The 115,343-nt window shown below is 40.5% G+C and carries 108 protein-coding genes, 7 tRNA genes, 1 other RNA gene, 3 pseudogenes and 1 riboswitch (1 of these 120 cut by a window edge); of the genes and pseudogenes, 68 read left to right on the top strand and 51 right to left on the bottom strand.

Annotation, left to right across the window (positions count from 1 at the left end):
• Window positions 1-487 precede the first annotated feature (487 nt).
• The gene (gene gltA, locus B9T23_RS00835; protein ID WP_086192474.1) at window positions 488-1,765 is read left to right on the top strand and encodes a citrate synthase; all 1,278 of its coding nucleotides are present in this window, start codon (window positions 488-490) and stop codon (window positions 1,763-1,765) included.
• 121 nt (window positions 1,766-1,886) lie between these two features.
• Here gltA and B9T23_RS00840 read toward each other — a convergent pair whose 3' ends face one another.
• Window positions 1,887-2,372 carry a type IV secretion protein Rhs gene (locus B9T23_RS00840; RefSeq protein ID WP_086192476.1) on the bottom strand — a complete coding sequence of 162 codons (486 nt, stop codon included), beginning with the start codon at window positions 2,370-2,372 and terminating at the stop codon, window positions 1,887-1,889.
• 246 nt (window positions 2,373-2,618) lie between these two features.
• Between B9T23_RS00840 and B9T23_RS00845 the strand changes: the two genes are divergently transcribed.
• Window positions 2,619-4,244, top strand: coding sequence for an NAD+ synthase (locus tag B9T23_RS00845; protein WP_086192478.1), 1,626 nt, complete (start codon window positions 2,619-2,621; stop codon window positions 4,242-4,244).
• A complete protein-coding gene (locus tag B9T23_RS00850; protein WP_228145884.1) occupies window positions 4,237-5,262 on the top strand; it encodes a hypothetical protein in 1,026 nt (341 codons plus the stop codon). Before B9T23_RS00845 ends, B9T23_RS00850 begins: the two co-directional genes overlap by 8 nt.
• A 91-nt stretch (window positions 5,263-5,353) precedes the next feature.
• Here B9T23_RS00850 and B9T23_RS00855 read toward each other — a convergent pair.
• A tRNA-Met gene (locus tag B9T23_RS00855) sits at window positions 5,354-5,430 on the bottom strand.
• A gap of 180 nt (window positions 5,431-5,610) precedes the next feature.
• Between B9T23_RS00855 and B9T23_RS00860 the strand changes: the two genes are divergently transcribed.
• On the top strand, window positions 5,611-6,018 hold the full coding sequence (locus tag B9T23_RS00860) for a hypothetical protein (protein WP_171263027.1): 408 nt from the start codon (window positions 5,611-5,613) through the stop codon (window positions 6,016-6,018).
• Between the two features lie 68 nt (window positions 6,019-6,086).
• Here the strand turns inward: B9T23_RS00860 and B9T23_RS00865 are convergent.
• The 4 genes from B9T23_RS00865 to coaD form a co-directional block, all read right to left on the bottom strand.
• A tRNA-Met gene (locus B9T23_RS00865) sits at window positions 6,087-6,163 on the bottom strand.
• A 72-nt stretch (window positions 6,164-6,235) separates the two neighbouring features.
• An RNA gene (gene rnpB / locus B9T23_RS00870) (RNase P RNA component class A) lies at window positions 6,236-6,618 on the bottom strand.
• Between the two features lie 26 nt (window positions 6,619-6,644).
• Entirely contained in the window at window positions 6,645-6,908 is a 264-nt protein-coding gene (locus tag B9T23_RS00875; RefSeq protein ID WP_086192482.1) for a YfhL family 4Fe-4S dicluster ferredoxin, read from the bottom strand.
• A 1-nt stretch (window position 6,909) separates the two neighbouring features.
• A complete protein-coding gene (gene coaD / locus B9T23_RS00880) occupies window positions 6,910-7,401 on the bottom strand; it encodes a pantetheine-phosphate adenylyltransferase (protein WP_067724010.1) in 492 nt (163 codons plus the stop codon).
• A 140-nt stretch (window positions 7,402-7,541) separates the two neighbouring features.
• On the opposite strand from coaD, the gene smpB reads away from it, so the two are divergent.
• Window positions 7,542-8,021 (top strand): SsrA-binding protein SmpB, encoded by a 480-nt coding sequence (gene smpB, locus B9T23_RS00885; RefSeq protein ID WP_067724009.1) that lies wholly within the window; start codon window positions 7,542-7,544, stop codon window positions 8,019-8,021.
• A 64-nt stretch (window positions 8,022-8,085) separates the two neighbouring features.
• Here the strand turns inward: smpB and B9T23_RS00890 are convergent, their stop codons facing one another.
• The 3 genes from B9T23_RS00890 to rluD are packed head-to-tail and all read right to left on the bottom strand — an operon-like array spanning window position 8,086 to window position 10,509.
• Window positions 8,086-8,637, bottom strand: coding sequence for a flavodoxin family protein (locus tag B9T23_RS00890; protein ID WP_086192499.1), 552 nt, complete (start codon window positions 8,635-8,637; stop codon window positions 8,086-8,088).
• Window positions 8,638-8,676: 39 nt separating this feature from the next.
• Window positions 8,677-9,417, bottom strand: coding sequence for a peptidoglycan editing factor PgeF (pgeF, locus tag B9T23_RS00895; protein WP_086192501.1), 741 nt, complete (start codon window positions 9,415-9,417; stop codon window positions 8,677-8,679).
• 39 nt (window positions 9,418-9,456) lie between these two features.
• Window positions 9,457-10,509, bottom strand: coding sequence for a 23S rRNA pseudouridine(1911/1915/1917) synthase RluD (gene rluD, locus B9T23_RS00900; RefSeq protein WP_086192503.1), 1,053 nt, complete (start codon window positions 10,507-10,509; stop codon window positions 9,457-9,459).
• A gap of 71 nt (window positions 10,510-10,580) precedes the next feature.
• Between rluD and B9T23_RS00905 the strand changes: the two genes are divergently transcribed.
• Both B9T23_RS00905 and B9T23_RS00910 read left to right on the top strand, forming a co-directional pair.
• A complete protein-coding gene (locus B9T23_RS00905; RefSeq protein ID WP_086192506.1) occupies window positions 10,581-11,612 on the top strand; it encodes an outer membrane protein assembly factor BamD in 1,032 nt (343 codons plus the stop codon).
• 202 nt (window positions 11,613-11,814) lie between these two features.
• On the top strand, window positions 11,815-13,749 hold the full coding sequence (locus tag B9T23_RS00910) for a DNA primase (protein ID WP_086192508.1): 1,935 nt from the start codon (window positions 11,815-11,817) through the stop codon (window positions 13,747-13,749).
• A gap of 33 nt (window positions 13,750-13,782) precedes the next feature.
• Here B9T23_RS00910 and hemA read toward each other — a convergent pair whose 3' ends face one another.
• On the bottom strand, window positions 13,783-15,066 hold the full coding sequence (hemA, locus tag B9T23_RS00915) for a glutamyl-tRNA reductase (RefSeq protein WP_086192510.1): 1,284 nt from the start codon (window positions 15,064-15,066) through the stop codon (window positions 13,783-13,785).
• Window positions 15,067-15,144: 78 nt separating this feature from the next.
• On the opposite strand from hemA, the gene B9T23_RS00920 reads away from it, so the two are divergent.
• The 12 genes from B9T23_RS00920 (at window position 15,145) to ribB (ending at window position 22,340) form a co-directional block, all read left to right on the top strand.
• Complete coding sequence (locus B9T23_RS00920; protein ID WP_086192844.1) at window positions 15,145-16,857, top strand: tetratricopeptide repeat protein; 1,713 nt, start codon at window positions 15,145-15,147, stop codon at window positions 16,855-16,857.
• An 8-nt stretch (window positions 16,858-16,865) separates the two neighbouring features.
• Window positions 16,866-17,447 (top strand): lipoprotein insertase outer membrane protein LolB, encoded by a 582-nt coding sequence (gene lolB, locus B9T23_RS00925; protein WP_086192845.1) that lies wholly within the window; start codon window positions 16,866-16,868, stop codon window positions 17,445-17,447.
• Between the two features lie 22 nt (window positions 17,448-17,469).
• Window positions 17,470-18,300 (top strand): 4-(cytidine 5'-diphospho)-2-C-methyl-D-erythritol kinase, encoded by an 831-nt coding sequence (gene ispE / locus B9T23_RS00930; protein WP_086192513.1) that lies wholly within the window; start codon window positions 17,470-17,472, stop codon window positions 18,298-18,300.
• A gap of 1 nt (window position 18,301) precedes the next feature.
• Window positions 18,302-18,376 (top strand) — tRNA-Gln (locus tag B9T23_RS00935).
• Window positions 18,377-18,403: 27 nt separating this feature from the next.
• Window positions 18,404-18,478: transfer RNA gene (locus tag B9T23_RS00940), tRNA-Gln, on the top strand.
• A 42-nt stretch (window positions 18,479-18,520) separates the two neighbouring features.
• Window positions 18,521-18,595, top strand: a tRNA-Gln gene (locus B9T23_RS00945).
• Window positions 18,596-18,686: 91 nt separating this feature from the next.
• Window positions 18,687-18,761, top strand: a tRNA-Gln gene (locus tag B9T23_RS00950).
• 36 nt (window positions 18,762-18,797) lie between these two features.
• A complete protein-coding gene (locus tag B9T23_RS00955; protein WP_067724000.1) occupies window positions 18,798-19,751 on the top strand; it encodes a ribose-phosphate pyrophosphokinase in 954 nt (317 codons plus the stop codon).
• A 99-nt stretch (window positions 19,752-19,850) separates the two neighbouring features.
• Complete coding sequence (gene rplY / locus B9T23_RS00960; protein ID WP_067723999.1) at window positions 19,851-20,147, top strand: 50S ribosomal protein L25; 297 nt, start codon at window positions 19,851-19,853, stop codon at window positions 20,145-20,147.
• Window positions 20,148-20,165: 18 nt separating this feature from the next.
• Window positions 20,166-20,747: an aminoacyl-tRNA hydrolase gene (gene pth, locus B9T23_RS00965; RefSeq protein ID WP_086192516.1), complete on the top strand. Its 582-nt coding sequence runs from the start codon at window positions 20,166-20,168 to the stop codon at window positions 20,745-20,747.
• A 145-nt stretch (window positions 20,748-20,892) separates the two neighbouring features.
• Window positions 20,893-21,273, top strand: coding sequence for an aspartate 1-decarboxylase (gene panD / locus B9T23_RS00970; RefSeq protein WP_067723997.1), 381 nt, complete (start codon window positions 20,893-20,895; stop codon window positions 21,271-21,273).
• A 149-nt stretch (window positions 21,274-21,422) separates the two neighbouring features.
• A riboswitch (FMN riboswitch) is annotated at window positions 21,423-21,586 on the top strand.
• Window positions 21,587-21,680: 94 nt separating this feature from the next.
• A complete protein-coding gene (ribB, locus tag B9T23_RS00975; protein ID WP_086192518.1) occupies window positions 21,681-22,340 on the top strand; it encodes a 3,4-dihydroxy-2-butanone-4-phosphate synthase in 660 nt (219 codons plus the stop codon).
• Window positions 22,341-22,391: 51 nt separating this feature from the next.
• On the opposite strand, the pseudogene B9T23_RS00980 reads toward ribB, so the two are convergent.
• Together B9T23_RS00980 and B9T23_RS00985 are read right to left on the bottom strand one after the other, a co-directional pair.
• A pseudogene (locus B9T23_RS00980) lies at window positions 22,392-23,006 on the bottom strand (LysE family translocator).
• Between the two features lie 62 nt (window positions 23,007-23,068).
• Window positions 23,069-23,554: a DUF1289 domain-containing protein gene (locus B9T23_RS00985; protein ID WP_086192521.1), complete on the bottom strand. Its 486-nt coding sequence runs from the start codon at window positions 23,552-23,554 to the stop codon at window positions 23,069-23,071.
• Window positions 23,555-23,758: 204 nt separating this feature from the next.
• Between B9T23_RS00985 and trhO the strand changes: the two genes are divergently transcribed.
• From trhO to B9T23_RS01005, 4 genes and pseudogenes are all read left to right on the top strand, one after another.
• Window positions 23,759-24,691 (top strand): oxygen-dependent tRNA uridine(34) hydroxylase TrhO, encoded by a 933-nt coding sequence (trhO, locus tag B9T23_RS00990; RefSeq protein ID WP_086192522.1) that lies wholly within the window; start codon window positions 23,759-23,761, stop codon window positions 24,689-24,691.
• 218 nt (window positions 24,692-24,909) lie between these two features.
• The gene (locus B9T23_RS00995; RefSeq protein ID WP_086192525.1) at window positions 24,910-25,194 is read left to right on the top strand and encodes an FUSC family protein; all 285 of its coding nucleotides are present in this window, start codon (window positions 24,910-24,912) and stop codon (window positions 25,192-25,194) included.
• 85 nt (window positions 25,195-25,279) lie between these two features.
• On the top strand, window positions 25,280-25,897 hold the full coding sequence (locus tag B9T23_RS01000; protein ID WP_086192528.1) for a DedA family protein: 618 nt from the start codon (window positions 25,280-25,282) through the stop codon (window positions 25,895-25,897).
• Window positions 25,898-25,926: 29 nt separating this feature from the next.
• Window positions 25,927-26,339: pseudogene (locus tag B9T23_RS01005) on the top strand (ABZJ_00895 family protein).
• 86 nt (window positions 26,340-26,425) lie between these two features.
• Here the strand turns inward: B9T23_RS01005 and B9T23_RS01010 are convergent.
• Together B9T23_RS01010 and B9T23_RS01015 are read right to left on the bottom strand one after the other, a co-directional pair.
• Window positions 26,426-26,950, bottom strand: a complete 525-nt coding sequence (locus tag B9T23_RS01010) for a YecA/YgfB family protein (protein WP_067723990.1) — start codon at window positions 26,948-26,950, stop codon at window positions 26,426-26,428.
• Between the two features lie 69 nt (window positions 26,951-27,019).
• On the bottom strand, window positions 27,020-27,229 hold the full coding sequence (locus B9T23_RS01015; protein WP_067723989.1) for a PA3496 family putative envelope integrity protein: 210 nt from the start codon (window positions 27,227-27,229) through the stop codon (window positions 27,020-27,022).
• 373 nt (window positions 27,230-27,602) lie between these two features.
• On the opposite strand from B9T23_RS01015, the gene rpoD reads away from it, so the two are divergent.
• The 6 genes from rpoD to B9T23_RS01045 all read left to right on the top strand — a co-directional run bounded on the left by rpoD (window position 27,603) and on the right by B9T23_RS01045 (window position 34,178).
• A complete protein-coding gene (gene rpoD, locus B9T23_RS01020; RefSeq protein WP_086192530.1) occupies window positions 27,603-29,489 on the top strand; it encodes an RNA polymerase sigma factor RpoD in 1,887 nt (628 codons plus the stop codon).
• 115 nt (window positions 29,490-29,604) lie between these two features.
• Window positions 29,605-29,892: a YbeD family protein gene (locus tag B9T23_RS01025; RefSeq protein WP_067724198.1), complete on the top strand. Its 288-nt coding sequence runs from the start codon at window positions 29,605-29,607 to the stop codon at window positions 29,890-29,892.
• A gap of 166 nt (window positions 29,893-30,058) precedes the next feature.
• Window positions 30,059-30,718 carry a lipoyl(octanoyl) transferase LipB gene (gene lipB, locus B9T23_RS01030; RefSeq protein ID WP_086192532.1) on the top strand — a complete coding sequence of 220 codons (660 nt, stop codon included), beginning with the start codon at window positions 30,059-30,061 and terminating at the stop codon, window positions 30,716-30,718.
• Window positions 30,719-30,795: 77 nt separating this feature from the next.
• Complete coding sequence (locus B9T23_RS01035) at window positions 30,796-31,329, top strand: hypothetical protein (RefSeq protein WP_067723986.1); 534 nt, start codon at window positions 30,796-30,798, stop codon at window positions 31,327-31,329.
• Window position 31,330: 1 nt separating this feature from the next.
• Complete coding sequence (locus B9T23_RS01040; protein ID WP_086192534.1) at window positions 31,331-32,515, top strand: iron-containing alcohol dehydrogenase; 1,185 nt, start codon at window positions 31,331-31,333, stop codon at window positions 32,513-32,515.
• A gap of 265 nt (window positions 32,516-32,780) precedes the next feature.
• The gene (locus B9T23_RS01045; protein WP_086192537.1) at window positions 32,781-34,178 is read left to right on the top strand and encodes an APC family permease; all 1,398 of its coding nucleotides are present in this window, start codon (window positions 32,781-32,783) and stop codon (window positions 34,176-34,178) included.
• Between the two features lie 245 nt (window positions 34,179-34,423).
• Here the strand turns inward: B9T23_RS01045 and B9T23_RS01050 are convergent, their stop codons facing one another.
• The 8 genes from B9T23_RS01050 to rplU all read right to left on the bottom strand — a co-directional run bounded on the left by B9T23_RS01050 (window position 34,424) and on the right by rplU (window position 42,010).
• On the bottom strand, window positions 34,424-34,903 hold the full coding sequence (locus B9T23_RS01050; protein ID WP_086192540.1) for a tRNA (cytidine(34)-2'-O)-methyltransferase: 480 nt from the start codon (window positions 34,901-34,903) through the stop codon (window positions 34,424-34,426).
• Between the two features lie 36 nt (window positions 34,904-34,939).
• Window positions 34,940-36,316 carry a siroheme synthase CysG gene (gene cysG, locus B9T23_RS01055; protein ID WP_086192543.1) on the bottom strand — a complete coding sequence of 459 codons (1,377 nt, stop codon included), beginning with the start codon at window positions 36,314-36,316 and terminating at the stop codon, window positions 34,940-34,942.
• 90 nt (window positions 36,317-36,406) lie between these two features.
• Window positions 36,407-37,678 (bottom strand): serine--tRNA ligase, encoded by a 1,272-nt coding sequence (serS, locus tag B9T23_RS01060; RefSeq protein ID WP_086192545.1) that lies wholly within the window; start codon window positions 37,676-37,678, stop codon window positions 36,407-36,409.
• A gap of 119 nt (window positions 37,679-37,797) precedes the next feature.
• Window positions 37,798-38,586 (bottom strand): RsiV family protein, encoded by a 789-nt coding sequence (locus B9T23_RS01065; protein WP_086192548.1) that lies wholly within the window; start codon window positions 38,584-38,586, stop codon window positions 37,798-37,800.
• Window positions 38,587-38,716: 130 nt separating this feature from the next.
• Window positions 38,717-40,213, bottom strand: a complete 1,497-nt coding sequence (locus B9T23_RS01070) for a carotenoid oxygenase family protein (RefSeq protein ID WP_228145885.1) — start codon at window positions 40,211-40,213, stop codon at window positions 38,717-38,719.
• 298 nt (window positions 40,214-40,511) lie between these two features.
• Window positions 40,512-41,210: an outer membrane lipoprotein chaperone LolA gene (lolA, locus tag B9T23_RS01075; protein WP_086192550.1), complete on the bottom strand. Its 699-nt coding sequence runs from the start codon at window positions 41,208-41,210 to the stop codon at window positions 40,512-40,514.
• 215 nt (window positions 41,211-41,425) lie between these two features.
• A complete protein-coding gene (gene rpmA / locus B9T23_RS01080; protein WP_067723977.1) occupies window positions 41,426-41,680 on the bottom strand; it encodes a 50S ribosomal protein L27 in 255 nt (84 codons plus the stop codon).
• Between the two features lie 18 nt (window positions 41,681-41,698).
• A complete protein-coding gene (rplU, locus tag B9T23_RS01085) occupies window positions 41,699-42,010 on the bottom strand; it encodes a 50S ribosomal protein L21 (protein ID WP_067723976.1) in 312 nt (103 codons plus the stop codon).
• Between the two features lie 433 nt (window positions 42,011-42,443).
• Here rplU and sdsA point away from each other — a divergent pair, with 433 nt between their 5' ends.
• The 8 genes from sdsA to B9T23_RS01125 all read left to right on the top strand — a co-directional run bounded on the left by sdsA (window position 42,444) and on the right by B9T23_RS01125 (window position 53,120).
• A complete protein-coding gene (sdsA, locus tag B9T23_RS01090) occupies window positions 42,444-43,421 on the top strand; it encodes an All-trans-nonaprenyl-diphosphate synthase (RefSeq protein WP_086192552.1) in 978 nt (325 codons plus the stop codon).
• Between the two features lie 33 nt (window positions 43,422-43,454).
• On the top strand, window positions 43,455-45,509 hold the full coding sequence (locus B9T23_RS01095; RefSeq protein WP_086192554.1) for a site-specific recombinase: 2,055 nt from the start codon (window positions 43,455-43,457) through the stop codon (window positions 45,507-45,509).
• Between the two features lie 151 nt (window positions 45,510-45,660).
• Window positions 45,661-46,266 carry a phosphatase PAP2 family protein gene (locus tag B9T23_RS01100; RefSeq protein WP_086192847.1) on the top strand — a complete coding sequence of 202 codons (606 nt, stop codon included), beginning with the start codon at window positions 45,661-45,663 and terminating at the stop codon, window positions 46,264-46,266.
• 32 nt (window positions 46,267-46,298) lie between these two features.
• A complete protein-coding gene (locus tag B9T23_RS01105; RefSeq protein ID WP_086192556.1) occupies window positions 46,299-47,567 on the top strand; it encodes an efflux RND transporter periplasmic adaptor subunit in 1,269 nt (422 codons plus the stop codon).
• A 12-nt stretch (window positions 47,568-47,579) separates the two neighbouring features.
• Window positions 47,580-50,762 (top strand): efflux RND transporter permease subunit, encoded by a 3,183-nt coding sequence (locus tag B9T23_RS01110; protein ID WP_086192559.1) that lies wholly within the window; start codon window positions 47,580-47,582, stop codon window positions 50,760-50,762.
• On the top strand, window positions 50,762-52,219 hold the full coding sequence (adeK, locus tag B9T23_RS01115; protein WP_086192561.1) for a multidrug efflux RND transporter AdeIJK outer membrane channel subunit AdeK: 1,458 nt from the start codon (window positions 50,762-50,764) through the stop codon (window positions 52,217-52,219). The genes B9T23_RS01110 and adeK overlap by 1 nt, the downstream gene beginning before the upstream one ends.
• A gap of 105 nt (window positions 52,220-52,324) precedes the next feature.
• Entirely contained in the window at window positions 52,325-52,681 is a 357-nt protein-coding gene (locus tag B9T23_RS01120; RefSeq protein WP_086192564.1) for a YbjQ family protein, read from the top strand.
• Window positions 52,682-52,685: 4 nt separating this feature from the next.
• Window positions 52,686-53,120, top strand: a complete 435-nt coding sequence (locus tag B9T23_RS01125) for a YbjQ family protein (protein WP_086192566.1) — start codon at window positions 52,686-52,688, stop codon at window positions 53,118-53,120.
• A gap of 160 nt (window positions 53,121-53,280) precedes the next feature.
• Here B9T23_RS01125 and B9T23_RS01130 read toward each other — a convergent pair whose 3' ends face one another.
• Complete coding sequence (locus tag B9T23_RS01130; protein ID WP_086192569.1) at window positions 53,281-54,087, bottom strand: SDR family oxidoreductase; 807 nt, start codon at window positions 54,085-54,087, stop codon at window positions 53,281-53,283.
• A 45-nt stretch (window positions 54,088-54,132) separates the two neighbouring features.
• Window positions 54,133-54,798: a hypothetical protein gene (locus B9T23_RS01135; protein WP_086192571.1), complete on the bottom strand. Its 666-nt coding sequence runs from the start codon at window positions 54,796-54,798 to the stop codon at window positions 54,133-54,135.
• A gap of 184 nt (window positions 54,799-54,982) precedes the next feature.
• On the opposite strand from B9T23_RS01135, the gene B9T23_RS01140 reads away from it, so the two are divergent.
• Window positions 54,983-57,874 carry a valine--tRNA ligase gene (locus B9T23_RS01140; RefSeq protein WP_086192574.1) on the top strand — a complete coding sequence of 964 codons (2,892 nt, stop codon included), beginning with the start codon at window positions 54,983-54,985 and terminating at the stop codon, window positions 57,872-57,874.
• A 57-nt stretch (window positions 57,875-57,931) separates the two neighbouring features.
• On the opposite strand, the gene B9T23_RS01145 is transcribed toward B9T23_RS01140, so the two are convergent.
• From B9T23_RS01145 to B9T23_RS16715, 4 genes and pseudogenes are all read right to left on the bottom strand, one after another.
• The gene (locus B9T23_RS01145; RefSeq protein ID WP_086192577.1) at window positions 57,932-59,899 is read right to left on the bottom strand and encodes an ATP-dependent nuclease; all 1,968 of its coding nucleotides are present in this window, start codon (window positions 59,897-59,899) and stop codon (window positions 57,932-57,934) included.
• A 92-nt stretch (window positions 59,900-59,991) separates the two neighbouring features.
• Window positions 59,992-60,186: pseudogene (locus B9T23_RS01150) on the bottom strand (endonuclease domain-containing protein); the annotation flags it as partial.
• Between the two features lie 161 nt (window positions 60,187-60,347).
• Window positions 60,348-61,403 carry a molecular chaperone DnaJ gene (locus B9T23_RS01155; protein ID WP_086192581.1) on the bottom strand — a complete coding sequence of 352 codons (1,056 nt, stop codon included), beginning with the start codon at window positions 61,401-61,403 and terminating at the stop codon, window positions 60,348-60,350.
• 55 nt (window positions 61,404-61,458) lie between these two features.
• A complete protein-coding gene (locus B9T23_RS16715; RefSeq protein ID WP_171263028.1) occupies window positions 61,459-61,599 on the bottom strand; it encodes a hypothetical protein in 141 nt (46 codons plus the stop codon).
• Between the two features lie 117 nt (window positions 61,600-61,716).
• On the opposite strand from B9T23_RS16715, the gene B9T23_RS01160 reads away from it, so the two are divergent.
• The 5 genes from B9T23_RS01160 (at window position 61,717) to B9T23_RS01180 (ending at window position 66,019) form a co-directional block, all read left to right on the top strand.
• Window positions 61,717-62,394 carry a DUF421 domain-containing protein gene (locus B9T23_RS01160; RefSeq protein ID WP_086192583.1) on the top strand — a complete coding sequence of 226 codons (678 nt, stop codon included), beginning with the start codon at window positions 61,717-61,719 and terminating at the stop codon, window positions 62,392-62,394.
• A gap of 446 nt (window positions 62,395-62,840) precedes the next feature.
• Window positions 62,841-63,782, top strand: a complete 942-nt coding sequence (locus tag B9T23_RS01165; RefSeq protein ID WP_086192586.1) for a transporter substrate-binding domain-containing protein — start codon at window positions 62,841-62,843, stop codon at window positions 63,780-63,782.
• 70 nt (window positions 63,783-63,852) lie between these two features.
• The gene (locus B9T23_RS01170; protein WP_086192588.1) at window positions 63,853-64,596 is read left to right on the top strand and encodes an amino acid ABC transporter permease; all 744 of its coding nucleotides are present in this window, start codon (window positions 63,853-63,855) and stop codon (window positions 64,594-64,596) included.
• Window positions 64,596-65,279 carry an ABC transporter permease subunit gene (locus B9T23_RS01175; protein WP_086192590.1) on the top strand — a complete coding sequence of 228 codons (684 nt, stop codon included), beginning with the start codon at window positions 64,596-64,598 and terminating at the stop codon, window positions 65,277-65,279. Before B9T23_RS01170 ends, B9T23_RS01175 begins: the two co-directional genes overlap by 1 nt.
• A 14-nt stretch (window positions 65,280-65,293) precedes the next feature.
• Entirely contained in the window at window positions 65,294-66,019 is a 726-nt protein-coding gene (locus tag B9T23_RS01180) for an amino acid ABC transporter ATP-binding protein (protein ID WP_171263039.1), read from the top strand.
• A 57-nt stretch (window positions 66,020-66,076) separates the two neighbouring features.
• Here B9T23_RS01180 and B9T23_RS01185 read toward each other — a convergent pair whose 3' ends face one another.
• Entirely contained in the window at window positions 66,077-66,814 is a 738-nt protein-coding gene (locus B9T23_RS01185; RefSeq protein WP_086192594.1) for a carbonic anhydrase, read from the bottom strand.
• 598 nt (window positions 66,815-67,412) lie between these two features.
• Between B9T23_RS01185 and B9T23_RS01190 the strand changes: the two genes are divergently transcribed.
• Window positions 67,413-68,600: an ammonium transporter gene (locus B9T23_RS01190; RefSeq protein WP_086192596.1), complete on the top strand. Its 1,188-nt coding sequence runs from the start codon at window positions 67,413-67,415 to the stop codon at window positions 68,598-68,600.
• Between the two features lie 148 nt (window positions 68,601-68,748).
• Here the strand turns inward: B9T23_RS01190 and B9T23_RS01195 are convergent, their stop codons facing one another.
• Window positions 68,749-69,435, bottom strand: coding sequence for an HAD family hydrolase (locus B9T23_RS01195; protein WP_086192848.1), 687 nt, complete (start codon window positions 69,433-69,435; stop codon window positions 68,749-68,751).
• Window positions 69,436-69,659: 224 nt separating this feature from the next.
• Between B9T23_RS01195 and B9T23_RS01200 the strand changes: the two genes are divergently transcribed.
• Window positions 69,660-70,346, top strand: a complete 687-nt coding sequence (locus B9T23_RS01200) for a phosphatase PAP2 family protein (RefSeq protein ID WP_086192598.1) — start codon at window positions 69,660-69,662, stop codon at window positions 70,344-70,346.
• Between the two features lie 7 nt (window positions 70,347-70,353).
• Here B9T23_RS01200 and B9T23_RS01205 read toward each other — a convergent pair whose 3' ends face one another.
• The 5 genes from B9T23_RS01205 to B9T23_RS01225 all read right to left on the bottom strand — a co-directional run bounded on the left by B9T23_RS01205 (window position 70,354) and on the right by B9T23_RS01225 (window position 76,688).
• Window positions 70,354-71,676, bottom strand: a complete 1,323-nt coding sequence (locus B9T23_RS01205; RefSeq protein WP_086192600.1) for an ATP-binding protein — start codon at window positions 71,674-71,676, stop codon at window positions 70,354-70,356.
• 12 nt (window positions 71,677-71,688) lie between these two features.
• Complete coding sequence (locus B9T23_RS01210) at window positions 71,689-72,366, bottom strand: response regulator transcription factor (RefSeq protein ID WP_086192602.1); 678 nt, start codon at window positions 72,364-72,366, stop codon at window positions 71,689-71,691.
• 9 nt (window positions 72,367-72,375) lie between these two features.
• A complete protein-coding gene (locus B9T23_RS01215) occupies window positions 72,376-74,043 on the bottom strand; it encodes a phosphoethanolamine transferase (protein WP_086192604.1) in 1,668 nt (555 codons plus the stop codon).
• A gap of 118 nt (window positions 74,044-74,161) precedes the next feature.
• A complete protein-coding gene (locus B9T23_RS01220) occupies window positions 74,162-75,298 on the bottom strand; it encodes a porin (RefSeq protein ID WP_086192606.1) in 1,137 nt (378 codons plus the stop codon).
• 142 nt (window positions 75,299-75,440) lie between these two features.
• A complete protein-coding gene (locus B9T23_RS01225) occupies window positions 75,441-76,688 on the bottom strand; it encodes an MFS transporter (protein ID WP_086192609.1) in 1,248 nt (415 codons plus the stop codon).
• 145 nt (window positions 76,689-76,833) lie between these two features.
• On the opposite strand from B9T23_RS01225, the gene B9T23_RS01230 reads away from it, so the two are divergent.
• From B9T23_RS01230 to putP, 5 genes are all read left to right on the top strand, one after another.
• Window positions 76,834-77,460 carry a 1-acyl-sn-glycerol-3-phosphate acyltransferase gene (locus B9T23_RS01230; RefSeq protein ID WP_086192612.1) on the top strand — a complete coding sequence of 209 codons (627 nt, stop codon included), beginning with the start codon at window positions 76,834-76,836 and terminating at the stop codon, window positions 77,458-77,460.
• A 64-nt stretch (window positions 77,461-77,524) separates the two neighbouring features.
• A complete protein-coding gene (locus B9T23_RS01235; protein ID WP_086192614.1) occupies window positions 77,525-78,442 on the top strand; it encodes a patatin-like phospholipase family protein in 918 nt (305 codons plus the stop codon).
• A gap of 98 nt (window positions 78,443-78,540) precedes the next feature.
• Window positions 78,541-79,014, top strand: coding sequence for an NfeD family protein (locus B9T23_RS01240; protein ID WP_086192615.1), 474 nt, complete (start codon window positions 78,541-78,543; stop codon window positions 79,012-79,014).
• Between the two features lie 14 nt (window positions 79,015-79,028).
• Complete coding sequence (locus tag B9T23_RS01245) at window positions 79,029-79,883, top strand: SPFH domain-containing protein (RefSeq protein ID WP_086192616.1); 855 nt, start codon at window positions 79,029-79,031, stop codon at window positions 79,881-79,883.
• Between the two features lie 180 nt (window positions 79,884-80,063).
• Window positions 80,064-81,554: a sodium/proline symporter PutP gene (gene putP, locus B9T23_RS01250; protein WP_086192617.1), complete on the top strand. Its 1,491-nt coding sequence runs from the start codon at window positions 80,064-80,066 to the stop codon at window positions 81,552-81,554.
• Window positions 81,555-81,635: 81 nt separating this feature from the next.
• On the opposite strand, the gene B9T23_RS01255 is transcribed toward putP, so the two are convergent.
• Both B9T23_RS01255 and prpF read right to left on the bottom strand, forming a co-directional pair.
• Window positions 81,636-82,544: a polyprenyl synthetase family protein gene (locus B9T23_RS01255; protein ID WP_086192618.1), complete on the bottom strand. Its 909-nt coding sequence runs from the start codon at window positions 82,542-82,544 to the stop codon at window positions 81,636-81,638.
• Window positions 82,545-82,688: 144 nt separating this feature from the next.
• On the bottom strand, window positions 82,689-83,879 hold the full coding sequence (gene prpF, locus B9T23_RS01260; RefSeq protein ID WP_086192619.1) for a 2-methylaconitate cis-trans isomerase PrpF: 1,191 nt from the start codon (window positions 83,877-83,879) through the stop codon (window positions 82,689-82,691).
• 320 nt (window positions 83,880-84,199) lie between these two features.
• Between prpF and B9T23_RS01265 the strand changes: the two genes are divergently transcribed.
• The 4 genes from B9T23_RS01265 to B9T23_RS01280 all read left to right on the top strand — a co-directional run bounded on the left by B9T23_RS01265 (window position 84,200) and on the right by B9T23_RS01280 (window position 89,135).
• On the top strand, window positions 84,200-85,555 hold the full coding sequence (locus tag B9T23_RS01265; RefSeq protein ID WP_086192620.1) for an amino acid permease: 1,356 nt from the start codon (window positions 84,200-84,202) through the stop codon (window positions 85,553-85,555).
• A gap of 90 nt (window positions 85,556-85,645) precedes the next feature.
• Window positions 85,646-85,718 (top strand) — tRNA-Arg (locus B9T23_RS01270).
• Window positions 85,719-86,327: 609 nt separating this feature from the next.
• Window positions 86,328-87,620, top strand: coding sequence for an OmpP1/FadL family transporter (locus B9T23_RS01275; RefSeq protein WP_067723939.1), 1,293 nt, complete (start codon window positions 86,328-86,330; stop codon window positions 87,618-87,620).
• Window positions 87,621-87,950: 330 nt separating this feature from the next.
• On the top strand, window positions 87,951-89,135 hold the full coding sequence (locus B9T23_RS01280) for an OmpP1/FadL family transporter (protein WP_086192621.1): 1,185 nt from the start codon (window positions 87,951-87,953) through the stop codon (window positions 89,133-89,135).
• Between the two features lie 72 nt (window positions 89,136-89,207).
• On the opposite strand, the gene thrH is transcribed toward B9T23_RS01280, so the two are convergent.
• Window positions 89,208-89,825, bottom strand: coding sequence for a bifunctional phosphoserine phosphatase/homoserine phosphotransferase ThrH (gene thrH / locus B9T23_RS01285; RefSeq protein ID WP_086192622.1), 618 nt, complete (start codon window positions 89,823-89,825; stop codon window positions 89,208-89,210).
• A 199-nt stretch (window positions 89,826-90,024) separates the two neighbouring features.
• Between thrH and B9T23_RS01290 the strand changes: the two genes are divergently transcribed.
• The gene (locus tag B9T23_RS01290; RefSeq protein WP_067723936.1) at window positions 90,025-90,759 is read left to right on the top strand and encodes a phosphoadenylyl-sulfate reductase; all 735 of its coding nucleotides are present in this window, start codon (window positions 90,025-90,027) and stop codon (window positions 90,757-90,759) included.
• A gap of 171 nt (window positions 90,760-90,930) precedes the next feature.
• On the top strand, window positions 90,931-92,313 hold the full coding sequence (locus tag B9T23_RS01295) for a WS/DGAT/MGAT family O-acyltransferase (RefSeq protein ID WP_086192623.1): 1,383 nt from the start codon (window positions 90,931-90,933) through the stop codon (window positions 92,311-92,313).
• A 54-nt stretch (window positions 92,314-92,367) separates the two neighbouring features.
• On the opposite strand, the gene B9T23_RS16720 is transcribed toward B9T23_RS01295, so the two are convergent.
• The 6 genes from B9T23_RS16720 to B9T23_RS01325 form a co-directional block, all read right to left on the bottom strand.
• Entirely contained in the window at window positions 92,368-92,538 is a 171-nt protein-coding gene (locus B9T23_RS16720) for a PA1571 family protein (RefSeq protein WP_086192624.1), read from the bottom strand.
• A 134-nt stretch (window positions 92,539-92,672) separates the two neighbouring features.
• Window positions 92,673-94,127, bottom strand: coding sequence for a ribonuclease G (gene rng / locus B9T23_RS01305; RefSeq protein WP_067723934.1), 1,455 nt, complete (start codon window positions 94,125-94,127; stop codon window positions 92,673-92,675).
• Between the two features lie 41 nt (window positions 94,128-94,168).
• Window positions 94,169-94,735: a Maf-like protein gene (locus tag B9T23_RS01310; RefSeq protein WP_067723933.1), complete on the bottom strand. Its 567-nt coding sequence runs from the start codon at window positions 94,733-94,735 to the stop codon at window positions 94,169-94,171.
• The gene (gene mreD, locus B9T23_RS01315; protein WP_067723932.1) at window positions 94,723-95,214 is read right to left on the bottom strand and encodes a rod shape-determining protein MreD; all 492 of its coding nucleotides are present in this window, start codon (window positions 95,212-95,214) and stop codon (window positions 94,723-94,725) included. The genes B9T23_RS01310 and mreD overlap by 13 nt, the downstream gene beginning before the upstream one ends.
• Window positions 95,201-96,058 carry a rod shape-determining protein MreC gene (gene mreC / locus B9T23_RS01320; RefSeq protein WP_086192625.1) on the bottom strand — a complete coding sequence of 286 codons (858 nt, stop codon included), beginning with the start codon at window positions 96,056-96,058 and terminating at the stop codon, window positions 95,201-95,203. The genes mreD and mreC overlap by 14 nt, the downstream gene beginning before the upstream one ends.
• Before the next feature lie 16 nt (window positions 96,059-96,074).
• Window positions 96,075-97,121: a rod shape-determining protein gene (locus tag B9T23_RS01325; protein WP_067723930.1), complete on the bottom strand. Its 1,047-nt coding sequence runs from the start codon at window positions 97,119-97,121 to the stop codon at window positions 96,075-96,077.
• Window positions 97,122-97,253: 132 nt separating this feature from the next.
• Between B9T23_RS01325 and gatC the strand changes: the two genes are divergently transcribed.
• The 3 genes from gatC to gatB are packed head-to-tail and all read left to right on the top strand — an operon-like array spanning window position 97,254 to window position 100,554.
• The gene (gatC, locus tag B9T23_RS01330) at window positions 97,254-97,568 is read left to right on the top strand and encodes an Asp-tRNA(Asn)/Glu-tRNA(Gln) amidotransferase subunit GatC (protein ID WP_067723929.1); all 315 of its coding nucleotides are present in this window, start codon (window positions 97,254-97,256) and stop codon (window positions 97,566-97,568) included.
• 53 nt (window positions 97,569-97,621) lie between these two features.
• Entirely contained in the window at window positions 97,622-99,100 is a 1,479-nt protein-coding gene (gene gatA, locus B9T23_RS01335; RefSeq protein WP_086192627.1) for an Asp-tRNA(Asn)/Glu-tRNA(Gln) amidotransferase subunit GatA, read from the top strand.
• A complete protein-coding gene (gene gatB / locus B9T23_RS01340) occupies window positions 99,100-100,554 on the top strand; it encodes an Asp-tRNA(Asn)/Glu-tRNA(Gln) amidotransferase subunit GatB (RefSeq protein WP_086192630.1) in 1,455 nt (484 codons plus the stop codon). Before gatA ends, gatB begins: the two co-directional genes overlap by 1 nt.
• A 26-nt stretch (window positions 100,555-100,580) precedes the next feature.
• Here gatB and B9T23_RS01345 read toward each other — a convergent pair whose 3' ends face one another.
• The 4 genes from B9T23_RS01345 to B9T23_RS01360 all read right to left on the bottom strand — a co-directional run bounded on the left by B9T23_RS01345 (window position 100,581) and on the right by B9T23_RS01360 (window position 103,833).
• A complete protein-coding gene (locus B9T23_RS01345; protein WP_086192632.1) occupies window positions 100,581-101,513 on the bottom strand; it encodes an HNH endonuclease in 933 nt (310 codons plus the stop codon).
• A complete protein-coding gene (locus B9T23_RS01350) occupies window positions 101,513-102,919 on the bottom strand; it encodes an AAA family ATPase (protein ID WP_086192634.1) in 1,407 nt (468 codons plus the stop codon). Before B9T23_RS01350 ends, B9T23_RS01345 begins: the two co-directional genes overlap by 1 nt.
• A 100-nt stretch (window positions 102,920-103,019) precedes the next feature.
• A complete protein-coding gene (locus B9T23_RS01355) occupies window positions 103,020-103,490 on the bottom strand; it encodes a transposase family protein (RefSeq protein WP_086192636.1) in 471 nt (156 codons plus the stop codon).
• A complete protein-coding gene (locus tag B9T23_RS01360; RefSeq protein ID WP_086192638.1) occupies window positions 103,438-103,833 on the bottom strand; it encodes a transposase family protein in 396 nt (131 codons plus the stop codon). Before B9T23_RS01360 ends, B9T23_RS01355 begins: the two co-directional genes overlap by 53 nt.
• Before the next feature lie 87 nt (window positions 103,834-103,920).
• Here B9T23_RS01360 and yiaA point away from each other — a divergent pair, with 87 nt between their 5' ends.
• Together yiaA and B9T23_RS01370 are read left to right on the top strand one after the other, a co-directional pair.
• Window positions 103,921-104,397: an inner membrane protein YiaA gene (gene yiaA / locus B9T23_RS01365; RefSeq protein WP_086192640.1), complete on the top strand. Its 477-nt coding sequence runs from the start codon at window positions 103,921-103,923 to the stop codon at window positions 104,395-104,397.
• Between the two features lie 363 nt (window positions 104,398-104,760).
• Window positions 104,761-105,315: an NAD(P)/FAD-dependent oxidoreductase gene (locus B9T23_RS01370; RefSeq protein WP_086192643.1), complete on the top strand. Its 555-nt coding sequence runs from the start codon at window positions 104,761-104,763 to the stop codon at window positions 105,313-105,315.
• Between the two features lie 51 nt (window positions 105,316-105,366).
• Here B9T23_RS01370 and B9T23_RS01375 read toward each other — a convergent pair whose 3' ends face one another.
• The 3 genes from B9T23_RS01375 to ppsR all read right to left on the bottom strand — a co-directional run bounded on the left by B9T23_RS01375 (window position 105,367) and on the right by ppsR (window position 107,042).
• Entirely contained in the window at window positions 105,367-105,747 is a 381-nt protein-coding gene (locus B9T23_RS01375) for a hypothetical protein (RefSeq protein ID WP_143222489.1), read from the bottom strand.
• The gene (locus B9T23_RS01380) at window positions 105,731-106,054 is read right to left on the bottom strand and encodes a hypothetical protein (protein WP_171263029.1); all 324 of its coding nucleotides are present in this window, start codon (window positions 106,052-106,054) and stop codon (window positions 105,731-105,733) included. Before B9T23_RS01380 ends, B9T23_RS01375 begins: the two co-directional genes overlap by 17 nt.
• A 151-nt stretch (window positions 106,055-106,205) precedes the next feature.
• On the bottom strand, window positions 106,206-107,042 hold the full coding sequence (gene ppsR / locus B9T23_RS01385; RefSeq protein WP_067726182.1) for a posphoenolpyruvate synthetase regulatory kinase/phosphorylase PpsR: 837 nt from the start codon (window positions 107,040-107,042) through the stop codon (window positions 106,206-106,208).
• A 154-nt stretch (window positions 107,043-107,196) separates the two neighbouring features.
• Here ppsR and ppsA point away from each other — a divergent pair, with 154 nt between their 5' ends.
• The 7 genes from ppsA to cyoE form a co-directional block, all read left to right on the top strand.
• Entirely contained in the window at window positions 107,197-109,575 is a 2,379-nt protein-coding gene (gene ppsA / locus B9T23_RS01390; RefSeq protein ID WP_086192649.1) for a phosphoenolpyruvate synthase, read from the top strand.
• Window positions 109,576-109,676: 101 nt separating this feature from the next.
• Window positions 109,677-110,447 carry an RDD family protein gene (locus B9T23_RS01395; protein ID WP_086192652.1) on the top strand — a complete coding sequence of 257 codons (771 nt, stop codon included), beginning with the start codon at window positions 109,677-109,679 and terminating at the stop codon, window positions 110,445-110,447.
• Window positions 110,448-110,763: 316 nt separating this feature from the next.
• The gene (gene cyoA / locus B9T23_RS01400) at window positions 110,764-111,837 is read left to right on the top strand and encodes a ubiquinol oxidase subunit II (RefSeq protein ID WP_067726175.1); all 1,074 of its coding nucleotides are present in this window, start codon (window positions 110,764-110,766) and stop codon (window positions 111,835-111,837) included.
• 3 nt (window positions 111,838-111,840) lie between these two features.
• Entirely contained in the window at window positions 111,841-113,829 is a 1,989-nt protein-coding gene (gene cyoB, locus B9T23_RS01405; protein ID WP_067726173.1) for a cytochrome o ubiquinol oxidase subunit I, read from the top strand.
• Between the two features lie 4 nt (window positions 113,830-113,833).
• Window positions 113,834-114,454, top strand: a complete 621-nt coding sequence (cyoC, locus tag B9T23_RS01410) for a cytochrome o ubiquinol oxidase subunit III (protein ID WP_086192655.1) — start codon at window positions 113,834-113,836, stop codon at window positions 114,452-114,454.
• Window positions 114,454-114,780: a cytochrome o ubiquinol oxidase subunit IV gene (cyoD, locus tag B9T23_RS01415; RefSeq protein ID WP_067726169.1), complete on the top strand. Its 327-nt coding sequence runs from the start codon at window positions 114,454-114,456 to the stop codon at window positions 114,778-114,780. Before cyoC ends, cyoD begins: the two co-directional genes overlap by 1 nt.
• Before the next feature lie 10 nt (window positions 114,781-114,790).
• Window positions 114,791-115,343: the 5' portion of a heme o synthase gene (gene cyoE, locus B9T23_RS01420; protein WP_086192657.1), read on the top strand. It continues 326 nt past the right edge of the window; 553 of the gene's 879 nt are visible here — the first part of the coding sequence; it begins with the start codon at window positions 114,791-114,793; the stop codon falls past the right edge of the window.

A 115,343-nucleotide genomic window follows, 5' to 3' on the forward strand; every position in this document is an offset into this window, starting at 1 on the left:
AATTGATTAATAAATCATCATTTTCACCGCAGCAAATCAGTTATTTTCTATACAAACGCACACTTTTTTACAGATGATTAATCGCTTTTTATTATGAATAAGAAAGCAACACTTCCCTTCAAGCAATATCGGTAAGTTACGAGAATTATAATGGTTTAGTCATAAAATCCATTTGTAAAACTCAAAACATCTAGAGCTTTTAAGAATTAAAACTTGCCTACAATTAAAGCAGTAGCATTATTTTTTTCTGCACCTAAGCAACAATTTGACTTATTATAGCGTGTCTGTGCTGTGATTTTTCTCATCATTATTGGATTATTTTTTGACCAAACCCTTATGAAAACGTCATTTTTTATCCATAAGTATAATTGACAAAATTTCAGTACTCACTAATCTTATAGCAAATTTTTGATCCATCTGATTCGCGCATTAAAAGATTAGTACTACGAGTCGGATAAAACATTCACCAGGACAGGAGATCTATTGAATGTCTGAAGCAACTGGCAAAAAAGCCGTTTTACAGCTTGATGGCAAAGAAATTGAATTACCAATTTACAGCGGCACATTGGGCCCAGATGTAATCGACGTTAAAGATGTGTTGGCCGCAGGTCACTTTACTTTTGATCCTGGTTTTATGGCAACAGCTGCATGTGAATCTAAAATCACATTCATCGATGGTGGTAAAGGTGTTCTTTTACACCGTGGCTACCCGATCGACCAGTTAGCAACTAAAGCAGACTACTTAGAAACTTGCTACTTATTGTTAAACGGCGAACTCCCAACAGCTGAACAAAAAGTAGAATTTGACGCTAAAGTTCGTAACCACACGATGGTTCACGATCAAGTTAGCCGTTTCTTCAATGGTTTCCGTCGTGATGCTCACCCGATGGCAATCATGGTTGGTGTAGTGGGTGCGCTTTCTGCGTTCTATCACAACAACCTAGACATCGAAAATGTTGATCACCGTGAAATTACAGCAATCCGCTTGATTGCTAAAGTTCCTACGCTTGCAGCTTGGAGCTACAAATACACCATCGGTCAACCGTTCGTTTACCCACGTAACGACTTGAACTACGCTGAAAACTTCCTTCACATGATGTTCGCTACTCCTGCGGATCGTGATTACAAAGTTGACCCAATTCTTGCTAAAGCAATGGACCGTATCTTTACGCTTCATGCTGACCACGAACAAAATGCGTCTACTTCTACAGTACGTCTAGCTGGTTCTACAGGTGCTAACCCTTACGCATGTATCGCTGCGGGTATTTCTGCACTTTGGGGTCCTGCTCACGGCGGCGCGAACGAAGCTGTTCTTAAGATGCTTGATGAAATCGGCTCTGTAGAAAACGTTGCTGGCTTCATGGAAAAAGTGAAAACTAAAGAAGTTAAACTTATGGGCTTCGGTCACCGAGTTTATAAAAACTTCGATCCACGTGCGAAAGTAATGAAAGAAACTTGTGATGAAGTTCTTGCTGCTCTAGGCATCAACGATCCACAACTTGCTCTTGCTATGGAACTTGAACGTATTGCGTTGTCTGACGAATACTTCATCAAACGTAACTTATACCCTAACGTAGACTTCTACTCAGGTATCATCCTTAAAGCGATTGGTATCCCGACTGAAATGTTTACTGTAATTTTCGCTCTTGCACGTACTGTTGGCTGGATCAGCCACTGGTTAGAAATGCACAGCGGTCCTTACAAAATTGGTCGTCCACGTCAACTTTACACTGGTGAAGTTCAACGTAACATCCAAGGTCGTTAATTCGAAAGAATTCTACGATTTAAAAAACCACCCTTTCGGGTGGTTTTTTTATGACTTAAAAATACTTTAATTCTTCTGAATACCCAATAAACCACTTTGTTATCTTAAGCTCAGCACAAGATCACGCTTTTTGAGACAGGAACGGAATACAGTCCTCATAGGCCTGACACTCTTGACCACGTGATTTTTTAATAAAATAATCCTGCACCATCTGCGCCTGCTGTTCAATGCCATACTGCAAAAACAATTTACCCTGCTCTAAGACATAACGATATTTGCGGTCAAATATTGCCTTACGCACCACAGCCAAACCTTGCTGAATTTGCCAAACATGAGTCAGCTCATGAATTAACCATGACTGTTTAGCTAACGACAGTTTCGAGAAGTCTTCGCACCAGTTTTGCGGGTGGAAATAAATATGTCCATTCGGACTAATGGCATAATTTTTAATGACCCCACGATGTGCCACAATTCGAATAGCATCCAGCTGCAAATCTGCACCAAAAACAGACTGTGCAAGCTGCCTTTCACCTTGGGTTAATTTACGATTCTTAACCTCAAATAACTGATTCAAAGTATGCAATATAGGTTTCATAAACAATGTCATCTGATCGGGCAATAACCATGCATTTTAGCGTTCTTATTCTGCCATTAACGCTGTAGTTTTTTTGTCTAAATTCAGATTTTTTTTTGTTTTTTTCTCAACAAATGCCGCAATTCGTATATAGTATCGAATTGCTAATTATTGATTAAACATCTATTTGTTTGTCGTCACGTACACAGCGTTGAACCAATAGCCATAATAAATCATAAGTCTGTGTATATATCCCTATAGGTATAGGATTAAGTTGTAATGAAAAGTTTTAAAATTGCCCTTGCACAATTCTCTCCGCATATTGGCAATATCGAAGCAAATGCTCAAAAAATGCTTGAACAGGTAAATGAAGCCAAAAAACAAAAAGCTGATTTAATTATCTTCCCAGAGCTTTCAACCCTTGGCTATCCTGCGGAAGATTTATTACTCCGCCCCAGCCTTGCTAAACGTACTCAAAAAGCATTTGAGCAACTTAGCCAAGTGAAAGACATTGTAATGGTCTTTGGTTTTGTCAATCAAACAGAAGATGGTCACCGCTACAACGCTGCAGCGGTCATGAAAGATGGTCAAGTGCTTGGTATTTACAACAAGCAGAACTTGCCAAACTATAGCGTATTTGATGAAAAACGTTATTTTAGCGAAGGACATCAACACCTTGTTTTTGAATATTTAGGTCATAAATTTGGCGTTTTGATTTGTGAAGATATTTGGTCACTAAGTACCGTGCATCAATTATCACAATTGAATGTTGAAACCGCTTTAGTGTTAAATGCTTCACCTTATGAAGTGGGTAAACCGCAACATCGTCTTACCACCATGAGCGAGCTTGCTAAACAATTGAACATTAATTTGGTTTATACCAACCAAGTCGGTGGTCAAGACGACCTTATTTTTGATGGCACCAGTTTTGTTATCAATAAAGACGGCAACATTGCCTTACAAGCACCAAGCTTTAAAGAAGATCTTTATTACGCCGAATATGCAGCTGAACAACAAGCTTATAAAGTTGGAACAGTAACTCCTGTTTTAGATACCATGGCTGAAATTTATCAAGGTCTAGTTTTAGCGACGCGTGATTATATTCAACGCTCTGGCTTCCCAGGTGTGATTCTAGGTTTGTCTGGCGGGATTGACTCAGCACTAACACTTGCGATCGCTGTTGATGCAATTGGTGCAGACAAAGTTCAAGCCGTGATGATGCCGTATACTTACACCGCTCAAATCAGTGTTGAAGATGCTGCCGCACAAGCGAAGAATATGGGTGTGACTTTCGGTATTGCCGAAATCAATCCAATTGTTCACAGCTTTATGCAAACCCTGTATCCATTCTTCGGCAACAGCCCTGCGGATGCGACTGAAGAGAACTTACAGGCTCGTTCACGTGGCACACTGTTAATGGCATTATCGAATAAATTCGGTAATCTGGTATTGGCTACCGGTAACAAATCAGAACTTTCTGTAGGTTACTGCACGCTGTATGGCGATATGGCGGGTGGTTATGCCGTTCTGAAAGACGTGTATAAAACAATTGTGTTTGAACTGGCTAAATACCGTAACAGCATTTCAGAAACCCCAGTGATTCCTGAACGTGTGATTACTCGTCCACCTTCTGCTGAACTTCGTCCTGACCAAAAAGACCAAGATTCCTTACCTGCTTATGACGTACTTGATGCAATTCTTTATGCCTATATTGAAGAAGATATGAGCCAAGATGACATCATTGCCAAAGGCTTTAAAAAAGAAGTGGTTGAAAAAATCATTCGTCTGGTCGACCGTAACGAATACAAACGTCGTCAGGCTGCGATTGGCCCGCGTATTAGCTCACGCTCATTTAGCCGTGAACGTCGCTATCCAATCATGAATGGATGGGCACCGGGTGCCTAAGCAGGACTTTGCTCCACAGTTTGCTCAAGCGCTTATGCTTGAGCAAACTCGCTTTATTAAAAAACAATTATTAGCACAACAAAATAACCCATACATAGAAAAATTTATTCATCACATTTATACCCATTCAGATCAAATACTGTTAAAACAATGTATTCAACTTGAAGCATTACAAGATGTGGTTCAAAAATATGCCTTTGAACTAAATTTAGGCGCGGAAATTTTAGAATTTATCGGCCTTATCGCACAAAGAATTCATCATCTTGCCATTAATAGCCACACTCAAATCAATGAGCTATTTTCTGATGAATCTTTTGAATTATGGCTGTACAAGATCCTTGAATTAGACCAGTTGCGTCATTATATTCAAGCCAACTTGCAGCACAATCCACAAGTAAACCATGTGAGTTTACAGCTGGCCAATCAAATTCTTGAAAGTAATACACCTTGGCTGGATCACCTACGCAAGTTAAATACGCATGAATATGGTTTAGGTTCCAAAATACTAAGTTTTATTCAAGACCAACAACAAAACATTGAACTCAAACTTGAACAGCAACTTGCTCAGGCATTACTCAAACAACTGGGTAATATCATTTTATTGCCCAATGAAGAACTTGCCGATATCAGTCTGCATTTATGGGATGATGTTAAACAAAGAACCCTGAAAGAGACCTTCTCTCAATTCCAGGCCATCGACTTTGAAGAGTTTTTTATATTGGTCTATGAAACATGGCGACAGTTGAGACAAGGCGAATACTTACAACAGGTTATTTTGGATGTTGTAGCCGTTTTTTATAATTATTTTGCCGATTACAACCTACAAGAATTATTGCAGTCTGTTGGCTTAAATGAAGCTGATTTGCATCAGGAAGCACTGCGTTTCTTGCCGCATGCAATTCAGGCTCTAGAACAACAAGGTTTATTAGACGAGATTCTACAGCAACTGATCTCGCCTTTTTATTTAAGTGAAACCACACATCAATTTATTGAGCAGTATATCCAAGATAAATTGTAATTCTTTTCTCGTATTTTTTGTCTTTATATAAGCTAATACTTTTTTGACCCACAAAAAAAAGAGACCACGCTGAGAGCGTGGTCTATAAAAATGGTGGCTATGACGGGACTTGAACCTGTGACCCCCGCATTATGAGTGCGGTGCTCTAACCAACTGAGCTACATAGCCATAAACTGTGTGCGCATTATCTAAATTTCAGCGAGTAGCGTCAAGCCCTTTGTTTTACAAGTGTTCAGACTTTAAGCAATTTAAAATTTTTAAGTTAATATTTAAACAAACCCCGCTTTTATTCATGATATTTTTCCCATTATTCTCCCCAAAGAAAAAGCTCAATAGAGCGAGAAGCATATGAATCAATTCAAGTTAATCTGTATAAGCCTAGTTGCCATTGTGGGTACAGGCTGCCAAGTGATTTCCCCTCTATTTGTGAACTACAATGGCGTACGTATGGATGTGGCACGCTGGATCAACAATCAGCAACTGCTGAGCATGCAACAAAAACGCAGTCTGGCCCAGCTCAGTAAAGCACAGCAAAAACTCTATCGAATTGAACAAATTCCAGAAGATCAAAAATTAGCGATTGCCAAACAAAACCAGATCGCATTGCATTGCGCATATCAGCATTTAACTGAACATAAAATTAGTCAATTACAATTGATGGTGTTCGGTCCAGAGAAGAAAGACGCTATTTTAGAAAAATACGATCAAGAATTTCCAAAAATTAAACTGGCAGCAAGCGCCATTCAGTGCGAATAAATTATTTTTTAAATATAAATTTTAAGCATAAAAAAAGGTCACGCTTATAGAAGCGTGACCTATGAAAATGGTGGCTATGACGGGACTTGAACCTGTGACCCCCGCATTATGAGTGCGGTGCTCTAACCAACTGAGCTACATAGCCAAAACTGTGCGCGTATTATCTATTTCAACATGCTGTATGTCAAGAAATATCACACAATAATTGTAAAAAAATTGGTGAAGTGAGCCGATAAGCCGGGTTCTGTCGTGAACGATCATTCCTCTAGGCGCACAATCACTCGTACGCTCAAGCGACCTACCCGAATCCAGCACGGGCCGTGCCTCAGGATTCCTATTTGGTCTTGCTTCTGGTGGGGTTTACCTTGCCGTGAACTGTTACCAGACACGCGGTGCGCTCTTACCGCACCCTTTCACCCTTACCATCTCTCTTGGTCTCCCCGAAGGGAAATTGCAAAGATGGCGGTCTACTCTCTGCTGCACTTGCCGTCGGCTTTCACCGCCCAGGCGTTACCTGGCACCCTGCCCTATGAAGCCCGGACTTTCCTCCCCTGTTTCAATCACGAAGATCTACACAGCAGCGATCGTCTAGCTCACTTCGGGGCGCATCTTATCAAACTTCAGCACTAATTGCTTGTGGTTTTTTGAGCAATCAGTTTTTTATATTTATCCATCAATTGATCTTGTGACTCCACATGCTCTGGGTCATTCGGAATACAATCGACTGGACAGAATAATTGACACTGGGGTTCATCAAAATGCCCGACACATTCGGTACATAAGTTTGGGTGAATTTCATAAATGATTTCACCCATAAAAATGGCCTCATTCGGGCACACCGGCTCACACACATCACAATTGATGCATTCATCGGTAATATATAAAGACACGCTACCAACCTTGCTGCTGTTTCCGTTTAAAGGCTTCAACCACCGCTTGCGGTACAAACTGGGTCACATCACCATTTAAACGTGCTATTTCACGTACCAACGTAGATGAAATAAAAGAATATTGCTCTGAAGGGGTTAAAAACACCGCTTCAAAATTCGAATCAAGGCGACGATTCATATTGGCCAATTGAAATTCGTACTCAAAGTCAGATACTGCACGCAAACCACGAAGCACTGCTGTAGCTTTTTGTTCGCGGAAAAAATTCACCAACAAACCATCAAAGCCGACAAACTCTACATTGGGCAAGTGACTTAACGAACTCTGCGCCAAATCCACTCGCTCTTCTAAACTAAAGACTGGATTCTTATGATGACCAATGGCAATGGCAACCACAACTTCATCAAACATTTTCGCTGCACGTGACACTAAATCGATATGACCATTGGTGATTGGATCGAATGTGCCCGGATAAATAACGCGAGTTTTAGACATCCATTTGTACTCTAGTTTATTGTGTAGATACTTATTTTAACAAAAACTTGTTTTTTTAGTGAATAATCCTCATAAATTTAAAAAACTTCATCTTGGTTCGAGTTGCGGTACAATAGCAGTAAGATTGGAAGTATCAGATTATGGCGAAAGCAAGTATTGTAGTTAAAAAAAATAACGGTGGAACTATTGCACTTAACAAACGTGCCCGCCACGATTATTTTATTGAAGAGAAGTTTGAAGCTGGTCTTTCATTACAAGGCTGGGAAGTAAAATCCATGCGTGCAGGTCGTATGACCATCGTAGAAAGCTATATTACCTTTAAAAATGGTGAAGCCTTCTTGTTTGGTGCACAGGTTCAGCCTTTGCTGAGCGCATCATCACATGTTGTGCCTGAAGCAACACGTACGCGTAAGTTGTTATTGAACCGCCGTGAAATTGAAAAGTTAATGGGTGCGATTAACCAGAAAGGTTATTCATGTGTTCCATTGGCGTGTTATTTCAAAGGTCCAAAAGCGAAACTTGAAATTGCCTTAGTGAAAGGTAAACAGCTGCATGACAAACGTGCGACTGAAAAAGACCGTGACTGGCAACGCGATAAAGCCCGAATTTTCCATAAATAAGTTTTTATCTATAAAACAAAAAACCTCCATCTGGAGGTTTTTTAATATTCACATCAATCTGCTTTTATTTTAGTTTAGCCAGCAATAAGCCGATATATTCACCAAACCAGATGGCTGTATCTAAATCACCCTGTGGCGGAGTTATTTCAACCGGTGCGTTATCGGACTGGGTCATTAAGCCTAAAAAGCTCGACATCCGGTTCAAATCCTGCGCACTACGTCCTGTGGGCATCATCGGCAAGCCTGTCCACAACATGCCATGTTGCATGGCAAACAAATTAATCTGCTGCAATACTGCTAACTTGTCACCGCTCAATCCACCACCATTGGTGAAACCTGCTGCGATTTTGCCTTGCCATGTGCGTGCCAACCAGCGTTTGGAAGACTGCTCCATAAATAACTTCAAAGCAGCAGTTAGACTCCCCATATAGGTTGGGCAACCGAAAACAATCGCATCAGCTTGATCCAGTACATCCCAATCGACGTGTTCAATGTTCATGCAATGCACATGAATGCCTGTTTGCTTGGCACCCTGAGCAATAAAAGAGGCTACTTTTGCAGTATGTCCATAGGGGCTGTGATAAACGATGGCAAGAGATTTCGAAGATAAAGACATATCAATAAAAGCAGTAAATTTTAAGCAAGTTTAACAGTTTCAAGCCATAAACACGAATGTGGCCATGCGTCCTGTCTTTGCTTCACGGCGATAGGAAAAATATTCTTCCGCTTGCTGGTAGCTACACTGGTCACCACCAAGTACAACTTCAACACCTTGCTGCTTCAGAATAAATCGTGCGATGGCATACAAGTCGGCATAAAACTTGGCGGATTTTCCACTGTCTTTAAAAGCACTCTCCAGTTCAGGATATTTTGAACAAAAAGCGAATTTGACTTCTTCACCAATTTCAAAACATGGCTGGCTGATCGCAGCACCTAACCATGCCCAAGTTGGCTGACTTTGCATGCTCGCAATGGTATTTTCAACAATACCATTGGCCAAGCCTCGCCAACCGGCATGCAAATTGGCTATTTCCGTTCCATCCACATTGCCGAGTACTACAGGCAAACAATCCGCAGTCATCATCATTAAAGCATGCGCTTTACGCTGGGTGACCAGACCATCACCTTCCAGTGCATGAAAAGGAATTTCTTCATTGATGGTATGACAAATGGTACTGTGCGTTTGTGTCATCCAGCTGACTTTATCGACGCCGAATTCAGCAAACTCGTGTAGTAACGCCATACGATGCTGCTGCACACGCTTTGCATCATCATGGACATGCAATGCCAGGTTAAATCCTGCAAGTTCAGGTTGAGCAGAGGGTTGAGTTTTTTGATGATGCACTCGTGTCTGCCCAACAAATACGCCTTGTGGAAGCCCTTGAACAAATTGCATGTCTCTTTCCTTATGATTCATAGCAAGCGATAAAATAGCTTAGTAGGCTTGGTTTTCGCTACGTAACACTTCAACCAATTGAGCAAAGTCATCTGCCCACGGTGCTTCAAACATCATATCTTCACCTGAACGTGGATGAACCAGGCCAAGTTTTGATGCATGTAATGCCTGGCGTTTAAAGCCACGCAAAGTTTCACCCAGTAATTCAGAAGCACCGGCAGGAACGCGGACACGATTCATATATACCGGATCACCGACCAGACCAAAACCCAGATAACTAAAATGAACACGGATTTGATGGGTACGACCGGTTTCCAGACGCGCTTGTACACGCGTGAAATGCTGGAAGCGCTCTTTCACATTGTAATGTGTTACCGCATCCTTACCACCCGGCAAGATGGCCATTTTAATACGATCAACCGGATGACGTTTAATCGGCTCATCAATGGTACCACCGGCAATAATTTTGCCGTAAACAACCAGATCATAAACACGGTAGACGGTTTTCTTCGCCAACTGCTTACTCAATGCAAATTGAGATTCCAGATTTTTCGCAACCACCAGCAAACCGCTGGTGTCTTTATCAATACGGTGTACCAGACCGGCACGTGTCAACTCAGCCGATTTAGGATAATGATGCAACAAGGCATTCACCAAGGTACCCGAGCTGTTGCCCGCACCTGGATGAACCACCATGCCGACCGGTTTATTAATGACAATAATGTCGTCATCTTCATAAACAATATTCAATGGAATATCTTCAGGCAAGCTTTTGGTTTGAACTTCCAGCTCAACATTGAGTGTTAAAAGCTCATTGCCTTCACATTTATACTTGGGCTTGACAGTGTTACCATTTACCAACAAATGGCCATCTTTCAGCCACTGCTTCAATTTTTCACGGGAAAAATCGTTCCAGACCAGAGCTGCAACCTGGTCGATACGTTGCCCTAAATAGCTTTCATCCAATTGAAATTGCAACGATAAACGTGTTGCAGTTGAGTCTGAAGTATGGTTATCTGCATCCTCAGAATCTTCAAGTAAATTGAAATCAGTTTCAGGGAAATTAGAATTAGAAGATTGTGCTTGACTCATTTGCTCATTCAGACAAAAGTGGTTTAATAGTGCAATTGTAGCTCATTGCCCGTATTAACAGAGGAATTTTTATGTCGTTACCACGTTATAAAATGACAATGCTTGCTTTATCTTTAGGCGTTGCGTCGGCAATAGCGGGCTGTAGCAGTAATCCAAAGAAAGATGTTGTGGACACAGGACCACAATCTAGCGAGCAAGTTTATATTCAAAAAGCTGAAAAAGCCCTTGAACGTGGTCAATATACTGACGCGGCTAAGCATCTTGAAGCGCTAGATACTTATTACCCTACAGGTGATTATGCGCAACAAGCACAATTAGAATTGTTGTACGTTAAATTTCAACAAAAAGATTATGAAGGTGCCATTGCACTTGCTGAACGTTTTATTCGCTTAAATCCACAACATCCAAATGTGGACTATGCTTACTATGTTCGTGGCGTGGCGAATATGGAACAAAACTATAATGGTCTATTACGCTATACCTCATTAAAGCAGGCACACCGTGATGTCAGCTATTTAAAAGTGGCTTATCAGAACTTTGTCGATTTCATTCGTCGTTTCCCATCGAGCACTTATGCAGTCGATGCAGCCCAGCGTATGAAGTTTATTGGTACTGAATTGGCTGAAGCCGAGATGAATGCAGCGCGTTTTAATATCAAGCGCAAGGCATGGTTAGCTGCAGTTGAACGCTCACTATGGGTGGTTGAACATTATCCACAAACGCCTCAAGTGCCTGAAGCCTTAGCCACAATTGCCTATGGTTATGACAAATTAGGTGATACCCAAACTTCAAAGCAATATATTGAAGTGTTAAAGCTCAATTATCCAAACCTGGTTAAAGCTGATGGTAGCGTGAATCTTCGTGCTGCACGCAGTGAAGGCAGCTGGATTAACCGCGCAACTTTAGGTGTATTTGGACGTGAAGCGCAGACTTCAACAGAGGCAGAGCAACAACAAAGCTCTGAAGATGGGGGAAAACGTAGTATCACCAATCGTTTAAGTTTTGGTTTATTAGATCGACCACAAACAGAAAGCAGTATTCCTGCACCGAAACAGGAAACGATTGAAGAACCGACTACAGAAGAAGCTCCAGCAACTAAATAAGCCGAGCTTACTGGTCGCATTTTCATGAAGGGCAAGTTATCATACTTGCCCTTTTGTTATTTTAACCGATCATATTGATCATTTTGTGCAAAAGGTATACAAATTAACTTTTAACAGCTGATGCACTTTTAACATAGCTAACTTCTGACAGCCTATTTGTCAGCCATTTTTAATAGATAGATCACAACCCGATTGCATACGTATGGCTATTCCTCAACACACGATTGATCAAATATTAGATCGAACAGATATTGTCGATCTGATTGGTCAGCGCGTGAAACTTAAGAAAACCGGTCGCACCTATTCAGGTTGCTGCCCTTTTCATCAGGAAAAATCGCCCTCGTTCCATGTTTATCGAGACAAACAATATTTCCATTGCTTTGGTTGTCAGGCTAACGGTAATGCCATCCGCTTTTTAATGGATATCGACGGTCGTAATTTTGTCGATGTGATGAAAGATCTGTCGAGCCAAACCGGCATTGAACTTCCTAAAGATAATCAAGATTCAACTAAACTCAAATACAAACGTGAAGCAGCAAAGCCTCAGCCGGTTGCGAAAAAAATTGAACCCAATACTCAAAATGCTGCAGCGAATTTACAACAAAATTCTCATGCCCCATCACCGGTAACAATGGATCACGACCCTTTTGCAGAATTCCAAATGCAAGAGGGTGCGTTCTATGGCAATGATCCATTTACGGCGTTTGATCAAGCGACAGCACCCTTTGAAGATATTCCTCAAGACGGTAACTTATACGATTTATTGGAAAATATTGCGCTCTATTATGAGCAGCAATTACCGCATAGTCAGACCGCACAGCAATATTTCAAACAGCGTGGTTTAAGTGCTGAAACTATTGCTTATTGGCGTTTAGGTTATGCACCTGAAGACTGGCAACACCTTGAAAAAGCCTTCCCTCAAGACATAGAAGGTTTAAAATTACTGGGTCTGATTCGTACCAGTGACAGCGGTCGTGGCTTCGACTTGTTACGTGACCGTGTGATTTTCCCGATTCGAGATTCTAAAGGTCGTGTAGTTGGCTTTGGTGGTCGTGCTTTAAATGATGAAATCAAACCCAAGTACATTAACTCGCCAGATTCTGATGTCTTTCATAAAAACCGACTGCTGTATGGTTTATATGAAGGACGCAAGCAAAAAGCTCAAGACTGGTTGATGGTTGAGGGTTATATGGATGTCATTGCCCTGCAGCAATATGGCATCTATGGGGCTGTAGCGACGCTAGGGACAGCCAGTAATACCGAACATCTAGATATTTTATTTAAGCAAAATCAACGCATTACTATTGCTTTTGATGGTGATGCTGCGGGACAAAAAGCGGCGCGTCGTACTTTAGAAATTGCTCTACCCTTGTTAAATGATGGTCGTGAACTTAAGTTCTTCGTACTCCCGAATGATCATGATCCGGATTCGCTGATTCGTCGTGAAGGTTTGGAAAGCTTCCAACGCATGCTGCAAGCTGCGCCACTTTTATCTGAGTTTATTTTTGCCTATTTAACTCAGAACCATAACAGCACATCGCCTGAAGGTAAAAGTCAGGTCATGGGCGAACTCAAACAGCTCACTGAATTGTTGCCAAAACATGGTTCTTACCGTTATTTGTTGCAGCAATATTTCCGTGAAAAGCTCGGTTATAGCCGCAAATGGCAGCCGCAAGTCAACAATGACGCATCTTTAAGCTTTAGCACCAAAATTGATGCTGAAGAATATGTGATTGCAATTTTGATGAATCACCCTTATTTGTATATTCATTTTGAACCGCTGAGTGCTTTAATTTCACAAGATCAATTGCTGTTTAAAATTTTAAATATCTTTAATGTGATTTTTGATGATTTACCGGATGACACCGAATTATCGCAATATTATGTCTTAGGTGCATGTGCAGCGTACCATCATGAATTACAGCATATTTTACAGAATGCGAATATCAGCGATTACACTTCATCACCAGAGCAAGCAGATAAGCTTGCAGCGGATTTATCTACAAAATTACAGTATGAATTTCTAACGAAAAAGATGAAATCGAAAAAATTTAGCAGCATTGCAGAAATGAAGAATCTAAAACTGCGCATTTCCGAGATTGCAAAAAAAAGGGCACTTACGCTTATAGACGAATAAGTGGCCATACGCTAAAACTAAAAAATTAATAAATTATTTTTTAGTTTTACGACGCTTTGCAAAGATATCTTCCAAATCATCACGCATCCATTCAAAACAACTTGGATCTTCAGCTTTCGCCGCTTGACGTAATAGAATAGAAGTAGGATGGAGTAATTTTTGGGTTAAGCGATGCGAAAATTCTTGTAGAACCTGTTCGACATTTTCACCGGTTGCAATTCGAGACATCGCTAGAGCTAACTCTTCCTGTCTTAGAACTTCGCCTTGTTCACGATAAGCATGAATGGTACTGCCTGCTTTGTTGATTTTTTGCTGGGTCAGCAATTCTGTGGCTAACTGATTGACCATCACTTCTGCTTCAACAGCCGCCTGACGACGTTGGGCAAGATTGTCATCAATTACACTTTGTAAATCATCAACGCCATATAAATACACGCCATCTAATGATTCTACTTTGGGATCAATATCACGCGGAACAGCCAAATCCACCAACAGCATTTGTTGATAGCGACGTTTTTTTAATGCGGTTTTAACGTCCTTGTAAGCGATCACTTGATGCAAACTTCCAGTGCAGCTTGAAATCACATCTGCACGATACAAATTTGCAGCCAATTCGGAAAAATCGATAATTTCCACATCTACACGATGAGCAATTTCTTGCGCCAGTGTTTCAGCACGGGCACGCGTTCGATTACAAATCAGTACTTTCCCCACGCCCATTTCAGCCAAATGTTTCGCCACCAAGCTATTCATTTCACCAGCTGCAACCACCATCACGGTCAGTTTTTCAGGCTTGCTAAAGACTTGAAGGGCAAGTTGAGCAACAGCATAGCCCATGGAAACCGCATGACTACCTACCGCAGTTTCCGAGCGAACGCGCTTGGCTGCGTAAAAAGCATATTCAAAAATTCGGTTTAAATTTGGAGAAACGGTATGGGCATCTTTAGCCAGAGAAAGTGCAGACTTTACTTGTCCTAAAATTTGCGGTTCACCCAGCATTAAGGAATCAAGACCACTGGCAACCCGCATCAAATGCGTCACAGCCTGCGCATTTTCATAGCGATATACATGATTTAACAATTGTTTAGCATCTAGGCCATTTGCCTGGGCGAGCCAATTCATTACCATGTCTGCATCTTCAGACATCGCATAAACTTCAGTTCGATTACATGTAGAAACCACGACCATATCATTCAAGTCATGGTTTTGGCTTTGCTCGGCAAGCAGTTGCGTTAACTTTTCAGGGTTAAAAGCAATCTGTTCTCGCAGTTCTACAGAAGCGGTTTGATGGTTGACACCTAATGCAAAGAAAGACATATCAGATCATCATTTCGCTAAATTTATGCTATTGTGCAATATTGGTGTCATAAAAAGCATTACTTGGATCAAGAAAAATTGCGTCAAACAAATAGCCGAATAAGCGGCGCGACAATTAAGCAATATTCTACCACATTCTTACTTGTGGGTAGCATGGCTTCGAGTGCTCATATTAGAGCATCCGGAGAAATTTATCATGTCAATTCAAACTATAATGCCATAAAACAAAGCATGATTGCCGAGTTTGCACTGACCTATCACGACGTTCCAACAGCATTGCATAACTACACCGTGCTTGCAATTAAAAGCAGCTCAACCACGGTTAAACAGCGTGCTTTAAATGTTGCACTGGAACAAAATGACTTGAAAGCTGCGCTCGATATTGCAACACATTGGGTGGTTCAGGAACCTACAGATGTTCCGGCTTTATTTTATCTTTCACATATTGCCCTGAAATCGCATGAGTATGAACTGGCATCCGAAACACTCGATAAAATTTTAAATATTGACCCCAATGCAGACTTGGAAAAGATCCTGGTCGGAATTGCACCGGAACAACCTGAAGACCGAGAAGTTCTACTGGATGCTTTAAGCAAAAGTAAAGAACGGGACAACCCATCTGTCTTGATACTGATTTCAGGCTTGGAAGCGCAAAATGGACAGTTAGAGCAAGCGCTTCTCACGGTTAATCGTGCGCTTAAAAAACGCCCAAAAGTCACTGGCTTCATCTTAATGAAAGCCAATTTACTCAGTGCTTTAGGTGATGAAGAAGCCACCCTAAAATGGTATGACAAATCCAGTCGTAAACATAAATCCAATCTAGAAGTTCGCTTGGCTGAAATTAAGTATCTGATTAAAATTAATAAATCCAAGGAAGCCCTGGATAAACTCGAAAACATTCTCAAGAAATGGCCACATGAGGAAGAAGCCCTGTTCATTGCAGGCTTAACCAGTATCGATTTGGAAGAATATGAAAAGGCGGAAAAGTTTTTAGTTGAGCTTCGATATTCTAATCAATATCAAAACGAAGCCTATTATTACTTAGCCGTGAATGCCGAAAGAAAGCAACATTTTGAAACTGCAAAAGCCTATTATCGCCTGGTGGATGGCAGTCTCTACACTGTTTCACGCCGAAACATGATTAATATTTTTTCAGAGCAAAAACAGCTTAGCGATGCGCTACGGTTTTTAACCCAAGAACGGGTAAATTACCCTCAACATGCCAGTTTCTTGTATCAGGCTCAGGCCGATATTCTAAAACGTATGGGCAATAAAAAAGCAGCCATGCGCCTGCTCGATGAGGCCATCAAAAACATCCCTGACGACCCTGAACTGATCTATTCAGAAGTACTTTTGCTCGACGCTTATCAGGATCAAGATAAGCTTGATAAATTATTGAAAAAATTACTGGAAATTGAGCCAAACAGCCCAACTTATCTAAATGCTTACGCCTATACACTAGCGTTACAAAACAGACGACTAGATGAAGCCAGACAGTATGTTGAACATGCTTTGGAATTTGCACCAGAACAAGCTTCGATTTTAGATACGCTCGGCTATATCACCTTTTTACAAAACGACTTTAAGACCTCCGCGCTGGTTTTAGAAAAAGCGTATGAGATGAGTCAAAGTGTTAAAATTGGTGTGCGCTATGCAAAAGCGCTATACATGCAAGGTGATCTGACAAAATTTAATCATGTGTTACAACAATTACAAAAAAAACACCCCAATGATCCTCAATTAGAGCAACTGAAATCGTTATTGTTACCGCCACAGATGAAAAAGAGTTAATGATCTTTATGCGTATTTTTTCAAAATTCAGCTTAACCCTGATCGCCACAAGCACACTAGTTCTGACAGGTTGCCAACAATTTACGCAACCTCAAGCTCCAAGCGTTTCCCAAATACCTGAAGCAGCAAACAATTTTAACCTGCAGGGTAAAATTGGGGTAAAAACACCGGGACAATCTGGCAGTGCATTTTTCACCTGGGTACAACAACAGGATGAATTTGACATCGAGTTAAGCGGAATTTTAGGTGTGGGTAAAACGCAAATTTCAGGCACTCCAGGCCAGGTCACCTTAAACAGTGCCAAAACTGGACTCATCCAAGCTGAAACTCCAGAAGAATTACTGCAGCGTGCCACTGGCTGGCAAGCACCGATCACCCATCTGGTGGATTGGGTTCAAGCCAAACCTGCAACCACACAAGCGAAAATCAGCAAGGATGAAAGCAATCGCCCAATCCAGTTTTTGGAAGATGGCTGGACTGTTAACCTCAGCTATAACGCTCAAGCGCAATTACCGAATAAATTGATTTTGAAGCAGACTCTTGAATCCGGTCAGGAAAACCGTATTACAATGGTCATTCAAAATCGCTAAATCTTAAAAAGTTCAAAATTCTATGATTCGTGTTCCCTCTCCTGCCAAGCTCAATCTTTTTTTGCATATCACAGGTCGTCGTGACAATGGCTATCATGAATTGCAAAGTATTTTCCAACTGATTGATTTAACTGATTGGTTGGAATTCACCCAAACGGATGACTTGACGATTTCAATTGATGGCTTGAGTAGTGTGGATTTAGGACAAAACTTAATTTTTAAGGCCACACAAATTTTAAAACCCTTTGCAACAAAGCCAACTGGTTTAAAAATTACCATCGAAAAGAACATTCCGATGGGTGCAGGACTCGGAGGTGGCTCCTCCAATGCTGCCACCACCCTGATTGTGGTGAATCAATTGTGGCAGTGCGGTCTAAATATTGAACAATTGGCTGAGTTAGGTCTAAAACTCGGTGCCGATGTTCCGATTTTTGTACATGGTCGTAATGCATGGGCAGAAGGCATTGGTGAACACTTAACATTCATAGACTTAGATCAAAAACAATACATTGTGTTAAAACCTGACTGTTTTATCAGCACTCAACTGCTTTTTTCACAAAAAACGTTGACAAGAGACACGAAGCCTACTAAATTTTGCGCCTATCAGTTAACGCCATTTAATTTTGGAAATAACTTTGAGCCTTTGGCAAGAAGTCTATATCCTGAAGTGAATGAAGCGATGCAGTATTTAGACCAGTTCGGTATTGCAAAACTTACAGGTACAGGTGCTTGTGTTTTTACTGAAGTAACTTCTGATATGAATATTGATGAGATTTTAGCTCATTCACCTTGTAAAGCTTACTTGGTCAATAGTTTAAATGAATCACCATTACGTCATTTCAAGGTTATATGATAGGGGCGTCGCCAAGTGGTAAGGCACCGGGTTTTGATCTCGGCATCCGTTGGTTCGAATCCAGCCGCCCCTGCCATCATTTTCATCTGTAGATTACTGTATTAGGGGCGTCGCCAAGTGGTAAGGCACCGGGTTTTGATCTCGGCATCCGTTGGTTCGAATCCAGCCGCCCCTGCCATTTAAACCAGTGGTTTAAATAAACATTACAGTGGTCAAATTTAGGGGTATCGCCAAGTGGTAAGGCACCGGGTTTTGATCTCGGCATCCGTTGGTTCGAATCCAGCTACCCCTGCCATTTTCTCAAAAAAGACAGAACAGAGTTTGCATGTTCATTTGTTAATTTACCTTGACATAGAACAGTAAAAATATTAAAGTTCTGCCGCATTAGGGGCGTCGCCAAGTGGTAAGGCACCGGGTTTTGATCTCGGCATCCGTTGGTTCGAATCCAGCCGCCCCTGCCATCTATTTTCAAACATTCCAACCGCCAAGGGTGCTTCATGCCCAATCTTGTCGTTTTTAGTGGAACTGCACATCCACAATTCGCCCAAAAAGTCGTAAGCCACCTGCACATTCCTTTAGGTGCAGCATCTGTAGGTCATTTTTCTGACGGTGAAATTGCTGTCGAAATTACTGAAAATGTTCGTGGTAAAGACGTATTTCTCGTACAGCCTACTTGTGCCCCAACGAATGACAACCTTATGGAAGTCCTCGTTATGGCCGATGCTTTACGTCGTGCAAGCGCAGGTCGTATTACTGCTGTCATTCCTTACTTCGGATATGCTCGTCAAGATCGTCGTCCTCGTTCAAGCCGTGTGCCAATCACTGCAAAAGTTGTAGCAGATATGCTGACAACTGTAGGTATTGACCGCGTTGTAATGATCGACCTTCATGCTGACCAGATTCAAGGTTTCTTCGACATCCCTGTAGACAATATCTACGGTACTCCTGCGTTACTTGCTGATCTTCGTCAACAGCAACACCATAATCTTATGGTTGTTTCTCCAGACGTTGGCGGTGTAGTTCGTGCACGTGCTGTAGCTAAGCAAATGGGTGATATCGATCTCGCAATCATTGATAAACGTCGTCAAAAAGCAAATGAATCACAAGTGATGCATTTGATTGGTGATGTGAAAGATCGTGACTGCGTAATCGTGGATGACATGGTGGATACTGCTGGTACTTTGTGTAAAGCTGCTGATGCACTGAAACAATTTGGTGCTCGCCGTGTTGTTGCCTATGCAACTCACCCTGTACTTTCTGGTAAAGCCCTTGAGAATTTGAAAAATTCTGTACTCGACGAACTTGTCGTAACAGATACTATTCCTCTTTCTCAAGAAGCATTAGAACTTGGTAAGATTCGCCAAGTTTCAGTAGCTGGTATGGTTGCTGAGACAATTCGTCGTATTAACAACGAAGAATCTATTAGCGCAATGTTCGATAGTTATCTATAATACAGCGCTAAATTTTAAAAGCCCTGCCCTCTGGTGGGGCTTTCTATCACTGAACTGGTCGAAGGTTCAGTCAATTAAACTCAATGAGGAAATGTCATCATGGCAAACTTCGTATTAAATGCAGTAGCTCGTGACGAATCAGTACAAGGGAAAGGTTCGAGCCGCCGCCTTCGTCTAGAAAACAAAGTTCCAGCAATCATTTACGGTGGCGAAGCTGCTCCTGTAACTGTTACTTTAGAACTTCGTCAACTTGTTAAATTTCTTGAAGACAATTCTTTCTTTGAAGAAGTAATTGAAATTCAAGTGGGCGATAAAGTTGAAAGCGTTAAAATCCAAGCTTTACAACGTCACCCAGCTAAAAACACTCCAATGCACGCTGACTTTAAACGCGCATAAGTGTTAACGGTATAATTAGTGTCAAAACTTTCGCTAATTGTCGGTTTGGGCAATCCTGGTAAGGAATACGCCCAAACCCGCCATAATGCAGGCTTCTGGTTCGTTGAACGCCTTGCAGAACAATATGGCATTTCCCTCAAAGCCGATCCTAAATTCTACGGAATCAGCGGTCGCGGTAATATTGAAGGTCAAGACGTTCGTCTGCTTTTACCCACAACCTTTATGAATGCCTCTGGCAAAAGTGTTGTGCCCTTCGCAAAATTCTATCAAGTTGCCCCAGAAACGATGCTGATTGCGCATGATGAGCTGGATATGAATCCCGGTGTAATTCGCCTAAAAACAGGTGGTGGTCACGGTGGTCATAACGGTTTACGCGATATCGTTCCGCATCTAGGTTCTAATTTCCATCGTTTACGTATTGGTATTGGTCATCCTGGTGAAAAAGAACGTGTATCCGGACATGTACTCAGCAAAGCGCCTAGCAGCGAACAAGATTTAATCGATGATGCCATTGCTCACGCTTTATCTCGCATTAAATTGCTGGTAAACGGTGACATACAGCAAGCCATGAATCAAATCAATGCTTATAAACCGAACTGATTATTCCATAAATTGTTGAACAATCCTTCTTGCCATGTTGCTTATTTCGGAGCAAAATGCGTTTTCTGCGGATTACTGATCCAGTAAGAAGTGATTTGATTTAACCATAAGATAAAATCTTAGGCCCACTAAGGAGACGCTAGCCATGCTATCTCGTTTATTAAAAGCTAAAATTCACCGTTGTGTCGTTACACAAGCAGAATTACATTATGAAGGTTCTTGTGCAATTGACGGCGTGCTATTGGATTTGGCCGGTATCCGCGAATATGAAGAAATTCATATGTGGAACGTGACTAATGGTAAGCGTTTTACCACTTATGCAATTCGTGGTGAAGAAAACTCAGGCATTATTTCAGTCAATGGCGGTGCTGCTCTTCAAGCTGATGTTGGCGATCTGATGATTATCGCAACATTTGGTGATTTCACTGAAGCTGAAGCGAATGCACATAAACCACGTCTTGTTTATGCCAACCCAAACAATACTGTAAATCACACTGCGAACTGTATTCCTGTTCAAGTGGCTTAAAATTTAAAGATATTAAAGAGCTCGCCTTATGCGGGCTTTTTTATTGCCTGCTGATTTTAACTTTATTATTCACATAATTACTATCGATATGACTGATTGATCTATAGAAAGCTGCGACCTTGATTTAAAACAAGTCTATAATAATTGCACATCGCTTCAGGGCGGGGCGAAATTCCCCACCGGTGGTAAATTCAGCTTGCATGCGCAATGACTGAATCAGCCCACGAGCTTGTCAATTTTTATTAAAAGATTGACTCGCAGATTTGGTGAGAAACCAAAGCCGACGGTATAGTCCGGATGAAAGAAGACGACGTAACGGATATTTATATTTGATATATCGCTGCGACCCCATTTCTGCATCAGTCCTGAAATGTTCAACCGTATTTTTATTTTACGAGAGCGTTTCAATGTCTAGTTTGATTCAACCCGAAATTTTCTTTTCAGCCCTTCCTCCAGCTGAACAACGTATCCAAAAAGCATTAGAAGATATCCGCCAAGGCAAACCGGTTTTGGTGATGGATGACTTTGACCGTGAAAATGAAGCCGATCTCATTGTTGCGGCAGAAACACTAACTGTTGAAACCATGGCACGTATGATTCGTGATGGTTCAGGTATTGTTTGCTTATGCTTAACCGATGAATTAGCCAATCATTTGCAACTCCCACCGATGGTGACTGACAACTCAAGTCAGTTTAAAACAGCATTTACCGTAACCATCGAAGCGGCGAAAGATGTAACAACTGGCGTTTCAGCAAAAGACCGAACAACTACGGTGAAAGCAGCCATTAAAGATGGTGCGATCGCAAGTGACTTGAACCGTCCAGGTCATGTCTTCCCTTTACGCGCCCGTAACGGTGGTGTACTCACCCGTCGTGGGCATACTGAAGGTACGATTGATTTAGCACGTTTAGCAGGTTTAAAACCTGCAGGTGTTTTGTGTGAATTAACCAATCCTGATGGCACCATGGCGTCTGGTATTCAAGTTCTATCTTACGCGCAAACTCATCATTTAACCGTGATTACCATTGAAGAAATTGTGCAGTATCGCTTAGCACATAATCTTTAAGATTAAAAAAATAAAAGCCCCCTACGCGGGGCTTTTTATTATTCAAAACTTTTACAACCATGTGGAATACACACCATATACCGCAATTAAAATGAGTATTGCACCCCAAGTCGCCAGCAATTTACTGTAAATCTTAGATTTAGATAAACGATTAAAGCTCAAATAAACCACCGATAAAGTGGCAAAATCCAGCACGATCCAGCTCAGAGTCAGAATCCCAAGACTGATATTCAACTAAGGCGTGATCTGTATGAACTGCGGGAAAAATGCAGCAAAGAAAATAATATCTTTAGGATTAGAAATATAGCCCCCCCCCTGTTTAAAACCACCATTCATTGATTTGGATTTTAATTACGACGCTGATTCATCTTCTTTAGAAAACAAAACTTCTTTTAAAATTTGAAAGCGTAGATAAGCAATATACAAACAACCTAGAATTTTAATGCCGTTAAACCACTGCTCATTAATATCCAGAAAACCGTTCAGAACCAAAATGGAAACAGTGATTAAAATTAGCAAGGCAAAGTTGGTGCCAAATATCGTTTGCAAGGCTTTGCGATCCACTCCTTTTAGCCTTCATTTACGATCAACATCATGACTGGTCCATGGGGTCACAATCATGATGACGACATCCATGCAGTACAAGAGGTATTCTGCGAGATGCACTTTTTAGACTCTTTAACAATCACTTTTAATTTTTTTTAAAATTTCAAATAAAAATGATGTGTTTAATCTTCTTCCATCATCTGTAATAAATTATGGCTAATACCATCGGCACGTAAAAAAGCGAAATCATAACTTGCTGTAGCCAAAGCCAGTACCCGACGTTCAAATTCCTGCCAGAGTGGTTTTACCTGTTTACCCTGAATACCCAAACCACTTTCTTCGGCTAAATTTTTATTCTTCTCACAAATTTTAAGTGCATGATAAAGCTTGCGACCTTTGGAGGCATCATCACGTAAGCGAACCCGTTTAGATAAGACAAAGCCCTCCACATGGCGCAAATCAGCATGCGGCAACATCGGTACCAAAATTTGATCCAGTTGCGCATCCAGACGCTTCCACACCGCAGTGTGCTGTTCAGGCGTGTATGTATTCCACTGAATCACTTCATGGTTAAAGCGACGGCAACCACGGCATACTGAATCACCAAATACCGTAGAACAACGCCCTGCACATGGGGTCAAAGAAGCAATTCGACGGTCAGTACTCAAAACACACTCCTACACAATTTAAAAATCAATAAAATTATCTAACAAACGCTTTTAACTAAAGATCGATTTGATCAATAACAGCCTATATCGGCATCTTTCGCTCAATAACCATATTTTAGTTATGGTTTTCTCGCTTATTCATACAATTCACGTTAAAATACGCGCCTTGAATTTTGTCCTATCATAATACATTTGGAGTATTCCATGAATGCTACTGTAGAACAGCTTGCACCTGTAGAACAGCAAGCGACCACAAGTTGGGTTGTTGCAGCACTATATCAATTTAAAGAAGTTCAAGATCCTGCCGATCTTCAACAACGTCTTTTAGACTTGGTCAACAGCATTAACTTGTGTGGAACTCTAATTGTAGCCGGTGAAGGTATTAACGGTACTGTGGCTGGGGATCGACAAGCGGTTGATCAAATTCATGCCTTTCTTTTGAATGAAGGCTTTAATGCTATGGAGTACAAAGAATCTCATAGCGATGAAAAACCTTTCCGTAAAATGAAAATCAAGCTCAAAAAAGAGATTGTGACTTTAGGTGTGGAAGTTAAACCACGCGACCTAGTCGGTCACTACCTAGATCCTAAAGAATGGAACGAACTGATTGCACGTGATGACGTGATCCTGGTGGATACGCGTAATGACTACGAATATAAAGCAGGCACATTCAAAGGTGCTCTTGACCCTAAAACTGAAACTTTCCGTGAATTCCCAGAATATGTAAAAGAAAACCTTGCACAACATAAAGACAAGAAAATTGCGATGTTCTGTACAGGTGGTATTCGTTGTGAAAAATCAACTTCGTTATTGCTTCAAGAAGGCTTTAATGAAGTTTATCATCTGAAAGGCGGTATTTTAAAATACCTGGAAGAAACGCCTGTTGAAGAAAGTATGTGGGAAGGCGAATGTTTCGTATTTGATGGTCGTACTGCGGTTACCCATGGTGTAGAGGAAGGTCAGAACATTAAGTGTCATGCATGTGGATGGCCTTTACTTCCTGAAGAAGCTGAACTTCCAAGTTACGAACATGGTGTATCGTGCAAATACTGCATCGAAAAAACCACAGAGCAACAAAAAGCCGGTTTCCGCATGCGTCAGTCTCAAATTGCAGCAGCTAAACGCAAACGTCTGTAATCTCTGATTTGTAAAGTTATATATAAAAAGCCCTCACAAGAGGGCTTTTTATTTACCCAAAATAAACAATAGATAAGAAAAGATCACCAAGTTTCACCATTAATGCATGCTAAGTCTCAAATAATTTGATAATCTGGTAGTTAAAATTAGAATAAAACTATAACCCATTAATTTTTAACGTGAAAAGTTAATATATAACGTGAAAAAGGAGTTAAATTATGCCAAGATCAATTAGCCGTTCAGTCAATTATGCGAAGCGTGTTCACCTTATTCGTGAAAAAAACCATCAAAAAATAGAAGAAATAAAAATGGTTTTAGAGCAAGAATCACATCTTTTTATTGTGATTTTAGGTGCTGTCATTGGTAGTATTTTATCTATATTTATTGCCTATCACTTAAAACCCAATCTGTTTGAATATGCAATGCTCAGCGCGATTCCTTTCGCACTGTCGTATAGCTTAAGAAAGGTCTACATTCATACACTGGTACATAGCCAAGAATAAGCAAATTTAATTACTTGGCTTTACTTTACCCTATAATAAATAAACTTTAGGATAGTTCAGATATCACTATTATTTTTATAAACTTATGAATCTGACTGAGTGGATTATTTCCATTATGGAGCAATTGGGCTACCTTGGTATTGCCCTGCTCATGTTCCTCGACAATATTTTCCCTCCCATCCCATCTGAAATCATTATGCCGTCCGCTGGCTATTCTGCATCACAAGGGGAGCTACTTTTAGTTGGCGTGATTATCGCGGGTTGTATAGGCTCTCTGGTTGCGGCCGCTATACTCTATTGGATTGGCTATAAGTTTAATCATGACAGTATTTTTCGTTTTGTAGATCGCTATGGCAAATATCTTTTTATAAAATCACCAGATGTCAAAAAATCTTTGGACTGGTTTGAGCACTATGGTCACAGGATTGTCTTCTTTGGCCGCATGATTCCAGCAGTTCGTTCGTTGATTAGCATCCCTGCTGGCATGAGCCACATGCCTTTCTGGAAATTCATGTTCTACAGTAGTCTAGGTACAATTATCTGGACGACATTCTTAGCTTGTGTAGGTTTTTATTTTGGCGAAAACCAAGCCTTGATGCAGAATATTTTTAGCCAAGTCAGCCATTTTATTATTATCGTTGTCATCGCCATGATTATCTGGATTCTATACCGTAGACATCAAGGTAAAAATCGTCCATCCTGATTACAGGTTCTCATCAGGAGACTAAAACGATGTCGCATTATCTTAAATATTTTGCAGTCGTTTATAGTATTGCCTTGATCGTGCTGGTCAGCATATTGATTTATGGTCTAAAGCTCGGAGCCATCACCCTGCTACCTGGCCTGATTGCTTCTGCCTTTCTGAGTGCCAGACATTTTGTCAAAAAAGAACAACGCTTACCGAACAACAAAGAAAAAAACACACTGGTTTGGGGATCAACAGTAGTCGCCATGACCATTGGCTTTATCATGATGTTTGTGCTCATTTTTATGCATCCACGTGCTGAGGAAATTCTGATAACCTTAGGTCATGCCGGGAGAGCCAGCTATTCATTCCTGATGGCTGGCGCTATGCGCTACACGGGCTGATCTTTTATATTGCCTATAATGGCTATGCCCGATATTCCCTCAGTAAGCAAAAATAAGTCTTTCACTGAAGCGCCCTGCCAATGATGAAAATCCGCGCATAAAAAAAGCACCATTAAAGGTGCTTTTTTACAACTTATTTGAATTAGTTTGGTGTGTGATACATCAAATAAATTTCATTTAAGTTTTCTGGAATTTCCTCAGCAATTTCGTCCATAAGCTGACCATTGCGACGGAAAGATTCCATTTGTGGGTCTTCGTCATCCACACCACTAAAGACCATCATTGGTAAAGTTAAATCTACCAACTGTTCTTCATGTTCAGGTGTGAACCAAGCATCTTCGTTTAAGAACATTGCATCAACGAAGCCAACACTCCAGTCGCCTAAACTTGATTCAACATCAGCTTCTTCAATTTCAAAAGGAAATTCGATTCCTTCTTCATTGGCTAAGTTTTGACGAATTGCTTCTAACCATGCTTTTACTTGTGCAATCATTTCAGCAGGAACTTTCTTTTGATTGTTATCGAAAAGTTCATCGAGCCATTTATCAAAAGTTGGTCCAACAGCAGTTGCACATAAAAAACCATGAGTTGCCGCAAAATCTAGACCATGTTCATTTTGGTCGCCGTCTAGATATTCGCTCAATAAGTCTAAATCTAAAGCACTCATTTAAAATCCAAGTTCAGTAAAATAACTGCGGATAGCATAGCATTTTAGCCGGCTATGCTAAATCACAATTTAGTCTTCTTCATCGTCAAAGTCGTCGTCATCATCCAGATCATAATCAAAATCTTTCAGTTCACGCTCCAAACGACGTTGTGCGAGAAGGTCATCAATGAGACGACGTTTTTCCAAAGACTCTTTAGCACTAATTTTGCTTGAGGCTTCATCAAAGCTAACATCATCATCACTGAAGCTATCGTCTAGTTCAAAATCTGTAGAAGACACTAAAACTACCTCATGGTGAAAAAAAGTGAATGGGTCTAGGCGCTATTTATCTTTGTTCCGAATTCTTGTCAAGTTTTTTTTAATTTTTTTATATAACAAACTCAATTTACTCTTGTTTTTTGACCCTGAAATTGTATATTTATGAGGATGTATAATTTCCATCATGACGCATACAGAAAAGCGATTATATTTCCAATGCAATCCATTCAATGGACTTGAAAAAAAAAATTCCAACCCAATATTGAAAACAATTGTTAAATCAAAGTCATCTTTCCAAATGATACTTGAGCAATCAATTCAAAACTATTTTAAGCGAATTGTGCTATCATGCACGGTTTTTCACTGCCACAGATTCAATGAAGAGTAAGCAAAGATGAGCGATATAACTTCCCCTACTTCGCAAGTAGCGGCTCTGATTAGCCGAGGCAAAGAGCAAGGTTACTTAACTTACGCTGAAGTTAACGATCATCTCCCAGACTCGATTACGGAAAGCGAACAGATTGAAGACATTATTCAAATGCTTCAAGACGTCGGCATTCCAGTGCATGAACGTGCGCCTGAATCTGATGACACCATGTTCGACGGTAACAATGCGGAAGCAACCGATGAAGTCGCTGAAGAAGAAGCGGCAGCTGTTCTTGCTTCAGTTGAAAGCGAACCTGGTCGTACCACTGATCCAGTACGTATGTACATGCGTGAAATGGGAACGGTTGAACTTTTAACACGTGAAGGCGAAATTAGCATTGCTAAACGCATTGAAGAAGGTATTCGTGACGTTCTTCACTCTATTGCGTATTGGCCAAATGCAGTTGAAGTTGTATTAAAAGAATATAACGATGTTGCCGAAGGTGAACGTCGTCTTGCTGATATTTTATCTGGTTATTTAGACCCAGAATCTGATGAAGAAATTCCAGAAGTTTTAGAAGAAGCTGAAATTGTTGTTGAAGAAGCTGCAGCTGCGACTAAAACAACTAAAGATGTAAAACTGGATGATGACGAAGAAGAAGAAGCTGAAAGTGATGATGATTCTGAAGCCGAGTCAGGTCCAGATCCAGAAATTGCCCGTGTTCGTTTCACCGAATTGGAAAATGCGTGGAAACTAACCAAAATTGCCATTGAAAAGCATGGTCGCGATAGCAAACAGGCTGAAGAAGCGCAGCAAGCACTTGCAACCGTGTTCATGATGTTCAAGTTTACCCCGCGTTTATTCGACATCATTTCAGAAATGATCCGTGGTACGCATGAACAAATTCGTACTTCTGAACGTGAAGTGATGCGTTATGCAGTACGTCGCGGTCGTATGGATCGTAACCATTTCCGTACTTCGTTCCCGGGTCAAGAATCAAATCCGGCCTGGTTAGATGAACAAATTGCAAAAGCACCTGCTGAGCAAAAAGTTTATTTAGAAAAAGTACGTCCAGATGTGCTTGCATTCCAACAAAAGATTGCAGACATCGAAAAAGAACTTGGTCTTGATGTTAAAGGCATTAAAGACATTTCTAAACGCATGTCGATTGGTGAAGCCAAAGCACGCCGCGCGAAAAAAGAAATGGTTGAAGCAAACTTGCGTCTGGTTATTTCGATTGCGAAGAAATATACCAACCGCGGCTTGCAATTCCTTGACTTGATTCAAGAAGGTAACATCGGTTTGATGAAAGCCGTAGACAAGTTTGAATACCGTCGTGGTTATAAATTCTCGACCTATGCAACTTGGTGGATTCGTCAGGCGATTACCCGTTCTATTGCCGACCAAGCACGTACCATTCGTATTCCGGTACACATGATCGAAACCATTAACAAGATTAACCGTGTATCGCGTCAGCTTCTTCAAGAAATGGGTCGTGAACCGACTCCTGAAGAATTGGGCGAACGTCTGGAAATGGACGAAGTTAAAGTGCGTAAAGTACTCAAAATTGCCAAAGAGCCGATTTCTATGGAAACGCCGATTGGTGATGATGAAGATTCGCATCTTGGTGACTTCATTGAAGATGGCAACATCACATCTCCAATTGATGCTGCAACTTCAGAAGGTTTAAAAGAAGCGACTCGTGAAGTGCTTGAAAACTTGACTGAACGTGAAGCGAAAGTCTTGAAAATGCGTTTTGGTATTGATATGCCAACCGACCATACTTTGGAAGAAGTGGGTAAGCAATTTGATGTAACACGTGAGCGTATCCGTCAGATTGAAGCCAAAGCATTACGTAAATTACGCCATCCTTCTCGTTCTGAACACTTGCGTTCATTCTTAGAAAATGACTAATTCTTGATGATACCGATGGGGGCTTGAAAACAAATCGAGCATCCCCATCTATATTCTTAAGACATACAACGCCTGCATTCATGCAGGCGTTTGATATAAGGGGACTACTATGACCATGTTAGACCGTACGCCATCTCGCGAACTTCGAGAAGATCTCTGGGTTTTCCCTATGGATTATCCAATCAAACTGATTGGTGAAGCAAGTGATGACTTACATGTCGCTGTTGTAGAAATTTTAGTGAAACACTTCCCTGACTTTGATAGCACGAGTATTAAGATTCAAGCTTCTCGCACAGGTAAATATCACTCTTTAACTGCACAACTGCTTTTCTTGGAGCTTGAACAAGTTCATGCGCTGTATGCCGATTTAGCCGCATGTCCATTGATTAAAACAGCACTTTAAGAAAAATTAAAAAAACACGCCAAGAAGCGTGTTTTTTTATAACTACAAAAAACTGTTGAGTCCCTTCCAATAAAAATGGCAAATCACGTGGGTGATCGTCCCCTATCCCACCCTGATTTCATTATAATCATTCACAATATTTAAACTTTTTAAGGACGCACTTTACGTGACTGATGCTGTTCTAAAACCAACGCTTATTATTCGTCAATTTAACCAGCTCACACCCTATCTCGATCGTTTTCAGGACATGAAAAGCCTGACTGAAAACCGTGATGAAAACACCCCAGATGAACTGTGGATTTTGCAACATCATGAGGTTTTAACTCAAGGTCAAGCAGGAAAGCCTGAACATATTCTGATGCCCAGTAACATTCCTGTGGTGCAAACCGATCGCGGCGGTCAAGTGACTTGGCATGGTCCGGGTCAACTGGTTGCCTACTTCATGTTTGACCTAAACCGTTTAGGCTGGAATGTCCGCACTTTAGTGTCTTATGCCGAAAACTTAATGATTGAACTGCTCAAGAAATACGAGATTGAAGCCTATGCCAAACCGGATGCGCCCGGGGTATATGTCGCAGAACGTAAAATTGGTTCTTTAGGCTTTAAAATCCGTAAAGGACGCAGCTATCACGGCTTGGCTCTAAATATTGATTGCGACCTATCTGGCTTCCATACCATTAACCCATGTGGTTATGCAGGAATGGAAATGGTTCGTGTCATGGACTTGGTTCCAAACTATCCGCACTTTAATGATTTATGTACAGATATCATTGAAACTTTAGACAACAGCGGTTACTTTAATCAAGTCCAAGTCATGCAACAATAACTTTGCTTTTGACATAAAAATAAATTAGAGTATTTACTCTAAACTAATAAAATATTTTTTAGATAAGGGATGCGCGAGTGATTTCAACCAAATCCGTAAAGCCCGCTTTACAACTGACCTATGTCAAACTCATGATGGATGTGATTGGCAGAGGTCTGGTAATGGCGAGTCAAGTCGATGACGAAGTAAAACAGGAAGTTTCCAACTTCCCTGTCGGTTTTGTTCTATCGATGAAAGTATTTCCCAATGGCCCGGCTTTTATTGCGAAAGTCACGGAAGACCATCAATTAAAATTACTCCAATCTGTAGATATCAAGCCTGATTTAACCATTACTTTTAAGCACTTAACGCATGCTTTTTTAGTGTTTTCTTTTCAGGAAAGTACTGCACAAGCCTTTGCCCATGACCGCATGATTGCCGATGGCGATATTTCTTTCGCGATTCGTCTGGTCCGTTGCTTAAATAAAATGGAATCGCTGATTTTACCTAAACTCCTGGCTGAGCTTGCTGTAAAACAATATCCAACTGAATTGAGCCTAAAACAAAAACTCACTGGAGCTGCAAATATTTATTTGAAACTAGCTCAATCTTATTTTAAACGGAGTGCATAACATGGCTAAGCCTTATTACGAATTTTTCTGCCCAGTAAAAGTCATCGCAGGTCATGCCGCGTTAGAACACATTCCATTTGAACTTGCGACTTTGGGTGCAAAACGCCCATTGATTATTACCGATAAAGGTGTACGCGCAAATAATTTACTGGTTCCGATCGAAGCTGCATTTGAATCTACCGATGCGGTGATTGGTTATATTTTTGATGATGTCCCACCCGATTCAAGCGTACAAACTGTTCGAAATGCAGCAAAAGCGTATCGCGAGAATAACTGTGATGCGATTATTGCAGTGGGTGGTGGTTCGGTGATTGACACTTCCAAAGCGACCAATATTCTGGTGACTGAAGGTGGTGATGACTTACTGAAGTTCTCAGGTGCGCACAATCTTCCAAAACCGTTAAAACCATTTTTCGTGATTCCAACGACTTCAGGCACCGGTTCAGAAGTAACGATGGTTGCCGTGGTTTCGGATCTTGAAAAAAATGTCAAAATGCCATTTGCATCTTATTACCTGATGCCACATGCAGCGATTCTTGATCCACGCATGACGCAAACTTTACCGCCGCATTTAACCGCCATGACTGCAATGGATGCATTGACCCATGCGGTTGAAGCCTACACCTGTATGGCTGCAAATCCAATTAGTGATGCCTATGCCACTGCTGCAATCAAAAAAGTCAGCAACAGTTTGTTCAATGTACTGGATAACCCCACAGATGAGTTTGGTCGTCTGGAATTGGCTCAAGCCTCCACTATGGCAGGGATCGCCTTCTCTAACTCAATGGTAGGCCTAGTGCATTCATTAGGACATGCCTTAGGTGCAGTTGCGCATCTGCCGCATGGGTTATGCATGAACTTATTCCTTCCTTATGTACTCGAATACAATAAAGAAGTGAATGGCGATAAAATTGCAGAATTATTGCTTCCTTTAGCGGGTCCCGATATTTACGCCCAAACACCTGCTCACTTACGTGCAGATAAAGCGATTGCAACCATTTTGACCATGCGAGATCGCTTAAATACACTAACCAAGTTACCACGTACTTTACGTGAAACAGGTAAGGTATCTGAAGCACAGTTAGATGAAGTGGCAGAAAAAGCTTTAAATGATGGTTCTATTATTTACAACCCTAAAGAAGCAAGCTTAAGCGATTTAAAAGCGATCTTAAAAAAAGCTTGGTAAATATTGAAAAATAAGCGAATATAGCAAAAAATTGGCCTGGTGTTTTTTTAAGCATCGGGCTTTTGCTTTGTGGAAAATTAAAGTTAGATTTTTATATCGAATGGCATATTTTCTGCATTAATAATTCATAAAGATACTGGCAAAAGATACCAAACTAGAGTAGATTGGCGCACTTTTGTTTTATTCGTATAGGGGGGATCGTTCGTCTCAAACGATCCTTATAAACATGACTGATCCTTGATCAACGATTAAGAGGATAACGCCGTTGACAAATATCTCTGGGACTCCATCGGCAGCTAAACTGCAAAAAACGCTGGGACTCTGGCACATCATTATTATCGGTTTAGCTTATATACAGCCCATGACGTTATTTGACACTTTCGGCCTAGTATCGGAAGAAAGTCATTTTCACGTACCGACATCCTACATATTTGCACTCGTTGCAATTTTATTAACATCCCTGAGTTATGGTCATATGATTCGTCGCTACCCTTCTTCGGGTTCGGCGTATACCTATGCTCAAAAATCGATTCACCCCAATGTCGGCTTTATGGTGGGTTGGTCATCTTGGCTAGACTATTTACTGTCTCCAATGGTCAACATCATTCTTGCTGGGATTTACCTTGAAGCACTATTCCCTGATGTAAACCACTGGGTTTGGGTGATTGTACTCACGGCATTCATGACCGGTGTTAACTTACGTGGTGCGCGATTTGTTGCGAACTTCAACAGTATGATTGTGTTAGTACAGTTGGTTGTAATTGCTGTATTTACCTATTTGGTTTATACCAAGCTACAAGCGGGCTTTAATGCAGATGGTCCAATCTCTGCAGAACAGCGCTATCAGCTTTGGAGCCTTGAACCGTTTTGGAACGAGCTGACTTCAGTCGGTGCACTAATTACCGGTGCAACTTTACTGTGCTTCTCATTTACTGGTTTTGATTCACTGAGTTCACTTGCTGAAGAAACCAAAGATACTGAAAAGACATTGCCTAAAGCAATTTTCTTAACTGCTTTGATTGCCGGTGTGATTTTTATTATCAGCACCTACTTCATGCAAATTTACTTCCCGAACGATCCGAAAACATATTTTGAGGATATTGCAGCGACTCAGCCAGATATTTTAATGCTTGTTGGTGGTTCACTATTCCAATCCTATGTTCTTGCTTTTGCGATTGTGACAGTGTTGGCCTCCGGTATTTCAGCACATGCTGGCGTATCACGCTTAATGTTTGCCATGGGTCGTGATGGTGTCATTAACAAGAAAATCTTTGGTCATATCAGTCCTAGAAGCCTAACACCTTCATACAATATTTTAATTGTTGGTGCTGTGGCTTTAACTGCTGGCTTTATGAATCTTGATACGGTGATTTCACTGATCAGTTTCGGTGCCTTAACTGCATTTACTTTTGTAAACCTGTCAGTAATTTCACGTTATGCATTGCGTGATGGACGCACTAAAAATTTCAAAGATATTTTAAACTTTGTGATTGTGCCATTACTCGGTTTCATTAGTGTGTTTGCACTCTGGCTTGAAATTGAGGAAACATCATTGAAATATGGCTTATGGTGGGCAATGTTCGGCATTTTATATCTTGGTTATAAAACCAAAGGTTTTAAACAGCCTGCTCCACAACATAACGAGTTTGATGATTCTTATTAATGCGTTAATTCACTCGATAAAAAAGACGCTTTATGCGTCTTTTTTATTGGTTTAATGATTGATTTAATTGAGTAATTAAAGCTTAGTGAGGCTGAATTTTTTCATTATTCTTTGAATACCCAGAATTATTTCATTAAAAAAATTGAAACTACTTTGTATTACAGATTACTTTATTGTTACCGTAGTTTTTTAAATTTTAGGCTTAAAAAAAGCTGCTCTTAAGCAGCTTTTATGAGCAATAGACTTTAAACCAAAGTTTTAAAACCTTGCTGACGCCATGCTTCATACAAGATCACAGCAGTCGCATTGGACAAGTTTAAACTACGTGAGTTTTCTGCCATCGGCAAACGAATCCAATGTTCTTTAGGGAACATCATACGCACATTTTCAGGCAAACCACGAGTTTCTGGTCCCATCAATAATGCTACCGGACGGTTTAAATTTGAGGTATGTGGAGTTTCAACACCTTTGGTGGTTAAGGGATAAATCTCATCATTTCCAATGCCCTGCTCTTTTAAATGTACCAGACATTCTTCAAAGTTTTCCCAAACTTTCATATGTGCCCATTCATGATAATCCAAACCTGCACGTCTTAGCTTTTTATCATCCAGCTCAAAACCCAGCGGTTTTACCAAATGAAGTTGCGCACCGGTATTGGCACATAAACGAATAATATTCCCGGTATTTGCAGGAATTTCTGGCTCGTACAATACGACATGAATCACGGGAGTTCTCTACTTTAAATAAAATGACAAGCTTGATTAAGCTTGCCACTGCAATTGTTCGCGCAACTTTACCACTTCACCAATAATGGTCAGGGTTGGCGCTTGAATTTGATGTTCTGTCACTTTAGAGGCAATATCTGCCAACGTCCCTACCACCACTTTCTGGTCTGGCGTAGTTCCTTTAGAAATAAGCGCTACAGGCATATTAGGTCGTTGACCATGGGCAATAAGTTGGGCGCAGATTTTTTCTAATCCCACCAAGCCCATATACAACACCAAGGTTTGATTTTCATAGACCAGTTCATGCCAAGGCAACTCAGGTGAACCTTCTTTCAAATGTCCTGTCAGGAAGCGGACACTCTGCGCATAGTCACGATGCGTTAAAGGAATACCGGCATAAGCTGAACAGCCAGAAGCCGCCGTAATCCCTGGCACCACCTGAAACGCGACACCTGCAGCAAACAGCTCTTGAATCTCTTCACCACCACGACCAAAGATAAATGGATCACCGCCTTTTAAACGGCAGACACGCTTACCTTGCGCTGCGTATTCCACCAATAAAGCATTAATACCGTCTTGTGGAACACTATGATTAGACCGTGCTTTGCCGACATAGATTTTTTCTGCATCACGGCGACACAAATCCAAAATCGGTGGAGATACCAAACGGTCATAAATAACCACATCGGCTTGTTGCATCAAACGTAAAGCTTTTAAGGTCAAGAGCTCAGGATCACCCGGACCGGCACCGACCAAATAGACTTCGCCTTTAGGCGCTTTCCACTCAATTAGGGCTTGTTCAATCAAACGATCCGCTTCAGCAATATTGTCATTAAACACCTGTTCTTTGAGTGGACTGGCATACAAGTCTTCCCAAAAAATACGGCGCTCATCAGGATTCTCAATTTTAGCTTTTACTGCAGCACGCCATTTTCCAGAAAATTCAGCCAGCTTACCCATTCCATGGGGAATAGATGCTTCAAGCTGAGTTCGGATTTGACGTGATAAAACCGGTGATGTGCCATTAGTAGCAATTGAAACCACCAAGGGTGAACGGTCAATAATTGCTGGAACCATAAAACGACAATGCGGTGGATCATCCACACTATTCACCAATATTTTTTCAGCTTCGCAGGCTTCAAAAACTTGAACATTGGTTGTTTTATCATTGGTTGCGGCAATCACCAAACGGTAATTGCGTAATGGAATATCTGGACTAAAAGGTGCTTGGACATATTGCCCTTGGCTAGTTTCAACAATCTCAAGTAAATTACTTTCAATTTCAGGTGCAATCACATGAATGACTGCGCCTGCTTTTGCCAAAAGGACTGCCTTACGGTATGCAATACGCCCACCACCGACAATCAGACAAGGTTGCTGTTGCAACTTTAAAGAGATTGGAAAGATATCCACGAATTACCTCAGTATTTTAAATCTGACTGTCTTAAGCAATTTTCATGCACAAAACTGTGCCGTTTAACGATTTATTGAGCAATCCGAAGATTAATCAATAAATTCTGCACCACCCATATATGGACGAAGCACTTCTGGAACTTCAATAGAACCGTCTGCACGTTGGTAATTTTCCATCACTGCAAGCAAAGTACGACCGACCGCCAAACCAGAACCATTTAAGGTATGCACAAATTCTGTTTTCTTTTGGTCGACACGGTAACGCGCTTTCATACGGCGCGCCTGAAAGTCACCCATGCATGAACAGCTTGAAATTTCACGATAGGTATTTTGGCTCGGCACCCAAACTTCCAAATCATAAGTTTTGATTGCACCAAAGCCCATATCACCACCACAAAGGATGATTTTACGATATGGAAGACCAAGTGCTTGCAAAATACCTTCCGCATGACCAGTAAGCTCTTCCAAAGCTTGCATAGAATCTTCAGGTTTAACAATTTGCACCATCTCAACTTTGTCGAATTGGTGTTGACGGATTAAACCACGAGTATCTCGACCATAGGAGCCCGCTTCACTACGGAAACATGGCGTATGTGCAGCATATTTGAGTGGTAAACGGTCAGGATCAACAATTTCATCACGCACGAAATTGGTGACAGGCACTTCTGCAGTCGGAATTAAATAAAGTTCTTTTTCACCTTGTAATTTGAATAAATCTTCTTCAAATTTAGGCAATTGACCTGTACCACGTAAAGAATCTGCATTGACCAAATACGGGACATAGGCTTCGGTATAACCATTTTTGAGGGTATGGGTATCCAGCATGAATTGGGTAAGCGCACGTTGTAAACGCGCCAATGGACCTTTTAGAACACTGAAACGCGTACCGGTCAATTTGGTCGCAGTTTCAAATTCCAAACCGCCCATCCATTCACCCAGGTCAGTATGATCTTTAATTTCAAAATCAAATTGACGCGGTGTGCCCCATTTTAAAATTTCAACATTATCATCTTCATCTTTACCCTCAGGTACAGATTCATGCGGCATGTTTGGAATAGTTAAAGACTTGGTTTCAATTTCATTTTGCAATTCAGCAAGTGCAACTTCAGCTGCTTTAATTTCATCACCAATCGCAGCCATACGCGCCATGATTTCAGATGCATCGCCACCAGATTTTTTAATTTGGCCAACTTGTTTAGCACCCGAATTACGCTCTGCTTGTAAAGCTTCAGTTTTTGATTGAAGCTCTTTACGGCGAGCTTCAAGTGAAGCCCACTCTTCTACATTAAGCTGTACACCACGTTTTGCTAAGGCTAAATTTACAGCCTCAATATTATTTCTGATTAATTTCGGGTCGATCATAGCCAATCTTTTGCAAAGAAAAAAACTGGCTATAGTGTAAGCGCTAAACGCTAAAAAAGACAGTGACCAAGCTTACAGCTGTGCCTTATTAAAGCAAATTTAACCGAATTAACTAAAAATCAAGGTGTCGGATAGTGTGGCAAACTTGGCAGATATTCCGCTTTAACCAATTTGGTCAACGCAACATAAGGTAAGCTAAGTTCGGTCATCCCTTCTGCATAAGAAGCCAGTTCGTATAAGGGATAAACAAACACAATGCCATTGGCACCATAGTAGAAATTATCACTCAACTGTAACTTGGTGCGTTCAATACTATGTTGATCCAGCCACATGCTATTTGAGTCATACAAGGTATCTAATACCTGCTGTTCTGCACCCTTCACCAGAATATCTTGTAGCGCCAAGCGCTTTTTGGTTTTCAAATCAAAATTCACAAATTCCTGGTGATGCATGCCATGTGCTGCACCCGATGAATAAGTATAAGTTTGAATGGCAAATGTCGCACGATCATACTGCTGACTAACAAAGCGCACATAGGTCGAACTTTGACTTAAGTTAGGATTAGCACCCTCAGCGGTATTGATTTTTTGATTTGGGGCGGTTGAAAAAGCAATAGGATCAGCTTTTTTAATTCGATCAATAAAATAATCATCAATCCATTTAAGATTGGTCTTTACGGTCTGAATATCATATTGCATACAGCCATCTGCATCGCAAGCTTCTGGCTTGGTCAATTTGACCGGAACAACTTTGGCTTGAATTAATGCAATGGATTCAGACTTTTCCTGCTTTGTGGTACTCGCCTGTTCGCTTTTCGGTACAGCCCGCTCCTGACAACCCGCCATGACAAGTGTCGCGAAAGAAACAGGAAGTGCCCATAGCCATTGTTTATTCTTGCGTATTTCCATTTTATTTTTACAACCTAAGACCTTTTATAATGCCCCTGCACTATACAAAGCTCAGTAACTGAATGAAATTTTAAATATGTATCTTTAAAAATATTTAGTCTTATAGATATGAATCAAAGATCTCATGATTTTAAGATAGATCCACCCAATTGCCATGAAAGCCCAATGGCACATGTACACCAAGCATAATTTCGGCTTGAGGCTGAATGTTTAAACCATGAGCTTTTAAAATCACTACTTTAGAGGATTCTTTATGGATGTGATGCACATAGCATAACAAATAACCCTCCCCCTCAGCTGCATCCAATGACTCGGCAATAAAGACAACTTCTCCAGTCACCCATTGATCACCAAACTCATAGGTGGTTTTTTCACGAGTTTGCAGGTCGTGACAAATCAAATGATTGGCTTTGGTCATGATCACAGGATCAAAACTGACACTATAAATATAACGATGCTGCTCACCAGTATAACGCTCATCAATTCTTGGAAATTCTTGCGCCTGCGAATCTATCACCTGTCTATCGACAGTATTTTGTTTCGAATCAATCACCCAGCGTTCCAATTGAGTTTTTTGCTGCTCAAATGGACCTTGATGGGATTTTTTAAACATGTAGCGATGAACCACCACATCCAGAATTATTTGCTGTTGATCATTCCGATAAGCATTTGCGGCATGAAAAATAAAACAAGGATCTATAGCAATCCACTGTACTTCATCGGCACGACCATATTTAGGCAAAATCCCAATGCGTGCCGCATGCTGTTCATTCCATTCATAAGGCAAAGGATTGCCTTTGATAAGTTGCTTGAAAGAAAAAGTGACCGGCAAATCAAAAATTAAAACCTCCTGCTCGGTGATGGCACAATCATGAATCATGGGACCATGTTGCACAGGAATTTTAGCCCAATGCAGTAAAAGCCCCTGCTCATCAATCACTTCATAATAGGCGTGTTTGATATCCAGCGCATCATAGCAAATGGCATGTAAGTGCCCTGTTTTATTGTCTTTATGTGGATGTGCAGTAAAAGGCAGATTGGCATCTGTATTAAAAAGACGGTGCTCTTCCGTGTTCAGGTTTAAGTCTAAACGTACCGGCAAAGTGCCCGCTTCTACACTCGCCCAAATTTTATTGGCATGATAAAAAGCATTGGTATTCACCACATCACCGGGACCACGGCGAAACCCTGCTTTAACAGCCTTATTCTTTTGCTTTTGTACGGAATCCGTTTCGATATAATGGCTTTTAAACCACACTGCTTTTCCATCTTCAATTTTTAAAGCATGCAGCATTCCCTCACCTGTAAACCAATGATAGCAATCTGGATTTTCAACATGAATCGGATTTGGGCCTATTCTCAACAATAGTCCCGTCAATTGCCGTGGAATTTCCCCCATGACCTTAAATTCGCGCTTTTCCACCTCATCTACGGGACCAAATATCCCATCGAGATACGGATTTTTTGCCTTAGCTTTAGATGAGTTTTTAGCTGAATTTTTTGATCTTCTTTGTAGCCAAGTCACCCCCAAACCCATGACTTTTTGACGATAAGTATTAAATTTTGATTTTAATTTTGTGAAACGCGGATAATCCACGGATGTAGTCACTACATTATTATTTTCCACTTTTTAAATTCTCCTGAGCTTTTTTATTTATTGCTTTAGTCTTTGTTACTTTTTTCTTTGTCTTAGGGGGCATTGATCTTGGTTATTTTGCCCTTCACTTCTTATCATTCAATTTATATTTTTATGTATTGTGAGTTGTAACACTTATTCTGCAGCTTAGAGCCATGTTTGCATAATGGCACTTTGCCTCTCAAAGCATCGCTATATTTTTAGCAAAATATAAACTAAAAAAAGCAGTCATGAATGACTGCTTTTAAATAAACTTTGCTACTTAATTTAATTATTATAAATCAATTGATTATTGATCAATAATATCGGTACCTTTAGGCGGTGCAAAATTAAAGGTTGATGCTGGAATTGAAGGATTCAATTTCACGTTATTAAATCGAACATACGTGGTTTGACCAAGTGAATCTTCCAAAATCATCAAACTTGGCGCTTTGTTTACCCCAAAGCTAATGGTCAAGCTTTGGAATGCGCCATCACGGTCTTTAGGAAGCAAGGTGTAATAAGTCTTGCCTTTATCCGGTTGCGTCACACGATATGACTTCATAATCTGACTGGTATTACCCGACAATAACAAAGCTGGTGTATTGGCTACCTGGTCATCCAAACTTTGACGAACTGCCTGTTGTAAGTCAGGGTCATAAATCCAGACAGTTTTACCCGAAGTCACAATGGTTTGTTTTGACGGACTCGTGGTTTCCCAGAAAAACTTACCAGGACGAGCAACCTTCATCACACCTTTAAAGGTTTGATTCATGTGTTGTCCGGTTAAGCCTTTTTTCTGTGGCGCTTTATTTCCTGCTGTCGCTTTTGTAGTTTGTTCAAAATTTGCTGACAAACTACGGATATTACTTAACTGTTTTACCAAATTATTGGTTGCTTGTTGCTCCGATGCTGCAACAGGCGCAGCAAAAACAGTAGTACTTATTACCGGTGCAAGCGTTGCTGCACCTAATGTCATAGCACATAGGGTTTTACGAAGCATTTTCATATCATCACCTTTTTATTTGCTGTATCGCAATTTCTTCAATGTCCCCATCTTAAACCAATTTTTATTCCTAATAATTGAGAAAATAAGAAGTTTTGTATTGTTATTAATGCTCAATGTAGATTTTTCTACATCATGATGAAGGACCCAGATTGTTTTTGACCAATTTACAGGCATAAAAAAACCCACATCAAATGTGGGTTTTTTTCTATTTAAGCTTACGCTTCAACAGATACGTAGCGACGACCGAATTGGCCTTTCACTTCGAATTTGATCACGCCGTCAGCGGTAGCAAATAAAGTATGGTCACGGCCCATACCTACGTTTGTACCAGCGTGGAATTCTGTACCACGTTGACGAACAATAATGTTACCAGCAGTCACAGATTGACCACCGTACATTTTAACACCTAACATTTTAGGGTTCGAGTCACGACCGTTACGTGTCGATCCACCAGCTTTTTTAGTAGCCATGTTTCATAATCCTCGTAATTAGCCTGAAATAGCAGTAATTTTCAACTCGGTAAACCATTGACGGTGACCTTGTTGTTTACGGTAATGTTTACGACGACGCATTTTAACAATACGGATTTTGTCGTGACGACCGTGGCTAACTACTTCAGCAGTTACTGTAGCACCAGCAACAACTGGAGCACCAATTTGAATGCTTTCGCCGTTTACAAGCATTAATACGTCATCAAACGTAATAGTTGTACCAGTTTCAGCTTTCAACAATTCTACTTTAAGGGTTTCACCCTCAATAACACGGTGCTGTTTACCACCGCTTTGGATTACTGCGTACATAATGTACTCCAAACATGCCCGTGTCGTCGTGCCGATAAAGGAATATACCGATCTTAATACGAGCGCCACTGGGGTATATACAAGGGCAAACATATTAAGTGATAATAAATCAAACGACAAGCCATTTTAGCGTTTTTTTTGCGCTGATCGAATGTTTATTTTATAAACGATCAAAATCTAAAAAATAAATTACTTTTTACATCGGAATCTTACATTTTATAAAATGAAATAGATTTTTAAAATCAATTCGCTACTATAAACTACGAAATGCCAGATTCAGTCACATATGTGGTGAGTTATTAGAATTGGCACTCATTTAAAACCATTTACTTAGTCAGGTTTTAAGCAACTATATTAAGATCTTAGCTATAACATGAGATATAGTTGTTACACTATATAATAAGCAATTCAATTTTTAGAGGTTTCTCTTCATATGGCCATCGACTTTAAGCAAGACATTCTCGCTCCTGTTGCTTCAGACTTTGCTGCGATGGACACTTTTATTAATGAAGGGATTACTTCGAAAGTTGCCTTAGTCATGGCAGTGAGTAAACACGTAGTTGAAGCAGGCGGTAAACGTATGCGCCCGATTATGTGTTTATTGGCGGCAAAAGCCTGTGGCGCGACCGATATAGAACGTCAGCGTAAATTGGCTGCCATTATTGAAATGCTTCACACTGCAACTCTTGTACATGATGATGTAGTCGATGAATCAGGCTTGCGTCGTGGTCGTCCAACCGCAAATGCCACTTGGAATAACCAGACTGCGGTTTTAGTCGGTGACTTCCTGATTTCGCGTGCTTTTGATTTATTGGTCGATTTAAACGATATGACCTTACTCAAAGATTTTTCGACCGGAACCTGTGAAATTGCTGAAGGTGAAGTTCTACAACTGCAAGCACAACATCAGCCTGAAACCTCAGAACAGACTTACCTCGATATTATTCACGGCAAAACTTCGCGTTTATTTGAACTTGCAACTGAAGGTGCTGCCATTTTATCGGGTACACCGCAATACCGTGAACCCCTGCGAATCTTTGCTGGCCACTTTGGCAATGCGTTCCAGATTATTGACGATATTTTAGACTACACTTCCGATGCTGAAACATTAGGTAAAAATATTGGTGATGATTTAATGGAAGGGAAACCCACTTTGCCATTAATCTCTGCACTGCAAAAAACCACCGATGAAGAACATGAAATTGTTCGCCGCAGTATTGCAACGGGTGGTACATCCCAATTAGAACGTGTCATTGACATTGTGCAAAATTGTGGCGCGCTGGATTACTGCCGCCAACGTGCCACTGAAGAAACTGAATCTGCGCTTCAGGCTTTAGATGCGCTTCCTCATAGTGAATATCGCCAAGCACTGATTAACCTGACCCAACTTGCCTTAAACCGAATTCAATGATGGATGTTGAAAAAATAGACTTAACCCTCGCCTATGCATATAAATTTTAATGATCTATTTTTAAAAATGCAGGAGCAGCTTGAATCCCATCAGGCTGCTCTTGATGACTCACTGTTAATTGAACTGGTTAACCGGATTCGACCAAGCGACTCAACCAATACTGAAGAAATTAACTGCAAATTTCGTGCACTCATACAAGCACTCCTGATTACCCCCGATGCAGTTTCTACCTTACAAAATTTTGTCTTAAAGCTGATTAGCCAATACAAACAGACCAGTTTGTATGCCGATACTGGCATTTTATCTCTCGATGGTTTTTGGAATCAGCTCGCACAAAGAATAGGTGCACATTTTTTACCGCTGATTAATGATGAAAGCCAACTGCAAGATTTAGTCCGTCGTGTCTTTTATCAACGTAGCGATAAATACTGGCTGGACAGCATTTCTAATGAGGATTGGCAAAAGTTATTTGCCTTACTCAATCAAGGTCACGGCAATCAATCAGAAAAGCTTAAAATTAGTAGTGAGCTGATCAAAGCCATCACGGTGCTGTCTTACCGGATTAGTGGTATTGGACTTTATCCTGAGTTTATCAATGCACAACCCGACTTAACTGAATACGAATCGCCTTTTCTGGTTCAGAACCGTGAAATTGTCGAATTCATTCAGCATTATAAAAAGCTGCATCAAAATACCGACCCTCTGGCAGTCATTACCCCACCGGATGCTTCACAAGCCTTGGTGATGATTGAACAATGTCGAGATGTCGCTTTAAAAATTCGTCGTGCCATTAAACGCACTGGCGTGAGTATCAGTCTGACGTATTTATTATCCCTTCTGGAACAATGTCTGGAACGGATCGAACTATTAATCAACTTAATTGTTGAAGAAGATGACGTTCGTTATGAATCAATCAGTGCCTTACTGGTCGATATTACCTCCGCCATCTATAGTGAACGGAGTGTTCGTTCTTTACTTGCAAATAACAGTGAATTAATTGCCTTGCAAGTTACCGAAAATGCCAGTAAAACTGGCGAGCATTATGTAAGTACCGACAAGAAAGGTTTTTGGTCGATGTACAAGGCGGCGGCTGGGGCTGGCGTCATTATTGCCACCATGGCGACCTTGAAGATTCTGGCTGCACGTCTGGTCATGGCTCCCTTGATGCAGGCGTTTATGTTTAGCATGAACTATTCACTCGGCTTCATGTTGATTCACGTGCTCCATTTTACTGTCGCGACCAAACAACCGGCCATGACGGCAGCCGCACTTGCAGCCACGGTACAGCATCAAAAAGGTTCTAAAACTGCACAAATTGCTGAACTTGCAGCACTGATTATTAATATTATCAGAACCCAATTCATTGCCATTCTCGGCAATATCTCCATTGCTATTCCTACTGCTGCAGTAATTACCCTGCTCTGGCAATACGGAATGGATGAACCATTGCTGTCTCATGCCAAGGCGACCACAACTTTACATTCATTGAATCCATTTACCTCACTGGCTATTCCACATGCTGCAATTGCCGGTGTTTGTCTGTTTTTCTCTGGCTTGATTGCTGGTTATTTTGACAATATGGCGGTGTATCGCAAAGTTGGTCCGCGCTTACAGGCTCATGCCCGTTTAAAGCAGTTATTAGGTCAAGAACGCTTAAATAGTTTTGCTGCATATATTGAACGGAATTTAGGGGCTTTGGCAGGCAACTTCTTATTCGGGATTATGCTGGGAAGCATGGGAACCCTTGGGTTTATCTTGGGTCTTCCGTTGGATATTCGACATATTGCATTTGCTTCAGCCAACTTTATTCAAGGCTTGATCAATATTAACGGTACGCCTGAAGTTGGCTTGATTTTTGTATCGTTTTTAGGGGTGTTGTTGATTGGTTTGACCAACTTATTTGTGAGTTTTAGTCTGACCATTATTGTGGCATTACGCGCCCGCCGGGTTCGTTTTGAGCAATGGAAGCCATTAGCCAAACTGGTGCTTACCCATTTCTTAACCCGTCCGAGTGACTTTTTTTGGCCACCGAAAATTCCATTAGAAGTGGATGAATCATTGCCATCACAAAAATCCGCTTATAAGTAATTGGTTAATTTTTGTTTTACTTCATGTTAAAAAATCGGTAAAAAAGAAATCAGCATAATTTACACACACTTGAAATAAAGTGTACTGATGAGTACACTTTAACCATTCATTAGTCATGCTCCAATCGACTAAGATAACAAAGGTTCCTTACATGCCGTACCTATTGCTTGGTGTAGGATTTTTCTTATTTATTTTCAGTGTATTAATGCTTTTTATCCCATCACTTCAGCAGTTCGATTTAGCGATGGTTGAATGGATGAGCCAGCATCGTACAGCGCATTTGAATACGATTTCTATCACACTTTCTGCTATAGGCGGCATGCCATTTGTACTATTTTTAACCGCAATTTGGTATTTACACCAAATATGGTATAAAAAATACACAAATATTATTTTTACAAGTTTAGGGCTTATAGGAAGCATTGCCACGGTTTGGCTGCTCAAATATATAATTTCAAGACCTCGCCCACCCGAAATGTATCACCTGGTTCAAAGCTATGGTGCTTCATTTCCCAGTGCGCATAGTGTTTATGCAGCCACTCTGGGTTGTCTTGCAATTTATCTAAGTCTCAAACATCCAAAGCACCAGCTCATTTGCCTGTGTGCTTTTATATGGTTGTTTGTCATGGGAATTTCAAGGATTTACCTTGGGGTACATTTCCCCTCTGATGTCTTGGCAGGTTGGAGCATAAGTTTTATTTGGATCACACTACTTTATATGCTGTACGCCAAATTCAGTAGAGCGAAAACAAATTAATTTTTAGATAAGAATCTAATCGAGGTGGAACAATGATGTCTGCAAAGCTATGGGCGCCCGCCCTTACCGCTTGCGCATTAGCAACAAGTATTGCACTTGTTGGTTGTAGCAAAGATCCAAAGGATGCGCAGCAAGCTGCAGCAGCCCAAAAAATGCCACCGACTGAAGTCGGTGTTATCGTTGCTCAACCACAAAGCGTAGAGCAATCGGTAGAACTTTCAGGTCGTACCACGGCATTTGAAATTTCTGAAGTCCGTCCACAAACCAGTGGTGTGATTCTCAAACGTCTATTTACCGAAGGCAGTTATGTCCGTGAAGGTCAGGCGTTGTATGAAATTGACTCACGCACTAATCGTGCTGGCGTCGATAGCGCACGTGCTGCACTGAATCGTCAACAAGCCAACTTGAACGTATTACGCGTGAAAGAAGGACGTTATCGTCAACTTGTCGGCAGCAATGCGATTTCAAAACAAGAATATGATGATATTGCTGCACAGGTAAAATTGGCTGAAGCCGATGTTGCTGCAACACAAGCTGAACTCAAAAATGCAGAAATCAACCTCGGTTATTCAACTGTTCGTTCGCCTATTTCAGGTCAAACCAACCGTTCAACTGTAACTGTTGGTGCTTTAGTGACTGCAAGCCAAGCAGATCCTTTAGTGACTGTTCAGCGTTTAGATCCAATCTATATCGACATTAACCAGTCTAGTGCTGAATTATTGCGTTTACGTCAGCAATTGAGCCAAGGTAGTTTAGACAGCAGTAACAATACCAAAGTCAAACTTAAGCTTGAAGATGGTAGCGACTACCCTGTTGAAGGTCGTCTTGCATTTTCTGATGCAAGTGTAAATCCGGAAACCGGTACCGTGACTTTACGTGCCGTGTTCCCGAACCCGAATCATTTATTGCTTCCGGGTATGTACGCCACTGCTAAAATTGTACAGGGTGTGATTCCAAATGCCATCTTGATTCCTCAAGCAGCGATTACCCGTACTCCGACTGGTCAAGCGATTGCAATGATCGTGAATGCCAAAGGTGCTGTTGAAACACGCCCTGTTGAAACTGCTGGTGTTCAAGGTAAAGACTGGATTGTGACCAAAGGTTTACAAACGGGTGAGAAAGTGATTGTTGATGGTGTTGCCAAGGTCAAAGAAGGTGCAACTGTGGTTGCTAAACCTTACCAACCTCAAGCTGCTGCGCCTCAAGGTGCGGGTCAACCTGCAGCAGAAGCAAATAAAGCAGCTCAACCTGCTCAGCAAGCACAACCAAAAACTGAACAAAAAGCTACTTCAAATACATAAGGGGTAGACTAAATGGCTCAATTTTTTATTCATCGCCCGATCTTTGCATGGGTGATTGCATTGGTGATTATGCTGGCGGGTATTTTAACCATCAGCAAAATGCCCATTGCACAATATCCGACCATTGCTCCACCGACAGTTAGCATTTCTGCGACTTATCCAGGTGCATCTGCTGAAACTGTAGAAAATACAGTGACCCAGATCATTGAGCAGCAAATGAATGGTCTAGACGGCTTGCGTTATATCTCGTCAAATAGTGCGGGTAATGGTTCAGCCTCTATTTCATTAAACTTTGAACAAGGCATTGATCCTGATATTGCCCAAGTTCAAGTACAAAATAAATTACAGTCAGCAACTGCGCTACTCCCTGAAGATGTACAACGTCAGGGTTTAAAAGTCACTAAATCAGGTGCGAGCTTCCTGCAAGTACTTGCATTCTATTCGCCAAATGGTGAATTGACCGATGCCGACATTAAAGACTATGTGAACTCAAATATTTCTGAACCGCTCAGCCGTGTCGCGGGTGTTGGTGAAGTACAGGTATTTGGTGGTTCATATGCCATGCGTATCTGGTTAGATCCTGCAAAACTCAGCAGTTATCAGCTTACCCCAAGTGATGTCGTTGCTGCCTTACGTACTCAAAACGCGCAAGTTGCTGTGGGTCAATTGGGCGGTGCGCCAGCTGTTGCAGGTCAAGTGCTGAATGCTACTGTAAATGCACAAAGTCTTTTACAAACCCCTGAACAGTTCCAAAACATTTTCTTGAAAAGTCTCGGTTCTGGTGCAAAAGTCACTATTGGAGATGTTGCCAAAGTTGAATTAGGCTCGGACAACTATCAGTTCACTTCTAAATTCAATGGCAAGCCTGCGGGTGGCGTAGCGATTAAACTCTCAACAGGCGCCAATGCATTAGACACGGCGACTGCTGTAGAAGAACGCTTGGTTCAACTGCGCAAGAACTATCCGACAGGACTAAAAGACCAGCTGGCATTTGATACAACACCGTTTATTAAACTTTCAATTGAAAGTGTGGTTCACACTTTAATTGAGGCAATCATCCTTGTGTTCCTGGTGATGTTCCTGTTCTTGCAGAACTGGCGCGCAACCATTATTCCGACCATGGCCGTGCCTGTGGTGGTATTGGGAACCTTCGCGATTATTAACTTATTCGGCTTCTCGATTAACACGCTCACGATGTTTGCCATGGTCCTTGCCATTGGTCTACTGGTGGATGATGCGATTGTAGTGGTCGAAAATGTTGAACGTATTATGGTGGAAGAACACCTGGATCCTGTCGAAGCGACTGAAAAGTCGATGGGTCAGATCTCTGGTGCATTGATTGGTATTACCACAGTATTGTCTGCAGTATTCGTCCCAATGGCGTTCTTTAGCGGAACCACCGGGGTCATTTACCGTCAGTTCTCGATTACCCTGGTTACCGCAATGATTCTGTCACTAATTGTGGCATTAACATTCACCCCTGCATTATGTGCAACTTTATTAAAGCAGCATGATAAAAACAAAGATCAGAGCAATGGTTTCTTTGCCCGTTTCTTCCGTGGGTTCAATAGCCGTTTCGACCGTATGGCTGAAGGCTATCAAAACTGGGTCGGAAAACTGCTGATTCACAAAATCATTGCCGGTGCGATTTATGCGGTAGTGATTGTCGGTCTATTGTTCTTGTTCAAAAGCCTGCCAAGTTCATTCTTACCGGATGAAGACCAAGGTGTAGTGATGACGCTGGTTCAGCTTCCTCCGAATGCAACGCTTGATCGTACTGAAAAAGTCATTGATCAAATGACCGGCTTCTTTATGGAAGGTGAAAAAGCCAATGTCGACTCTGTATTCAGTGTCGCAGGCTTCTCCTTCACCGGTGTCGGTCAAAATGCCGGTCTTGCCTTTATTAAGCTGAAAGACTGGGAAGAACGGACCAGTAAAGAATCTGCTGTGGGTGCCATTATCCAACGCGGTATGGCGCTTAACGTGATTGCCAAAGATGCCTCTTATGTGATGCCGTTGCAGCTTCCTGCAATGCCTGAACTGGGCGTATCTGCAGGCTTTAACTTAATGTTGAAAGATGCTGCCGGTAATGGTCATGAAAAAATGCTGGCCGCACGTAACATGATTTTGGGGATGGCCGCTCAGGACAAACGTCTGGCTGGTGTCCGTCCAAATGGTCAGGAAGATACGCCACAGTACAAAATCTATGTAGATAACGAAAAAGCCAGCGCAATGGGCGTCAGCATTTCCGAAATCAACAGCACCATGAGTATTGCTTGGGGTGGTTCATACATTAATGACTTTATCGACCGTGGTCGTATTAAGAAGGTTTATGTACAGGCCGTTCCTGATGCACGTATGATGCCGGAAGATCTCAACAAGTGGTATGTACGCAGCAACTCTGGTCAAATGGTTCCATTCTCTGCATTTGCGACTGGTGAATGGACTTATGGTTCACCACGTCTTGAACGTTATAACGGTATTGCATCGGTCAACATTCAAGGTACGCCTGCTCCGGGTGTCAGCTCGGGTGATGCGATGCTTGCAATGGAAGAAATTATCGCCAAATTGCCTGAAATGGGTATGCAGGGCTTTGACTACGAGTGGACAGGTTTATCTTTAGAAGAACGTGAATCTGGCTCGCAAACGCTTGGCCTGTATGCACTTTCAATGCTGATCGTATTCCTGTGTCTTGCTGCATTGTATGAAAGCTGGTCAATTCCATTCTCTGTCATGCTGGTCATTCCACTGGGTATTGTCGGTGCAGTGGGTTTAACATTCCTTGGCATGGTGCTACTCAAAGATCCGAACCTGTCGAATAACATTTACTTCCAGGTGGCTATTATTGCCGTGATTGGTTTGGCGGCAAAAAATGCGATCTTGATTGTAGAGTTCGCCAAGGAACTGCAAGAAGATAAAGGCGAGCCTTTACTTGAAGCAACCCTTCATGCAGCAAAAATGCGTTTACGTCCAATCATTATGACCACTTTAGCCTTCGGTTTTGGTGTACTTCCGCTTGCCCTTTCTTCGGGTGCGGGTGCAGGTAGCCAACACTCAGTCGGTTATGGTGTACTGGGTGGCGTAATCAGTTCGACTTTATTGGGTATTTTCTTTATTCCTGTGTTCTATGTCTGGATTCGAAGTATCTTTAAATTTAAACCTAAAAAACCAAATAATCAGGAGCAAACATCGTGATGCAAAAGGTATGGTCTATTTCAGGTCGTAGCATTGCGGTATCTGCACTTGCGCTTGCTTTGACAGCTTGTCAAAGCATGCGTGGCCCAGAGCCCGTAGCTCAAGCAAATATTCCAGAACAGGGTTATTTAACCCCTGCTTCTGGTCCTTCAATTGCTGAGCAAGGTTATAAAGACTTTTTTGCCGATCAACGCTTATTACAAGTGCTTGATCTGGCATTAACCAATAACCGTGATTTGCGTACTTCTACATTGAATATTCAACGTGCGCAGCAACAGTACCAAATCACGCAGAACAACCAGCTTCCAACCATTGGTGCCAGTGGTAGTGTGCTTCGTCAGGACACGCTCAATACCGGCACCATGACCAGCTACAATGTGGGTCTAGGCGTGACTGCCTATGAGTTGGACTTTTGGGGTCGTGTTCGTAGCTTGAAAGACAATGCTTTAGATACTTATTTAGCAACCTCAAGTGCGCGTGATGCCACTCAAATTGCGTTGGTTGGTCAGGTTGCTCAAGCATGGTTGAACTACTCGTTTGCCAATGCAAATTTAAAACTTGCAGATCAAACATTAAAAGCTCAACTTGAGTCTTATAACCTCAACAAAAAACGTTTTGATGTCGGTATCGACAGTGAACTTCCTGTTCGTCAGGCACAGATTTCTGTAGAAACTGCGCGTAACGATGTTGCAAATTACAAGACTCAAATTGCTCAAGCACAAAACTTGCTTAACCTGCTTGTAGGTCAAGCAGTTCCTGCAAACTTGTTACCAAATCAACGTGTAACTCGTATTAGCAAAAGCAATGCCTTTAGTGCTGGCTTACCAAGTGATCTGCTGAACAACCGTCCTGATGTACGTGCTGCTGAATACAAACTTTCTGCAGCGGGTGCAAATATTGCTGCGGCGAAAGCACGCTTGTTCCCGACCATTAGTTTGACCGGTAATGCAGGCTATGCTTCAACCAGCTTAAGCGACCTGTTTAAATCAGGCGGATTTGTCTGGTCAATTGGTCCAAGTATTGATCTTCCAATCTTCGATTGGGGTACACGCAAAGCCAATATCAAGATTTCAGAAACAGATCAGCAAATTGCCTTATCTGACTATGAAAAATCTATTCAGTCCGCTTTCCGCGAAGTGAATGATGCCTTGGCAGTACGTCAAAATATTGGTGACCGTTTAGCGGCACAACGCCGTTTGGTTGATGCAACCAATACCACCTATCGACTTTCTAATGCCCGCTTCCGTGCCGGTATTGACAGTTACTTGACGGTATTGGATGCGCAACGTGCGTCTTATGCGGCTGAGCAAGGTTTATTGTTGCTTGAACAAGCCAACATGAATAACCAGGTTGAAGTCTATAAAACACTGGGTGGTGGTATTAAAGCCAACACTGGTGATGCGGTTCAACAGCCAGCATCTACTGCTGAACGTAAAGCTGCAAACGGCGCTGAATAATTTTTTAGCGTTGTTAAAAAGCCTGCTCTATGCAGGCTTTTTTATTGCTTTTTAAAGCCTGATTTCCTATCTTCACTACAACCTCTTTTATTTGAATATCAAAAAATGCTTTTAAGTAATCTAGAATCTGTTCCGGGACATATTATTATTCGTCAGATTGATGTGGTGTATGGCAGCACGGTGCGTAGCAAACACGTTGGACGTGACCTGCTTGCAAGTTTAAAAAATATAGTCGGTGGTGAACTGACGGCCTATACAGAATTGCTTGAAGAATCACGCCAGGAAGCCATGAGCCGCATGATTGAAAAAGCAAAATCAATCGGTGCAAACGCTGTGGTGGGTATTCGCTTTTCGACTTCAAATATTGCCCAGGGCGCTTCTGAACTTTTTGTTTATGGCACTGCGGTAGTGGTTGAAGCAAATGCACAAAAATTGCCTGATCCCTTCCCGACTCAGGGCTAAGCTTATGGATGCCTTGATATTAAAAATTGCCATCTTTGTGATTTTATTTGCGATAGGTTGGGGCTTTGGTCGCCATACTGAAAGAAAGCATTTAAATGAACTGGATGAACAAGAACATCGTCTGGCTTATATCACGCTGGATAATAGCCGCTTTAAAACCTCACCTTATTATGGGCAACTGGTGAGTAGCAATGTGGTCATTTCACATGATTACTTCAAATATGTGATTGCCAATATTGAGAATTTTTTTGGTGGGCGTTTAACCAGTTATGAAAGTGTGGTTGAACGTGCGCGACGCGAAGCCATTGTGCGTTTAAAACTGGAAGCGGAAAAAATGGGCGCGACCCATATTATGGGCTTGCGCTTAAGTACCACTGAACTCGGTATGCAAGGCGGGATGGTCGAAGTATTTGCTTATGGTACAGCGATTTCCTCTTAAGCTTTTAAAAGCCCACTTTGAAAAATGGGGCCTTTAATAGCTCCTCCCTTTTCAAGGGTGAGCATCCTCAAAATATATTCTGAGTGCGCAAGGGAGGGATTAATGAAATAATCTCCCCTAACCCCTCTTTAATAAAGAGGGGAACTCATGCTGAGGGATATCATTTCACCTTCATCTTGCGAATCATTTTATACAGTGTGGGTGGTGATAAACGTGAAACCATTACCCCAAGTTTTTCTTTACGTCCGCCAACCACAATATATTCTTCATCATTCAACAGAGACTTGACTACAGTTTTAGCGAATTCGTCAGGTTGCAAACCATTTTCAATCGCTTCATCCTGATGGCCCTGTGGTTTGCCTTCGCCATTTAATGCATTGAATGAAACATTGGTTTTAACAAAGCCGGGGAAAATGACAGAAACACCTACCCCTTCATCCGCCACTTCTGCTCGTAAGCTATTGGCCCACATGTGAATCGCAGCTTTCGCAGCCGAATACGATGCGCGATATTGCGTACCCAATAAACCTGCGACACTGGAAACAAATGCAATTCGACCCGATTTTTGCTTTAAGAAGGTCGGCAAAACGGTTTTGGTTAAAAATACTTGCGAAAAATAATCCACTTCCATAATGGCACGTTCAGTTTGCATGGTGGTATCGGCAATCAAGGCACGCTGACTGAGTCCAGCATTATTGATCAGCCAGTCAATACGCCCTTTTTGATTCAATACTTGTTCATAAGCATGGCGAACTTGATTTTCATCAGTAATGTCGGCACTGATACAAATATGCTGATCTGGATTGATTAAACTTTGACGAACATTTTCCAGTTCATCCATACGACGAGCAGTGAGTACAATCTGTGCCCCTTGCAAGGCACACTCTTGTGCGAGCGCCTTACCCAAACCTGAAGATGCACCGGTAATCCATACCACTTTATTGTTCAAACTGTCCTGCTTCGCCATGTTGCTGTTCCTGTTTACACTTACGATTAATAATGCGTTGATACTTTATTGATTTTTTTGCTCATGATTCAAAAACATCAAAAAATGATCAAAATAACGATGAGTCAGTTGCGAATCATACTGTGTACCCAGTTTTTCTAAACGCTTATAGCCCATCTGTGTGGTCAAATGAATCACGCCGTTTAAGGTTTTATCCACCACCAAATTGAATTTCAACATGTTTTTAGGTTCACGAACCAGACTCGTCACCCCTTGATCGACCAACTGGGTAAATGCTTTTAAGCCTGGGGAAACATAATGTGTATTTCCTTCTTTCATTTGCTCTACACATTCCAGCAATTCCACCACCAAGACATGATCGACACTATAAGAAATATAATTTTGACCATTTTTCTCATAGGCCCTATCTTTGAGATAATTCACCATCGGAATCAAGCGATCATTGCCAAAGAATGAAACCGACCATGGCATATATTTACGTACGGTATCTAAAATTTGTTGGACCATTTTTTCAGATTCTCGATCAGCCGAAGTCGATAACCGCGCAATTTCACCAAACACCTGATCGACAATTTCACAGGAAATATCAGCCAGAACCTCACCTAAAGGTTTGGCTAAACTTTGGCTTTCACCCTGATTCAATTGCTGATGAATCTGCTGAAACCGCTGATGGGTTTCTCGGGTTAATTTTAAAGAAATGAAATAGCTCATACCGATAATGTCCTTTTTAGAATTATTCTGCGACCATTCGCGCTGTTTTTATTCAACTCTTATCATAATATCTTATGCAGTGTATGCCAATTGCATAAAGTTTGCATTTGGTGAAGCTGCCTAATTCCGTAATTTTTTTGCTACAATAGTCCTAATTTTTATTCACTTTTGATCTGTTCTGACTATGACTGATTCTGCGCAAAATATTGCTACGACATACGATCCTACCGAGATCGAGAAAAAATGGTACAAGACTTGGGAAGAGAACGGCTACTTTAAGCCGTCTGGAAAAGGCGATTCATTCTGTATCATGATTCCGCCACCAAACGTCACTGGTAACTTGCACATGGGTCATGGTTTTAACAATGCCATTATGGATGCCTTGACCCGTTACAACCGTATGTCGGGTAAAAACACTTTATGGCAACCGGGGACTGACCATGCCGGTATTGCAACCCAGATGGTGGTTGAACGTCAATTGGCAGCACAAGATATCAGCCGTCATGACTTGGGTCGTGAAAAGTTCATTGAAAAAGTGTGGGAATGGAAAGAACAGTCTGGCGGTAACATTACCCGTCAAATTCGTCGCCTCGGTTCTTCTGTAGACTGGTCACGTGAACGTTTCACCATGGATGACGGTCTTTCAAATGCCGTAAAAGAAGTATTCGTGCGTTTACATAAAGAAGGTTTGATTTACCGCGGTAAACGCCTGGTCAACTGGGATCCAAAATTACAAACTGCCCTGTCTGACCTTGAAGTTGAATCAGTAGAAGAAAAAGGTTCACTTTGGCACTTTAAATATTTCTTTGAAGATAAAGACCTTCGCACCAAAGATGGCAATGACTTCTTGGTTGTAGCGACAACTCGTCCTGAAACTTTGCTCGGTGACTCCGCTGTTGCGGTTCATCCTGAAGATGAACGTTATGCGCACCTTGTCGGTAAAAACATCGTTCTGCCAATTTCAGGTCGTTTGGTTCCTGTTGTTGCTGACGAATATGTCGAAAAAGACTTCGGTACAGGCTGTGTAAAAATCACCCCTGCGCACGACTTCAATGACTATGAAGTAGGTAAACGTTGCAACTTGCCAATCATCAATATCTTCAACAAAAATGCTGAAGTGTTGGCTGAGTTCGAATATATCGCGAAAGCGGGCGAACAGATTTCCAAAACCATTCCTGCACCTGCAGACTATATTGGTTTAGAGCGTTTTGCTGCACGTAAAAAACTGGTTGAACAAGCTGAAGCTGAAGGCTGGTTAGATCAAATTCAACCGTATGACTTGAAAGCACCTCGCGGTGACCGTTCAGGCGTAATCGTTGAACCATTATTGACAGACCAATGGTATGTGAAAATTGCGCCACTAGCTGAGCCTGCCATTAAAGCGGTTAAAGATGGCGACATCAAATTTGTGCCTGAGCAATACAGCAACATGTACATGGCTTGGATGAACAACATTCAAGACTGGTGTATCTCACGTCAATTGTGGTGGGGTCACCGTATTCCGGCTTGGTACGATGTTGATGGCAACATTTACGTGGGTCGTTCTGAAGCTGAAGTTCGTGAAGAAAATGGCATTGCCGCTGATGTAGAACTGAAACAAGACGAAGACGTTTTGGATACCTGGTTCTCGTCTGGTCTTTGGACATTCTCAACTTTAGGTTGGACTGGCGATGCCAAGAAAGATGCAGAAAACTATTTCCTAAATACCTTCCACCCGACTGATGTATTGGTGACTGGTTTTGACATCATCTTCTTCTGGGTTGCCCGCATGATCATGATGACCATGCACTTCATGAAGAATGAAGATGGCACGCCACAAGTTCCGTTCAAAACTGTGTATGTTCATGGTCTCGTTCGTGATGGCGAAGGTCAGAAAATGTCTAAATCTAAAGGTAACGTGCTTGATCCTTTAGACCTAATTGACGGTGTAGATTTAGAAACTTTGGTACAAAAACGTACTACAGGTTTGATGAACCCGAAACAAGCGGCGAAGATTGAAAAATCAACCCGTAAAGAATTCCCGGAAGGTATTCAGTCTTACGGTACAGATGCGGTTCGTTTCACATTCTGTGCGCTTGCTAACACGGGTCGTGACATCAAGTTCGACATGAAACGTGTTGAAGGCTACCGTAACTTCTGTAACAAAATCTGGAACGGTACGCGTTTCGTTCTGATGAACGTTGAAGGTCAAACTGTGGGTCAAACTGCACGTCCTGATCTTTGGGAATTGCCTGAACAATGGATCGTGAGCCGTCTACAAAAAGCAGAACTTGCAGTTCAACAAGCATTTGCAACCTACCGTTTAGACTTGGCTGCACAAGCGATTTACGAGTTCATTTGGAATGAATACTGTGACTGGTATGTAGAACTGACCAAGCCTGTTCTGAATGATGAAAATGTATCGGAAGAACGTAAAGCGGAAGTTCGTCGTGTTCTTCTTGCAGTGATGGAAGCATCTTTACGTCTTGCACACCCAATCATGCCGTACTTGACTGAAGAAATTTGGCAAACCCTTGCACCAATGATTGGCTTGGGCGGTGAAACCATTATGACTGCGGCTTACCCTGTTGCAGATCAAGCGTTGATTAATGACCAAGCCGAAGCAGATATGCAATGGCTACAAGGTTTGATTGGCGCTGTACGTAATATCCGTGGTGAGATGGGTTTAGGTAATGCGCGTTTACTTCCAGTATTGATGCAAAACATCACTGATGCTGAAGTTGCCCAAATTTCACGTATTGAACCATTGTTTAAAGCATTGGCAAAAGTAGAAAGCATCACTTATTTGGCAGATGGCGAACAACCACCATTGTCGTCTTCATCAGTTGTTGGTCATGCCTCTGTATTTGTTCCAATGAAGGGTTTAATTGATCCTAAAGCGGAACTCGGTCGTTTGCAGAAAGACTTTGATAAAGTTCAAAAGCAGCATGACCAAATTGCAGGAAAACTTGCAAATGAAGGTTTTGTAGCGAAAGCGCCTGCTGCTGTGGTTGAAGGCGAGAAAGTGAAATTGGCTGAATTTGCTGATCAGTTAGTGAAGATTCAAGCGAATATGGATCAGATTGCAGCGCTTTAATGCTGTAATTTGATTTAAAAAATCCCCTCTTAGTGAGGGGATTTTTTATAAGACATTCTATAAAAAACTTTCTAACTCAGAAATCCATGGAGGAGTAGTTTCATTTTCTTGCTTACAATAAAGATTACAAATTAACTCTTTATTCTTATCAACAAAATTGAAAATTAAATCCTTATAATTAGATGGATTTCCTTCTAGGTCAAAGTCTCTTTTGGGATAAATTATTGAGTTATCACCTTGTATAAAGCTATATGTCTTTTGCTCATCAAATTCAAAATTACTAAATATTTTTTGAATACTCTCATCACCAACAGAATCAATAGCTTGGCTTAATGCCTTATAAAAAGTAGAAGCATTTAAACACTCCTCAATTTCGGTTGGTGATCTATTATTATTTTCTAATTTGCATAATTCAATTTTATCTCTATTAAATTGTAGTCTTCGGATCACTAATTCATTTTTCTTTGTTTGAGATCTAAAACTATCATCAATTTTAAGCGCCTGAAAATCAGTATCAACTAAACAAAAAACCTTACTATTAATTTCTTTAGATTCATTATTTTGTGAAAGCGGTGCATACAAATAATTATATAAATTCAAAATAATTGCACAGCCACCAACTGGTAGAACTATCAAATTTTCAGCTTTATCTTTACTTATATAATTTAAAATATAATTTTTATCTTCTTCACCTTCTACTATTAACCAATGTTTTCTATGTAGCCTTAATGAACTTACAATTGAAGAAACTAAATCAAAAAAGCTTTTAAAATGTATGTCATCTGGATGACTTCCATTTTCTTGAAAATAATTCTTAAATGAATATTGATTAATTTGCACAGAATTATTCTTATCATGTATATGAAATAAGTTTCCTTTATCTAATATTGGTAATGCACCATACCAATGTGTACTTACTAGCATCTGAACATTAAATTTTTTTGCCAATTCATGCAACCTACTAAATTGGCCATAACACATTGATATATGTAAAGATGCCTCAGGCTCATCAATTGCTAGGATAATATTTTGTGACGTATCACGTTCTTGAGTTAAAAAAGCATATGCTATATCAATCAAAGCTTTTTTTCTCTCACCCGCAGATAAGTGCTCTATAGGCTTTTTATCGATTTTAAGCCTTCTTTTATCAAAAAATGTTTCAATAATAATATCTGTTAAATGATTTGCAGTAAGATTTGATTTTGACTTGTATTCTCTAGCAAAAGAATAATTCCTATCAATTTTTTTAATAGTTTCTTGAACTTCTTCAACAAATTTTTCAAGATTTGAATTTAAGAGATCTAAAGTACTTTTGTTGACTGTCCTCTCACCTTTAATCTGTAATTTCGAGTTGAGCATTTCTTCAATTCTTTTTTTAATATTTTCACTCATTAAGTCCTGCATACCTTTCGATTCAAGCCTCAAAAAGTCATTTAATGAAGTTTCAACAGGTATATATTGGAATGAATAATTTTTTAAAAGATCAACTTTCAAAGTCATTAAAACTTTATTAAGCTCTCTTTCATCTTTTAAAATCTGACTTTCTTTTAAACCTTTTTTAATATAGCTATCAAACGTAAAAAAAATGCTATTGGTATCACGCTCAGGAAATGGGAAAAAAGCATAAGTAATAAAATAATGAGTTTCCCTATGCTTTAGAAAATTATCTCTTTGATCAAAAAAATTATTGTACGAATTATAATTGACCGATTTTGTTTGATCGACATTAAAAAATAGCTCACTTATTATAGGAATAATTTTTTGAACATTTTTATCAAACTTATTTAAATCTTCTTTTTTAATTAAAAAACAAGGTGCTACAAAAGCTTCACTCTTTTTTTCTGAGAAATGTACAATAAACTCACTACTGTTAAAGAAACAGTCTAATGATTCCAAAATTGAACTTTTACCAGCACCATTCTGACCGATAAATAAATTAAAATTTTCTAATTCATTTAAGCCAAATGGAATATATCTAGCCCCCTTATAAATTTTAAAGTGACGAAGAAAGACACCAACTAACATAATTCCCCAAAATAAAATTTGTATAATTATTATAAAGTTAACATAACTAATAGTGTAAAACTAGTAAACTAAATGTCTATAGATATATAAATACAGAAAAAGTCCACAATATACGGCGCAACTATATGCTGACGGCGAAATTTTAAGTTCATGAAATGCTTTGCTCTAAGAACTTGCCACATCAAATGTTCTTCATCGGTGGCTGTGTGGCGCATAGATTTGGCAAAGATTAAAAGTTGAGGGTCGAGTTTTTGGTCATGGAATTTTATTTTTATTGTTTTGATCATTATACCTAATTTCCCTCACCCTCGACCCTCTCCCAAAGGGAGAGGGAGCATCATGTGATTTAATATCAGCATTAATTTTATAATGAACGTTCCCTCTCCTCTCAGGAGATGAGCATCCTCAAAATATATTTTGAGTGCGCAAGGGAGAGACGCTATTAAAATTACAGCGCCCCATTCTCCAACAACATCTCTAGCCCTTTCACCCGACTCATATATTTAAGCCGTTCTTTTTCCCATTTCACTTGCTGTTTAATTGCTGCGGTATCAGCATCAATTTGCTTATACAAATCAGCGATCTGAATTTTTCCTTTGGACTTTTGCACTGCAATTTTGGCATTCTCTGACCAAACCAATGAATCAATGATGTCATCTATTTGACTGTCTAACTGCTGACTTTGTGCATCAAGTGCCAGTTTATAAAACTTCACTTGCTCGGCGCTTAAACCTTTTTGTGTTGCCTCTCTATTCTGCTCAATCTGTATTTGAAGTTTGAGCAAATAGAATAAATCCTGCTGCTCATAAGCGGCATTGGCGTGTTGCAGCATTTCAGTTTTTTCAAGTTTCTTGCTTTCATCTTGCTCACGGTCAGGATGAATGATGGCAGCAATTTTTAAATACACGGTTTTGAGTGACTGCTCTGCCATTTTTGCCGCATTCTCTCGTTTCTCCTGCTGCTTTTTGAGTTTGGCTTGTTCACGTGCTTGGCTGTGCTGTTCACTATCCCCATGGTCTGTGTCAGCGAATTCATCAAATCCATCATCTATATCTGGTGTGCTTGTTTCAAATACAGGATTAGATTCAACGAAAGGCTTTTTCTTGGTTTTCTTCGCGTTTGTATGTTCTGCATATTGCTGGTAGAAGGTATCAATTTCTTCGACGGTATTGGCCTCTTGCTCTGACAAGGCTTTTGAGTCTTTCAAGTAAGCTGCAAGGTGTTGGATTTTTTCATCGAGCTGCACGACTTCTGCTTTTGAAAAGCCACTGCTATGTAAGTGCTTCCACAACTTTTCAAGTTGCTGAAACAATACAGTGTGTAATTCGTTATAAGCAGGCACAAAGGTTTTACGAGCGTGTTGTTGAATGTCATTTTGAGCTTTTTCCCATGCTGCCAAGTCTGTTTTTTGCTGTTCGATTTTCTCAATCAGGCGATTGAGCTTTTTCTGTTGTGGCGAAAGCTCTGCATCTGGCTGAACAGTGGTTTTTAAATCGAAAGACATAGGGAAGATAGAAGCAAAAGAAAAAATTATACCTTAATTACATGAGGTGTTTCTCTTACATTGCTGAATAGCACTTCATATCCATTAAATGCTTGGCACGTAACATTTGCCACATCGAAGCTTCACCAGAAGTCGGACGGCTTCGCATGTCTTTGGCAAAAAGCAGTAAGTTTTGATTTGTATTTAGAGAAGTCATTTTTATTTTTCTTAAGTTTAACCGGAAATAATCCTCAGTAAAAATCACTACACAAAGCTACAAATCCATCCATCAATAATTTGTTAAAGTTTTGAATAACAACAACAAGGAATAAAAATGGATTGGTCTGATCTTCTTATCTACGACACCACGTTGTTATTTGCAATAGAAATTCTCATCCGCTGTGTGATCATGTTCATCATGATCGTCCTGTTTTTAAGGCTTACGGGTAAACGCGGTGTTCGACAACTTTCTATCTTTGAAGTCACCATTATTTTGGCGCTCGGCTCGATTGCGGGCGACCCGATGTTCAATGAAGACATTCCCATGATTCAAGCGATTATTGTCATGAGCATTATTATTTTCATGTACCGTTTGACCACTTGGCTCATGATGAAATTCCAGCCTTTTGAAGACTTTTTAGAAGGAAAATCACTGTATATAGTAGAAGATGGCATGCTGGTATTAGAAGATATTAAAAAAGGCAAATACTCTCATGACGAGTTTTTTGCAGAAATGCGTCAGCAAAATACAGAACATCTCGGACAAGTCAGAACTGCACTACTAGAAACCGATGGCAAATTTAGTATTCTATTTTTTGAACCCGAACAAACCAAATATGGTCTGCCGCTATTTCCCAAAGCATGTAATATCGTAGAAGATGTCAAACCTCACACCTATTATTCCTGTATCTATTGTGGCTTTACTGACTTCATTCATCATCCCAAACAGCAATGTAAACGCTGTGGAGATTGTGATTGGACAAAAGCACTGAATCATCAAAGAATTGCTTAAGTTATCATCTTTTAATGAGATTGCTTGAGCCTATTGAATCAATGGCTATCTTCATAACAAAATACAGTTCCTGATCTAAAAATTTATTATTTTCATACTCTTAAAATATTTATTTTTATATTTTTTATCATCCAATTCATATTTACCACTCGAAAAAAGACATTCTATAGTCTAAGCCTGATTGATATAAGTTGATTCTGGTACAAATTGTGCTCTATTTATATATCTTCTATTATCCTAAAAAACGTATAAAACAGAATCATTTATCATTAACAAAACGGTAAAAAATCTTGCTTGAGCCTGCCCTCTAAACTCGATTAAGATGAAAGCCAAGATTAAAAAATAAACGCAACAAAAAGTATCATTTGTTATCTCAAACTGATGAATGAATCATCGGTCTAAATCGAAAACAAATGATGATTAATAATAGAAATGGAGTTTTCAATATGTCACCTAAACGCACTATGACCTCTCTACTTTGTGCAAGCGCGCTGATGCTTGGACTGAGTGCTTGTAGCGACAATAAAGCTCCGGCATCGGGCGAAAAAACCACTGGAGATGCAACTACCTCTGGCACGCTGGATAAGATTAAAAAATCTGGCACCATTGTATTGGGCTATCGCGATTCTTCTATTCCGTTCTCTTATATTGCAGACAATCCGAATCAACCAGTCGGTTATGCCCATGACTTACAACTGAAAGTGGTTGAAGCGGTTAAACAAAAATTGAATATGCCGGACTTGAAAATTCGCTACAATCTCGTTACCAGTCAAAACCGTATTCCTTTGGTTTCTAATGGCACAGTCGATTTGGAGTGTGGTTCAACCACCAATAACAAAGAACGTCAGCAACAGGTTGATTTCTCTGTCGGTTTCTTTGAAGTCGGGTCTCGTCTACTTACGGCTAAAGATTCAGGGGTGAAAGATTTCACCGATCTTAAAGGCAAAAAACTGGTTACTACAGCCGGTACAACATCTGAACGCTATATTCGCCAGCATCAGCAAGAACTTGGCATTGGTGAAATTATTTCTGCCAAAGACCATGCAGAATCGTTCTTGATGCTACAAAATGGTCGTGCCGCTGCCTTTATGATGGATGACATCTTGCTTGCCGGTGAAAAATCCAAAGCTTCGGATCCGAACAAATGGGAAATTGTCGGTACAGCACCAATTCACGAAATTTATGGCTGTATGCTGCGTAAAGGCGACACAGGCTTTAAGCAAGTGGTCGATGATGCAATTAAAGCCACCTATAGTTCCGGTGAAATCAACAAAATGTACGAGAAATGGTTCCAGCAACCGATTCCACCCAAAAATATTAATCTAAACTTCAAAATGTCAGATCAACTTAAGGCATTAATTGCTACACCGCACGATCGCGATCAATAAACTTTAAAACAACATACGTTCAAGGTCAGGTAAAAATGGATTTTTTACCTGATTCTTCAGTGGAGTCACTATGAATTATAGTTGGAATTGGAGTGTTTTGTGGCAATCCACAGGGGTCGGTGATAGTACCTATTTGCAATGGGTTTTAGTTGGTCTGGGCTGGTTATTGGTGATTGCTTTTGTCGCGTGGACTATTGCCATGGTACTCGGAAGTATTCTGGGGATCATGCGTACCTTGCCGAGCAAAACGGCACGTGCCATTGGTACAACTTATGTCACCATTTTCCGTAATGTACCTTTGCTGATTCAATTATTTATCTGGTTTTATGTGGTTCCCAACTTTTTACCCTCAGCCATTCGCAATTGGTGGATTAATGACTTAGGTGCCAATACCACGGCGCTGATTTCAGCCAGTGTCGGTTTAGGTTTATTTACCGCTGCACGAGTCTGTGAACAGGTACGTACCGGCATTGAAGCCTTGCCGGTCGGACAAGTGAATGCCGGTTATGCCATGGGTTTTAGTACCGCTCAACTTTACCGCTACGTCATTTTACCGCAGTCCTTTCGCACCATTTTGCCGCCACTCAGTTCAGAGCTGACCAACTGTGTCAAAAATACCTCGGTGGCTTCTCTGGTGGGTGTTGCAGAAATTATTTCCCAGATGAAAACCATCAGTGAATATACGCAAAATACCATCGAGATTTACACCATTGTGACCGTTATTTTCATTGTGATTAACGTCTGCTTAATCTCGGCAATGACCTTGCTGGAAAGACGTTTACATGTACCCGGTTTAATTGTAGGAGGCAAATAATGGAATGGCTCTCTGCATTTTTAAATGATTTACAATTATCTGGCCCGGCTTTATGGCATGGTTTCAGCATTACTTTAAAAGTGGTCTGTATTGCGACGGTAGGCGGTATTTTAATTGGCACCATACTGGCGTTAATGCGTTTATCTTCCATTAAAGTTTTTAACTTGATTGCACAAAGTTATGTAAATCTGTTTCGCTCCATTCCTTTGCTGTTGGTGTTGATGTGGTTCTACTTTGCGGTACCTTTTATTTATACCGCAGCAACCGGGAATTACCTGACCATTGATACCGCATTAGTCTCCAGTATTGTGGCCTTTATGCTGTTTGAAGCAGCCTACTTTTCTGAAATTGTACGTGCCGGTATTCAGTCGATTCCGCGTGGACAATCCGCCGCAGCTTCTGCTTTAGGCATGAGTTATGGGCAATCGATGCGACTCATTATCTTGCCGCAAGCCTTTCGTAAAATGACACCGCTACTGCTGCAACAAACTATTATTTTATTCCAGGATTCCACCATGGTATATGCCATCGGCCTACTGGACTTTTTCAGAACCAACTATGTTCGTGGTGACCTGATGTCGCTGCTGACCCAGTACATTTTATTTGCTGGTTTGGTATATTTCACCATTAGTCTGTTGGCCACTTATGCTGTTAAAAAATTACAAAGAAGGTTACACGTATGAATGATAACAAAGTGATGATCGACATTCAGAACGTGAGTAAATGGTACGATAAATTTCAGGTACTCACAGATTGCACTACGCAAATTCGCCAAGGTGAAGTGGTGGTGGTCTGTGGTCCTTCAGGTTCGGGGAAATCAACATTAATTAAAACGGTGAATGGTTTAGAAGCCTTTCAACAAGGCAATATCACGGTCGATGGGATTTCGATTAAAGACCCGAAAACCAATTTAAACCTATTGCGCAGTCGCGTCGGTATGGTGTTTCAGCATTTTGAATTGTTCCCGCATTTGACCATTACTGAAAACTTGACCATTGCCCAGATTAAAGTTTTGAAGCGTTCTGAAGCTGAAGCCAAGAAAAAAGGTTTGGCGTATTTAGAGCGTGTCGGTTTAAGTTCTCAGGCCGATAAATTCCCTGCACAACTTTCAGGTGGACAACAACAACGTGTAGCGATTGCCCGTGCCTTAAGTATGGACCCGATTGCCATGCTGTTTGATGAACCGACCTCTGCGCTTGATCCTGAAATGATTACCGAAGTTTTAGACGTGATGGTAGGGCTGGCCAAAGAAGGCATGACCATGATGTGTGTGACCCATGAAATGGGCTTTGCCCGTCAGGTTGCCAATCGTGTGATTTTTATGGATCAAGGCAAAATTGTTGAAGACTGTACCAAGGATGAATTCTTCAATACCCAGCGTGGTGAACGTGCTCAGCAATTCCTGAATAAAATTTTGCACTAAACATCTTAAGCATTTTAAAAAGCAGATCAAATGATCTGCTTTTTTATTGGGATGTAATTATTCAAGAACCAGGCGTGCATTGGTCGGTTGCACAGGACGGTTATTGGGATGTTCCATCAAGCTTGAAAATGTCTGAATCTGTTGTTTTGAAGCTTGTTGAATATCTTTAAGCACAATCCAGCGTACGCCTTCTGAACACGGTGGTGTAGTCAAAGAACCATTAAAACGATAATAATCTAAATTTTCAGGTAAGAATGCAGTAGCTAAATCTTGATGTTTCAGTTGTACGGTATTGCCGGCTTTTTTCGGTAATTCTTTCCATAGTTTTTTCAGCTTTTTATTTTCCTGACCTTCTTCAAACATCACGGCGACCACGGCTAACTCGCCTTGTTCAGTGGCATGCACCAAATGCATCTCCATGGCAAAGCTTTTTCCTTTAATGGCGTTTTCACTTGGACTATGTAAATGGAATTGTTTGAGATGAAAGACTTTTTGCTCTAATTCTAGGGTACTGCCCTCAGCAAAATTGATTTGCACGGTACGATTATTATTGATAATGGTGTCCGCTTTTGAGCTGTAATTCAATTTTAAAGCAGGCAGTGTTGCGGATATGGTTTGATCAATATTAATAGGCGCTTGATTCACCCCTTCGCAGGCTTGATATTCAGGCTTGATTTTGCCCCATTGTGCAGGTGCAGTTTGTGCTGCATAACTCCAGTCAAATTGAGTCCCTTCCGCTGCAAATGTATTAAAACCGACCAGCGTCAGTAATGATGCAAGCATACTCCGTTTCATCTTTAACCCTTAAAATACAATATAAAATGAGCACTTATCTTCTAGGGTTGCAACTGCTAGATCAAAACTAAAACTACCAATTTGTTATTGGTTTTGTATCCTATATTGATTAATTATTCATCTTATCTAGTTTTAAGACATTCAGTTTACCCTACCGTATTGGTATCTACATCACACTGCGTTTAGATTTAGAATGAGTACAAATTTTTCAAAATGCACCATAATTGATGATAAAAGCAGCTAAAACTGCTTCATCAAAATGCATTGCTTACTTTATCTTTAAATTATTTTTAATATTTTAGATCAATAACATTGCCACTATTCAGTGCTAGGGGGAAATGCCGAAAAAATAAACAAAACCACAAGTCCTAAATTTAATTTAGTAATCATATATTTATATATACTTTAATTTAAATCTCTTGCCTTAAATTGGTGCATGAAATGCATCTAAAAATCATGCTTTGCTTTATATCGAGTCTTGAGCATTTTTTTAAATGAATGATCAATATTTCCCTTTTTCAAAGCTCTTCCTCAAATCTTAGGTCTCGATATACTGATCTTCTTTTTGTGAAAAACAGCACTAAAATGGGGCTAAAATATGCAAAATATTGATTTACTCTTTCTCCTTCTTGGTGCAGTTTTAGTTTTAGCCATGCATGCAGGTTTTGCATTTTTGGAGCTGGGCACAGTACGACATAAAAACCAGGTCAATGCGCTGAGTAAAATTCTGACTGATTTTTCCATTTCAACCATCGCCTACTTTTTTGTTGGCTATTACATTGCTTATGGACAACATTTTTTCCATATTGGCGCAACCTTAGCTGCGGATCATGGCTATAACCTGATGCGCTGTTTCTTCCTGCTGACTTTTGCTGCGGCTATTCCTGCCATTATTTCTGGCGGTATTGCTGAACGTGCCAAAATGCGTTCTCAAGCGATTGCTACTTTATTATTGGTCGCCTTGATCTATCCTTTCTTTGAAGGCATTGCCTGGAATGGCAACTTGGGCTTACAAAAATGGTTAGCAAGTACATTTGGTGCAAGTTTCCATGACTTTGCCGGTTCTGTAGTGGTGCATGCGATGGGCGGATGGATGGCTTTAGTCGCGGTGCTTTTACTTGGTGCACGCTATGGCCGTTATAAAAAAGATGGCCGAGTGAGCGCACATCCGCCCTCTTCCATTCCTTTTCTGGCTTTGGGTTCCTGGATCTTAATCGTGGGCTGGTTTGGTTTTAACGTGATGAGCGCGCAACGTCTGGATGCCATTTCAGGTCTGGTGGCGATTAACTCACTCATGGCGATGGTCGGTGGAACCATTGCTGCCAACTTTATGGGCAAAAATGACCCCGGCTTTTTACACAATGGTCCTTTGGCGGGCTTAGTGGCAATTTGTGCAGGTTCTGATGTGGTGCATCCGGTTGGAGCGCTTATTATTGGAGCAGTTGCAGGTGTGATCTTCGTGAAACTCTTTACCTATACGCAAAATAAACTTAAAGTCGATGACGTCTTGGGCGTTTGGCCATTGCACGGTGTATGCGGTACATTTGGTGGCTTGGCGGTAGGTGTTTTCGGACAACAATGGTTAGGCGGACTCGGCAATGTTTCCATAATTTCTCAAATGATTGGTACCCTCCTCGCAATCTCCATTGCACTTGCTGGCGGATTTCTGGTATACGGTGCACTCAAAATCACGATGGGCATCCGTTTATCACAAGAAGATGAATTTCGTGGTGCCGATTTATCTATTCATAAAATTTCTGCTAATTCAGAAGACACCATGTTTTAAGGCTTAAATTTTAAACTTGATTCTTAAACCTGATTTTTAAACCTGCTCTTAAACTTAATACGATTTTCAGCGCGACTCGAAAGAGTCGCTTTTTTTATCTATATAAATGTCACTTCTATTTCCAAAAAAAGATAAGCCACATTAGGCATTATAAATATTGTTTAATTTCAGCTAAATTTTGAATCGTATTCATCTGCTGATGGCTATCAATATCATGAAAACCTTGCAGCCATAAAGCCTTCATACCCGCTTGAGTTGCGCCTTGTATATCATTGACTGGATGATCTCCAATAAAAAGACAATGTTGCGGCTCAACCTCCAATTGACGGCTAGTATGTAGAAAAATTTCAGCATTCGGTTTACTGATACCGACCAGTTCAGAACTGACAATTTCATCAAAATAATGGTTAAAACCCAAGCCTTGTAAAATGGTTAAACGGGTGGCATGTCCACCATTGGAAACCACTGCCAGTTTATAATCCTGCTGTTTTAAATCTGCTAATAGGCTATTCGCACCTGACATGGCAACCGCAGATAATCCAAATTGCTGAAACCAGAATTGTGATAATTCATCTAAGTCCGGCAGACTGTTCCATTTCAGTTCTTGCTGTAGCGCATAAGCCACGGAAGCGGCAATACTCGGATGGGTGAGCAACTCTTTTTTAGGGTAACCGCCATTATCAATACGGCGAATAATCGACTGAATCTGGCAGATTTCAGCATGCTGTAATTGCTGCTGATAGGTACTGGCCAGATGTTGACTATACGCCAAAATACTTTGATCACGATGGGTTAAGGTATTATCCAGGTCAAATAAAACAGCACGAATCGTCATTTTCATACCTCACAAATCTTGTGGACTAATCTAGCACTGAAGACATTCATGATTATGCTGTTTCCTGAATATGCTTATCAGGATTGGGCACAAAGTTATTGGCATATCTACAAATCATATCCGCACAATCTTCTAAGGGTTTAGACACCCATTCAGCGATTACTTAAGTCTAGATTAAGTTTTTATTGTTGTAATAGCGCAAATAAAATCAATCGATCTTTTTTATGCACGACAAGCAACGCTTCATCCTCTATCAAGGCTGCTTCTTGGTGATTAGTTTTTGCATGCTTTGGGTCTTCTTTCCTATCGGTGGATCACTGGATCTTGCACTGATTCATCCGTGGGTAAATGAATCGGGGAAATTCTTGCTCCGTGATAACTGGTATTTAGCCAAACTGAATCACCGCTATGTGAAAGATCTGATCATTTTAGTGTATGCCAGTTTTTTTATTATATGGCTGGCTTCGTTCAAAGTTAAAAAATTAAGACCCGTGCGCTGGTGCTATGGTTATTTCTTTTGCATGGTGATTCTCTCGACCTCGATCATTGGGCTGTTAAAATCTCAATCTGCCCATGCCTGTCCTTGGAATAGCACGATTCCGACATCTCAGGGTTTCTTCTGGGATTTTTCTGCTACTAAAGGACATTGTTTCCCAGGTGGTCATGCCTCAACTGGCTTTGCGCTCATGGCAGGCTATGCTGTCTTTCGCCAATCCAATAGAAAGCGTGCCTACTTTTTTCTGGTCTCGGGCTGTATTTTAGGGTTTGCCATGGGTTGGGCACAGATGATGCGTGGAGCGCATTTTCTCAGTCATAACCTGTGGACGGCATGGATTATCTGGTTGGTGAATGTGATTTTTTATCTATTTAATTATAAGCGTTTTACCATTACCCCATCCTCTCCAGAGTGATGGATTTTTAAATCTGCTTGACTAGTGGCAATTGCACATTCACCTGTAAACCTCCCAGACTTTCACTCCTTGAAAAAGAGATACTGCCGCCTAATCGTTCCGTGGCTTTATCGACAATAGAAAGTCCCAAACCGCTACCCATTTCTAAATGATGATGAATCCGATAAAAGCGCTTAAGAATCTGCTCATGTAACTCGGGTGCAATCCCCGGCCCACTATCTTCAACTTGAACCATAGCAAAACCATTTTGTTCAAATACAGAAACATTAATCACGCCTTGATTGGGTGTGTATTTAATCGCATTATCAATCAGATTAAAAATAATGGAATGAACGGCTGATTCTTGGCTATTCAACAGCACATCTTCTTGGCGCTCCATGCCCAAATCAATTTCTTTTTGCATGGCTAAATGAATCAACTGTTCAACGCAATTAGCCGCCACCTGATTGAGTAAAAACTGCTGTTTGGCTTCCACATTCAAAATTGAAGCATCTTGTTTAGCCAGATTGAGTAACTGGCTGACCAGATGTTGAATCCGGATTAATCCCTTACTCAAATTCTGTAAATCGTGATCTTCTGGAAATTGTTTTAACAGAATTTTCATTTGTAAATTTAATGCAGTGATGGGCGTGCGTAATTCATGTGCGGCATCGGCAATAAATTGTCGCTGTTCCTGTTGCGAATGTGAAATACGCTCAAACAAATGATTCATTTCAGTAATGGTCGGAACAATTTCAACAGGATAATCACTGAGTTGGATGGCGCTTAATTCGTTTGAATCTCGTTGTGCCAATTCAGCTTTAAAATCATCGAGTGGCTGTAAACTTCGGCTAATAATCCAGCTTAAACCCCAAATCACAACAGGCATAAATAGCAGGTAAGGAATAAACATACTGCTAGCAAGCTCTAATGCCAAACGCTGCCGTGTCGATTGCTGCTGGCTGACCTGAACCTGATAATGCTCTAAAGGTAAAACATAAGTATGCCAAATGTCTTGTGCGGTTTTGTGGGTGTAAAATCCTGCTTTATGAACAGGATGGATCAACAGATCTAAATCATGCGTTTTATGATCTTGATTGGCATAAGCCCAGACATCAACAAATAAATCTTCTTCATGATAATGCTTGGATGGATCAAACTGGCTTTGAACCGGTTCTGGATCATGTGCAGCGACGCGTTCTGCCAAATTTTGCATCTGCGCATCTAAAACTTCATTGATTTCTTCCAATGCAATTCGATAAGCAGAAAAAATCAGCAAGCACCCCAATGCAATACTAAAAACAGAGATATAAATAATCAGGCGTTTTTTTAATGAATACTGTGACTGCACCAGTTGCTGACCTTATAGTTGTCCGAGTCGATAGCCTAACCCGCGAATGGTGCGAATAAAATCTTTACCCAGTTTGGCACGTAAATGATGGACATAGACCTCAATGGTATTACTGCTCACTTCGCTATCCAGATCATACAATTTATCTTCTAAATTGGCTTTAGAAAAAATCTTGTTGGGATGACTGACTAAAGGAATCAAAATCGCCCATTCACGATTGGAAAGGTCGATATATTGCCCCTTAAACTTGGCAATATGCTGCTCCACATCCAGAACTAAATCACCATAACGAATGATTTGCGGACTGTCTTGAAATGCTGATTCTGCACCACTACGGCGTAACAAAGCATGAATACGCGCCAACAATTCATCAAACTCATAGGGCTTAATCAAATAGTCATCGGCCCCATTGTTCAAGCCATCCACACGGTTTTGTAATTGATCACGTGCGGAAATAATCAGAACAGGTAAAGCTGACCACTGCTGACGAATTTGTTTCAATACCTGCATACCATCCATCATCGGTAAACCAAGATCAAGCAAGACAATATCAAATTTTTCTTGGGTCAGTTTTTTTAAACCATCAATCCCATTGTTGACCCACTCCACATCAAATTGCTGATATTTCAACAAAGTCATGCTGGATTCAGCAATCATAAAATCATCTTCAATCATTAATATTTTAGTCATGCTTTAAACTCACGCTTTCTTTTTTGATTCACACTGCTGCAACATATTTTTTTGTTCATCAATGACTTGGGTTTTAACATCTAGCAAACTTAGCAGACTGGGGAACAAGTTATCTTGGCTTAATTCTTTGCTTTTTTGCTTAGCTAAGCAAGTGATTTGTGCAGAATTGTGTTGAGCCCATTCCGGTGAAAACCACATCAACATTGGAATATGGGTTTGTTGCGTTGGTGCGATCGCATACGGTGAACCATGTAAATATAAACCATGTTCCCCTGTCGATTCACCATGATCGGATAAATACCAGAATCCGGTTTGATAGCTGGTATTGCCTTTTAGTACCTGAATGAGCGAGCTTAGAACATGGTCGGTATACACAATCGAATTATCATAACTATTCAATAATTCTGTGCTGCTACAGCCTTGAATCGCATTGCTATCACAGCTGGGTTTAAATGGTTGGAATTTATCTGTTGAACGCTGGTAATAAGCCGGTCCATGACTGCCCATTTGATGGATCACAATTAAACGCGGGGTTTTGTCAGTTTCAGGAATAGCCGCAAGATAGGCTTTTAAACTATCCACCAAAATTTCATCGTAACAATCACCATCTTTAGCACACCATTTATCTTTTAACTGTTGTGGAATTTGATACTGCTCCACCCGATTACAGGTGCCTTTACAGCCAGAATTATTGTCCATCCACGTCACTTTATAGCCTGCTCTCTGTGCAATATCGAGCATTCCCTCACGGTGACTGGCAAGCTGTTCATCATAATCTGAACGTGACATTCCAGAGAACATACACGGTACTGAAATTGCTGTTGCCGTACCACATGAACTCACCTGATTAAAATTAATAATATCCAGTTTAGAAAGTTCAGGATTGGTATTTTTGGCATAGCCATTTAAAGAAAAACTTTCTGCACGTGCAGTTTCACCTACCACCAAGACCATCAATTTTGGTTTATTCTGCTTAGTCGCTGGCTGAAGCAAATGGGCATCATCACCATAAGTGACTAAAGGCAAATTCTGCACAGGTTTAGATTTACGATAATAAGAGAGTGTCGATGAGATGGTATTTTGTGGAGAAATCATGCCTTTTAAATCACGATGTTCACGAAAGATCGCGGCATAATCCACATAAAAGAGAAATAACAATCCACCCACCAAGACCAATGAGCCTACACCATTAAGCAGTTTTTTAATGACTTTGCTAGAGAAAGCTTCAGGTTTTACTCGAACTAAACTGACACAGATCATTGGAAATGCAACAAATACCAGTGTCCATAAAACAAAGCGTAAAGACAATAAATCCTGTACTTCACGCGCATCGGTTTGCATCATATTCTGAACTTGTTCAGGTGAAATCACCACCCCCAGACTATTGACAAAATATGCAGTAAAACCGCCAATAAAAAGCAATACATAGGCAAAGATTTTTGCATTCCATTTCCATTGGATCAGTTGAAAAATGAAGTTATAAGCTGCAACAATCACCAATACAGTCGCGATTAAAAACAAGTAGACTTTAGGACCTTGATACGGGGTCAAGCTTTGTATTTTTTGAAAAAAAGCAAAGTTCAGAACCACACCCAACCAAATGGCGAGCAATAAATTAAACTGGCTTAAAGAAATTGGCTTTATCTTATTGCGTATTGGACTGATTATATTTGACATGATTACTGACTAATCTTTTTACTGATATCTTAATCTAAAATACAAAACTTAAAACTCACTTAATAAAAAATAATAAAAAAGGCGATGTTTCCATCGCCTTTTTAAATCTAAATAAAAATTAGAATCTGTATTCCAGACCTGTACCTAATACAGGTTGTTTATCTTCTTTAGAACCTTGTTCAAGCGTTAAATAACCTGCATAACCGTATGCCTTAACTTGCTTGTTAAATGCATAATCAAGACCTGCAAGAATTTGTTTCGCTTCAAAGTCATTGGTATCCACTGCATTCGATTTAAATGCTGTGGTATTTTGACTATATTGAGCTTTTACAGTCCAAGCCTTTGCTGTTGGAATATTATATTCAGCACCCAACAACCACCCTTGTGCATCATCAATCGTATTTGCTAAAGCTACTGTAGCAGGGTTAGCACTTGGACGACCGACATCTGAAGTTTGATAAAGTGCTCTTAATGACAATCCATTTTCTAAATTTAAACGGCCAATTGCACGGATCGTATCAGCTTCAATGGTCTGATTTAGAGCTACAGTATTTTCTATAGAGGTTGCATTTAAGAAACCTTTACCATTGAAACGACTCGGGATGGCTTTGTCATAACCTAAACCGACGACAAAAAGATTATCTGTATACGTTACAGAAGTAGACCATGAATCCCCTAAACCACGACCCGCGACCTTGGTGCCACCTTTAGTCGCTTTAATCGTATCGCCTTCACCTGTTGCCAATAACGCTTTTGCTTCTAATTTACCGGTACCAATTTTGAATGCAGGTGTCTCATATACAAGAACATTATCAATCCGGTTTTCACCTGCCAAGATACCATGCACATCTGCTGTATTTTCAATGTAGTTATTGAAGGTATCTACAGTTGAAGATAATTGTTTCACTGGCGTATCAATTTTACCGGCTTTTAAAGCCCCTAATTTTTCGTCCTTCAGACCAACCAATAAATTACGTGGAACAAAGACATCCGTACCGTTTTCACCATCATCGACATAAAAAGTAAATTCCGCTTGATACAAAGCACTTAAGCGATCTGTAAGTTTTTCATCACCTTTTAAACCAATAAACGAGTTGTTTGAACTGAGTTCCACCACATCACGGTCTGCTGTATTGGCATTGTTTTCTGGCAAGTAATTTATAGTTGCATCCACTTCCCCATAGAAAGTTGGCGCAGCAAAAGTAGAGCCTACAAGTAGAGTTAAAGCAATTGCTGCTGCAATTTTGGTTTTCATTTTTAAATACCCCTAAGTTATTTTGTAACAGATGTTACTGTTTAGAAATATTTAAAAAAATGATTTAGATTTTATTAGGTTATCTTTTTTATTCCTTAGATTTTAAATAGATATTTAATTGAATTAAAAAGCTTTTATCGCATTATTGCAGCGTGGTTTTCCATCTAAGAACAGGCAACAAACAAAGCATTGCAATCAAGGTGATGAAGGCTAAATAATTTGCATAACCTAAAAGATCACCCAATATTCCACTTAGGCTATATAGTCCCCCACTGACCGTCGCCATCAGTGCCACCTGAAAAGTAAAATCTGTTGCTGCGAAATGTTTGCGGCTGTATTGCATCACCAAAGTTAGCATCACCACCAATAACATGGCTGAAATCATATCTTCAGCTGCATTAATCAAATAAATCACCCATGGCTTAACTAGCTGTTGTGACTCATATTGAAATGCTAACCATGTGTATGCAGCCAAACTGAAAATTTTTAATACAGAAAAACTCAATAGCGCGTTTGCACGAGAAATATACTTCAGACTCAGTCCAGCAAATCCTGCTCCGATTAAAGCCGCTAATGCCCCAAGCATGGTCACATAAATGCCAATTTGGGAAAGTGTCAGTCCCATATCCACCATTAAAGGTTTAAGTAAAGGACCGGCTAAACCGTCGGCAATTTTAAAAGTAATCAGTACCCCTAACCATAAAGCCAGACTGCGGCTTTGATGAAAATAAGCCAGATAACTTTTTACTTTGCTCCAGCTAAATGATTCTTTATCAGCACCTAGCTGAATATGCTGGAATCGCGTAGGTTCTTTAAAAAACAAAATTGGTAATGTATTTAGAAGAACCAGCCCTGCCAAAACTAAAAAAGTGATTTGCCAATCCAGCCAGTCCAGTGCCCATAAAATCGCGCCACCACCGACAATAAAACCCAGTCGTGAACCAATTACCTGAAAAGTATTGCCCCAATGCTGTTGTTCATTTTTCAGAATATTGACTGCCAAGCCATCGGTTGCAATATCTTGGGTCGCACCGACCAAATTCATGCTCAGTAAAGCCACAAAAAAAGCCAGTAAATATTCGGGCTGATTTAAAACCTGGATCGGTAGGAATGATAAACCAATGAGTACAACCACACTCAATAACTGAGTCGGAACAATCCAACTCCGGTAATGTCCAAAAGCTGAATAGCCAAAACGATCGACCCACGGCGCCCAAAAAATCTTAATCGACCAAGGCAACATCAATAACCCAAAGCCACCAATCTGTGCCAGTGACACCCCTTGGGCACGTAAAATCACCGGCAAAGCATGCGTCATAAAACCAACAGGTAAACCTTGCGCCCAATATAAAGAGAACAACAAGAGATAGATGTTACGTGTACTTGGCATAGTCTGCCCTTATGATCAAAACCGGATTGATTATTTTTATCAAGCAAGCTGAATTGGAGTTTACATTTTGCCAATGAATCTTATTTAACAAAAGCTTAACATAATTAAAATGCAATAAACTTTTGTCAGGGAGGCCGATAAAACCATGTCAGCACATTTCCCAACATTGCCCGATCAAGTACCTGCTCGCGGTAGCAGCTTAAGCCGAAATATTTTCAAAAAATTATTTCTTGCCCAAGGCTGGAGTTTTGAAGGTGAATTTCCAAACCTGCCTAAAGCCGTGGCAATTATTTCCCCACACACATCGAACATAGATGCCTGGCATGGTTTTACGGCGCTGCTCGGACTGGGCATTAAAATTACCATTTTTGGCAAACACACGTTATTTAAAACCCCGCTGAAACCCTTACTTGAATGGATTGGCGTGATTCCAGTTAATCGCAGTATTCAACAAGGCACAACTCAGCAAATTATCGACTTTATTAATACTCAAAACCAGATTTGGGTGGGTATGGCGCCTGAAGGAACGCGCAAACAGGCGGAATCGCTTAGAAGTGGTTTTTATCGTATTGCCGTGGGTGCCCATATCCCGATTGTGATGTTTTCTTTTGATTACGACCATAAAACCATTTATTGCTTAGGCGTGTTTCAACCGACTGGAAATTATGAACAAGATTTAGAACAGATATTGAATCGGTACGTGGGGAAATTTTCTCCGAAAAATCCAGACTGGTTGGCCAAACCGTTACAAAATCGTATAAAAAATAGCTAGCCAAAATTACAACAATCTGCTGTCATGTGCGCAACTTTTGTCTATTTAGCGTCCAATTTTAATTATGAAGTTTGTGCAATATTCTTTAATGGGTCTCCTTGCGCTTAGCCTGATCGGCTGTGATAAAGTCACTAAAACTCCTCCGCAAACAACAATCATAAAAGCACGTGAACCCGTAGTTGCCATTGCTCTGGGAGGTGGCGGAGCCAAAGGTTTTGCCCATATTGGGGTATTGAAAGTTTTAGAATCACATGGCATTAAACTGAAAATTGTCACCGGCACCAGTGCCGGTAGTTTTGTTGGCAGCATTTATGCCAGTGGCAAAACGCCATACCAACTGCAGCAAATTGCACTTACCCTCAAAGAATCTGACATTCGTGATTTGACCTTAAACAGTCAAGGCGTTGTGCAAGGCCAAAAATTGCAAAACTATGTCAACAAGCACATTGCCAATAAACCGATTGAGCAATTCCCGATTCGTTTTGCCGCAGTGGCGACACGTCTGGACACTGGCCGTAAAGCCGAATTTATTAAAGGCAATGCAGGTCAGGCAGTTCGTGCCTCATGCAGTATTCCAAATGTATTCGTACCTGCAACGATTGGTGGAAAACAATATGTCGATGGCGGTTTAGTCAGCCCGATTCCGGTAAAAACAGCGAAAGATATGGGTGCTGATATTGTCATTGCGGTAGATATTTCTGCACGTCCCGTCGGTGGCAAACCTCTAAACATGTGGGGTTTGCTCGATCAAACCATTAATATTATGGGACAGCAAAGTATTAATGAAGAACTCAGTCAAGCCACTGTGGTGATCCAGCCTAAAGTGGGACACTTGGGCACATTGGATTTGAAAGCCAGCAATCAATCCATTTTAGAGGGTGAAAAAGCCACCCAACTAAAAATCGTTGCGATTGAAAAAGCCATTACCGATTTTAAAAAGTCCCCAGCCGCGTTCAAAGCTGCCCCCAAAGCCAAAATTTAAAAAAGATGCTTTTTTAATATTCAAAGACTTACTCATCTGCTAAATTGATATAGACGCTTGGTTATCTATATCAATTTTAACAATACACGAGTAGATGTATGGAATTTGCTTTCGAACCTTGGCACTGGTTTGTATTGGGTATTTTGCTCATTCTTTCTGAATTGGTAATCCCCGCTTTTGCTGCACTATGGTTTGGTCTGGCAGCCATCATGGTGGGTGTTTTACTTTGGATGTTCCCGATGATGGGCTTCATCACTCAAATCGTCACCTGGATTATCTTGTCCGTCCTGTGCACTTTACTGTGGTTTAAATTTATTAAACCGCTTTCAATCGATAAAACCAAAGCCGGTTTATCTCGTGAGGCGACTATTGGTCAGGTCGGTATGGTCATTCAAACCCATATGGAACATGACCTCATTACAGTCCGTTTCCCCATGCCGGTTTTGGGCTCTGACGAATGGAACTGCCGTACCTTAACACCAGTTCAGGTGGGCGATCGGGTTCGCGTGGTCGATATTCTCGGCAATGATCTCGTGGTCAAGCCACACCATTCACATAATGAAAATATATAAAGCGAGGAAATAACATGTCTGGTGGATCTATTATTGTTTTAGCTCTTCTGGTTTTTGCAGGTGTCACCATTTTTAAAGGTGTACGCATTGTTCCCCAAGGGTATAAATGGATTGTACAACGTTTGGGTAAATACCATACCACCCTGACACCGGGTCTGAATTTTGTAATTCCTTATGTGGATGAAGTCGCTTATAAAGTCACCACCAAAGACATCGTGATGGATATTCCTTCTCAAGAAGTGATTACCCGTGATAACGCCGTTTTACTGATGAATGCCATGGCTTATATCAATATCACTACACCAGAAAAAGCAGTCTACGGCATTGAAAACTATACCTGGGCGATTCAAAACCTGGTACAGACTTCACTGCGTTCAATTGTCGGTGAAATGGATTTGGATGATGCTTTGTCATCACGTGACCACATTAAGGCAAAACTGAAAGCGGCTATTTCTGATGATATTTCCGATTGGGGTATTACGCTAAAAACCGTTGAAATTCAAGATATTCAACCATCCAGCACCATGCAATCGGCGATGGAAGCACAAGCAGCAGCTGAACGTCAGCGCCGTGCTACCGTGACCAAAGCAGATGGAGAAAAACAGGCAGCCATTTTAGAAGCAGATGGTCGTTTAGAAGCTTCACGTCGTGATGCTGAAGCACAAGTGGTCTTGGCTGAATCATCACAACGTGCCATTGAGATGATTACTTCTGCGGTCGGTGATAAAGAAGTCCCTGTTGCTTACTTGCTGGGTGAACAGTATGTCAAAGCCATGCAAGAGATGGCGAAATCTAATAATGCCAAAACTGTCGTATTGCCTGCAGATATCATGAACACCATTCGTGGCGTGATGGGTCGTAATCCATAAAGCTCTGCATTTTTTCTATAAAATAGACAGCATTGGCTGTCTATTTTTATTTCGGTTGCGAAAAACTCTGCAATCATTGTGAAATTATGATTAAATTTCGCGTTATTTTTTGAAATTATTTGTGCTTCTTTTTATAAGCCTTTGTTTCGATCTACTGTCCACCTTGTAAATGGATACCGTATGAGCTCCCTGAATCCGACCTTAATTACCTTTCTTTTTTATATTGTCGCCATGATTGTGATTGGCCTCATGGCTTATCGCGCGACAGCCAACTTCTCTGATTACATTTTGGGGGGTCGTCGTTTAGGTAGTTTCGTAACAGCGCTCTCTGCTGGTGCTTCAGATATGAGTGGCTGGTTGCTCATGGGACTTCCTGGCGCAATTTATCTTTCAGGTTTATCTGAAATGTGGATTGCAATTGGCTTGATCATTGGCGCATGGCTAAACTGGCGACTTGTTGCCGGACGTCTTCGTGTTCACACCGAAGTTCAGCACAATGCCTTGACCTTGCCAGACTATTTCTCCAATCGTTTTAATGATCAAAAGAAAATTCTGCGTATTACTTCTGCTTTCATTATTTTAATTTTCTTTGCCATTTACTGTGCTTCAGGCATGGTTGCAGGCGCACGTTTATTTGAAAGCATGTTTGACATGTCCTATAGCACGGCGCTTTGGGTCAGTGCGATTGCCACCATCAGTTATGTGTTTATTGGTGGCTTCTTGGCGGTCAGCTGGACCGATACCATTCAAGCCGGTCTTATGATTTTTGCCTTGTTGCTAACTCCTGTGGTTGCTGTCTTAAGCTTTGCCGATATGAATCAAGTGACTTTGGCACTTGAAGCTGCTCGCCCACAAGCAACCGACGTGATTGGCAATTTAAGCTTTGTTGCCATTCTTTCATTATTGGCGTGGGGCTTGGGCTACTTTGGTCAACCGCATATTCTTGTGCGTTTTATGGCTGCAGATTCAGTCACCTCCATTCCAAATGCACGTCGTATTGGCATGACCTGGATGATTCTTTGCTTAGGCGGTGCAGTGGCTGCCGGTTTCTTTGGTATTGCCTACTTCCAGCAACACCCTGAACTTGCCGGTGCAGTGACCGCCAATCCAGAAACCGTCTTTATGGAACTGACCAAAATCCTGTTTAATCCATGGATTGCAGGGATTGTTTTGGCTGCCATTTTAGCCGCAGTGATGAGTACCTTAAGCTGCCAGTTACTGGTTTGCTCAAGTACTTTAACTGAAGACTTTTACAAATCATTCTTACGCAAAAATGCAACGCAAACAGAATTGGTCTGGATTGGTCGCTTAATGGTGCTACTGATTGCCCTGCTTGCAATCTGGATGGCTGGAAATCCTGAATCTAAAGTCTTAGGTTTGGTGGCTTATGCTTGGGCTGGCTTCGGTGCTGCCTTCGGTCCACTGATTATTCTGTCATTGTTCTGGCGTCGTATGACACTCAATGGCGCACTTGCCGGCATGTTGATCGGTGCGGTTGTGGTCATCCTCTGGAAAAATATGTTTAGCGATACCGGGCTTTATGAAATTATTCCAGGTTTCATTTGCTCACTGATTGCCATTATCGTGGTGAGCTTAATGGGTAAAGCACCAACCGAAGAAATAACCACACGTTTCGATGAAGGTGATCGTTTATATCAAGACTCTAAATAATTTTTAGCACATAAAAAAGAGGACGCCATGTCCTCTTTTTTAATTCAATTTTTCTAAATTACACTTTCTAAAGCCCAGTATTTAGCTTTTGCGCGACAATAAAAATTGTGAAATCTGATTGAGTTCAGCTGCATTGTCACCAAAAATGGCTAAAGCACTAAAGGCCTGATCGTGCAAATCTTTTGCATAAGCTTGCGCATTGTCTAAGCCCATTAATGCAGGATAAGTGGATTTGTCCACTTGCTGGTCTTTACCTGCAGTTTTCCCCAACACTTCTGTATCAGAAATAATATCCAGAATGTCATCTTGAACTTGAAAAGCCAGTCCAATCGCTTGCGCATATTCACGTAATTTAGGAATCGCTTGATCGGTGCCTTCAAACACACATACCGCAGCCATCATCACCGCAGCAGAAATGAGTGCACCGGTTTTATTACGGTGAATATTTTCCAAAGCTTCTTGATTGACATGCTTGCCTTCAGCCTGTAAATCCAGTACCTGACCACAGACCATTTTTGAACTGGCAGTCGCCAAAATTTGCATCTGTTTTAACACAATAGACGAATCAACCGCAGGCCCTTGATCAAACAAACGGCTGCCTAATATTTCAAAGGCCATCGACTGTAAAATATCACCGGCAAGTAATGCTGTATCTTCACCAAAAGCCACATGACAGGTCGGCTGACCGCGACGCAACAAATCATTATCCATACATGGCAAATCATCGTGTGCCAGCGAATAACAATGAATCATTTCAATCGCCACTGCCGCACGACGTACCGCAGCAAAATTTGCATTGGGCTTGATGGCAGCAGTCGCATAACACAGTGCTGGACGTACACGTTTACCACCCAGCATCACAGCATGATACACAGCGCCTTTCAGCGGTTCTGGAATAGAAAATGCATCTAATGCCGTCAATAAATCTTGTTGAATACGTTGCTGTGCTTGGGTTAATACATTTGCATGTACGTCAGTTAAAGATGACACATTCGCCTCGAATACTTTGCCTTGGTTCGTAGATCTAAAAATCAGAAATCAATGATTGATCTAATATACAACGCTCTTGTCATCATCGACAGAGAACTTGCGACTCATGATACTGCTTTCTCGCAAGATTCTCTATCTTGTTTACTACTTCAAGCTATCTTCAGGAATTCGAACCCAGCCTTCCATCAACACTCGTGCACTACGGCTCATCACCGCCTTTTTCACCTGCCATTGTCCATTTTCCTGAACCGCTTGCGCACCGACACGTAAAGTCCCAGAAGGATGCCCAAAACGTACCGCTTCACGCGATCCCCCACCTGCCGCTAAATTCACCAATGTTCCCGGAATCGCAGCAGCAGTGCCAATGGCAACTGCAGCCGTTCCCATCATGGCATGGTGCAGTTTGCCCATCGACAAGGCACGAACCAGCAAATCGACATCAGTGGTTTGAATGTCTTTACCGCTTGAAGATGTATAGGCTTTAGGTTTAGACACAAAGGCAATTTTAGGCGTGTGTTGACGCTTTTCAGCTTCGGAAATATCCTGGATTAATCCCATCTGTTTTGCACCATAGGCACGAATGGTTTCAAAACGAGCCAGTGCTTGCGCATCGCCATTAATGGCGTCTTGTAATTCAGTTCCTGCATAACCAATCTCTTCTGCATTCAAGAAGATGGTCGGAATACCGGCATTAATAAAAGTAGCCTGGAAAGTACCAATATTGGGAACTTCAAAAGTATCCACTACATTTCCAGTCGGGAACATGGCACCACCATCTTCGCCATCATCTGCAGGATCTAGAAATTCAATCTGAACTTCTGCTGCGGGGAACGTCACGCCATCCAGTTCAAAATCACCAGTTTCCTGCACTTGCCCATGGGTGATGGGCACATGCGCAATAATGGTTTTTTGAATATTCACTTGCCAGATTCGCACCGTACAGATGCCATTTTCAGGAATCCGCTCTGCACTGACCAAGCCGTTGGAAATGGCAAATGAACCTACGGCAGCCGTTAAGTTGCCACAGTTACCACTCCAGTCAACAAAAGGCTGATCAATCGCAACCTGTCCAAATAAATAATCCACATCATGATCTGGTTGTGAACTTTTGGCCAAGATCACGGTTTTACTGGTACTTGAACTTGCTCCACCCATGCCATCAATTTGCTTGCCGTATGGATCCGGACTGCCAATCACACGTAACAACAATTGATCGCGAATTGTTCCAGGCTGCTGTGCGGCTTGTGGTAAGTCATCGAGTTTAAAGAACACACCTTTACTTGTACCACCACGCATATAAGTTGCTGGAATTTTGATTTGTGGAGCAAAACTCATTTCATTGATCCTTGATATTTATCATTGTTTTAAACAACATCTGGGCAATGTTGATCACTTTTATCATAATGCTTTTTTCAGCAAAAACCTTCGCTACAGGACTTAAGTATAAAAAAGAAACGCTTAATAGCATTGATAAAAACCCTTTATAACTTACAAGTCATTGCATTAATAAAATTAATCTATTGATTCATTTATTAATTATCTACAAACTTTATTCTTCACTTATTCACATAACAATGACCATGGTAGTGTTGTACTAGGCTAATACAAATCAATCCATTACAATCACAAACTTATCCATTGTCGGGCTGAGTACTTTGAACAACGAGTCTTCTACACTTCAGCGTGGCTTAAAGAACCGTCATATCCAACTCATCGCCATGGGCGGAGCAATTGGTACAGGCTTATTCTTAGGTTCCGCACAGGTGATTCAATCTGCAGGTCCTTCCATCATTTTGGGTTATGCCATTGGTGGTTTGATTGCATTTTTAATCATGCGTCAACTGGGTGAAATGATTGTACATGAGCCTGTAGCAGGATCATTTAGCCATTTTGCCTTTAAATATTGGGGGAAATTTCCCGGCTTTTTAGCAGGTTGGAATTACTGGATTTTATATATTTTAGTGGCCATGACAGAGCTTACTGCTGTCGCCAAATATATTAATTACTGGTGGCCTTTTATTCCTGCATGGGCATCGGTACTGTTCTTTTTCGTTGTGATTACTTTAGTCAATCTTGGCAATGTGAAATTTTATGGTGAATCAGAATTCTGGCTTTCCATCATCAAGGTAACTGCGATTGTATCCATGATCGTGTTCGGTTTGTATTTATTATTGACCGCCGATGCAGGCTCAACTTCTTCATTTAGCAATCTTTGGACTCATGGTGGATTCTTCCCGAATGGTTTTGAAGGCTTATTCTATATGCTTGCCTTCCTCATGTTCGCTTTTGGCGGCATTGAACTGATTGGTATGGCTGCAGCAGAAGCCAAAGATCCTGAGAAGACCATTCCTAAAGCCATTAACCAGGTCGTTTTCCGTATTCTACTTTTCTATATCGGTTCATTGACGATTCTTTTATCGTTGGTACCATGGAATCAGCTTGATTTAGGTGGTCTGGATAAAAGTCCATTTGTGATGATTTTCAGTCAACTCGGTATTGGCTGGGCAGCTCACTTACTGAATTTCATTATTTTAACCGCTGCGCTGTCTGTTTATAATAGTGGCATGTATGCCAATAGCCGTATGCTTTTCGGCTTGGCACAGCAAGGCAATGCACCCAAGGTATTCCAAAATGTGAATAAACAAGGTGTTCCTATTCCTGCTGTTTTATTTTCAGCACTGTTAATTTTTGGTTGCGTACTTTTAAACTACTTTGTTCCAGAAGATGCCTTAAGCCATTTGATGTATGTCGTGGTGGGTGCATTAGTTTTAAACTGGGCGATGATTACGTTGACTCACCTGAAATTTAAACAAGCCGTTAAGCAAGCATCAATCCAGACCAAATTCCCTGCACTTTGGTCTCCAATCAGTAATTATCTCGTTCTGATCTTTATTGCGACCGTACTTTATATTATGTGGACGCAAGGTTTTAAAGAATCTGTACTAATGATTCCGATCTGGATTGTGGTGATGTTCGGCTTATTTAAAGCACTCAAGATGAATAAATCATAACCAAAACCATAAAGATCTGTCTTTTAAAAAGTTATTGTTTCGACAATAACTTTTTTTTTATCAGTATTTGCGCTAAATTAGCTGCGCATTGTGCCCTTAGCTTAACTGGATAGAGCAGTTGCCTCCTAAGTGACCGACGCGGGTTCGACTCCCGCAGGGCGCACAATCGTTTTAGAGAAATACAAAATTTTCATATACAAAATCTCTGAAACTCATATTTCCACATGAAATAAATATTTAATCGATTCACTTTCAATGACATTTTTTATTCACCACTCAAACTTTACTAATCCCATAAATAAGACCAGGAATTTTTAAAAATTCAGAATAAATATAAAAAGATATAACCTAAAAAATAGCTCCCAGTATCCAGACTTCAATATATTGAGTTCTTTAATCTAAGCCACAGAATTCCTAGAAAAAAATAGTGTGATCTAGATAACAAATTATTACTACACTTTTCACGTTAAATGATTGTTTTTTAATCAAATGGAAATCTAAACCAAATCCCAATTAATCATTTTTTATTTTTATTTTTCAATATATTAAAAACACACCACCACCCCTGTTTAGATTAAAAGCTCTAATAAAGTGTATTTATACACTTATTTGTTTTTCTAGAGCATTTACTCTTTTTTTTATTGTGTTATTTTTGTGACATGGAGTAACAAATGATATTCGGTAAAAAACCGAAGTTACCAAAAAATGAATACTGAGCATAAATAACACAAAGCCGCAGTAAAAAAATTTGTACCTCAAGGAAAGACAGACAATGAAATTAAAAACACTTAGTACAGCGATGATTCTTGCAACAGTACCAATGTCAGGTGCATTCGCAGCCGCTCTAGACCGTTCAGGTCAATCTATTTCAGCATTCCTACAATCTGGTAACTATTTTGAAGCGGGTATTTCTGTTTTAGATCCAAGTGCTTCTGGTAAAGTTCAAAATAATTGGACACCAGGTGGTGCAGCTGCACCCTTAGCTCCTGCTTATCGTGGAACTTCAGTTGGAGAAATGGCAGATGATTACTATTTCCCTAGTGCTGCATTAAAACTTCAACTTACTGATAATTTTTCTTTTGGTTTACTCTACGATCAACCATTCGGGGCTAAAGCGACTTACTCTACCGATACTTATTTGAATCCATTAGCCGGTGGTGTTTTCCATAATGGTATTGAAAATACTGAAGTTGAAGTAAAATCAGAAAATATTTCACTTTTATTAGGCTATCAACCAACTGAAAACTTCAATATTTATGCTGGTCCAGTGTATCAAACAGTTGAAGGGAATGTTCAATTACGTGGTCTAGCTTATGGTAGTACAACTGCATTAGGACAGTATAATGCAAATATGAGCGAAGACTCAGCTGTTGGTTGGTTGGCAGGTTTAGCCTATCAAATTCCTGAAATTGCATTAAAAGCATCTCTAACGTATCGCTCTGAAATTGAGCATGAATTAGATACAAATGAGTACGGCCGTAGTGATATTTTGGCGTTGGTTACACAGAATCCTGCTGCAGCAATCTATAATGTAAATACAAATACTAAGATCTCTACACCTCAATCTGTAAATCTTGATTTTCAAACAGGCATCATGGCAGATACAGTTGCCTTTGCTAATTTACGCTGGGTAAATTGGAAAGAATTTTCGATTCGTCCAGAAAAATTTGAGCAAGTTTCAAAAGCATTAGGAGCTGTAGGTGCAACTCCTAATAATCCTAATGGTTTTGATATCGTTTCTTATACAGATGATCAAATCTCAGCAACTGTAGGTGTGGGTCGTAAACTTAGCGAACAATGGGCTGGTAATGTTTCTGTAGGTTGGGACTCTGGTGCGGGTAACCCAGTTTCTACTTTAGGCCCTACTGAAGGTTATTGGAATGTGGGTCTAGGTTTACAATTTAGCCCTGCTCCAAACTACTTTATTGCTGGTGGTGTTAAATACTTCTGGTTAGGCGATGCAAAAGCTCAAGCAGCTTCTGATTTTGGCTCTAGCTCATATGTTGCCGACTTTGAAGATAATGATGCGTTTGGATACGGCTTAAAAATTGGCTACCGCTTCTAAAATTATTTGATAAATTAATAAAAGACCATTGTTCACAATGGTCTTTTTTACATTACATCACTTGTTTTTTTAATAGCGCAATCTATATGTTTTAAATTTGATCAAAAAAAAATTACTTATATTGCCCTATTTTTTTAAGCTTATTACTCTATTTTTTTACTTATAAATCATTAATATACAAAAGTATTGTTAGTACTTTTACTCTATTCAAGTCTATTTTTTGAATTAGTCAGTTCATTTTGCACTCAGTTCTCAGCGTTTACTCTTTTTTTATTTATGTTACTTTCCCGTAACTTTTAAAAAGATGAAGCGACTCAGGGAAAAGAATCTATGAAGCTTACAGTAATTCATTCAGCAATTTTAATCAGTTTACTTCCATCTGCTTCAGTTTTTGCTGCTGGCTTAGACCGTTCTGGACAGTCAATTTCAGCTTTTTTACAATCAGGTAACTATGCTGAAGCTGGTATTTCTGTTCTTGATCCGACTGTTAAAGGTAAAGATAACAGCGGTAATAAAGTTGAAGATATGGGAGATGACTACTATTTCCCTTCTGCAGCCATTAAAGTTCAAGCAACTGATAAAATTTCCATAGGTCTTTTATATGACCAACCTTATGGTGCAGATGCGACTTATCAAGTAGATGGTTCTAGCTTTTCAAATGGTTCTGAAGGCACTTCTGTTGAAGTAAGAACCAACAATCTAACTGCTTTAATTGGTTATCAACCTAATGAAAACTGGAATTTCTATGCTGGCCCGGTTTGGCAAACTGTTGAAGCTGACATTAAATTACGTGGGGCAGCTTACTCATTATTAAGTGGCTACAACATTAAAGTAGATCAAGAAGAAGCGTATGGTTGGTTAGCTGGTTTTGCTTATCAAATCCCTGAAATTGCATTAAAAGCTTCTGTAACTTACCGTTCTGAAATTAAACATGAAGCTAAATCGCATGAAACATCTATGTTGCCTGCGATTGCTCAATCTCCAAATTATGCAAATATTCTGACACCTCAGCAAAAATACGTTTTCTCTCAATTAGGTGAAGTAAACAGCACGGTAAATGCAACAACACCGCAGTCTGTTAATGTTGACCTTCAAACTGGTGTAGCACCAAATACTCTTGCTTTTGCTAACTTACGCTGGGTACATTGGGATCAATTTGCAGTCAGCCCAGCATTGTTAAAAATTATGGGACAAGACCTAATCAATTATTCAGATGATCAATATTCAGCAACTGTAGGGTTAGGCCATAAATTTAATAATAAATGGTCAGGTACAGCAGCGGTTGGATACGATTCTGGCGCAGGTAATCCTGTAACAACTTTAGGCCCTACTGAAGGTTATTGGAGTGTTGGTTTAGGCGGTCAATATAGCCCCGCTGAAAACTACTTTATTCAAGCTGGTGTAAAATATTTCTGGTTAGGTGATGCACAAGCTCAAACAGGTGGCATAGTAAAAGGTAGCTTCGAAGATAATCATGCTATTGGCTACGGTATGAAAATCGGTTACCGCTTCTAATTGCGTTAAAAATTAGGATTAAACAAGAAGGGGCGCTCTAAGCGCCCCTTCTCTTTTGCTTAAAACATCTAATTAAGCTGGAATATCGCGAACTGAAGCATTACGAATGGCTTCTTTTAACGCTTCATAACCATGAATTGGTGGAAATTGCGGGAATTCAGCAATCACGTTTTCAGGCGCATCAAACAAGAAACCGTGGTCTGCTTCACCTAGCATCGTGGTATCGTTATACGAGTCACCCGCTGCAATCACACGGAAGTTCAAACCGTGAAGTGCTTTAACAGCTTGACGTTTTTGATCGGGTTGGCGAAGTTTATAGGCAGAGATCATGCCAGCGTCATCAGTTTCTAACTTATGACAGAAAATAGTCGGCCAATCGAGTTGCTTCATAAGTGGATGAGCAAATTCATAAAACGTATCTGAAAGAATAATGAGTTGAAAATGAGTACTGACCCATTTCACAAATTCTTTTGCACCAGGGAAAGGTCCCATATCTGCAATCACTTCCTGAATATCATTTAAGCCTAAACCGTGCTCTTTTAAGATATTCAGGCGCTGCGTCATCAACACATCGTAGTCTGGGATGTCACGTGTAGTTGCTTCCAATGCTTTAATTCCAGTTTTTTTGGCGAAGTTAATCCAAATTTCTGGAACTAACACCCCCTCAAGATCAAGACATACGATTTCCATGGGTTCTCCCAATGTCAGTGAAAAATTTTGCGCTATCATAGCTTAAAAATTGACAGTCTATGTGCTGTTTTTTAAATCTGTTTTATTCATAAGTATTTATTTTTTAGTGATAAGCAGGCTATTTCAATTCTATTAAAATCGTTGTGAATTAAATTAATATAGGTTTTTAAGTGTCCAAGCCTATACGCCAGGAACTGTCATGACTACGATCCCCACCATTGACCTTGTCGATGCACTTGCCTCTGAATATGCCGATAAATCTCCCAGCGAGATTCTGGAACTTGCTTTAAGTCAAGAAGGTGAAATTGCCATTTCATTTTCAGGTGCTGAAGATGTGGTTTTGATTGATATGGCCTCTCACCTCGGTAAACCATTTCGTGTCTTTAGTTTAGATACCGGTCGTTTACACGCAGAAACTTATCAATTTATCGACCAAGTTCGTAAACATTACAATATTGATATCGAAATTTGCTTCCCAGAAACAGAAACGATGCAACAACTGGTCACGGAAAAAGGTTTCTTTAGCTTCTATCAAGATGGACATAAGGAATGTTGCGGCATCCGTAAAGTTCAACCTTTACGTAAAAAACTGGCAACATTAGATGGCTGGATTACCGGTCAGCGTAAAGATCAAAGCCCGGGTACTCGTAATGAAATTCCTGTGGTTGAGGCCGATGCCGGTTTTTCTGGTCCAGGTAAGCAGTTAATTAAGTATAATCCGCTAGCCAACTGGTCAAGCGCGGATGTCTGGAATTATATTCGTATGATGGAGATTCCTTATAATCCGTTGCATGAACGTGGTTTTATTTCTATTGGCTGTGAACCCTGTACTCGCCCCGTCCTCCCGAACCAACATGAACGTGAAGGTCGTTGGTGGTGGGAAGAAGCCACCCATAAAGAATGTGGATTACATGCTGGAAACCTAAAAAAATAATTTTTCAATAAAAAGCCACTGTTTTCAGTGGCTTTTTATTCACTTTTCCTTACACAGAAATCGGTTCTTTTATTTTTGAAAAAAGATATACTGAAAAAACGGTTTTTATAATTCTAACAAGCCTGTTCAAATAAGAACAGCCAATGAAATTGCAGTGAGGCATTCCACGCTATGCGTCCATTACACCCTATTGATTTTATTTTTCTGTCGCTAGAGAAACGTCAGCAACCGATGCATGTCGGTGGACTCTTTTTATTTCAAATTCCTGACAATGCACCTGAAACATTTATTCAAGATCTCGTTGCTGATATTCGTAAATCCAAGTGTCTTCCTGTTGCACCTTTTAATAATAAACTGAATGGCCTATTTTGGGATGAAGACCAAGAATTTGACTTAGACCATCATTTCCGTCACATCGCACTTCCTCATCCAGGTCGAATCCGTGAATTACTGACTTATATTTCGCAAGAACATAGCGCTCTGCTTGATCGTGCTAAACCACTTTGGACCTGTAATATTATTGAAGGCATTGAAGGCAACCGCTTTGCCATGTACTTTAAAATTCACCATGCGATGGTCGATGGTATTGCCGGCATGCGTTTAGTTGAAAAATCACTGTCGCGTGATCCTCATGCCAAAAGTATTGTGCCACTGTGGTGTGTTGAAGGTCCTCGTGCTAAACGCTTTAAAGAACCCCAAAAGAAGAGCCGCATAAAAAAAATTATGGGTGCTTTAAAAGAGCAAATTGAAGCGACCCCCAAAGTCATGTATGAATTATCTCAAACCATCTGCAAAGATATGGGACGTAATCCTGACTATGTTTCAAGTTTCCAGGCACCAAGCAGTATTTTAAATCAACGCGTGAGTTCTTCGCGTCGTTTTGCAGCACAATCCTTTGATCTGGGTCGTTTAAGCAAGATTGCCAAAGCACTCGGTGTGACCATTAATGATGTGGTATTGGCGATCTGTTCCGGCGCACTGCGTGAATATTTACTCAGTCAACATGCATTGCCGAAAAAGCCCCTCATTGCCATGGTACCTGCTTCAATTCGTGATGATAATTCTGATGTCTCTAACCGTATCACCATGATTCTAGCCAATTTAGGCACCAATAAAGAAACACCATTAGAACGTCTGCAAATTATTCGTCGTAGTGTGTTAAATGCGAAACAGCGTTTTAAACGCATGAACTCAAATCAAATTTTAAACTATAGTGCATTGGTTTACGGTGCAGCGGGCTTAAATATTGTGTCAGGCATGATGCCAAAACGTCAGGCATTCAATATTGTGATTTCTAATGTACCCGGACCGCGTGAACCTTTATATTGGAATGGTGCCAAATTAGATGCACTCTACCCGGCTTCTATTGTTTTAGATGGACAGGCCCTCAATATTACGATGACCAGTTATTTGGATAAATTGGAAGTCGGCTTAACAGGCTGTCGAAATGCCTTACCTAAAATGCAAAACCTACTGACTCACTTGGAAGATGAAATTCAGCGATTTGAAGAGATCGTGGGTCAAGAAACCCCAAAGTTACAGGCGGTGAGTTAACCGCAAGTGATAAAGAATAAATATGAATAAATTAAGGGGCTTTTGATGAGCCCCTTAATTTTTAATTGCACGACATTGATTTAATAATTGATGGCAGACTGAACGAATCATGGCAGCAGTAATCTGAACTTCTTTGCCTTGCTCATCGACGATATAACCATTCTGTTTTGGTTTATTATCTAACGCATTCAAACTTTTTTTAATAACTACTTGACTCATACTCATGTCATACCTCTTTTTTTGCTAAGCCAAAAAGGGAGATTTTGGCTTTGGCTACTGTGTATGACTAGTATTAGAAATTACATCAAGAAAGTAAAATTTCAGATGTAACAAGTATTTAACGATATTCTGTTACAATTTCAGCTCAGAATGATATCGTATTGCTCTTGCGTATATAGATTTTCCACCTGAAACTTGATCATACGCCCTATAAAGTGCTCCAAATCGGCCACTGCCGGTGCTTCGGCTGTTAACAATCGGTCAATCACCAAAGGGTGCGCAACAACGGTAAATTCACTTTTTGATTCAAAAGCGCGTGCATATCTTAAAATTTCTCGAAAAATTTCATAACACACCGTCTCTGCAGTTTTCACATAGCCACGTCCCTGACAGGTCGAACATGATTCACATAACAAGTGTTCTAAAGATTCACGGGTACGCTTACGGGTCATTTCGACCAAGCCGAGCTCTGATACTTGGGTGATTTTAGTTTTGGCATGATCACGTTCAAGCATGCGCTCAAACTGACTCATCACTTCTTCACGATGCTGCGCTTCCTGCATATCAATAAAGTCGATAATGATAATGCCACCCAAATTGCGCAAACGCAGCTGACGTGCGATCACTTGCGTCGCTTCCATATTGGTTTTGAACACGGTGTCTTCCAGTGTTCGACCACCGACATATGAACCGGTATTGACATCAATCGTGGTCATCGCTTCAGTCTGGTCTAGCATCAAATATCCGCCAGACTTGAGTGCGACACGCGTTTGTAGCGCTTTTTGAATATCTTCTTCTACATTGTACAAGTCGAAAATAGGGCGTTCACCTGGGTAGTGCACCAGTCTGGTTTGCATACTGGGTACAAATTCTTCAACAAACTCTAGCAACTTGGCATGAATTTCACGCGAATCGACTGAAATCTTAGCGGTATCTTCATTGGCTAAATCACGAATCACCCGTTGTGGAAGCGGCAGCTCTTCAAAAATTAGTGAAGGTACAGCAATGCTGGTTTGCTTGCGCTGAATAAACTCCCAAAGCTTGGCCAAATACGCCATATCCTGGGCAATTTCTGATTCTGGAATACCTTCAGCAGCAGTACGTACAATCACACTGCCCGGTAGCTTATGTTCAGTTTGAATGCCTTCAATCATCGAACGTAAGCGATCACGTTCCTGTTCAGATTCAATCCGTTGTGAAACGCCAGTATGATGACCATAAGGCATAAGAACGAGATAACGCGAAGGAATAGAAAGGTCGGTACTTAAACGCGCACCTTTGGTTCCGAGCATGTCTTTCATCACTTGAACAGTGAGGATTTGACCCGGTTGTAGCAGCTCAAAAACATTGGGCGTGGGTTGATTACGCGGCCACACCATATCGTTAATATGCAAAAATGCGGTACGAGATAAACCAATATCTACAAACGCGGCTTGCATACCCGGCAAAACGCGAACAACTTTGCCTTTGTAAATATTTCCAACCAAACCACGTTTAACCGTGCGCTCTACAAATAGTTCATTGACCGTACCATTTTGGATTAAGGCCACCCGACATTCCATAGGTGTGACGTTAATCAACAACTCGTCAGACATAATAAGACTCAAAACATTATAAAAATTCTTTTTTTCAGCCGTTAATTTAGTGCCTTAACTGACTGTAATAACTGTACTGTCTCATATAAAGGTAAGCCCACAACGTTACTATAACTTCCTTCTATGCGAGGAATATAACGTGCTGCAATCCCCTGAATGGCATAAGCTCCCGCTTTACCTACAGGTTCGCCTGTCGCCCAATAACTTTCCATATCATCGAGACTTAATTGTTGAAACTCAACCTGCGTTCGTACCACTATACTTGATTTTTCTGTCATTGTACGTACGCAAACACCTGAAAATACATCATGTTTACGACCTGAAATACGTTGCCACATTTCAAAAGCATGTTGTTTAGATTCAGGTTTACCTAAAATTTGATGATCGACACCTAAACTGGTGTCAGCTGCGATAACAATGGCATCGGGGAATTGATCCAAGACCACTTGAGCTTTGCTGCATGCGAGACGTTCCACATAAGCTGCAACGCCCTCGCCTGCTAAAACCGATTCATCAATCTCGGGACTAAAAATTTCAAATTCCAGTCCAAGTTGCTGAAGCAGCTCGCGCCGGCGCGGAGAACTCGAAGCGAGAATTAAACGCGCCATTTTCTTAACATAAAATAAATAACAGGAAAAACTAAAACACTGCTCACTAAGGGCTGCCAGTGTCTTGCAATCGAAAATTGCATACCACCCATAATTTGAGCGATCCAGGTCATAAACAAATGTGCCAACACGGCCAAGAAACTAATGACCCATAGATTAGCAAAGGTCAAAATGCGACGTTCCCGGGTTAAAAATCTGGCGATAAAAGTGATCATCACAAAGGTTAAAGCATTCATCCCCAAAGGTGCATCCACCAGAAGATCGGTAAAAATACCGGTCGCAAAGGCGAACCAGATCCCACACCATGTCGGCTGGCACATGATCCAAAACAGCATGACCAGCAACATGAATAATGGACGTGCGCCTGAAATAGCATAGGACAATGGATAAACAATCAGTACTGAACAGATAATGACTGAAACAATAATGGCAATTAAAGGATCACGGTTGTTTTCAGAACGTAATTTAGCGAGCAGCATACGGTTGTTCCATCGCTAACGAATCAGAAAAAAGCACGACCACATGATGTCCACCTGCCAACAGCGCTGCTGGAATCACCTCTATTTTGGCAAATTCACCCGAATTATGTCGATTCACTTTAGACACTGTTCCCACTAGGTAACCCGCAGGGAAATGTGCACCCAAACCTGAGCTATACACTTTTTCACCGACTTTGATGTTGGCACTGGTTGGAACATATTCCATTTTCAAATGACCTAAATCACCTGTACCAGTCACAATGGCACGCATTCCGGTATGTTCTAAACGTACAGATAGAGAATGCTCTTTATCGGACAACAGCATGATCCGGCTACTATGCGGATAGACATCGATAATTTGCCCCATAATGCCTTTGTCATCCAAAACCGTTTGACCGACTTTGAGCTGACTGCTTGCACCACGGTTAATCACAATAATATGTCTGAGTGGATCTGCATCTGTACCAATCACCTCTGCAATTTCCATACGCCCATCAATAATCAGTGGGGTATCGAGTAAACCTCTTAGACGGGTATTTTCAGCAGAAAGTTCAGATAATTTTTGCAGACGAACTTGCGCCTGTAAAAGCTCGGCTTGCATCGCGGTATTTTCACGACGTAACTGGGCTTCAGACTTGGTTTGTTGATTTAGCCATTCTCGCGATAACACCGGATAACTTGCTAAGGCATAAATAGGATTATATGCCGCATACAAGACATCACGTGCGGGCTGAATCACATGCGGCATGCGCCAGTTAAAAAATAGCACGACCCAGCATGTGATGACCGCAATGATAAATGAGCGAAAAGATGGCGGTTGTCTAGAAAACAGATTTGTTTGCACCCGCCTGGTCCTTAACTTAGCCTACAAATAGCATGTCATGATTTGGGTTATCAAAGAATTCTAAGACTTTACCACCACCACGCGTCACGCAAGTTAACGGATCTTCTGCGACAACCACAGGTAAACCTGTTTCTTGTGCAAGCAGTTTATCGAGGTTACGCAATAATGCACCGCCACCTGTCAAGACAATGCCACGTTCTGCAATGTCAGATGACAATTCAGGTGGTGTTTGTTCAAGTGCAGATTTAACAGCAGAGACAATATTTTGTAATGGATCAGAAATGGCTTGCATGATTTCATCAGAAGTCACAGTAATTGCACGAGGTACACCTTCTGCCAGGTTACGACCACGAACTTCGATTTCGAGTGGTTTAGCACCTTCATCCGGCAATGCCATACCCACTTCTTTTTTAATCACTTCAGCAGTGGTTTCACCAATCACGCAACCATGTGCTTTACGTACGTAGTTAATGATCTGTTCATCAAATACATCACCGCCAATACGTAGCGAGTCTGCATAGACACAGCCTTGTAATGAAATAATGGCAATTTCAGTGGTACCACCACCAACATCAACCACCATTGAACCACATGCTTGCTCCACCGGCATACCCGCACCAATTGCAGCAGCCATTGGCTCTTCAATCAAGCGAACATCACGCGCACCGGCATTAAATACCGCTTCACGGATGGCACGGCGTTCTACCAGTGTCGATTTGCAAGGAACACAAACCACGACACGCGGTGCAGGTGGAAATAGACGTCTTTCATGCACTTTGCTGATAAATTGGTTCAGCATGGTTTCTGTAACTTCAAAATCGGCAATCACACCATCTTTCATGGGACGGATTGCAGTAATATTCGCAGGAGTACGACCAAGCATTTGCTTTGCATCAAGACCTACCGCGGCAACAATTTTTTGTGAACCACTGTGACGAATTGCCACAACCGTCGGTTCATTTAATATAATGCCTCGTCCTGGTGCATAAATAAGTGTATTTGCTGTACCTAAATCAATGGCTAGATCGGGCGAAAACAAGCCAATTAGTCTTTTTAGAATCACGGAGACGTTCTCGATTAAACTTTATGTGGACGCAAGGTGGCAACTTTAACTAAATGTGATGATTTGAACAAGTCAATCGCTTATTATAACGCACGATATTTTGAATTTTTTTAATACTGATCAGGTGATGTTATGTCTACAACGGATGCACAGCATTCTGCAGATTTAAATGCACAAACAGTTTCAGCAATCGCCAATCTTGCACGATTGTCGCTAGATGATACGCAATCTGCTGAATATGCTCAAAGTCTAAATAAAATTTTAGGCATGATGGAAACCTTAAAGGGCATTGACACAGAAGGTGTCGAGCCGCTTAAAAGCCCATTTGACAATCCACAACCCTTACGTGAAGACGTGGTTTCTGAAGAAAATCATCGTGAAGAATATCAAGCTGTTGCACCTGCAACTCAAGATGGCTTGTACCTTGTTCCACGCGTGATTGAATAAATACCAATCAGTCAAACCATTTTTGTTAAATTAAACGTAAAGAATTATTTCTCATGACAGATTTACATCGCTTATCGATTCGTGAACTTTCTGAGGGTTTAGCTGGTTCTAAATTCTCGTCTCGTGAACTCACCGAACATTATTTAAAACGCATTGCAAAAATCGATGCCCAAGTACAAAGTTATGTCACGGTTACGCCTGAACAAGCCTTAGCTCAAGCGGATGCTGCGGATGCCCTGCGCCAATCTGGAATGGCCAATGTGTTGACTGGTGTTCCGATTGCACACAAAGATATTTTCTGTACCCACGGCATTAAAACCACTGCCGGTTCTAAAATGCTGGACAACTTTATCTCTCCTTACGACGCGACCGTTGTAGCGAAAGGTAAAGTTGCAGGTTTGGTGACTTTAGGTAAAGTAAACATGGACGAATTCGCCATGGGTTCGACCTCTGAGTCATCTTACTTTGGCGCAACCAAAAACCCGTGGGCACTGGATCATGTTCCTGGTGGTTCTTCAGGTGGTTCTGCTGCTGCTGTAGCGGCTGACCTTGCACCATTTGCAACCGGTACTGATACAGGTGGCTCAATTCGCCAACCTGCGTCTTTCTGTGGTCTTACAGGGCTTAAACCGACTTATGGTCGTGTGTCTCGTTTCGGTATGATCGCCTATGCATCATCTTTAGACCAAGGCGGCCCGATGGCGCGTTCGGCTGAAGACTGTGCTTATTTGATGAATGTAATGGCAGGTCATGATGATCGTGACTCAACTTCTGTAAACGTTGATGCTGATGATTACGTTGCTAACCTGAATGCTACTTCGGTGAAAGGTTTACGCATTGGTATTCCGAAACAGTACTTCAACGTTGCCGGCTTGGATGCTGACGTTAAAGCACGTGTTGAAGAATCGTTGAAAAAACTGGAAGAGATGGGCGCGACTCTGGTTGAGATCGATCTCAACATGACTGATGCTTATGTTCCAACCTATTACCTGATTGCACCTGCTGAAGCATCGTCTAACTTACAACGCTTTGATGGTGTTCGTTACGGCTACCGCTGTGAAAATCCGGTGGATTTAACAGACTTGTACAAACGTTCACGTTCAGAAGGTTTTGGTCCCGAAGTTCAACGTCGTATCCTGATTGGTACTTACGCGCTTTCTGCCGGTTATTACGATGCTTACTATGTGAAAGCACAGAAAGTACGTCGTTTAATCCAGCAAGATTTCTTGAAAGCCTTTGAATCTGTTGACGTGATTGCTGCACCTTCTGCACCAACCACAGCCTATAAAATTGGTGCGTCTTTAGACCCAGTTGAAATGTACTTGGGCGACATCTACACCATCGCAGTGAACTTGGCAGGTTTACCAGCCATCAATGCACCTGTTGGTTTTGATAAAGATCAATTACCCGTTGGCTTACAGTTGATTGGTAACTACTGGTCAGAATCTCAATTGTTGTCTGTTGTGCATCAATATCAACAAGCAACCGATTGGCATACCAAACGTGCGGCAATTGCAGAGGAGACAGTGTAATGGCGAAGCTGATTGATGGTTGGGAAGTTGTTATTGGTTTAGAAATCCATACACAGCTCAACACGAACTCTAAAATTTTCTCTGGTTCTTCGACCACTTTCGGTCAAGACCCAAATACTCAAGCCAGCTTGGTTGACTTGGCGATGCCGGGTGTATTGCCAGTACTGAACAAAGCAGTGGTCGATTTGGCGGTTCGTTTCGGTTTAGGCATTGATGCCTACATCGACAAAGCATCTGTATTTGCGCGTAAAAACTATTTCTACCCTGACTCTCCTAAAGGCTACCAAATTAGCCAGATGGACAACCCGATTGTGGGCTTGGGTCATGTTGATATTCAACTTGAAGATGGCACTGTAAAACGCATTGGCGTAACACGTGCGCATCTGGAAGAAGATGCCGGTAAATCTTTACATGAAGATTTCGCAGGCATGACCGGTATCGACTTGAACCGTGCCGGCACTCCGCTGCTTGAAATCGTCTCTGAACCGGATATGCGTTCGGTTGAAGAAGCTGTGGCTTATGTGAAAACCATTCACACCCTTGTACGCTGGCTCGGTATTTCTGACGGCAACATGGCGGAAGGTTCGTTCCGTTGTGACTGTAACGTGTCGTTACGTCGTCCAGGCAATGAGTTCGGTACACGTTGTGAATTGAAAAACATCAACTCTTTCCGTTTCATTGAAAAAGCGATCAATGTTGAAATTGAACGTCAAATGGACATTTTGGAAAGTGGCGGAAAAATCACGCAAGAAACCCGTTTGTTCGATCCGAACAAAATGGAAACGCGTTCTATGCGTTCTAAAGAAGAAGCCAACGATTACCGTTACTTCCCAGATCCAGACTTGTTGCCTGTGATTATTTCTGATGAACAAATTGAAGCGATTCGTGCGGAACTTCCTGAGTTACCGAAAGCACGTCGTGAGCGTTTTGTGTCTGAGCATCAATTATCTGAATACGATGCGCACGTGCTCACTGGTTCACGTGAATTGGCTGATTTCTACGAAGCTGTAGTGGTTGCTGCAGGTGGCGCGAAACAAGCTAAATTGGCGGCCAACTGGGTGATGGGCGAATTCTCTGCTGCTTTAAACAAAGCGAATCTGGAAATTACCGATTCTCCAATTTCTGCTGAACAGCTTGGCGGCATGATTGCGCGTATTGTAGACAATACAATCAGCGGTAAAATTGCGAAACAAGTCTTCGGCTTTATGTGGGAATCCAATGGTCAATCTGCCGATGCCATTATTGCGGAAAAAGGCTTGAAGCAAGAAACCGATACTGGCGCGATTGAAGCGATCATTAAAGAAGTTCTTGCTGCAAACGAGAAGATGGTTGAAGAATACAAGTCTGGTAAAGAGAAAGCCTTTAACGGTCTTGTAGGTCAAGTGATGAAAGCGTCACGTGGTAAAGCCAACCCTGCTCAAGTGAATGAATTAATGAAGAAATTGATTGGTTAATCTAATCAGTTAAAAGAAAACCCGCTTTAGAGCGGGTTTTCTTTAAAATATGAAAAATTTGAAAAATTAGATAGCATTTTATATAAAGCTACTTTCCAGTGATTTATACCATAGCCCTGCACAATCAACTTTTGAGATTTTTTTCTAAAATGCAAAGCTAAGACTTGATCAGTTAACTCACCAAGTTCCTCAGGATCATTTAACTCGTAAATTAACTCTGTATTAAAAAAGTTTTGTGCATCAAAAGTGATATTGTCATTAATCTTAAGTTTTTCAAAAGTTTTTTTAATTCGTTGAATATCTATAGGACATTCAACTAAGTCTTTGACGAAATATTCAAACACATAGATATATTTTTTTTCATCCTTAAGTTCCACTCTTTCAGCAATTTGTACATCTAACCAACTAATATTATCTATAACATCAAAATATGGGTGTACTAAAACCGGTTCTGTCCTGCTAGGACTATAAGCAAGTTTATTGTCATTGCACTCTTCACATGCAGGAACTAAATTGATTGGATTTACTGCTAAAAAGATATATTTACTTTCCGGTAAAAAATGATCCACAACCTCAATTTTGTTATTATTACAATAACAACATCTTTTACTGTTATTATTAACAACCCCATCAAGTTTTATACGGTTATAAAATTGATTAGCGTCTACATATCTTTGTTCATTTTTACTAAAATAATATTTATATAATTTTACAAACCAATTATTTTCATGTGTTTTACTTCTTTTACCATTAACATCCATAGGTATATTAAAAATAGTTGGTATATCTAATTCTTCCAATTTAGATTGACGAATTAAATCTAAGTATTTTTCACTTTGAGAATAAACATGATCTTGAATATCAACCATATATTGCTTAATACCTGCATCGTCAATATAGTTGATACATACAGGATAGGTGTCTTGAATAGTAAAATCAGGTAATGGCTTCTGGAACATTAAACTTTCTCTTTTTTCATTTTATTAATAAGTGAAATTATTATACTTTGAGCTTCATCTCCTACTTCACCACTAAATTTTTCAACTACCAAATCATAGAGCTGACTTAAGCTTAAATTTGAATTTTCATCAAAGACTTTTTTTATAATATCTTCAAGTAATGTATAGAAACCACTTTTCTTACTTCTAAGATTAAAAACCTCTTTAGTCAAAGTACTAACACTTTCACCAAATGTTTCAATCGGAGGACGATCAGCTCCAAACTCATCGCCCTCTCTTGAAATAATCCATACTGACTTTTTTGGAACTTCTTGTAAGATCACAGGAGAATGTGTAGCAATAACTGCTACAGCATTTCTATCTATCATTAACCAAGACAAAGCACGAATATAGGCAGAAATCAAAGGAGGATGTAAATATGTCTCTGGCTCATCATAAATTACTAATGATTTCTCGATTACTTCAACGACTAATTTTGTTAAACTCAACAAAATAATTTTATGACCACTACTAAAATCATTAAAGTTTTTTATCAGTTTCTGGTTTTTTTCTAAGATATTTTCTACTTCAGAAACAGTTAAATTATTAATATTAAAATTTTCTTTCTTCAGAATAGATGTATCAATATCATCCATAAGTTTTGATAAGTTCCTATTGGCAAAATAACCATCGATTTCAAGAATCTCTATCATATTCAACCATTTTTTCCTCAAAACCTCTGAAAATTTGCACTTCAATAGAGCAATAATAAAATCCTTGTTAGTACTAGTAATATTCTTATAATTTTCTGTTTTGTGTACCGTTGGGTCTTCTCTTAAACCTATATAAGAATAATACTTCGAATGAATCTTATGCAGATCAATATCTTTAAACAATCTATCAAATGGACTATATGAAACAACTACCAGATTCAATAATACATCTAAATTAGATCGGTATACTATTGAATATTCAGTATTTCCTTCAAAGTACTCTCTTAAGATACTATTTAAAAAAGTTGTCTTACCTACTCCATTACCACCGATAACGACGTGAATATTTGTAGGTGGAAGCGAGTTAGGCACTACTTTAAAATCTAAATTTTTAGATTTTTCTTTGTTTAAAGAATAATTAAAACTAAAATTATATGGTGTTAATTCAACTCCCCCATTTGCCATTCTATAAAGCTTATTTCTAATTTCCTCCTCTTTATAATCCCTCAATAGAGAAGTTCTCACAACACTTAAATCTTTACTTAAAACCTTATCTAATCTATTCAAATCCACTGCTATATCGCTTAATGAATTTAGAATTAATTTTATTTGATCTACAGGAAAAATTTCTTTTAATCTTTTATAAAAATATAAATCCCCTATACTATAAAAACCATCATTTAGTTTTGAAAATTCCTTAGGAATAAAATCCACATAATTAAAATGCTCAGAAGGATTCAGTTTTTCTTTTAATTCATTATCAAAAACAATCTTAATATGACCAAAGTCATGCTTATTAGACCTCTTTCATAAATCATTTTTTACTCAGCTCCAAGTTATAGATTCCAGCGATTAAATTGAATCTCAAACCGAGTCTTTTGCCTCTATTTCGATAACGCTCCGCAAGGATTTTGAAGGTTTTCAGGCTACCAAATACATGCTCAATCCCTATTCTTCTTTTATTGATTTCCTGATTATAGATCTTTAGTTCAGGATCCAATTTACAGCATCTTTTGGCTTTTAAAGGCAACAGGCTATTGGGATACAAAGTATAAATCCCTTGATAACCTTTATCCGCAAGAACAAAGGCTCCTGAAGGAATCTGGTTTAAATTGCGTTTGAACAACTCGAAATCATGCACTGCACCGCGACTGCTACATAAACTCAGAATTTGCTGAGTCTTGTAGTGAATCATGGCCTGTACTTTAAAGGTATGGGTCTTTTTCTTGCCGCTATAGCTTTTCTTCTGTTTTTTTAGGCCTTTGGATTGGAATTTCTGTGGCATCCACGATCACAACATTCCAGTCGATGCCTTCACCTTCGGGTAAACTCTTCGGTAAATTAAAAAGATTGGACCCAATCAGGCAGTCTTCAACATGACGGACAATTCTTGAGGCTGTGGGCTCTGAAACCCCGTAACTCGTCGCAACGTGAAATAAGGTTCGGTATTCCCGCCAATAGCTCAGACAGAGAAGAACCTGGTCTTCCAGGCTTAACTTGGACGGTCTGCCTTTAGTAGGAACATGTTTCTTCAATTGCTCAACCATTAAATAGAAGGTTGACCATGAGATGCCGGTGTATCGCTTGAACTGAGGATCAGAAAGCTTGTTTGAATCGATGTATTTCATCCGCAGATTATGCACGACTGTTAAAAAATCTGGGGTACAAATATTAATCAAAAAGAAGGTCATTTTTTGATTTATGAAAGAGATCTAATGAATCAATATATTAATAAACCTAGCTCTGCATTTATTGCTGTAAGTTGGGTTGCGCTTATCACGGGTGTAGCTGCATATATCATCGGCTTATTTAATGCGTCAATGTTACTGAATGAAAAAGGCTATTATTTAATCCTGATTTTATATGGTTTATTCGCTGCTGTATCTTTGCAAAAAATTGTCCGCGATAAACTCGAAGGCATTCAGGTGACTGCGATTTATTTTGGACTTTGCTGGGCATCAATCGTGATCTGCATCGCATTGCTTGCCATTGGTCTATGGAATGCCTCACTTGAATTAAGTGAAAAAGGATTTTATATCATGGCATTTTTACTGAGTTTATTTGGTGCAGTTGCGGTGCAAAAAAATATTCGCGATTTAGACTATCTCAGAACACATACCCAGCCACCAAGTGTCCCCAATTACTCCAATACACAATTTCAACCTATAGAACATGATGAGGAAAAAAATTAAGCTTTTATAAGCATCATAAATAAAGCTAAGACTTGTCCCTTACTGGCAAGTCTTTATTTTTTATCAGTTCCCCATTAAAAAATTGTGAAGATAAAGCAGACGAGAATCACTCTGCCACGGTGAATTTTCTATGATTGTAAGGAAAATCAAATTAGAGTCATCGCAACGATTGATATTAAATTATTTTATCCTGAACGCATAACAGCCTAAATCATAAGCAAAAATTAATCCACATTCGAAACAACAACATAGTTGCGATGACTGACCAGATTTCAGAAAAATCTTTACCAAAAGTTCCAACTTGGATATACCAAAGAACTGTAGAACCGACCGCGACAAAGTAAAAAAAGAAAGGATATGTAAATGGTTAACAAGAAAAAGAATCCATTGGATGGCTTCTTTCAAAATACGCCCGATTTTTTCCAGAACTTTAAAGGAAAAATTGTTGCCGCTGAAGATATTAAACTGTGTGATTTTTCCAATTTAAATGTGGCTATTGTGGGTGCGAGTCAAATGACAGTGACGTATTTAGATCAAATCTGTAATCAGGCAAAATTGGTTAAAATATTTCAAATTGCACCACATTTTATTTTGCCACACACCGAAAAAGGCATTCATAGACTGCTTTCACATCCTTTAATTATTAAAAATCGCCGCTTGTTTAACAATCGCGTCAAATCATTATTGGCTATTCGCTATCTTGAATCACAACTGAAAGACAACTGGTTAAAACGACAGTTAATGCCCAACTCGGCAAGTGAAAATAAAGTGTTCTTTAAGTCAGATACTTACTATGCAGCACTACAACGTGAAAACTGTAAGTTAATTACCTGGCCGGTGGTTAAAATCACAGAACAAGCCGTACAAAGTATGGAAGGTATTGAACACTTGGTGGATATCATTATCACGACCTATTAAGTTTTAAGCATAAAAAAAGAGGCGGATATGCCTCTTTTTTTATCGATCAATTTATTTCACTGTACCGATATATTGATAATTATTGTTATTCTTTTGATAACGCAAATAATTTTGTGTCAATTCACCTGATGGCTTAATCACTAGAATATCAATTTTTTGAAGATCTGCAGATACACGAATATAGAGTCGATCCATATCAAAAGGTTGGATATTTTGGGGATAATAATTACAGTCATAATGGATATTAATCTGATCCAGTGCTTTTGTTTTAGTCTTAAAGACATTCACACTTTTATATTGGCCATTTTTAATTTGAGTCGCCTGAATGCCATATTGCCCCTCACAACCACTGCCAATATAAGTTTTAGAAATAAGATAAGTTGGAACATTATTCAATTGAGTTTGACGAATGGCTTTAATAAATCCCCCCATCATTGAGTGCGTGTGTAATGACCTTGTTGCCCTGTTTAAACTGCACATAGGACTCAAATTCACGCATTGAGCCACCCGCAGAAATATTAAATGTATAAAACTTGAGCTTTCGATCAGGACTATAATTCAATAAAAGTAGGTTTTTATCGAGTAAATTTTTAAATGGGTATTCAAAACTTTGTGAATTTTTCTCAATAAAGTTTGCTACTTTGGATGCAATTTCTTGGTTAATGCCGTCATTCTCATAGCGATCAGTCAGACTGATTTTATAATATTTATTGATAATATCGGTTTCAAAATTTGCCACAGATTCTGCAAAAGTCTGGCTATTTACCAGGCTCAACATAGCGAAAAAAAGAGTAATTGTTTTTAGCTTTAATATTTTATACATATAACAATCCTCATATTTTTCGATTATTTAAAGTAGAGTTAAAGATTAATTTAACTCTACTTTCACTTTAACCAATACGACGTTTAAGACCTGTCATTTGTAAAACACGGGTTGAAATTTCTTCAATCGACATTTCCGAAACATTCAAATATTTAATTCCTTCAGAAATATAAATCCCTTCAACAGCACGAAGTTCCATCAGACATTGACTGAAACTTGCATAACGGCTGTTTGCCTTGCGCTCAGTACGAATCGCTACAAGACGCTCCGCATCAATCATTAAACCAAACAGTTTACTTTTATGTGGACGCAATACCGCAGGCAAACGGTTATCATCCAGGTCTTCTTCAGTCAATGGATAGTTCGCCACACGAATGCCAAATTGTAATGACAAATAAATTGAGGTTGGAGTTTTGCCTGAACGTGACACGCCAATCAGAATTAAATCGGCTTTGTCATAATGGCGGGTACGTGCCCCATCATCGTTGTCTAAAGCAAAATGAACTGCATCAATACGGGCTTTATACGACTCTGAATCGGTCACTGCATGGGTTTGTCCGACTAAAGTTGTAGGAGGAGTACCTAAAACCTCAGACAATTTACCTATAAGTCCTTCAAATACATCAAGATTTACTGCATTTGCAGTGTTGATAATGTCACGTACATAGGGGTCTACCAGGGTATCAAATACCAAGGGTTGCTGCCCATCACGATCAGCGCGCTGATTGATTTCTGCAACCACATTCATTGCAGCTTCTTCAGAGCTAATATAAGGAATAATATGAATGTCAAAATTAACATGAGGAAACTGTGCTAACAGTGAATGTCCAAGGGTTTCAGCAGTAATTGCCGTACCATCAGAGATAAAAAATACACTGCGCTTAATCTGTTTACCTTCTGACATTAAAATTCTCCTTAAATATTTGTCTAAGTACTGTAAAATCTTTATAGTAAACCGATCTTACATGACTGTCGCCGAGTTAAATCAAAAAGCCACGCGATTTGTTATAATTTCATGCCAAGATAGTGATTAATACTGCAAAAGTGGAGTAACAACTTTGGAAGCGCGCGTAATTGGTCTAGAAAAATTAGGGAAGCACGACGTTGAACTTGTAGGTGGGAAAAACTCATCTTTAGGTGAAATGATCAGCCATTTATCCAATGCTGGTGTGTCAGTACCAGGTGGTTTCGCAACGACTGCGGCTGCTTATCGTGAATTTCTCGAGCAAAGTGGCCTAAACGCTAAAATTCAGGCAGAGCTATCAACTTTAAATGTTGATGACGTAAATGCTCTTGCAGTAGCTGGCGCTAAAATTCGCCAATGGATTGTCGATACTCCGCTTACAGCAGAACTCGAAAAAGAAGTTCGCAACGCTTTCGCTGAATTATCTAACGGCAACCCTGACATCGCGGTTGCCGTTCGTTCATCTGCAACTGCAGAAGATTTACCAGATGCCTCTTTTGCCGGCCAGCAAGAAACATTCTTGAATATCCGTGGTATTGACAATGTCTTGATCGCGATTAAAGAAGTTTTTGCATCTTTATATAATGACCGTGCAATTTCATACCGCGTACACCAAAACTTCAAACATGAAGTTGTTGCCCTTTCTGCGGGTATTCAACGTATGGTACGTTCTGAAACTGGTGCTGCGGGTGTAATGTTTACACTTGATACAGAATCTGGTTTCCGTGATGTAGTATTCATTACTGCATCTTATGGTTTGGGTGAAATGGTTGTTCAAGGTGCGGTAAACCCTGACGAATTCTACCTGTCTAAACCATTATTAAACGCGGGTAAACATTCTATTCTGCGTCGTAATCTTGGCTCTAAACACCAAAAAATGATTTATGGCGAAGAAGCTTCTGCTGGTAAATCTGTGGTTGTTGTAGACGTTGAAAAACAAGATCGTCAACAATTTGCGTTAAATGATCACGAACTTCAAGAACTTGCTAAACAAGCATTGATCATTGAAAACCATTACGGTTCACCAATGGACATCGAATGGGCGAAAGATGGCGACGACGGTCAAATCTATATCGTTCAAGCACGTCCTGAAACAGTAAAAAGCCGTGAAAATGTCGGCACAATGGAACGCTACCTGCTTAAACAAAAAGGTACTGTGATTTGTGAAGGTCGTTCAATTGGTCAACGTATCGGTTCTGGTAAAGTACGTATCGTTTCTTCAATCAAAGAAATGGACAAAGTACAAGACGGTGACGTTCTTGTATCTGACATGACTGACCCAGACTGGGAACCAGTAATGAAACGTGCAGCTGCGATTGTAACCAATCGTGGTGGTCGTACTTGTCACGCAGCAATCATTGCACGTGAGCTTGGTGTTCCAGCAATCGTGGGTTGTGGTAATGCAACTGAAGTGCTTACTGATGGTCAAGAAGTAACAGTTTCTTGTGCTGAAGGTGATACAGGCTTCATCTACGAGGGTGCTTTAGATTTCGAAGTTCAACGTAACTCTATCGAATCTATGCCAGCACTTCCGTTCAAAGTTATGATGAACGTCGGCAACCCTGACCGTGCATTTGACTTCGCTCAAATTCCAAACGAAGGTATTGGACTTGCACGTTTAGAATTCATCATCAACCGTATGATTGGTGTGCATCCTAAAGCGTTATTGAACATCGACAGCCTTCCACGCGAAACTCGTGCAGCTGTAATGGCACGTACTGCAGGCTACTCTTCTCCAATCGAATTCTATGTAGAAAAATTGGTTGAAGGTATTTCAACGCTTGCTGCTGCTTTCGCTGACAAACCAGTGATTGTTCGTATGTCTGACTTCAAGTCAAACGAATATGCGAACTTGATCGGTGGTAAGTTATACGAACCAGAAGAAGAAAACCCAATGCTTGGTTTCCGTGGCGCGAGTCGTTACGTTTCTGACAACTTCCGTGACTGCTTCGAACTTGAATGCCGTGCATTGAAGAAAGCACGTGACGAAATGGGCTTAACCAACATTCAAATCATGATTCCTTTCGTACGTACTGTAGCGGAAGCGAAACGTGTGATTGAGTTATTGGCGCTGAATGGTCTTAAACGTGGTGAAAATGGTCTTAAAGTGATCATGATGTGTGAATTGCCTACTAACGCATTGTTAGCTGAACAATTCCTTGAACACTTCGATGGCTTCTCTATCGGTTCTAATGACTTGACTCAGTTAACACTCGGTCTTGACCGTGACTCTGGTATCGTTTCTCACCTGTTTGATGAACGCGATCCAGCGGTTAAAGCCCTACTTTCTATGGCGATTCATGCATGCCGTAAAGCAGGCAAATACGTAGGTATTTGTGGTCAAGGTCCTTCTGACCATCCAGATCTTGCTAAATGGTTGATGGAGCAAGGTATTGAGTCGGTTTCTTTAAACCCAGACTCGGTTTTAGACACATGGTTCTTCCTTGCTGAAGAAAAAGCTCAACAAGTTTAAGAAACTATGTTAAAAAAAGACCCACATTTGGGTCTTTTTTTTCATCTATAATTTAAGGGTTTGCTATACAAACCTAATTTACGTTTTGAGATTTAATATTTATGCAAATTTACTTGGCTCGTAATAATCAACAAGCTGGTCCATATACCTTAGAGCAGTTAAATCAAATGCTCGCTAGTCAGCAAGTTCTGCTTACAGATTTGGCTTGGCACCAAGGCATGACCGAATGGAAAGCTTTAGGTGAATTAACCCAAGGTAAACTTGTATATCAACCTGAAGGTTATATAGCTCCCGCACCTATCCCTGAGCAAACCCTTTTTCAGAACTCCAGCTTTAACAAAATACATGTTGAAAAAAAAGCAGCACAAAATAATGAGCTCGCTTCAATTAGCACACGAGTCTTAGCAAAAATTATCGATTTATTGCTCTGGTTGCCTGCAGCTGCCATTCCATCTTTTTTCCTAAAACCGGATCAAGTTAATCAGTTGTCAGAAATTCAGCAAAAGATGCAGTCTGCAGACACCTCGACTCAAGCAGTCCAGTTACAACAGCAATTATTTACCCTTATTCCAGCAGAAGCTTGGCAAGCAATGCTTATCTACATCATTATTATGCTTGGAATTCAGGCATTTATGTTGGCGAAATCTGGGCAAAGTATTGGCAAGAAACTAACCAAAATCAAAATTGTAGATGTGGAAAGTGGTGAGAAAGTAAGCTTAATGCGTGCATTCACCTTACGCAGTTTCATCTTTATTATTTTAAATTTGCTGTTTATGCCGTTTATCACCATCCTTGACCATGTTTTTGCTATTGGCGAAAAACGCCAAACTTTGCATGATAAGCTCGCCAAAACCAAAGTGGTCAAACAATAATCATACAAGAAACAGGGATTATTTTATATCCCTGTTTTTCCCCAGAATATTGATATTAAAATAAAATTACCATCTTGAAAGTTTAATTCCGAGTAAAAAAATCAGTTTTTATAACAGTCATTTAAAGCCTCTTTACATATAGCTTAGTTCAACAATATGAGGCATAATGCCTCACAACGTAGCGGTGCCTCATGATTGGGAAGGATTTTCTATGCTTAGAATTTCTAAGTGAAAATAAAATATTTCCAATCATGCGACACTTTAATCGCTATCCCATATTAAATTAGGGAATGGGACTCTTCACCGAGGTTGTAAAATGAGACAAACAATTTTAGCTGTATTGTCTTTATCTGCGATGGCTGCACTCTTGACTGGGTGTGGCGGTGATATGGTACTTCTAAACTCAAAAGGTCCAGTTGCTCAAGGTCAATCTGACTTGATGATGACTGCGATCTATTTAATGCTTTTGGTGGTCATTCCATCAGCAATTATGGCATTGTGGTTTGGATGGAAATATCGCGCATCGAATAAAGATGCAGACTATAAACCTACATGGGCACACTCAACTGCAATTGAAATTGTAGTATGGGGTATACCTGTCATTATTATTGGTATTCTAGCGTGGTTAACTTGGTGGGGTTCCCACAAGTATGACCCATACCGTCCGGTCGAATCTGATAAAGCACCTTTAACTGTTCAAGTTATTGCTGAACAATTCAAATGGATCTTCATCTACCCAGAACAAAACATTGCGACTGTTAACGAAATTCGCTTCCCTGAGAAAACTCCGGTTAGTCTTCGTTTAACTTCGAACTTCACAATGAACTCGTTCTTTATCCCTGCATTGTCTGGTCAGATTTATGCAATGGCGGGTATGCAGACTCACTTGAACTTCTTGGCAGACGAAACTAGCCCAGCTGAAGGCTACCGCGGTTTCTCTTCTAACTATTCAGGTTATGGCTTCTCACAAATGCGCTTCCGTGCACATTCTGTAACAGATGCTCAGTTTGCTGAATGGGTAGCAGCAGTTAAAGCAGGCAACGGTACTTCAGTAAATCCTAATGCAGTTCAAAAAGCTGTTTTAGACCAAGCTGAATTTGCAGCTTTACGTGACGGTAACCGTTCTAAGCACCAAATCGAAGCAATGGTTGTGAATGCCCAAACTCCTGAAGAAAAGGCTGCTGCTGAAGCAATGAAGTCTTATCCGACTAAGCCACATCCAGTGACTTATTATTCTTCAGTAGAGCCTAAATTGTTCGAATCAGTGATTAACAGATACATGAGTAATTACCACGGTGCTGACCATTCAGCAACTGCTGGTCACGAAGCTGCTGCTTCTGATGCTCATGCAAATGTTGAACATGCGACTGCAGCTTCTGTAGAGGAATAAGACATGAGCTTATTAGGTAAGTTAGGTCCGGATTCAATCCCACACGATCCAATTGTATTGGTGACTGTTGCGATGATGATCCTAGGTGGCCTTGCAGTCGTTGCAGGGATTACCTACTTTAAAAAATGGAACTACTTGTGGACTGAATGGTTCACCTCTGTAGACCATAAAAAAATTGGTATCATGTATATCTTTGTATCTGTAATCATGTTAGTTCGTGGTTTTGCAGATGCAATCATGATGCGTCTTCAGCAGTTCCTTGCAAAAGGTGGTGGTGAAGGCTATTTACATCCTGAACATTACGATCAGATCTTTACTGCCCATGGCGTAATCATGATCTTCTTCGTAGCGATGGGTCTTGTAGTCGGCTTAATGAACATCTCTGTACCATTACAGATTGGTGCTCGTGACGTTGCCTTCCCATTATTGAACTCTTTAAGCTTCTGGCTATTTGCCGGCGCTGCGGGTCTGATGATGGCTTCTCTTGCACTGGGTGAATTCGCTGCAACTGGTTGGATGGCTTACCCTCCACTATCAGGCATTGAATATTCTCCGGGCGTAGGTGTTGACTACTATATCTGGGCACTTCAAATTTCAGGCTTGGGTACGCTTTTAACGGGTGTTAACTTCTTTGTTACCATCATTAAAATGCGCGCACCTGGCATGACACTGATGGATATGCCGATCTTTACCTGGACATCTTTATGTACAGCAGTATTGATCATTGCAGCTTTCCCAGTGTTAACTGCAACTATTGCAATGTTAACGCTTGACCGTTACTTCGGTTTCCACTTCTTTACAAATGACTTGGGTGGTAGCCCGATGTTGTATGTAAACTTGATTTGGACTTGGGGTCACCCGGAAGTTTACATCTTGGTATTACCTGCATTCGGTATTTACTCAGAAGTTGTAGCAACTTTCTCTCGCAAAGCATTGTTTGGTTACAAATCAATGGTGTATGCAACTGTAGCAATCACAGTATTGTCTTTCGTTGTATGGGTTCACCACTTCTTTACCATGGGTGCTGGTGCCAACGTTAACGCGTTCTTCGGTATCATGACCATGATTATTGCTATCCCTACTGGTGTGAAAATCTTCTCTTGGTTATTCACCATGTACAAGGGTCGCATTACCTTTACAACACCAATGCTTTGGACACTTGGCTTCCTTGTGACTTTTGGTATCGGTGGTTTAACGGGTGTATTAATGGCAGTTCCACCAGCGGACTTCCTGGTACATAACTCGTTATTCTTGATTGCTCACTTCCATAACGTAATTATTGGTGGTGTAGTATTTGCAATGTTCGCAGGTATCATTTTCTACTGGCCAAAAATGTTTGGTTGGAAACTTAATGAAACTTGGGGCAAAGCAGCTTTCTGGTTCTGGTTCTTCGGTTTCTATTTTGCATTCATGCCACTTTATATCCTTGGTTTCATGGGTATGACTCGTCGTCTGAATACATATGACAACCCAGAGTGGGATCCATACATTGCTATTGCACTCTTTGGTGCTGTTCTTGTCGCACTTGGTATTGCATGTTTCTTAATGCAAATCATTGTTGGTTTCTTGCAACGCAACAACAATATCGATAACACTGGCGATATCTGGGATGGTCGTACTTTAGAATGGGCTACTTCTTCACCTGCTCCTTTCTATAACTTTGCACATCTTCCTAAGATCAATGGTATTGATACTTTCTGGACTGACAAAGAAAATGGCATCGCATATGCCAAACCAACTCAGTATGAAGACGTTCATATGCCAACCAACCGTGCGGCTGGTTTCGTGATTGCAATGTTAATTACTGTAATGGGCTTTGCTTTAATCTGGCATATCTGGTGGTTAGTAGCTGTTGGATTCATTGGTGCTATCGTTTCGTTTATCGTAAGTTCATTCACTAAGAAAGTGGATTACTATGTGCCTGCTGCTGAAGTAGAACGCATTGAAAACGAACGCTATGCGATTCTTGAAAAACACTTGAAGAAGGACTAAGACAATGGCTGAAGTACTTCATCACGACAACCAAGGACACGATGAGCATCATCATCACGATGATACTGACATCACAGTCTTTGGTTTCTGGACTTACTTGATGAGTGACTTGATCCTATTCGGGACACTCTTCATCGCGTTCGCTGTATTAAGCAGTCACATTCCTGTTGGTACTCCAAGTGCTAAAGAGCTTTTTGGTGATTCTTTAGGTTTCGTTTTAACTGAAACTTTCGCTCTCTTGATCTCTTCTGTGACCTTCGGTTTTGCCGTACTTGCTTCATACAAGAAAAATGTGGGTCAAGTTTTAACTTGGTTAGCAATTACATGGCTATTTGGTGCTGCCTTCATCGGTATGGAACTTTATGAGTTCAATCACCTTGTACACGCTGGCCATGGCCCAAGCACAAGTGCGTTCTTATCTGCGTTCTTTACCTTAGTTGGTACGCACGGTATTCACGTAACTTCTGGTTTGGTATGGATGCTTGTGTTGATGTATCAAATCAAGAAAAATGGTTTGACACTTCCAAACACTCGTCGTCTTGCTTGCCTAAGCTTGTTCTGGCACTTCCTTGACATCGTTTGGATCTGTGTATTCAGCGTAGTTTACTTGATGGGAGTTCTCTAATGAGTCACGATCACACTTCTGCTGGTGCATCGCACGGTAACTTAAAACAATATACTGTCGGTTTCATCCTTTCAGTTGCTCTCACTATCATTCCTTTTGGAATGGTAATGAGCGGTGGCTTTGGACGTGGTATTTTGGTTACTGTAATTGCTATTACTGCAGTTGCTCAGGTTTTAGTACAGCTCATGTTCTTCTTGCACATGAACTCTTCTTCAGAGCAACGTTGGAACGTGATTGCATTTATTTATACAATATTAACCATCGCTATTCTTTTAGTGGGTTCTGTATGGATCATGAACTACCTTCACTACAACATGATGATCTAAACTGATTGTCATGCTGAAAAATTATTTATTCCTGACTAAACCAGGAATTCTCTTTGGTAACTTTGTTACCACTTTGGGCGGCTATTTCTTAGCCGCTCAAGGTTCTGTAGATTTCCTTTTATTGCTTATTACCCTCCTTGGTACAACTTTGGTTGTTGCCTCTGGTTGTGTGGTCAATAACGTTATTGACCAAGACATCGACCAAAAAATGCAGCGCACACAAAATCGTGCGATGGTTAAAAAATCCATTTCCGTTCCTGTCGCTTTGGTGTATTCCTTAGTACTTGGCGTGATTGGTTTTAGCATTTTATGGTTCTGGGTAAATGCGTACGCTTTTTTATTTGCAGTGATTGGTTTTGTGGTCTATGTGGTGTTTTATAGCCTCTGGACAAAACGCACAACAATTCACCAAACAGTTATTGGAAGTATTTCTGGTGCAAGCCCACCAGTGATTGGATATACCGCTGTTAGTCATGAATTTGACTTAGCTGCACTGCTTATCTTTATTGGTTATGCACTTTGGCAAATGCCCCATTCATGGGCGATTGCTATATATCGTTTTG

The sequence above is a fragment of the Acinetobacter terrae genome (assembly GCF_002135195.1).
Classification (GTDB): Bacteria; Pseudomonadota; Gammaproteobacteria; order Pseudomonadales; family Moraxellaceae; genus Acinetobacter; species Acinetobacter terrae.

What these genes read in the sequence shown, in the direction of transcription:
- gltA (WP_086192474.1), top strand. Translation starts at nt 488, where the DNA reads ATGTCTGAAGCAACTGGCAAAAAAGCCGTTTTACAGCTTGATGGCAAA.
- B9T23_RS00840 (WP_086192476.1), bottom strand. Translation starts at nt 2,372, where the DNA reads ATGACATTGTTTATGAAACCTATATTGCATACTTTGAATCAGTTATTT.
- B9T23_RS00845 (WP_086192478.1), top strand. Translation starts at nt 2,619, where the DNA reads ATGAAAAGTTTTAAAATTGCCCTTGCACAATTCTCTCCGCATATTGGC.
- B9T23_RS00860 (WP_171263027.1), top strand. Translation starts at nt 5,611, where the DNA reads ATGAATCAATTCAAGTTAATCTGTATAAGCCTAGTTGCCATTGTGGGT.
- coaD (WP_067724010.1), bottom strand. Translation starts at nt 7,401, where the DNA reads ATGTCTAAAACTCGCGTTATTTATCCGGGCACATTCGATCCAATCACC.
- smpB (WP_067724009.1), top strand. Translation starts at nt 7,542, where the DNA reads ATGGCGAAAGCAAGTATTGTAGTTAAAAAAAATAACGGTGGAACTATT.
- B9T23_RS00890 (WP_086192499.1), bottom strand. Translation starts at nt 8,637, where the DNA reads ATGTCTTTATCTTCGAAATCTCTTGCCATCGTTTATCACAGCCCCTAT.
- pgeF (WP_086192501.1), bottom strand. Translation starts at nt 9,417, where the DNA reads ATGCAATTTGTTCAAGGGCTTCCACAAGGCGTATTTGTTGGGCAGACA.
- rluD (WP_086192503.1), bottom strand. Translation starts at nt 10,509, where the DNA reads ATGAGTCAAGCACAATCTTCTAATTCTAATTTCCCTGAAACTGATTTC.
- B9T23_RS00905 (WP_086192506.1), top strand. Translation starts at nt 10,581, where the DNA reads ATGTCGTTACCACGTTATAAAATGACAATGCTTGCTTTATCTTTAGGC.
- B9T23_RS00910 (WP_086192508.1), top strand. Translation starts at nt 11,815, where the DNA reads ATGGCTATTCCTCAACACACGATTGATCAAATATTAGATCGAACAGAT.
- hemA (WP_086192510.1), bottom strand. Translation starts at nt 15,066, where the DNA reads ATGTCTTTCTTTGCATTAGGTGTCAACCATCAAACCGCTTCTGTAGAA.
- lolB (WP_086192845.1), top strand. Translation starts at nt 16,866, where the DNA reads ATGCGTATTTTTTCAAAATTCAGCTTAACCCTGATCGCCACAAGCACA.
- ispE (WP_086192513.1), top strand. Translation starts at nt 17,470, where the DNA reads ATGATTCGTGTTCCCTCTCCTGCCAAGCTCAATCTTTTTTTGCATATC.
- B9T23_RS00955 (WP_067724000.1), top strand. Translation starts at nt 18,798, where the DNA reads ATGCCCAATCTTGTCGTTTTTAGTGGAACTGCACATCCACAATTCGCC.
- rplY (WP_067723999.1), top strand. Translation starts at nt 19,851, where the DNA reads ATGGCAAACTTCGTATTAAATGCAGTAGCTCGTGACGAATCAGTACAA.
- panD (WP_067723997.1), top strand. Translation starts at nt 20,893, where the DNA reads ATGCTATCTCGTTTATTAAAAGCTAAAATTCACCGTTGTGTCGTTACA.
- ribB (WP_086192518.1), top strand. Translation starts at nt 21,681, where the DNA reads ATGTCTAGTTTGATTCAACCCGAAATTTTCTTTTCAGCCCTTCCTCCA.
- trhO (WP_086192522.1), top strand. Translation starts at nt 23,759, where the DNA reads ATGAATGCTACTGTAGAACAGCTTGCACCTGTAGAACAGCAAGCGACC.
- B9T23_RS00995 (WP_086192525.1), top strand. Translation starts at nt 24,910, where the DNA reads ATGCCAAGATCAATTAGCCGTTCAGTCAATTATGCGAAGCGTGTTCAC.
- B9T23_RS01000 (WP_086192528.1), top strand. Translation starts at nt 25,280, where the DNA reads ATGAATCTGACTGAGTGGATTATTTCCATTATGGAGCAATTGGGCTAC.
- B9T23_RS01010 (WP_067723990.1), bottom strand. Translation starts at nt 26,950, where the DNA reads ATGAGTGCTTTAGATTTAGACTTATTGAGCGAATATCTAGACGGCGAC.
- rpoD (WP_086192530.1), top strand. Translation starts at nt 27,603, where the DNA reads ATGAGCGATATAACTTCCCCTACTTCGCAAGTAGCGGCTCTGATTAGC.
- B9T23_RS01025 (WP_067724198.1), top strand. Translation starts at nt 29,605, where the DNA reads ATGTTAGACCGTACGCCATCTCGCGAACTTCGAGAAGATCTCTGGGTT.
- B9T23_RS01040 (WP_086192534.1), top strand. Translation starts at nt 31,331, where the DNA reads ATGGCTAAGCCTTATTACGAATTTTTCTGCCCAGTAAAAGTCATCGCA.
- serS (WP_086192545.1), bottom strand. Translation starts at nt 37,678, where the DNA reads ATGATCGACCCGAAATTAATCAGAAATAATATTGAGGCTGTAAATTTA.
- B9T23_RS01065 (WP_086192548.1), bottom strand. Translation starts at nt 38,586, where the DNA reads ATGGAAATACGCAAGAATAAACAATGGCTATGGGCACTTCCTGTTTCT.
- lolA (WP_086192550.1), bottom strand. Translation starts at nt 41,210, where the DNA reads ATGAAAATGCTTCGTAAAACCCTATGTGCTATGACATTAGGTGCAGCA.
- rpmA (WP_067723977.1), bottom strand. Translation starts at nt 41,680, where the DNA reads ATGGCTACTAAAAAAGCTGGTGGATCGACACGTAACGGTCGTGACTCG.
- rplU (WP_067723976.1), bottom strand. Translation starts at nt 42,010, where the DNA reads ATGTACGCAGTAATCCAAAGCGGTGGTAAACAGCACCGTGTTATTGAG.
- sdsA (WP_086192552.1), top strand. Translation starts at nt 42,444, where the DNA reads ATGGCCATCGACTTTAAGCAAGACATTCTCGCTCCTGTTGCTTCAGAC.
- B9T23_RS01095 (WP_086192554.1), top strand. Translation starts at nt 43,455, where the DNA reads ATGCATATAAATTTTAATGATCTATTTTTAAAAATGCAGGAGCAGCTT.
- B9T23_RS01100 (WP_086192847.1), top strand. Translation starts at nt 45,661, where the DNA reads ATGCCGTACCTATTGCTTGGTGTAGGATTTTTCTTATTTATTTTCAGT.
- B9T23_RS01105 (WP_086192556.1), top strand. Translation starts at nt 46,299, where the DNA reads ATGATGTCTGCAAAGCTATGGGCGCCCGCCCTTACCGCTTGCGCATTA.
- B9T23_RS01110 (WP_086192559.1), top strand. Translation starts at nt 47,580, where the DNA reads ATGGCTCAATTTTTTATTCATCGCCCGATCTTTGCATGGGTGATTGCA.
- adeK (WP_086192561.1), top strand. Translation starts at nt 50,762, where the DNA reads ATGCAAAAGGTATGGTCTATTTCAGGTCGTAGCATTGCGGTATCTGCA.
- B9T23_RS01120 (WP_086192564.1), top strand. Translation starts at nt 52,325, where the DNA reads ATGCTTTTAAGTAATCTAGAATCTGTTCCGGGACATATTATTATTCGT.
- B9T23_RS01125 (WP_086192566.1), top strand. Translation starts at nt 52,686, where the DNA reads ATGGATGCCTTGATATTAAAAATTGCCATCTTTGTGATTTTATTTGCG.
- B9T23_RS01130 (WP_086192569.1), bottom strand. Translation starts at nt 54,087, where the DNA reads ATGGCGAAGCAGGACAGTTTGAACAATAAAGTGGTATGGATTACCGGT.
- B9T23_RS01135 (WP_086192571.1), bottom strand. Translation starts at nt 54,798, where the DNA reads ATGAGCTATTTCATTTCTTTAAAATTAACCCGAGAAACCCATCAGCGG.
- B9T23_RS01140 (WP_086192574.1), top strand. Translation starts at nt 54,983, where the DNA reads ATGACTGATTCTGCGCAAAATATTGCTACGACATACGATCCTACCGAG.
- B9T23_RS01145 (WP_086192577.1), bottom strand. Translation starts at nt 59,899, where the DNA reads ATGTTAGTTGGTGTCTTTCTTCGTCACTTTAAAATTTATAAGGGGGCT.
- B9T23_RS01155 (WP_086192581.1), bottom strand. Translation starts at nt 61,403, where the DNA reads ATGTCTTTCGATTTAAAAACCACTGTTCAGCCAGATGCAGAGCTTTCG.
- B9T23_RS16715 (WP_171263028.1), bottom strand. Translation starts at nt 61,599, where the DNA reads ATGACTTCTCTAAATACAAATCAAAACTTACTGCTTTTTGCCAAAGAC.
- B9T23_RS01160 (WP_086192583.1), top strand. Translation starts at nt 61,717, where the DNA reads ATGGATTGGTCTGATCTTCTTATCTACGACACCACGTTGTTATTTGCA.
- B9T23_RS01165 (WP_086192586.1), top strand. Translation starts at nt 62,841, where the DNA reads ATGTCACCTAAACGCACTATGACCTCTCTACTTTGTGCAAGCGCGCTG.
- B9T23_RS01170 (WP_086192588.1), top strand. Translation starts at nt 63,853, where the DNA reads ATGAATTATAGTTGGAATTGGAGTGTTTTGTGGCAATCCACAGGGGTC.
- B9T23_RS01175 (WP_086192590.1), top strand. Translation starts at nt 64,596, where the DNA reads ATGGAATGGCTCTCTGCATTTTTAAATGATTTACAATTATCTGGCCCG.
- B9T23_RS01180 (WP_171263039.1), top strand. Translation starts at nt 65,294, where the DNA reads ATGATCGACATTCAGAACGTGAGTAAATGGTACGATAAATTTCAGGTA.
- B9T23_RS01185 (WP_086192594.1), bottom strand. Translation starts at nt 66,814, where the DNA reads ATGAAACGGAGTATGCTTGCATCATTACTGACGCTGGTCGGTTTTAAT.
- B9T23_RS01190 (WP_086192596.1), top strand. Translation starts at nt 67,413, where the DNA reads ATGCAAAATATTGATTTACTCTTTCTCCTTCTTGGTGCAGTTTTAGTT.
- B9T23_RS01195 (WP_086192848.1), bottom strand. Translation starts at nt 69,435, where the DNA reads ATGACGATTCGTGCTGTTTTATTTGACCTGGATAATACCTTAACCCAT.
- B9T23_RS01200 (WP_086192598.1), top strand. Translation starts at nt 69,660, where the DNA reads ATGCACGACAAGCAACGCTTCATCCTCTATCAAGGCTGCTTCTTGGTG.
- B9T23_RS01210 (WP_086192602.1), bottom strand. Translation starts at nt 72,366, where the DNA reads ATGACTAAAATATTAATGATTGAAGATGATTTTATGATTGCTGAATCC.
- B9T23_RS01215 (WP_086192604.1), bottom strand. Translation starts at nt 74,043, where the DNA reads ATGTCAAATATAATCAGTCCAATACGCAATAAGATAAAGCCAATTTCT.
- B9T23_RS01220 (WP_086192606.1), bottom strand. Translation starts at nt 75,298, where the DNA reads ATGAAAACCAAAATTGCAGCAGCAATTGCTTTAACTCTACTTGTAGGC.
- B9T23_RS01225 (WP_086192609.1), bottom strand. Translation starts at nt 76,688, where the DNA reads ATGCCAAGTACACGTAACATCTATCTCTTGTTGTTCTCTTTATATTGG.
- B9T23_RS01230 (WP_086192612.1), top strand. Translation starts at nt 76,834, where the DNA reads ATGTCAGCACATTTCCCAACATTGCCCGATCAAGTACCTGCTCGCGGT.
- B9T23_RS01235 (WP_086192614.1), top strand. Translation starts at nt 77,525, where the DNA reads ATGAAGTTTGTGCAATATTCTTTAATGGGTCTCCTTGCGCTTAGCCTG.
- B9T23_RS01240 (WP_086192615.1), top strand. Translation starts at nt 78,541, where the DNA reads ATGGAATTTGCTTTCGAACCTTGGCACTGGTTTGTATTGGGTATTTTG.
- B9T23_RS01245 (WP_086192616.1), top strand. Translation starts at nt 79,029, where the DNA reads ATGTCTGGTGGATCTATTATTGTTTTAGCTCTTCTGGTTTTTGCAGGT.
- putP (WP_086192617.1), top strand. Translation starts at nt 80,064, where the DNA reads ATGAGCTCCCTGAATCCGACCTTAATTACCTTTCTTTTTTATATTGTC.
- prpF (WP_086192619.1), bottom strand. Translation starts at nt 83,879, where the DNA reads ATGAGTTTTGCTCCACAAATCAAAATTCCAGCAACTTATATGCGTGGT.
- B9T23_RS01275 (WP_067723939.1), top strand. Translation starts at nt 86,328, where the DNA reads ATGAAATTAAAAACACTTAGTACAGCGATGATTCTTGCAACAGTACCA.
- B9T23_RS01280 (WP_086192621.1), top strand. Translation starts at nt 87,951, where the DNA reads ATGAAGCTTACAGTAATTCATTCAGCAATTTTAATCAGTTTACTTCCA.
- thrH (WP_086192622.1), bottom strand. Translation starts at nt 89,825, where the DNA reads ATGGAAATCGTATGTCTTGATCTTGAGGGGGTGTTAGTTCCAGAAATT.
- B9T23_RS01290 (WP_067723936.1), top strand. Translation starts at nt 90,025, where the DNA reads ATGACTACGATCCCCACCATTGACCTTGTCGATGCACTTGCCTCTGAA.
- B9T23_RS01295 (WP_086192623.1), top strand. Translation starts at nt 90,931, where the DNA reads ATGCGTCCATTACACCCTATTGATTTTATTTTTCTGTCGCTAGAGAAA.
- B9T23_RS16720 (WP_086192624.1), bottom strand. Translation starts at nt 92,538, where the DNA reads ATGAGTATGAGTCAAGTAGTTATTAAAAAAAGTTTGAATGCGTTAGAT.
- rng (WP_067723934.1), bottom strand. Translation starts at nt 94,127, where the DNA reads ATGTCTGACGAGTTGTTGATTAACGTCACACCTATGGAATGTCGGGTG.
- B9T23_RS01310 (WP_067723933.1), bottom strand. Translation starts at nt 94,735, where the DNA reads ATGGCGCGTTTAATTCTCGCTTCGAGTTCTCCGCGCCGGCGCGAGCTG.
- mreD (WP_067723932.1), bottom strand. Translation starts at nt 95,214, where the DNA reads ATGCTGCTCGCTAAATTACGTTCTGAAAACAACCGTGATCCTTTAATT.
- gatC (WP_067723929.1), top strand. Translation starts at nt 97,254, where the DNA reads ATGTCTACAACGGATGCACAGCATTCTGCAGATTTAAATGCACAAACA.
- gatA (WP_086192627.1), top strand. Translation starts at nt 97,622, where the DNA reads ATGACAGATTTACATCGCTTATCGATTCGTGAACTTTCTGAGGGTTTA.
- gatB (WP_086192630.1), top strand. Translation starts at nt 99,100, where the DNA reads ATGGCGAAGCTGATTGATGGTTGGGAAGTTGTTATTGGTTTAGAAATC.
- B9T23_RS01345 (WP_086192632.1), bottom strand. Translation starts at nt 101,513, where the DNA reads ATGTTCCAGAAGCCATTACCTGATTTTACTATTCAAGACACCTATCCT.
- B9T23_RS01355 (WP_086192636.1), bottom strand. Translation starts at nt 103,490, where the DNA reads ATGCCACAGAAATTCCAATCCAAAGGCCTAAAAAAACAGAAGAAAAGC.
- B9T23_RS01360 (WP_086192638.1), bottom strand. Translation starts at nt 103,833, where the DNA reads ATGAAATACATCGATTCAAACAAGCTTTCTGATCCTCAGTTCAAGCGA.
- yiaA (WP_086192640.1), top strand. Translation starts at nt 103,921, where the DNA reads ATGAATCAATATATTAATAAACCTAGCTCTGCATTTATTGCTGTAAGT.
- B9T23_RS01370 (WP_086192643.1), top strand. Translation starts at nt 104,761, where the DNA reads ATGGTTAACAAGAAAAAGAATCCATTGGATGGCTTCTTTCAAAATACG.
- B9T23_RS01375 (WP_143222489.1), bottom strand. Translation starts at nt 105,747, where the DNA reads ATGGGGGGATTTATTAAAGCCATTCGTCAAACTCAATTGAATAATGTT.
- ppsR (WP_067726182.1), bottom strand. Translation starts at nt 107,042, where the DNA reads ATGTCAGAAGGTAAACAGATTAAGCGCAGTGTATTTTTTATCTCTGAT.
- B9T23_RS01395 (WP_086192652.1), top strand. Translation starts at nt 109,677, where the DNA reads ATGCAAATTTACTTGGCTCGTAATAATCAACAAGCTGGTCCATATACC.
- cyoA (WP_067726175.1), top strand. Translation starts at nt 110,764, where the DNA reads ATGAGACAAACAATTTTAGCTGTATTGTCTTTATCTGCGATGGCTGCA.
- cyoB (WP_067726173.1), top strand. Translation starts at nt 111,841, where the DNA reads ATGAGCTTATTAGGTAAGTTAGGTCCGGATTCAATCCCACACGATCCA.
- cyoC (WP_086192655.1), top strand. Translation starts at nt 113,834, where the DNA reads ATGGCTGAAGTACTTCATCACGACAACCAAGGACACGATGAGCATCAT.
- cyoD (WP_067726169.1), top strand. Translation starts at nt 114,454, where the DNA reads ATGAGTCACGATCACACTTCTGCTGGTGCATCGCACGGTAACTTAAAA.